The 112833-nt window shown below is 70.1% G+C and carries 108 protein-coding genes, 3 pseudogenes and 1 riboswitch (2 of these 112 running past the window's edge); of the genes and pseudogenes, 54 read left to right on the top strand and 57 right to left on the bottom strand.

The annotated features are described in order from the left end of the window. Both BLS95_RS23215 and BLS95_RS23210 read left to right on the top strand, forming a co-directional pair. Positions 1-71 carry the 3' end of a TIGR03086 family metal-binding protein gene (locus BLS95_RS23215; RefSeq protein ID WP_245765220.1) on the top strand. It extends 520 nt beyond the left edge of the window, so the window shows 71 of its 591 coding nt (coding positions 521-591); the start codon falls outside the window, past its left edge; its stop codon occupies positions 69-71. Positions 72-96: 25 nt separating this feature from the next. Further along, positions 97-513 (top strand): RidA family protein, encoded by a 417-nt coding sequence (locus tag BLS95_RS23210; RefSeq protein WP_090934709.1) that lies wholly within the window; start codon positions 97-99, stop codon positions 511-513. Between the two features lie 61 nt (positions 514-574). On the opposite strand, the gene BLS95_RS23205 is transcribed toward BLS95_RS23210, so the two are convergent. After that, entirely contained in the window at positions 575-1975 is a 1401-nt protein-coding gene (locus tag BLS95_RS23205) for an MmgE/PrpD family protein (RefSeq protein WP_090934707.1), read from the bottom strand. Between the two features lie 370 nt (positions 1976-2345). Between BLS95_RS23205 and BLS95_RS23200 the strand changes: the two genes are divergently transcribed. From BLS95_RS23200 to BLS95_RS23170, 7 genes are all read left to right on the top strand, one after another. Further along, positions 2346-2771, top strand: coding sequence for a hypothetical protein (locus BLS95_RS23200; protein ID WP_090934704.1), 426 nt, complete (start codon positions 2346-2348; stop codon positions 2769-2771). 199 nt (positions 2772-2970) lie between these two features. Further along, positions 2971-3348, top strand: coding sequence for a hypothetical protein (locus BLS95_RS23195; RefSeq protein ID WP_090934701.1), 378 nt, complete (start codon positions 2971-2973; stop codon positions 3346-3348). Between the two features lie 52 nt (positions 3349-3400). Continuing rightward, positions 3401-4588, top strand: coding sequence for a serine hydrolase domain-containing protein (locus tag BLS95_RS23190; RefSeq protein WP_090934699.1), 1188 nt, complete (start codon positions 3401-3403; stop codon positions 4586-4588). Positions 4589-4712: 124 nt separating this feature from the next. Continuing rightward, the gene (locus tag BLS95_RS23185) at positions 4713-5537 is read left to right on the top strand and encodes a CPBP family intramembrane glutamic endopeptidase (protein ID WP_090934696.1); all 825 of its coding nucleotides are present in this window, start codon (positions 4713-4715) and stop codon (positions 5535-5537) included. Beyond that, positions 5534-6691 carry a sensor histidine kinase gene (locus BLS95_RS23180; RefSeq protein WP_090934693.1) on the top strand — a complete coding sequence of 386 codons (1158 nt, stop codon included), beginning with the start codon at positions 5534-5536 and terminating at the stop codon, positions 6689-6691. The genes BLS95_RS23185 and BLS95_RS23180 overlap by 4 nt, the downstream gene beginning before the upstream one ends. After that, entirely contained in the window at positions 6688-7347 is a 660-nt protein-coding gene (locus BLS95_RS23175; RefSeq protein ID WP_090934690.1) for a response regulator, read from the top strand. Before BLS95_RS23180 ends, BLS95_RS23175 begins: the two co-directional genes overlap by 4 nt. A 104-nt stretch (positions 7348-7451) precedes the next feature. Continuing rightward, a complete protein-coding gene (locus BLS95_RS23170; protein WP_090934687.1) occupies positions 7452-8045 on the top strand; it encodes a nucleotidyltransferase family protein in 594 nt (197 codons plus the stop codon). 126 nt (positions 8046-8171) lie between these two features. Here BLS95_RS23170 and BLS95_RS23165 read toward each other — a convergent pair whose 3' ends face one another. Further along, entirely contained in the window at positions 8172-9284 is a 1113-nt protein-coding gene (locus BLS95_RS23165; protein WP_143043843.1) for a helix-turn-helix transcriptional regulator, read from the bottom strand. Between the two features lie 153 nt (positions 9285-9437). Here BLS95_RS23165 and BLS95_RS23160 point away from each other — a divergent pair, with 153 nt between their 5' ends. The 3 genes from BLS95_RS23160 (at position 9438) to BLS95_RS23150 (ending at position 12546) form a co-directional block, all read left to right on the top strand. Beyond that, positions 9438-10823 carry an FAD-binding oxidoreductase gene (locus BLS95_RS23160; protein WP_218135941.1) on the top strand — a complete coding sequence of 462 codons (1386 nt, stop codon included), beginning with the start codon at positions 9438-9440 and terminating at the stop codon, positions 10821-10823. A 67-nt stretch (positions 10824-10890) separates the two neighbouring features. Then, positions 10891-11802, top strand: coding sequence for a CHRD domain-containing protein (locus BLS95_RS23155; RefSeq protein ID WP_090934680.1), 912 nt, complete (start codon positions 10891-10893; stop codon positions 11800-11802). A gap of 39 nt (positions 11803-11841) precedes the next feature. Beyond that, positions 11842-12546, top strand: a complete 705-nt coding sequence (locus tag BLS95_RS23150) for a response regulator transcription factor (protein WP_090934677.1) — start codon at positions 11842-11844, stop codon at positions 12544-12546. Between the two features lie 186 nt (positions 12547-12732). Here BLS95_RS23150 and BLS95_RS23145 read toward each other — a convergent pair whose 3' ends face one another. Both BLS95_RS23145 and BLS95_RS23140 read right to left on the bottom strand, forming a co-directional pair. Continuing rightward, a complete protein-coding gene (locus BLS95_RS23145) occupies positions 12733-15645 on the bottom strand; it encodes an AfsR/SARP family transcriptional regulator (RefSeq protein WP_090934674.1) in 2913 nt (970 codons plus the stop codon). Positions 15646-15720: 75 nt separating this feature from the next. Next, entirely contained in the window at positions 15721-16677 is a 957-nt protein-coding gene (locus tag BLS95_RS23140; RefSeq protein WP_090934672.1) for a TetR/AcrR family transcriptional regulator C-terminal domain-containing protein, read from the bottom strand. A gap of 400 nt (positions 16678-17077) precedes the next feature. On the opposite strand from BLS95_RS23140, the gene BLS95_RS23135 reads away from it, so the two are divergent. Both BLS95_RS23135 and BLS95_RS23130 read left to right on the top strand, forming a co-directional pair. Further along, on the top strand, positions 17078-17968 hold the full coding sequence (locus BLS95_RS23135; protein ID WP_090934669.1) for an NAD(P)-dependent oxidoreductase: 891 nt from the start codon (positions 17078-17080) through the stop codon (positions 17966-17968). Positions 17969-18021: 53 nt separating this feature from the next. Further along, a riboswitch (guanidine-III (ykkC-III) riboswitch) is annotated at positions 18022-18087 on the top strand. Between the two features lie 19 nt (positions 18088-18106). After that, complete coding sequence (locus tag BLS95_RS23130) at positions 18107-18430, top strand: DMT family transporter (protein ID WP_090934667.1); 324 nt, start codon at positions 18107-18109, stop codon at positions 18428-18430. A 76-nt stretch (positions 18431-18506) separates the two neighbouring features. Here BLS95_RS23130 and BLS95_RS23125 read toward each other — a convergent pair whose 3' ends face one another. Together BLS95_RS23125 and BLS95_RS23120 are read right to left on the bottom strand one after the other, a co-directional pair. Then, positions 18507-18989, bottom strand: coding sequence for a pyridoxamine 5'-phosphate oxidase family protein (locus tag BLS95_RS23125; RefSeq protein ID WP_090934664.1), 483 nt, complete (start codon positions 18987-18989; stop codon positions 18507-18509). Continuing rightward, positions 18986-20392 (bottom strand): MFS transporter, encoded by a 1407-nt coding sequence (locus tag BLS95_RS23120; RefSeq protein WP_245765219.1) that lies wholly within the window; start codon positions 20390-20392, stop codon positions 18986-18988. Before BLS95_RS23120 ends, BLS95_RS23125 begins: the two co-directional genes overlap by 4 nt. Before the next feature lie 60 nt (positions 20393-20452). Between BLS95_RS23120 and BLS95_RS23115 the strand changes: the two genes are divergently transcribed. Beyond that, positions 20453-20905, top strand: a complete 453-nt coding sequence (locus tag BLS95_RS23115; RefSeq protein ID WP_090934658.1) for a winged helix-turn-helix transcriptional regulator — start codon at positions 20453-20455, stop codon at positions 20903-20905. Between the two features lie 211 nt (positions 20906-21116). Here the strand turns inward: BLS95_RS23115 and BLS95_RS23110 are convergent, their stop codons facing one another. The 4 genes from BLS95_RS23110 to BLS95_RS23095 all read right to left on the bottom strand — a co-directional run bounded on the left by BLS95_RS23110 (position 21117) and on the right by BLS95_RS23095 (position 24059). Further along, a complete protein-coding gene (locus BLS95_RS23110; protein WP_090934655.1) occupies positions 21117-21413 on the bottom strand; it encodes a muconolactone Delta-isomerase family protein in 297 nt (98 codons plus the stop codon). 161 nt (positions 21414-21574) lie between these two features. After that, complete coding sequence (locus BLS95_RS23105; protein ID WP_218135940.1) at positions 21575-22039, bottom strand: SRPBCC family protein; 465 nt, start codon at positions 22037-22039, stop codon at positions 21575-21577. 33 nt (positions 22040-22072) lie between these two features. Beyond that, positions 22073-22951, bottom strand: coding sequence for an AraC family transcriptional regulator (locus BLS95_RS23100; RefSeq protein WP_090934650.1), 879 nt, complete (start codon positions 22949-22951; stop codon positions 22073-22075). A gap of 40 nt (positions 22952-22991) precedes the next feature. Continuing rightward, entirely contained in the window at positions 22992-24059 is a 1068-nt protein-coding gene (locus BLS95_RS23095) for a PrsW family intramembrane metalloprotease (RefSeq protein ID WP_176993346.1), read from the bottom strand. Positions 24060-24228: 169 nt separating this feature from the next. Here BLS95_RS23095 and BLS95_RS23090 point away from each other — a divergent pair, with 169 nt between their 5' ends. From BLS95_RS23090 to BLS95_RS23075, 3 genes are all read left to right on the top strand, one after another. Further along, the gene (locus BLS95_RS23090; RefSeq protein ID WP_090934645.1) at positions 24229-24948 is read left to right on the top strand and encodes a helix-turn-helix domain-containing protein; all 720 of its coding nucleotides are present in this window, start codon (positions 24229-24231) and stop codon (positions 24946-24948) included. Positions 24949-25476: 528 nt separating this feature from the next. Continuing rightward, positions 25477-26172 carry a sensor histidine kinase gene (locus BLS95_RS23080; protein ID WP_176993345.1) on the top strand — a complete coding sequence of 232 codons (696 nt, stop codon included), beginning with the start codon at positions 25477-25479 and terminating at the stop codon, positions 26170-26172. A gap of 29 nt (positions 26173-26201) precedes the next feature. After that, complete coding sequence (locus tag BLS95_RS23075; protein ID WP_176993344.1) at positions 26202-27176, top strand: sensor histidine kinase; 975 nt, start codon at positions 26202-26204, stop codon at positions 27174-27176. A gap of 41 nt (positions 27177-27217) precedes the next feature. On the opposite strand, the gene BLS95_RS23070 is transcribed toward BLS95_RS23075, so the two are convergent. Beyond that, positions 27218-27688, bottom strand: coding sequence for a MarR family winged helix-turn-helix transcriptional regulator (locus BLS95_RS23070; RefSeq protein ID WP_090934638.1), 471 nt, complete (start codon positions 27686-27688; stop codon positions 27218-27220). Between the two features lie 45 nt (positions 27689-27733). On the opposite strand from BLS95_RS23070, the gene BLS95_RS23065 reads away from it, so the two are divergent. Beyond that, on the top strand, positions 27734-28810 hold the full coding sequence (locus tag BLS95_RS23065) for a bifunctional NAD(P)H-dependent oxidoreductase/GNAT family N-acetyltransferase (RefSeq protein ID WP_218135939.1): 1077 nt from the start codon (positions 27734-27736) through the stop codon (positions 28808-28810). Between the two features lie 83 nt (positions 28811-28893). Then, complete coding sequence (locus BLS95_RS23060) at positions 28894-29358, top strand: tetratricopeptide repeat protein (RefSeq protein ID WP_090934635.1); 465 nt, start codon at positions 28894-28896, stop codon at positions 29356-29358. Positions 29359-29523: 165 nt separating this feature from the next. Here the strand turns inward: BLS95_RS23060 and BLS95_RS23055 are convergent, their stop codons facing one another. Further along, positions 29524-29886, bottom strand: a complete 363-nt coding sequence (locus tag BLS95_RS23055; protein WP_090934633.1) for a hypothetical protein — start codon at positions 29884-29886, stop codon at positions 29524-29526. A gap of 334 nt (positions 29887-30220) precedes the next feature. On the opposite strand from BLS95_RS23055, the gene BLS95_RS23050 reads away from it, so the two are divergent. The 3 genes from BLS95_RS23050 to BLS95_RS23040 all read left to right on the top strand — a co-directional run bounded on the left by BLS95_RS23050 (position 30221) and on the right by BLS95_RS23040 (position 31704). Continuing rightward, on the top strand, positions 30221-30622 hold the full coding sequence (locus BLS95_RS23050; protein ID WP_090934630.1) for an ATP-binding protein: 402 nt from the start codon (positions 30221-30223) through the stop codon (positions 30620-30622). A gap of 143 nt (positions 30623-30765) precedes the next feature. Further along, on the top strand, positions 30766-31146 hold the full coding sequence (locus BLS95_RS23045) for an STAS domain-containing protein (protein ID WP_176993343.1): 381 nt from the start codon (positions 30766-30768) through the stop codon (positions 31144-31146). Between the two features lie 150 nt (positions 31147-31296). Then, the gene (locus tag BLS95_RS23040) at positions 31297-31704 is read left to right on the top strand and encodes an STAS domain-containing protein (protein ID WP_176993342.1); all 408 of its coding nucleotides are present in this window, start codon (positions 31297-31299) and stop codon (positions 31702-31704) included. 40 nt (positions 31705-31744) lie between these two features. Here BLS95_RS23040 and BLS95_RS23035 read toward each other — a convergent pair whose 3' ends face one another. Continuing rightward, complete coding sequence (locus tag BLS95_RS23035; RefSeq protein WP_090934622.1) at positions 31745-32098, bottom strand: STAS domain-containing protein; 354 nt, start codon at positions 32096-32098, stop codon at positions 31745-31747. Positions 32099-32469: 371 nt separating this feature from the next. Between BLS95_RS23035 and BLS95_RS23030 the strand changes: the two genes are divergently transcribed. From BLS95_RS23030 to BLS95_RS23020, 3 genes are read left to right on the top strand one after another with little or no spacing between them, the layout of a single operon-like run. Continuing rightward, positions 32470-33273: an alpha/beta fold hydrolase gene (locus tag BLS95_RS23030; RefSeq protein ID WP_090935042.1), complete on the top strand. Its 804-nt coding sequence runs from the start codon at positions 32470-32472 to the stop codon at positions 33271-33273. A 32-nt stretch (positions 33274-33305) separates the two neighbouring features. Then, positions 33306-34658, top strand: a complete 1353-nt coding sequence (locus BLS95_RS23025; RefSeq protein WP_245765218.1) for a SpoIIE family protein phosphatase — start codon at positions 33306-33308, stop codon at positions 34656-34658. Then, on the top strand, positions 34658-34987 hold the full coding sequence (locus BLS95_RS23020) for an STAS domain-containing protein (protein WP_090934616.1): 330 nt from the start codon (positions 34658-34660) through the stop codon (positions 34985-34987). The genes BLS95_RS23025 and BLS95_RS23020 overlap by 1 nt, the downstream gene beginning before the upstream one ends. Positions 34988-35144: 157 nt before the next feature. Here BLS95_RS23020 and BLS95_RS23015 read toward each other — a convergent pair whose 3' ends face one another. From BLS95_RS23015 to BLS95_RS23005, 3 genes are all read right to left on the bottom strand, one after another. Next, positions 35145-36146: an NAD-dependent epimerase/dehydratase family protein gene (locus tag BLS95_RS23015; RefSeq protein ID WP_090934614.1), complete on the bottom strand. Its 1002-nt coding sequence runs from the start codon at positions 36144-36146 to the stop codon at positions 35145-35147. Between the two features lie 218 nt (positions 36147-36364). Continuing rightward, a complete protein-coding gene (locus BLS95_RS23010) occupies positions 36365-36571 on the bottom strand; it encodes a cold-shock protein (RefSeq protein WP_090934611.1) in 207 nt (68 codons plus the stop codon). A gap of 647 nt (positions 36572-37218) precedes the next feature. Beyond that, entirely contained in the window at positions 37219-38151 is a 933-nt protein-coding gene (locus tag BLS95_RS23005) for an AraC family transcriptional regulator (protein WP_090934609.1), read from the bottom strand. Positions 38152-38231: 80 nt separating this feature from the next. Here BLS95_RS23005 and BLS95_RS23000 point away from each other — a divergent pair, with 80 nt between their 5' ends. Further along, the gene (locus BLS95_RS23000; protein ID WP_090934606.1) at positions 38232-39077 is read left to right on the top strand and encodes an NAD(P)H-binding protein; all 846 of its coding nucleotides are present in this window, start codon (positions 38232-38234) and stop codon (positions 39075-39077) included. A gap of 24 nt (positions 39078-39101) precedes the next feature. On the opposite strand, the gene BLS95_RS22995 is transcribed toward BLS95_RS23000, so the two are convergent. The 3 genes and pseudogenes from BLS95_RS22995 to BLS95_RS59095 form a co-directional block, all read right to left on the bottom strand. After that, positions 39102-39752, bottom strand: a complete 651-nt coding sequence (locus BLS95_RS22995; protein WP_090935039.1) for a response regulator transcription factor — start codon at positions 39750-39752, stop codon at positions 39102-39104. Further along, complete coding sequence (locus tag BLS95_RS22990) at positions 39740-40414, bottom strand: sensor histidine kinase (protein ID WP_281250030.1); 675 nt, start codon at positions 40412-40414, stop codon at positions 39740-39742. Before BLS95_RS22990 ends, BLS95_RS22995 begins: the two co-directional genes overlap by 13 nt. A gap of 12 nt (positions 40415-40426) precedes the next feature. After that, a pseudogene (locus tag BLS95_RS59095) lies at positions 40427-40792 on the bottom strand (sensor domain-containing protein); the annotation flags it as partial. A gap of 138 nt (positions 40793-40930) precedes the next feature. Between BLS95_RS59095 and BLS95_RS22985 the strand changes: the two are divergent. Next, a complete protein-coding gene (locus BLS95_RS22985; RefSeq protein WP_143043842.1) occupies positions 40931-41476 on the top strand; it encodes a hypothetical protein in 546 nt (181 codons plus the stop codon). 35 nt (positions 41477-41511) lie between these two features. Here the strand turns inward: BLS95_RS22985 and BLS95_RS22980 are convergent, their stop codons facing one another. Next, a complete protein-coding gene (locus BLS95_RS22980; RefSeq protein ID WP_143043841.1) occupies positions 41512-41886 on the bottom strand; it encodes a hypothetical protein in 375 nt (124 codons plus the stop codon). Between BLS95_RS22980 and BLS95_RS22975 the strand changes: the two genes are divergently transcribed. Next, on the top strand, positions 41867-42109 hold the full coding sequence (locus BLS95_RS22975) for a hypothetical protein (RefSeq protein WP_090934595.1): 243 nt from the start codon (positions 41867-41869) through the stop codon (positions 42107-42109). The two genes, BLS95_RS22980 and BLS95_RS22975, sit on opposite strands and share 20 nt — an antisense overlap. A 130-nt stretch (positions 42110-42239) precedes the next feature. Here the strand turns inward: BLS95_RS22975 and BLS95_RS22970 are convergent, their stop codons facing one another. Next, positions 42240-43079 (bottom strand): pentapeptide repeat-containing protein, encoded by an 840-nt coding sequence (locus BLS95_RS22970; RefSeq protein ID WP_090934592.1) that lies wholly within the window; start codon positions 43077-43079, stop codon positions 42240-42242. 505 nt (positions 43080-43584) lie between these two features. Continuing rightward, positions 43585-44457 (bottom strand): NAD(P)-dependent oxidoreductase, encoded by an 873-nt coding sequence (locus BLS95_RS22965; protein WP_090935036.1) that lies wholly within the window; start codon positions 44455-44457, stop codon positions 43585-43587. Positions 44458-44626: 169 nt separating this feature from the next. On the opposite strand from BLS95_RS22965, the gene BLS95_RS22960 reads away from it, so the two are divergent. Continuing rightward, on the top strand, positions 44627-45640 hold the full coding sequence (locus BLS95_RS22960) for a GlxA family transcriptional regulator (RefSeq protein WP_218135938.1): 1014 nt from the start codon (positions 44627-44629) through the stop codon (positions 45638-45640). Here BLS95_RS22960 and BLS95_RS22955 read toward each other — a convergent pair. Beyond that, positions 45621-46535, bottom strand: coding sequence for an alpha/beta fold hydrolase (locus tag BLS95_RS22955; RefSeq protein ID WP_218135937.1), 915 nt, complete (start codon positions 46533-46535; stop codon positions 45621-45623). The two genes, BLS95_RS22960 and BLS95_RS22955, sit on opposite strands and share 20 nt — an antisense overlap. Positions 46536-46593: 58 nt before the next feature. Between BLS95_RS22955 and BLS95_RS22950 the strand changes: the two genes are divergently transcribed. Then, positions 46594-46863: a hypothetical protein gene (locus BLS95_RS22950; protein ID WP_090934589.1), complete on the top strand. Its 270-nt coding sequence runs from the start codon at positions 46594-46596 to the stop codon at positions 46861-46863. Then, positions 46860-47129: an alcohol dehydrogenase catalytic domain-containing protein gene (locus tag BLS95_RS22945; RefSeq protein ID WP_090934586.1), complete on the top strand. Its 270-nt coding sequence runs from the start codon at positions 46860-46862 to the stop codon at positions 47127-47129. Before BLS95_RS22950 ends, BLS95_RS22945 begins: the two co-directional genes overlap by 4 nt. A 16-nt stretch (positions 47130-47145) precedes the next feature. Here the strand turns inward: BLS95_RS22945 and BLS95_RS22940 are convergent, their stop codons facing one another. From BLS95_RS22940 to BLS95_RS22910, 7 genes are all read right to left on the bottom strand, one after another. Further along, the gene (locus BLS95_RS22940) at positions 47146-47766 is read right to left on the bottom strand and encodes a TetR/AcrR family transcriptional regulator (protein ID WP_090934583.1); all 621 of its coding nucleotides are present in this window, start codon (positions 47764-47766) and stop codon (positions 47146-47148) included. Between the two features lie 87 nt (positions 47767-47853). Next, a complete protein-coding gene (locus tag BLS95_RS22935; RefSeq protein ID WP_090934581.1) occupies positions 47854-48090 on the bottom strand; it encodes a hypothetical protein in 237 nt (78 codons plus the stop codon). A 100-nt stretch (positions 48091-48190) separates the two neighbouring features. Beyond that, positions 48191-51646 (bottom strand): hypothetical protein, encoded by a 3456-nt coding sequence (locus BLS95_RS22930; RefSeq protein ID WP_090934578.1) that lies wholly within the window; start codon positions 51644-51646, stop codon positions 48191-48193. Then, positions 51643-52455, bottom strand: coding sequence for a carbohydrate ABC transporter permease (locus BLS95_RS22925; RefSeq protein ID WP_245765217.1), 813 nt, complete (start codon positions 52453-52455; stop codon positions 51643-51645). The genes BLS95_RS22930 and BLS95_RS22925 overlap by 4 nt, the downstream gene beginning before the upstream one ends. Next, the gene (locus tag BLS95_RS22920; protein WP_245765216.1) at positions 52452-53309 is read right to left on the bottom strand and encodes a carbohydrate ABC transporter permease; all 858 of its coding nucleotides are present in this window, start codon (positions 53307-53309) and stop codon (positions 52452-52454) included. Before BLS95_RS22920 ends, BLS95_RS22925 begins: the two co-directional genes overlap by 4 nt. 47 nt (positions 53310-53356) lie before the next feature. Then, the gene (locus tag BLS95_RS22915) at positions 53357-54661 is read right to left on the bottom strand and encodes an extracellular solute-binding protein (protein ID WP_090934572.1); all 1305 of its coding nucleotides are present in this window, start codon (positions 54659-54661) and stop codon (positions 53357-53359) included. Between the two features lies 1 nt (position 54662). Beyond that, positions 54663-57185, bottom strand: a complete 2523-nt coding sequence (locus BLS95_RS22910; RefSeq protein WP_090934568.1) for an alpha-L-rhamnosidase — start codon at positions 57183-57185, stop codon at positions 54663-54665. A 136-nt stretch (positions 57186-57321) separates the two neighbouring features. On the opposite strand from BLS95_RS22910, the gene BLS95_RS22905 reads away from it, so the two are divergent. The 5 genes from BLS95_RS22905 (at position 57322) to BLS95_RS22885 (ending at position 63168) form a co-directional block, all read left to right on the top strand. After that, positions 57322-58107, top strand: coding sequence for a DeoR/GlpR family DNA-binding transcription regulator (locus BLS95_RS22905; RefSeq protein ID WP_090934565.1), 786 nt, complete (start codon positions 57322-57324; stop codon positions 58105-58107). 93 nt (positions 58108-58200) lie between these two features. Continuing rightward, entirely contained in the window at positions 58201-59769 is a 1569-nt protein-coding gene (locus BLS95_RS22900) for an alkaline phosphatase D family protein (protein WP_090934562.1), read from the top strand. Between the two features lie 12 nt (positions 59770-59781). Next, on the top strand, positions 59782-60675 hold the full coding sequence (locus BLS95_RS22895; RefSeq protein ID WP_090934559.1) for a discoidin domain-containing protein: 894 nt from the start codon (positions 59782-59784) through the stop codon (positions 60673-60675). Positions 60676-60691: 16 nt separating this feature from the next. Next, entirely contained in the window at positions 60692-62155 is a 1464-nt protein-coding gene (locus BLS95_RS22890; RefSeq protein WP_090934557.1) for an L-fucose/L-arabinose isomerase family protein, read from the top strand. After that, positions 62152-63168 (top strand): phage baseplate protein, encoded by a 1017-nt coding sequence (locus tag BLS95_RS22885; protein WP_218135936.1) that lies wholly within the window; start codon positions 62152-62154, stop codon positions 63166-63168. Before BLS95_RS22890 ends, BLS95_RS22885 begins: the two co-directional genes overlap by 4 nt. Here the strand turns inward: BLS95_RS22885 and BLS95_RS22880 are convergent. Both BLS95_RS22880 and BLS95_RS22875 read right to left on the bottom strand, forming a co-directional pair. Beyond that, on the bottom strand, positions 63165-63833 hold the full coding sequence (locus tag BLS95_RS22880) for a response regulator transcription factor (RefSeq protein ID WP_090934554.1): 669 nt from the start codon (positions 63831-63833) through the stop codon (positions 63165-63167). The two genes, BLS95_RS22885 and BLS95_RS22880, sit on opposite strands and share 4 nt — an antisense overlap. Then, positions 63821-64873: a sensor histidine kinase gene (locus BLS95_RS22875; RefSeq protein WP_245765215.1), complete on the bottom strand. Its 1053-nt coding sequence runs from the start codon at positions 64871-64873 to the stop codon at positions 63821-63823. The genes BLS95_RS22880 and BLS95_RS22875 overlap by 13 nt, the downstream gene beginning before the upstream one ends. Positions 64874-65003: 130 nt before the next feature. Between BLS95_RS22875 and BLS95_RS22870 the strand changes: the two genes are divergently transcribed. Together BLS95_RS22870 and BLS95_RS22865 are read left to right on the top strand one after the other, a co-directional pair. Then, a complete protein-coding gene (locus BLS95_RS22870; protein WP_090935019.1) occupies positions 65004-65897 on the top strand; it encodes an ABC transporter ATP-binding protein in 894 nt (297 codons plus the stop codon). Continuing rightward, the gene (locus tag BLS95_RS22865) at positions 65894-68104 is read left to right on the top strand and encodes an alpha/beta fold hydrolase (RefSeq protein WP_090934552.1); all 2211 of its coding nucleotides are present in this window, start codon (positions 65894-65896) and stop codon (positions 68102-68104) included. Before BLS95_RS22870 ends, BLS95_RS22865 begins: the two co-directional genes overlap by 4 nt. Positions 68105-68111: 7 nt before the next feature. Here BLS95_RS22865 and BLS95_RS22860 read toward each other — a convergent pair whose 3' ends face one another. Next, the gene (locus BLS95_RS22860) at positions 68112-69365 is read right to left on the bottom strand and encodes a cation:proton antiporter (protein ID WP_090934549.1); all 1254 of its coding nucleotides are present in this window, start codon (positions 69363-69365) and stop codon (positions 68112-68114) included. 283 nt (positions 69366-69648) lie between these two features. Here BLS95_RS22860 and BLS95_RS22855 point away from each other — a divergent pair, with 283 nt between their 5' ends. The 5 genes from BLS95_RS22855 to BLS95_RS59090 all read left to right on the top strand — a co-directional run bounded on the left by BLS95_RS22855 (position 69649) and on the right by BLS95_RS59090 (position 72646). Further along, on the top strand, positions 69649-70599 hold the full coding sequence (locus BLS95_RS22855) for a HAMP domain-containing sensor histidine kinase (protein ID WP_245765214.1): 951 nt from the start codon (positions 69649-69651) through the stop codon (positions 70597-70599). 2 nt (positions 70600-70601) lie between these two features. Next, positions 70602-71261: a response regulator gene (locus tag BLS95_RS22850; protein ID WP_090934546.1), complete on the top strand. Its 660-nt coding sequence runs from the start codon at positions 70602-70604 to the stop codon at positions 71259-71261. A 97-nt stretch (positions 71262-71358) separates the two neighbouring features. After that, complete coding sequence (locus BLS95_RS22845; protein WP_090934543.1) at positions 71359-71718, top strand: ArsR/SmtB family transcription factor; 360 nt, start codon at positions 71359-71361, stop codon at positions 71716-71718. Further along, positions 71715-72188, top strand: coding sequence for an SRPBCC family protein (locus tag BLS95_RS22840; RefSeq protein WP_090934540.1), 474 nt, complete (start codon positions 71715-71717; stop codon positions 72186-72188). Before BLS95_RS22845 ends, BLS95_RS22840 begins: the two co-directional genes overlap by 4 nt. Next, on the top strand, positions 72185-72646 hold the full coding sequence (locus tag BLS95_RS59090) for a DUF6069 family protein (RefSeq protein ID WP_090934536.1): 462 nt from the start codon (positions 72185-72187) through the stop codon (positions 72644-72646). Before BLS95_RS22840 ends, BLS95_RS59090 begins: the two co-directional genes overlap by 4 nt. A gap of 132 nt (positions 72647-72778) precedes the next feature. Here the strand turns inward: BLS95_RS59090 and BLS95_RS22830 are convergent, their stop codons facing one another. From BLS95_RS22830 to BLS95_RS22820, 3 genes are all read right to left on the bottom strand, one after another. Beyond that, positions 72779-73546: an alpha/beta fold hydrolase gene (locus BLS95_RS22830; RefSeq protein ID WP_090934532.1), complete on the bottom strand. Its 768-nt coding sequence runs from the start codon at positions 73544-73546 to the stop codon at positions 72779-72781. Between the two features lie 209 nt (positions 73547-73755). Further along, the gene (locus tag BLS95_RS22825; RefSeq protein ID WP_090934529.1) at positions 73756-74961 is read right to left on the bottom strand and encodes an FAD-dependent monooxygenase; all 1206 of its coding nucleotides are present in this window, start codon (positions 74959-74961) and stop codon (positions 73756-73758) included. A gap of 37 nt (positions 74962-74998) precedes the next feature. After that, positions 74999-77896, bottom strand: coding sequence for an AfsR/SARP family transcriptional regulator (locus BLS95_RS22820; protein ID WP_090935014.1), 2898 nt, complete (start codon positions 77894-77896; stop codon positions 74999-75001). A gap of 135 nt (positions 77897-78031) precedes the next feature. On the opposite strand from BLS95_RS22820, the gene BLS95_RS22815 reads away from it, so the two are divergent. Continuing rightward, a complete protein-coding gene (locus tag BLS95_RS22815; RefSeq protein ID WP_090934526.1) occupies positions 78032-78946 on the top strand; it encodes an SPFH domain-containing protein in 915 nt (304 codons plus the stop codon). A gap of 52 nt (positions 78947-78998) precedes the next feature. Here BLS95_RS22815 and BLS95_RS22810 read toward each other — a convergent pair whose 3' ends face one another. From BLS95_RS22810 to BLS95_RS22770, 8 genes and pseudogenes are all read right to left on the bottom strand, one after another. After that, positions 78999-79835, bottom strand: coding sequence for an alpha/beta hydrolase (locus BLS95_RS22810; RefSeq protein WP_090934524.1), 837 nt, complete (start codon positions 79833-79835; stop codon positions 78999-79001). Positions 79836-80043: 208 nt separating this feature from the next. Continuing rightward, positions 80044-80745: pseudogene (locus BLS95_RS59850) on the bottom strand (ACP S-malonyltransferase); the annotation flags it as partial. A 44-nt stretch (positions 80746-80789) separates the two neighbouring features. Then, entirely contained in the window at positions 80790-81383 is a 594-nt protein-coding gene (locus BLS95_RS22795) for a malonate decarboxylase holo-ACP synthase (protein ID WP_176993340.1), read from the bottom strand. Next, positions 81380-83029: a biotin-independent malonate decarboxylase subunit beta gene (locus tag BLS95_RS22790; protein WP_090934516.1), complete on the bottom strand. Its 1650-nt coding sequence runs from the start codon at positions 83027-83029 to the stop codon at positions 81380-81382. The genes BLS95_RS22795 and BLS95_RS22790 overlap by 4 nt, the downstream gene beginning before the upstream one ends. Then, positions 83026-83316 (bottom strand): malonate decarboxylase subunit delta, encoded by a 291-nt coding sequence (locus BLS95_RS22785; RefSeq protein ID WP_090934511.1) that lies wholly within the window; start codon positions 83314-83316, stop codon positions 83026-83028. Before BLS95_RS22785 ends, BLS95_RS22790 begins: the two co-directional genes overlap by 4 nt. After that, positions 83304-84197 carry a triphosphoribosyl-dephospho-CoA synthase gene (locus BLS95_RS22780; RefSeq protein WP_090934508.1) on the bottom strand — a complete coding sequence of 298 codons (894 nt, stop codon included), beginning with the start codon at positions 84195-84197 and terminating at the stop codon, positions 83304-83306. Before BLS95_RS22780 ends, BLS95_RS22785 begins: the two co-directional genes overlap by 13 nt. Then, positions 84166-85818, bottom strand: a complete 1653-nt coding sequence (mdcA, locus tag BLS95_RS22775; protein WP_090934505.1) for a malonate decarboxylase subunit alpha — start codon at positions 85816-85818, stop codon at positions 84166-84168. The genes BLS95_RS22780 and mdcA overlap by 32 nt, the downstream gene beginning before the upstream one ends. Positions 85819-85958: 140 nt before the next feature. Then, positions 85959-86879, bottom strand: a complete 921-nt coding sequence (locus BLS95_RS22770; protein ID WP_090934503.1) for a TetR/AcrR family transcriptional regulator C-terminal domain-containing protein — start codon at positions 86877-86879, stop codon at positions 85959-85961. Positions 86880-86977: 98 nt separating this feature from the next. On the opposite strand from BLS95_RS22770, the gene BLS95_RS22765 reads away from it, so the two are divergent. Next, positions 86978-87982 carry a hypothetical protein gene (locus tag BLS95_RS22765; protein WP_218135934.1) on the top strand — a complete coding sequence of 335 codons (1005 nt, stop codon included), beginning with the start codon at positions 86978-86980 and terminating at the stop codon, positions 87980-87982. Between the two features lie 152 nt (positions 87983-88134). On the opposite strand, the gene solA is transcribed toward BLS95_RS22765, so the two are convergent. The 4 genes from solA to proC all read right to left on the bottom strand — a co-directional run bounded on the left by solA (position 88135) and on the right by proC (position 91994). Next, entirely contained in the window at positions 88135-89313 is a 1179-nt protein-coding gene (gene solA / locus BLS95_RS22760; RefSeq protein ID WP_176993339.1) for an N-methyl-L-tryptophan oxidase, read from the bottom strand. Next, entirely contained in the window at positions 89310-90212 is a 903-nt protein-coding gene (locus BLS95_RS22755; protein WP_176993338.1) for an EamA family transporter, read from the bottom strand. Before BLS95_RS22755 ends, solA begins: the two co-directional genes overlap by 4 nt. Before the next feature lie 41 nt (positions 90213-90253). Next, positions 90254-91120 (bottom strand): methyltransferase, encoded by an 867-nt coding sequence (locus BLS95_RS22750; protein ID WP_176993337.1) that lies wholly within the window; start codon positions 91118-91120, stop codon positions 90254-90256. Between the two features lie 61 nt (positions 91121-91181). Next, positions 91182-91994 (bottom strand): pyrroline-5-carboxylate reductase, encoded by an 813-nt coding sequence (proC, locus tag BLS95_RS22745; protein ID WP_143043840.1) that lies wholly within the window; start codon positions 91992-91994, stop codon positions 91182-91184. Between the two features lie 284 nt (positions 91995-92278). On the opposite strand from proC, the gene BLS95_RS22740 reads away from it, so the two are divergent. Continuing rightward, complete coding sequence (locus BLS95_RS22740; protein WP_176993336.1) at positions 92279-93112, top strand: helix-turn-helix transcriptional regulator; 834 nt, start codon at positions 92279-92281, stop codon at positions 93110-93112. Between the two features lie 42 nt (positions 93113-93154). On the opposite strand, the gene BLS95_RS22735 is transcribed toward BLS95_RS22740, so the two are convergent. Further along, the gene (locus tag BLS95_RS22735) at positions 93155-94405 is read right to left on the bottom strand and encodes an RNA polymerase sigma factor (protein ID WP_090934488.1); all 1251 of its coding nucleotides are present in this window, start codon (positions 94403-94405) and stop codon (positions 93155-93157) included. Further along, positions 94405-94820: pseudogene (locus BLS95_RS22730) on the bottom strand (YciI family protein). Before BLS95_RS22730 ends, BLS95_RS22735 begins: the two are co-directional and overlap by 1 nt. 261 nt (positions 94821-95081) lie before the next feature. Between BLS95_RS22730 and BLS95_RS22725 the strand changes: the two are divergent. From BLS95_RS22725 to BLS95_RS22705, 5 genes are all read left to right on the top strand, one after another. Beyond that, complete coding sequence (locus BLS95_RS22725) at positions 95082-96041, top strand: ABC transporter ATP-binding protein (RefSeq protein ID WP_245765213.1); 960 nt, start codon at positions 95082-95084, stop codon at positions 96039-96041. After that, positions 96038-96775, top strand: coding sequence for an ABC transporter permease (locus tag BLS95_RS22720; protein WP_090934479.1), 738 nt, complete (start codon positions 96038-96040; stop codon positions 96773-96775). The genes BLS95_RS22725 and BLS95_RS22720 overlap by 4 nt, the downstream gene beginning before the upstream one ends. A gap of 10 nt (positions 96776-96785) precedes the next feature. Further along, the gene (locus BLS95_RS22715; protein WP_245765212.1) at positions 96786-97976 is read left to right on the top strand and encodes a sensor histidine kinase; all 1191 of its coding nucleotides are present in this window, start codon (positions 96786-96788) and stop codon (positions 97974-97976) included. Beyond that, positions 97973-98584 (top strand): response regulator transcription factor, encoded by a 612-nt coding sequence (locus tag BLS95_RS22710; protein WP_090934476.1) that lies wholly within the window; start codon positions 97973-97975, stop codon positions 98582-98584. Before BLS95_RS22715 ends, BLS95_RS22710 begins: the two co-directional genes overlap by 4 nt. 85 nt (positions 98585-98669) lie before the next feature. Then, positions 98670-99065 carry a hypothetical protein gene (locus BLS95_RS22705; RefSeq protein ID WP_090934474.1) on the top strand — a complete coding sequence of 132 codons (396 nt, stop codon included), beginning with the start codon at positions 98670-98672 and terminating at the stop codon, positions 99063-99065. Here the strand turns inward: BLS95_RS22705 and BLS95_RS22700 are convergent. The 7 genes from BLS95_RS22700 to BLS95_RS22670 form a co-directional block, all read right to left on the bottom strand. Next, positions 99055-99858, bottom strand: coding sequence for a carbohydrate ABC transporter permease (locus tag BLS95_RS22700; protein ID WP_218135933.1), 804 nt, complete (start codon positions 99856-99858; stop codon positions 99055-99057). The genes BLS95_RS22705 and BLS95_RS22700 overlap by 11 nt on opposite strands. Next, positions 99855-100820 (bottom strand): carbohydrate ABC transporter permease, encoded by a 966-nt coding sequence (locus tag BLS95_RS22695; RefSeq protein ID WP_218135932.1) that lies wholly within the window; start codon positions 100818-100820, stop codon positions 99855-99857. The genes BLS95_RS22700 and BLS95_RS22695 overlap by 4 nt, the downstream gene beginning before the upstream one ends. Then, complete coding sequence (locus BLS95_RS22690; protein ID WP_090934471.1) at positions 100817-102190, bottom strand: ABC transporter substrate-binding protein; 1374 nt, start codon at positions 102188-102190, stop codon at positions 100817-100819. Before BLS95_RS22690 ends, BLS95_RS22695 begins: the two co-directional genes overlap by 4 nt. Continuing rightward, positions 102187-103254, bottom strand: coding sequence for a glycoside hydrolase family 99 protein (locus BLS95_RS22685; RefSeq protein ID WP_090934469.1), 1068 nt, complete (start codon positions 103252-103254; stop codon positions 102187-102189). The genes BLS95_RS22690 and BLS95_RS22685 overlap by 4 nt, the downstream gene beginning before the upstream one ends. 125 nt (positions 103255-103379) lie before the next feature. Beyond that, positions 103380-105041, bottom strand: a complete 1662-nt coding sequence (locus BLS95_RS22680) for a substrate-binding domain-containing protein (protein ID WP_090934466.1) — start codon at positions 105039-105041, stop codon at positions 103380-103382. Positions 105042-105089: 48 nt separating this feature from the next. Continuing rightward, the gene (locus BLS95_RS22675; protein WP_090934463.1) at positions 105090-106340 is read right to left on the bottom strand and encodes an enolase C-terminal domain-like protein; all 1251 of its coding nucleotides are present in this window, start codon (positions 106338-106340) and stop codon (positions 105090-105092) included. Between the two features lie 8 nt (positions 106341-106348). Next, positions 106349-107200, bottom strand: a complete 852-nt coding sequence (locus BLS95_RS22670; protein WP_090934460.1) for an NAD-dependent epimerase/dehydratase family protein — start codon at positions 107198-107200, stop codon at positions 106349-106351. Between the two features lie 278 nt (positions 107201-107478). On the opposite strand from BLS95_RS22670, the gene BLS95_RS56965 reads away from it, so the two are divergent. Together BLS95_RS56965 and BLS95_RS56960 are read left to right on the top strand one after the other, a co-directional pair. Continuing rightward, complete coding sequence (locus BLS95_RS56965) at positions 107479-110259, top strand: carbohydrate-binding protein (RefSeq protein WP_218135931.1); 2781 nt, start codon at positions 107479-107481, stop codon at positions 110257-110259. A 9-nt stretch (positions 110260-110268) separates the two neighbouring features. Next, positions 110269-112833, top strand: partial view of a ThuA domain-containing protein gene (locus tag BLS95_RS56960; protein ID WP_090934454.1) — the 5' portion only. The gene runs 42 nt beyond the window's last position; 2565 of the gene's 2607 nt are visible here — the first part of the coding sequence; it begins with the start codon at positions 110269-110271; its stop codon lies beyond the right edge, outside the window.

The raw sequence follows: 112833 nt of genomic DNA, 5'->3' as shown, positions 1-112833 counted from the left end.
CGTGGTCCGGTGGGTCGCGCCTGGATGAGATCGTCTCAATCCTGGGCCGGTCACCGAACTGGCCTTCCTAGAACATTCCTGGAAATGGAGCACGATATGAGCAGCGGCGTCAGCTTGGTACGCAACCACCAGCTCACGCAGCGGGTGGAATACGCCTACGCGGCGGTCGCGGACGCGCCCGTGCGCTCCATCTGGGTGGCCGGCGCGTGTCCCCTCGACCTCGAAGGGAACACCGTCGCGATCGGCGACTACGCCGGCCAGACGCACCAGGTGATGCGCAACCTCGTGACCGCGCTGGAAGGAGCGGGCGCGGCACTGACCGACGTCGTCAAGACCACCGTCTACGTGGCCTCCTCCCGGCAGGGCGACCTGGGCGCGGCGTGGGAGGTTTATCGGGAGTACATGGGCGAGCACGACGTCCCCAGCACCCTGCTGGGTGTGACCGTGCTCGGCTACCACGACCAGCTCGTCGAGGTCGAAGCCGTCGCCGTGCTCGCGGGCGCGTCCGGCTGAAGGCGTTCCAGGGTGGGGGCGTGATCCCGCCCCCACCCGGGTCGCCTGCCGCGGGAGAGCTCTATGAGCGGGTGAGGTCCACCACGTCACGGACCGAGGGGGCCGACGCCAGCGACAGCACGGCCTCCTGGAGCCTGCCGACCCGCTCCGCCGGCAGCACCCGCCCCGCGCCCAGCGCGAACTTGAGCCCCAGCTCCTCGTTGGTGAGCGGTCGCAGCGGACCGCCGCGGTTGGCGTCGACGCGCTTCTCCAGCACCGTGCCGGACACCGTGCGCACCCGCAGGACCGCGGGGAACTGGTGCGGGAAGATCTCGTCGCAGCGGGCGTCGGCGACGCAGCGTACCTTGGCGGCGAGTTCGAGCCTGCGCGGGTCGGCGACCGCCTCGTCGGTGAAGTCGTCCATCCACACGCCCAGCCCGCCCCCTCCCATGAGCGCGGCGGCGACCGTGTACGGCCCGGAGAACGCACCCGCGTACCCCGTCGGCGGTGCCGCCTTGACCTCGGGCGGCTGGGCGATCGTCCGGAGCACCGGAGTGGGCACCCCCAGCTCGATCTCGGCGATGTCGGCCGGGTCCACGCCGTCCTCGCGCAGTTGGAGGGCGGCGTCGATGCCGGCGTGGGTGAAGTGGTTGCACGGGTACGGCTTGAAGAAGATGCCGGGCAACTCCCACGACGTCCCCAGGTCGCGTACGACGACCTCGGGCCGCGCCTGGTCGCCGCACCAGGCCTGGAAGAAGCCGAAGCGCCCCTCCAGCACGGTCGGCGGGCCGGTCAGCCCGTGCCGCGCCAGGTCCGTGGCGGCCACCGCCGCATGCGCGGCCCAGCCGCAGTGCGCCCGCTTGATCGTGCCGCCGGTCCGGTTGGCCTCCAGGAGGCCGGCGCCCATGCTGGCCGCCACGCCCATCGCGGAGGCGATGCCGTCGGCGTCCAGGCCGGCGAGCATCCCGGCGGAGGCGGCGGCCGCCACGGCACCGCAGATCGCGGTGGCGTGCTGGCCTCGCTCGAAGAAGATGGAGTTGCCCAGCTCGGGGTCGTATCCGGCCATGCCGAGCCGTACGCAGATCTCGTCGCCGACGGCGACCGCGGCGAGCAGCGCGGCACCGTCGGCGCCCGTCTGCTCCGCGACGGCGAGCGCCGCGGGGACCACCGACGAGCTCGGGTGCAGGACCGACGGGAGATGCGTGTCGTCGAAGTCCAGTGCGTGCGCGAGCGTCCCGTTGACCAGTGCCGCGCTCGGCGCCGGATAGCGTGACGCGCCGCCGATGGCGCCGGCGATCTCGTGGCCGCCCCACTGGTCCACCGTGGCGGTCACGATCCGCGCGACCTCCTCCCCGCGGGCGGCCAGGCAGTTGCCGATCACATCGAGGACCCGCCGTGCCGCGTCCTGCTGCAGGGCAGGGTCGAGCCCCTTCTCCCGTACGGCCACGGCGAACGCCGCGACCTCCCCGACGAGCCCGCTCACCCTTGTCGCTCCTTCCCCGGCGCGTACGGCGGTCGGCCGCACGCGCACTCCCGTCCCTCCGACGATGTCCCACGCGGCGAGCAGGGCTCCTTGGTCGATGGCCTGCGGCAGTGCGCGGGCCTTTCTCCCAGCGGAACAAGCAGTCGGCGCGGCGCCTTGAGCTCGTCGGGTGGGGCCGATGCTAACCCATCCTTGATCAGTACGGAGGTCGGGGTTCGCCCCTGCGTTTCGCACGAGGGCCGGTGCTCGGCGCTCCCTGGCACGTATCGACGGTCGCCTGGCACGAGAAGCCCTGGGCGAACGGCTCCCGCCTCATTGAGGCTGTCACAGGCCACCCAATGACGGGTGGACGAACGACGATAGGACTTCCATGAAGCCATTCAGCCGAACTCTGTCTTTCGTCATCTCGGGGCTGATCGCCGCCTCCGCGGTCACCGCCGTCACCGCTCCGGCGCAGGCGGCCGCCGCCGCCTGCGGAACGGTCAGCGGAGACTTCACGCACAAGGACAGCGTGTCCCGCGTCACGTTCACCGCGGTCAAGAACTGCACGAACAACGACATCCGCGTGACCGGGCGCCTCTATGACACCCTGAACGATGACCGCAGCGTCCGCCTGGACATCAAGTACGGGGGCGGCGCCTTCGGCAACGACTTCGTCCGGTGGGCAGGCGGTTACGGCACCAGCACGGCGTTCGACCACAATGCCGGCGACACCGGTTCGTACGTCCAGCTCTGCATGTTCGCCTACAACAGTCTCTGGCAGAGCAGCACCGACTGTAAGTCGTACAGCTTCTGACCCTGCCACAGTCCCATGAAGGGCCCTTCCTGGTCATTCCCGGTCAGGAAGGGCCTTTGTCGTCGGCTCCCCGGATGAAGACCTTGCCAACATCGTCTCTATGAGAGACCATGTTTCTGTGCTCGCGGAGGCGGGCCGTCGGAAGTGGTAGGACTGGAGATCCGCGAAGGAGGCCCGAACTAGTCAGGCAGGTGCGCCCATGCCCGAGAGCTATCTCGGCGTGCTCGGCATTGCCGAGGCGCTGGGCGTGAGCAGGCATGCGGTGCACAAGTGGCGCACCCGCCACCCGGACGGCTCCGACCATCCGTTCCCCGAGCCGGACGTCGAGGTCGACGGCGCTCCCGGCTGGCGGCCCGACCGGATCGGCGACATCGTCCGCTGGCGTGACAGCCTGCCCGGCCGGGGAGCAGGCGGCGGCCGGCCCTCGCTGGCGCGACAGGAATACCTCAAGGAAGCGGCGGCCCGCGGCCTCGACCGCGAGGAGGCGATGCGCACGCTCGCCGCGTTCGCCGTCGAATTCCCTGAGATGACCGAGCAGGAGCTGTGCGCCTGGCTCGTGGGGAAATGGCGCCACTGAGCGCCACCACCTCCCCTTCACCCACCCATCACGAACCAGAAGGCGATGACGCATGCCCGAAATCGGCGGGACCACCGCACCGGGATTCGAAGCGGTACGCGAGGCGTTCGCCGCCAACCTGGCCGGCGGCCAGGAGACAGGCGCGGCGGTCAGCGTCTATGTGCACGGCCGCCAGGTCGTCGACCTGTGGGGCGGGCTCGCCGACCCCGGCACCGGCCGCCCATGGGAACGCGACACCCTGCAGGTCGTCTACTCCACCACCAAGGCCCTCACGGCGGCCTGCGCCCACCTGCTGGCCCAACGCGGCGAGCTGGACCTGGACGCGCCCGTGGCCCGCTACTGGCCCGAGTTCGCGGCGGGCGGCAAGGAGGGCATACCGGTCCGGTGGCTGCTCACCCACCAGGCCGGCCTGCCCGCGATCGACCACCCGATCACCCCGGCCGAGGCCATCGCCTGGGAGCCCATGGTGACCGCGCTGGCCGCGCAACGTCCGTACTGGGAGCCGGGCACCGAGCACGGCTACCACGCGCTCACCTACGGCTGGCTCGTCGGCGAGGTCGTGCGCCGGGTGAGCGGCCGCGGCATCGGCTCCTTCCTCGCCGAGGAGATCGCCGCCCCGCTCGGCCTGGACCTGTGGATCGGGCTGCCCAAGACCGAGCAGCACCGGGTGAGCCGGATCATCACCACCCCGCCCGACTTCGCCGCCCTGGCCGCCATCGACCTGGACAGCCTGCCCGAGCCCGCACGCGAGGTCATGGCCGCCTACGCCGACCCGACGTCGCTGACCGTACGCGCGCTGTCCGTCGTCACGCCCTTCCTGGACCACAACGACCCCGGCGAGCAGAGCGCCGAGATGCCCTCGACCAACGGCATCTGTACGGCCCGCGCGCTGGCCCGCTTCTACGCCGCGCTCATCGGCGAGGTCGACGGGCACCGCATCCTCACCCCCGCCACCCTGGCCGCCGCCGTCGCCGAGCAGGTCGCCGGCCCCGACCGCGTGCTGCGTGTGCCCGTCCGGTTGGGCACCGGTTTCGGCCGCCCGACTCCGGACGCGTTCTGGTACTCCCCCACCGCCTTCGGGTTCCCCGGCCACGGCGGCTCGATCGGGTTCGCCGACCCGGCGACCGGCCTCGCCTTCGGCTACGTCATGAACCGCGTCCAGTCAGGGGCGTCGGACCTCAGGGCCGCGAACCTGGTCACCGCCGTCAGGCGCGCACTGAGCGGCGAGGCCGCCCTGTGAGGTCTGTCCCCCGTGCGAGCTACACGCAGGTGTCCACCGTGTGGTGACGATTCCGGGCCGCCGGATCCGTAGCGTTCCAGGCAGCCGCGGCACAACCGGCCGCGGATCTGACCAAGGAGTCTTCATGAGAGTGGTGTGGCAGCTCGTGGCCGTCCTCGGGGTCGCCTTCGTCGGCAGCCAAGCCGTCGGCGCGGTGCAGGGGAACCCGTGGCTCACGCTCGCCCTCGGCATCCTGTTCTCCGTGATCGCGCTGCTCCTCTACGGCTGGGTGGTGCGGCGGACCGAGCACCGCCCGGCGACGGAGGTGGCCCGCAAGGGCTCCGCGTCCGCGATCACCCGGGGTGCGCTCCTCGGCGTCGCGTTGTTCGGCGCCGTCATCCTGAACCTCTTCTTCCTCGGCTTCTACCAGGTGAACGGCCCAGGCTCGCTGATGCCCGCGGTGGGCCTGTTCGGGTTCATGGCGGTGGTCGCCGTGACGGAGGAACTGATCTTCCGCGGCGTCCTGTTCCGGATCCTCGAGGAACGCCTCGGCACCTGGATCTCGATGGTGCTGACCGGGGTGCTGTTCGGCCTGTCGCACCTGCTCAACCCGGATGCCAGCCTGTGGGGCGCGATCGCCATCATGCTGGAGGCGGGCGGCATGTTCGCCGCCGCCTACGCCGCCACCCGCAGCCTGTGGGTGCCGATCGGCGTGCACTTCGGCTGGAACTTCGCCGCCTCCGCCATCTTCGGCACCGTGGTCTCGGGCAACGGCGCCAACCAGGGGCTGCTGGACGCCTCGATGTCGGGCCCGGCGCTGATCACCGGCGGTGACTTCGGCCCGGAGGGGAGCCTCTACTCGGTGCTGTTCTGCGTGCTGGCGACGCTCGGGTTCATCTGGCTGGCCCGGCGGCGCGGCAACGTGGTGCCCCGCCGCCGGACCGCCACCGCCCCTACACTTTCCCGGTGATCGCTTCTCGGCTGGTCCAGGAGTGGTGGGGTCGTATCGACGCCACGCTCGTGTATCCGCTGGCCGGACTGCTGCTGTTCGCCGGGTCGCTCATACCGGCCTTCCACAGCTACGGGACGATACTCGGCGGTCTGCCCGTCCGCCGCTTCGACGTGCTGGCCCTCGTGGCGGTCGCCCTCCAGTGCCTCCCGCTTGCCGGGCTGCGGCGGTGGCCGGTCCTCTGTCTCGCCCTGGTGTCGCTCGGCTTCGCCCTCGACCAGCTCCACGGCTACCACACGCTCGCGGGCACCGCGCTGCCGCTCGCGCTGCTGGGCGCCGGCTACGCGGTGGAACGGCACCGGCGCGCCGCCGCGCTGGCCTTCTCCGCGGCGTACGTGCCGCTGGCGGTCGCGCTCTACGTGCTCGGCTCGGGCGCCGAGTCGCCGGGCGAGTTCCTGATGTTCTACCTGGTGCTGGCCCTCATGTGGGGCGCCGGGGCCTGGCTGCGCTCCACCAGGGTCGCGGAGGCCGAACGCCGCCGCCGCGTCGCCGAGGACACCCGTACCGCCGAACGCGGCCGCATCGCCCGCGAGCTCCACGACGTCGTGACCCATCACGTGACGGCGATGGTCGTACAGGCGGAGGCCGCACGCTACCTGACCGCCGCGCCCGACCGCCTCGACCAGGCCCTGTCCGCCGTCACCGACACCGGCCGGCGGGCCATCACCGACCTGCGGCACCTGCTCGACCTGCTCAATCCCGACTATGGCGCCGAGGCCAGGACGCCGCCGGTCGGCAGGCTGCTCACGCTCGTGGAGCAGACGCGCCGGGCCGGGCAGCCGGTGGAGTTCACCGAGGCGGGCAGTCCCGCGGAGTCGACCGGCAGCGCCGATCTCGTGGCCTACCGGGTCGTCCAGGAGGCTCTGACCAACGCCCTCAAACACGCCCACGGCAGCCGCACCTCGGTGCGGGTGCACCACGGAGAAACGGAGATCACCGTGGAGGTCAGCACGGACGGTTCCGGCTCGGGGGCCGCCTCCCCCGGCGGGAGCGGCAAGGGCCTCGCGGGTCTTCGCGAACGGGTCGACCTCCTGGGGGGCGAGTTCAGCGCGGGCCGGCGTACGGGCGGCGGCTTCGTCGTTCGTGCTCGCATACCCGCGGGGAGCGCGTCGTGACGGCACCGATCCGGGTCCTGGTCTGCGACGACCAGGTGCTGATCCGTACCGGGCTGGTGACGATCATCGACGCCCAGCCCGACCTGGAGGTGGCCGGCGAGTGCGGGGACGGGCAGGCCGCCGTCGACCTCGCCGGCCGGCTGCGCCCGGACGTCGTGGTGATGGACGTACGCATGCCCGTACTCGACGGCATCGAGGCAACGCGCCTGCTCGCCGGTGCCGGGGTGCCGCATCCGGTCAAGGTGCTCGTGGTGACGACGTTCAACCTGGACGAGTACGTCTACGAGGCGCTGCGCGCGGGAGCGAGCGGCTTCCTGCTCAAGGACGCGCCCCCGGCCCAGCTGCTGCACGGCATCCGGACCGTCGCCACGGGCGCCGCACTCCTGGATCCCGAGGTGACACGCAAGCTCGTGGGCAGGTACGCCACCCGCATCCGCCCCGCCGAGGACCCCCGGCACGACATCCCGCTGACCCCGCGCGAGCTGGAGGTCCTCCGCCTCATCGCGGACGGCCTGTCCAACAGCGAGATCGCCGCGGCCCTCGTGATCAGCCAGGAGACCGTCAAGACCTTCGTCTCCCGCATCCTCGCCAAACTCGGCCTCCGCGACCGCGTCCAAGCCGTCGTCTACGCCTACCGCCAGGGCCTGGCGACCTGACCCCACCGTCCTGACCCCACCGTCCTGCCGTCAGCGGCCGGACCGGCGGTGCGCATCCGAAAGACGCCTGACCGGTGCACTCGCATCGTTGATACGTTGATCACATGGGCGAAGGGGCAAGATCACTGGGCCTGACGGACGTGACTACGGCGTTGGACATGACGCTGGACGCCCTCGGAGCCGCCGACATCGACACGCCCTACCGCGTGTGCGGCACAAGCGCCGCGCTCCTGCAAGGCGTCCCGCTCCCTGCCGGGGACATCGACATCTTGCTCGCCGACCGAGAGGACGTGGACGTTTTCGCCGCCGCACTCTCGTCGTTCCCCTGCCTGTATCCCGCCTCATGGATCCCGGAATCGTCGCAGTACTTCACCAGGTTCGCGGTCAATGGCGTCGAAGTGGAGTTCAGCACGGTCGAAACGCAGGTCGACTCGGACGGGGTGGAATGTGCGGGCAGCGGGCCCTGGCGGCATTACGTCCTGATCACCTGCGGCTCTCATCGTGTGCCGGTGGTTCGGCTGGAACTCCGGCTGGTCACGGAGCTCCTGCGGGACCGGGCCGACCGATACGGCCCTCTCCTCGATCACCTGGGCGCGCACGGGTTCGATCCCGACCTGTTGCAACGGGCGATGAATGCCCGCCGCATTCCCGAGCACCGCCGGCGACTAGTTCAAGATCGCCTCACTCCACCTGCCTGACCTCCCGGGGCCGGGCTGATACCCGGCAAGGGGAAGCACGCCGGGTCCTGACGTACGCCGGCGAATCGGCACATTGTCAGGAGCCCTGGCCCTTACCGCAGCGACCACGTCCCACAGCAGGTGAGTTCAGCTGTAGACGTGCACCACTTCGGCGTCCGGGGAGTGCATGAGGGGGTTGGAGTGCTCGCCGAACAGCTTGGCCACCAGCTCGCCACGGCTGCTCACGTCCACCTTGGCGAAGATCGCCTTGAGGTGGTCGCGCACGGTGTGGGGGGACAGATGCAGCCGGGCGGCGATCTCTGACGTGCTGTGCCCGCGGGCCACGCACTCCGTGACCTCGCGCTCCCGCGGCGTCAGCGAGTACGCCTCCACGATGATGGGGACGATCTGCCCGGAAGTGGCCGGCTCGACCACCATCGAGACCGGCCCCGGATTGCCCCGCCGGTCGCGCAGCACGGATGCGCTGATGCTGAACCAGCGCCCGCTGTGGCCGCGGAGCCGCACGACGGCGGGACCGGACTCCCGCTCGGCCGCGACCGCGCGGGCGCGGGCCACCACCGAGTAGACGGCCGCCGTCCACAGCGAGACCGCGGGGCTGCCCAACCGGGAGCCGCACAATTCGGCGAACCAGCGCTCCGCGTGCTCGTCGGCAAGGGTGACCCGGTCGTCGTCGGCGAACAGGGCGGTGCCCGGCGGCTCGGCGACCTCGCCCGGATGCCCCCGCCCGTTGGTGACGGCCAGGCTCGCCAGGCTCAGCGCGACCTCGGGGGCCAGGGCGGCGATCCGCCGGACGTCACGCTCGTCGAAGGGCGGCCGGTCGGTACGCCGGTACAGATCCACCACCCCCCAGGCGCCCTCGCCGATGCGGAAGGCGGCGCGCAGGTTGTCGGCGTAACCCAGCGGGCGCATGAACTCCTGGTAACGGACGCTGCGGCCGGGGCTTCCGCCCGTGGCCTGGCGGAGCGTGCCCGCGGCGGGAGCCGAGCGTGCGACGTCCCGGAACGTCAGCAGGTCCTCCACGTGGAACTCGCGGTGCCAGTAGGACTCGCAGTGCTCCGGCTCGATGTTCTCCGACAGGATGGGCGTGGTCGGCAGAACGGTGGCCGGATCGGTGCCGAACCACGCCGCCGCGTCGTAGTCCATCACCCGTCGCAGCCTGCGCCCGGCGGCCGCGAACACCTCGACCCCCGTGCCCGCGCCCTCGAACATCGGCGCAGGTGAGCCGCCCTTTTCGTCCATGACCTCAAGGTTCCCATACCTTCGCGCCGGGCCGTGCCATCCCTCATTCGTGGGGGGTGATGGAGTGGAAGACCCCTTACGCGCGGGATGGGACTGGAGCACGCCACCCGGCACCCTCGATCGGGACGAACCCGACGAGGAAGGACAATTACCGTGCCTGTCACCTCTCCCCACGAGTTGGTGTATCTGACCCGGCATCTCGATGGCGCCCTGATCCTGCCCGGCGATCCGGGGTGGGACGCCCGGCGGTCCGCCTGGCAGCTGGCCGTGGACCAGCGCCCGGCCGCGGTGGTGCTGGCCCGGTCCGCCGGCGACGTGGCCGCCACGCTGGACACGGCCAGGGCCTTGGGACTGCGGGTGGCGCCACAGGGCACCGGGCACAACGCCGCCCCTCTCGGCCCGCTTGACGACACGATCCTGCTGCGTACGTCCGAGATGGCGCAGGTGCACATCGACCCCGCCCGGCGACGGGCGCGCGTGGGCGCAGGCGCGGTGTGGGCGGACGTCACCGCGGCCGCCGCCGAGCACGGGCTGGCCGGGCTGAGCGGCACCGCGGCCGACGTCGGCGTGGTCGGCTACACCTTGGGCGGCGGCCTGTCGTGGTTCGCCCGCTCCCATGGACTGGCCGCCAACCACGTGACCGCCGCCACGGTGGTGACCGGCGACGGACGCGTCCTGCGCGTGGACGCCGAGCACGAGCCGGAGCTGTACTGGGCGATCCGCGGCGGCGGGGGCGCTTTCGGGGTCGTCACCGAGCTGGAGTTCTCCCTGTTCCCCATCACCGAGGTGCACGCCGGGGCGCTGTACTGGCCGCTGGAACGGGCGGAGGCCGTGCTGAGCGGGTGGCGCGACTGGACGGCCACCGTGCCGGACTCGGTCACCTCGGTCGGCCGGCTGCTCCGCTTCCCGCCGCTGGAGGAGATCCCCCAGCCGTTCCGCGGCCGGGCCCTGGTCGCGGTCGAGGTGGTCGCGCAGCTGGACCGGGACGACGCCGACGAACTGCTCTGGCCGCTGCGCCGGCTCGCCCCCGAGATCGACACCTTCGCGCGGACCCCGGTCACCCAGCTGCACCTGCTCCATCTCGACCCGCCGGGACCCACGCCGGCGACCGGGGACGGGTTCCAGGTCACCGGGCTGCCCGACGAGGCCCTGACCGCGTTGCTGTCGGTCGCCGGTCCCGGGAACGACGTCCCGCTGCTGACGGTGGAGGCACGGCACCTCGGCGGCGCCCTGACCCCCGGCGCGTGCGAGGGCGGCGCGGTTTCCTCGCTGGACGCCGCCTTCGGGCTGTTCTCCGGCGGCATCACGGTCGACGCCGGCTCCTCGGCCGCCGTGCACGCCGCCCTCGACGCCCTCGACGCCGCCTTGGCTCCCTGGCGGGCGCCCACCGCGTACCGCAACTTCACCGAACGGCGTGGCCATGGGCTCGCCTTCGAGCCCGCGGACGTGCACCGCAGGCTGCGGGAGGTCAAGCGGACCTATGACCCGCTGAACCTCATCCGGGCCAACCACCCGGTCCGGCCCGCCGGCACAGCGTGACGCCTCCCCCATCCTTCGTCATCACCGCCATGAGCCTCACGTCAGAGGCAATAGAAAAGGATCAATCATGACAAAGCGCATCCTCACCGTCACCGGCCTCGCGGCCACCACCGTTCTGGCCGCCGCGTCCTTCTCACCTGCGACGGCGCAGGCGAGCACGCAGAGGAGCGCCGACGTGTACCTGGCCGCCACGCTCTCGGGCAAGAACGAAGTGCCCGCCCCGGGGACGAAGGTCGGTGACAGGAACGGCACCGCGTTCGCGGTGTTCCGCATACATGGCGGGCAGGTCGACTACGCCATCCGATGGCAGAAGGTGGCCGCGCCCACGGCGTTCCACATCCACCAGGGCAAGGCGGGCAAGAACGGGGACGTCAAGATCCCGTTCTTCGCCGCGGCGCTGCCCGGCGGGCTCACCGCCGTCAAGGGCACCGTCCGGGTCCAGGACTCCGGGCTGCTCGAAAGGATCAGGAGCAACCCCTCGGGCTGGTACGCCAACCTGCACACGGGCGAGTTCCCCGGCGGCGCGGTCCGCGCCCAGCTGCGCCGGATCCGGCCCGTGTCGCTGGAGTCGGTGCTGGCCAACGGGTCGCGCTCCACGCTCACCGCGTCCGCCGACGGCCGCCAGGAAGTGCCGGCGCCCGGCACCAAGGTCGGCGACAAGAACGGGCGCGCGGCCTGGCTCGTCTGGGTGAGCGGCACGCAGGTGCACTTCGCCACGACCTGGAAGCAGATCGCCGCTCCGACCAACGGGCACATCCACCGCGGGGTGAAGGGCAAGAACGGCCCCGTGGTCGTGGAGTTCTTCGCCGCCAAGAACGGTCTGCCGGCCGGAGTCAACGGCATCGCCGGCATCGGCAGGGCCTCGGCCGAGGTCGCCGGCGGCATCAGGAACAACCCCAAGGGGTGGTACACCAACCTGCACACCGCCGAGTTCCCCGGTGGCGCCGTACGCGGTCAGCTCTACAGGGGCGGCTGGTAGGGAGCAGGTGCCGCGTTCGCTGACATCGGGCGGGCGCACATGGACAGGGCCGATCCCGCCTCCGTACCGGCCGAGATCCTGCTCGCGGAGGACGACGGGGACGTCCGCGAGGCGGTCGCGCGGGCGCTGGAGCGCCATGGCTTCCGCGTGACCGTGGCGGGCGACGGGCTGCGCGCGCTGGAGCTCTTCCGTGAGCACGACCACGACCTGCTGGTGCTGGACGTGATGCTGCCGGAGCTGGACGGTATCGGGCTGTGCCGCAGGATCCGTGAGTCCAGCATGGTCCCGATCGTGATGACGTCCGCGCGGGGGGACGGCCTGGACGTGGTGTCGGGGCTGGAGGCGGGGGCCGACGCCTACGTGGTCAAGCCGGTGGACATCCGGGTCCTGGTCGCCAGGATCCGGTCATTGCTGCGCCGGGCCGCGTTCGTGGCCGGAGAGCGGGAGCGGGCCGGCCATGGCCGCGTCGTCGTGGGCGATCTGGTGATCGACACCGAGGGGCTGGAGGTGTTCAGAGCCGGCCGGGTGGTCGCGCTGGCGCCGACCGAACTGCGGCTGCTGCTGGAGTTCGCCGCGCGTCCTGGCATCGTGCTGGACCGGCGGACGCTCCTGGGCAACGTCTGGGGCTACAGCTGGGACGGCGACACCCGCGTCGTGGACCTGTGCGTGCAGCGGCTGCGCAAGAAGATCGGGGCCGACCGGATCGAGACGGTCCGCGGGTTCGGCTACAAGCTGCGGCGCTGACATGGGGGGAGGCGCCTGGTGGGAGCGCCGTGTCCCGGGCTCGTGATTCAACACCGGTTCGGCGCCGGTCCAGCGGGTTGCCGAAGGATGGCGTCTCTCCGACCGGTGAAGGGGGTGACTTCGATGAGGACGACCCGCGGCGGCATCTGGGCGTGAGACAGGGCGGGCCCGTACGTGGTGAGCTGATCAGGTGTGGCGGCGGATCACCTCCGGGGTGGCCGGGAGCGCGCTGGTGTCGATGGCCCGCCGGTCCTCGGCGGTGATGAGACCCAGGGCATGGAGGATCGCGGCGGATGCGCGCCAGTGGCGGCGCGCCTCGGCGGCCTCGCCGGTCTCGTGGAGTGCCAGGCCGAGCCCCCAGGAGATCTCGGCGGTCCGGTAGTCGTCGGACTGGCCGTTGTCGCGCAGGGTTCGCAGGGCCCGCCGGTGGCAGGCCATCGCCTGCTCGTACTCTCCTCCCAGCCGGTACGCCTCGGCGAGGTTGCCGAGCGCCGTTACGCCGTCCGCGGCGGCGCCCGCCTCCTCCAGCAGGGCGATCGAGCGGGTGTGCGCGTCGATGGCCGCGCTGATCCGGCCCGCGTGCTGGTAGGTCAGGCCCAGATTGCTGAGGTTGGCGCCCTCCTGCCAGCGGTCGCCGTTCGCGCGTGCCAGCCGTAACGCGCGCAGCTGGTGCTCGATGGCCTCGTCGAGGCGGCCGATGCTCCGGTAGGCGATCCCGATGTGGTCGAGCACCGCCGCCTCCCGGTGGTGTCCCCCGATCCGCCGGTAACCCTCCAGCGCCCGGTGCAGGTGGGTGATCGCGCCATTCGTGTCGCCGAGGCAGAACCGCGCCCATCCGAGGTCGCCGCAGATGAGAGCCTGGTGCAGCGGGTCCTGGGTGTGTTCGGCCGCCCGCAGTCCCAGCTCGCCGAGCGGGAGCAGCTTCAGCCAGCGGCCCCGCTCGAACAGCAGCGGCGCGAAGGTCGCGGCCAGGGCGATCGCCAGTCCGGCGGCCGACGTCCGCGCGGTCCGCGCGATCAGGGCCAGGACGTTGTCCTCCTCGGTGGTGACCCATTCCTGCATCTGTTCGGCGGTCTCGGGTACGGCGGCCGGGCGGGACAGCGACTGCGGGCCCAGATCGACGCGCCAGGAACCGCGTACCTTCAGCAGGCCGGTCGCACGGCGTGCGGTCTCCAGGTAGCAGTGCATGACCCGCCGCACCGCCTCCTGCCTGACCGGCTCGGGCTCCTCCGCGATCGCGCGTTCCCGGGCGTACAGGCGCAGGAGATCGTGCAGCCGGTACCTGTCCCGTGTGTGGTTCTGCACCAACTGCGCGTCCACCAGGTGGTCCAGCAGGTCCCGGGCCTGCTCGACGGGCAGGTCGGCCAGTGCCGCGGCCACGGGCGGACCGAGGTCGGCGACGTCGATCAGGCCCAGCAGGCGGAACATCCGCGCCGCCGCGGGGCCGTGCCGGCCCTCTCGCAGGTCCCGATAGCTGCCCTCGAAACTGGCCCGCACCGCACGATCGTCGGCTTCCAGCACGTCGAGCCCTCCCTGGTCGGCGGCCAGTCGCTCGGCCAGTTCGGCCACCGGCCACGAGGGCCGGGTGCTCAGACGGGCCGCGGCCAGGCACAGCGCCAGGGGCAGCCCGCCGCAGAGCCGTACGATCTCGGCCGCGGCGATCCGATCGCCGGCGATCCGGTCGGCGCCGAGGAGATCGCTCAGCAGGGCAAGACCCTCCTCGACGGCCAGTACGTCCAGCGGGATCTGCAAGGCGTCCTCGAAGGAGGTCAGACGCCTGCGGCTGGTGATCAGCACCGCGCAGGTCGGACTGCCGGGGAGCAGCAGCCTCACCTGCGCCGTGTCACGGGCGTTGTCGAGCACGATGAGCATGCGCTTGCCGTGGACCAGCGACCGGAACCGGCCCGCGGCCTCCTCGGCGTCCGTGGGCACGGCGGAGTCGGCGACCCCGAGCGAGCGCAGGAACCGGCCGAGCGCCTCGATCGGCTCGATCGGCTCCATCTGGGGCGTGGAGCCGTGCAGATCCACGTACAGCTGCCCGTCGGGAAAGAGCTCGGCGACCGCGTGCGCGACGTGGATCGCGAGCGAGGACTTGCCGATCCCGCCGATGCCGCTGATCTGGCAGATCTTCATCACGCCGCTCCCGTCGCCCCGGAGCAGCTCATGGGCCGAGGCGAACTCCTCCACCCGCCCCGCGAACTTCCCCGGCCGGGCCGGCAGCTCCGCGGGCACCGGCACGGTCACCGGTGTCATCGCCGCGGCGGGGTCCACGACCGCGGCCTCCGCCTGGAGAATCCGCCGGTGCAGGTCCTGCAGCGCGTCGCCGGGCTCGATCCCCAGCTCCTCCACGAGGAGCTCGCGCACCTCGCGGAAGACCTCCAGCGCGGCGGCCCGCCTCCCGTCCTGGTGCAGCGCGGCCATCATGAGGTACGCCGGGCGCTCACGCAGCGGGTGCTCGCTCATCAGCATCGGAACCTCGGCGAGGACCTCGCGATGCCGGCCGGTACGGAGGCTGATCGCCAGACGTTCCTCCATCGCCGCCAGCCGCTCCTCCTCCAGCACCGCACCGATCGCGCCGTGCAGCCAGAGCCCGGCCACGTCGGCCAGCGCGGGGCCCGACCACAGGTCCAGCGCCCGGCCGAGCAGATCGCGGGCCTCCGTGAGGTCGGCCGTTGCCGCCTGCCGGACAAGATCGCGAAATCTGAACAGATCCACCTTCATCGGGTCGACGTCAAGGCGATAACCGGGCGGCACCGTGGCCAGGCTGATCCCGGTGGCCCCGGAGAGTATCCGCCGGATCTGGGAGACGCATCCCTGGATGGTGTTGCGGGCCGTGGCCGGCGGCGTCTCCTGACCCCACACCGCCAGCTCCAGCCGGTCCACGGAGACGACCCGGCCGGCCTCGATCAGCAGCATGGTCAGGACGGAGCGCTGCTGAGCGGTCGCGGGCCCCAACGGCTCACCGCCGCTCCAGACGCCGACGGGCCCAAGGAGCCGGAACTCCACCTCATCCACCGCCTTGCCGCGTACGACGCCCTCCGGGGCGAAACCGTTCAGAAGTTCCTCCGGCTGCTTGATCACCCTACCGACGTAGCGCATCCGGGCCCGTACGGTGGCGCTTCCGCTCGCGGCGGGAGGTTGTTTCCGGCCGGGGCGGCACCGTCCGCCTCGGCCTCATGTACGGGCGCGGTCGGCCACCATGACGGCGAAACCGTCGAGATGGCGGGCCAGGCCGTAGTCGAACAGCCCGTCAAGGTCGGACACCGCTTCCTCGGGAACCGCGGCCAGCAGGGGAAAGCGCCCGCCGTCGAGCAGCTCGTCGGCCTCTTTCCGCTGCGCCAGCCACCATCCGGCGAGCGTCACGCCGGTCTCCTGCTCCGCCTCGACCTCGTCCGCCAAGGACAGGGCCACGGTGACGACCAGCGCGTGCAGCGTGAGGGCCTCCCTGACCCGGATCGCCATGGGCAACCCGAGCCCGCCGAGCGCGCGCAGGGTCCACTCGGTGTGCGCCATCATGTTGGGCACGAGCACCGGGCGGGTGAACGACACGGCCCTGGGGAGCCAGAGATGCCGCCGGCACAGCTCCCACTGCTCGCGGGCGATCAGTTCGAGCTTGGCCCGCCACCCCTCCGGCCCCGGGTCGGGCAGCTCCGGCTCGCCGAAGACCGCGTCGGCCATCTGCGCCACCAGCTCGTCCTTGTTCGCCACGTGCCGATAGAGCGACATCGGACCCACGCCCAGCTCGGCCGCGAGCCGCCGCATGGAAACGGCGTCGAGCCCCTCGACGTCGGCGATCGCGATGGCGGCGCGGAGCACGTCCTTCCGGTTCAGAGTCTCCCTGGGGACGCCGGGCCGCCGCGCTCGCCGCGCTCGCGGTGTCGTGGCCCGCTGCCGGCCCGCGCGTGCGCTGACCAGCGTCCCGGCCCCGACCTTCGTTTCGACCAGCCCTTCGTCGCGGAGAGCCGCCATGACCTTGGTCGCGGTCGCGACCGCGACACCCCAGCGCTGCGCGATCTGCCGGATGGACGGCATACGATCGCCCGGCCGCAGCTCATCGGCCAGTATCCGGGCACGGATCTCCGCGACGATCCGCCGGTATGGCGGATCGTCGCGCTGTGTTGACGCCGTCATAGAGACCCCCTCGATTCAGTCACCTCAAGTGTACTAGTTCAATGGCCTCGGAGCTGGTTCACTTTCTCGCCAGTCCGAAGCCCATTCTGCCGCAGGTCAAATACGCTGTACGCATGAGAAGCGATACATCGTACGCACCCGTCTGGCAGGCGGATGACGCGGTGCCCCACAAGGAGCCTCCGAGCACGCCGGGCAGGGGCTCGATCTGGGGCAGGAGCGGAGCGCGGTTGCTCGCCCTACGGACGACCTCCTCCTGTGGCCGATGTGGCGCGAACCGCGCTCCAACGGCGTCAAGCAGTGCCTTGCCGGCGACTTCACCGACGTACGCAGCGTCGCGGCACCTCATCTCGCCGGCCGCTGACCCCGCACACACCCCGCTTTCCCTGATTGGAGTTGAGACATGACTGACGACAACCGCACACCGGTGACGGTCATCGGACTGGGGGCGATGGGGAGATCGCTGGCCGGGGCGTTCCTGGACAGTGGTCACCCCACGACCGTCTGGAACCGCTCAGCCGGCAGGTCCGAGGAACTCGCCGGCCGGGGCGCGACCGTGGCCGCCACCGCGGCCGAGGCGATCGCCGCGAGCCCGATCGTGGTGATCTGCGTACTCGACTACGACGTCGTACACGAGATCCTCGATCCGCTGTCCGGTTCGGTGGCCGGCCGCACCCTGGTCAACCTCACCAACGGCACGCCGAGGCAGGCCCGCGAGACTGCCGGATGGGCCGCGGACCACGGGGCCGACTACCTGGACGGCGGCATCATGGCTGTGCCCATGATGATCGGGCGGCCCGAGGCGCTCGTGCTCTACAGCGGGTCGGCCGGCGCGTTCGACGTTCACCGGAGCACTCTGGGCACGCTCGGCACCGCCAGATACCTGCACGCGGACGCCGGCCAGGCCTCGCTGTACGACCTGGCGCTGCTGGCCGCCATGTACGGGATGTTCGGCGGCTTCTACCACGCCGCCGCCATGCTCGGCTCGGAGAAGGTCCCGTCCGCGGAGTTCGCGCCACTGGTGGTCCCGTGGCTCAACGCCATGGTCGGGACCCTCCCCGTCATAGCCGAGGCCATGGATTCGGGTGCCGGCGCCGACGACGACTCCAACCTGCGGATGCAGCTGGTGAGCTTCGCCAACATCCTGACCGCCAGCAGGGAGCAGGGCGTCAGCACCGAACTGCTGGAGCCCATGCGGGCGTTGCTCGATCGGGCCGTCACCGCTCATCGGGATGGAGGTGACGTACCGAACCTGGTCGAGCTGCTGCGCGCCGACCCCACCTCGGCCGGATAGGCGCCGGGTAGCTGTCAGGGGGAATGCGGGCCGGGCCAGCATCGTTGCTGCGGTTACGGGCCCGGCTGTGGGTCCGCCGGACGAGACGCGCCGTACCCGGCCTGTAAAGACGACGCTCCTTCACCGAAGGGGGCCGTCATGGCCTGGGTAATGATCATCGTCGCGGGTCTGTTCGAGGTCGCCATGGCCTACTCGCTCAAGCTGAGCAACGGGTTCACCGCGCCGCTGCCGACGCTGGGCTTCGGCGTCTTCGCCGTCCTCAGCTTCGGTCTCCTCGCGTTCTCCCTCAAGAGCCTCGACGTCGGTACGGCCTACGCCGCCTGGACCGGCATCGGCGCCGTCGGCACCGCCGCCCTGGGCATGATCTTCCTGGGCGAGGACGCCTCCCTCATCAAGATCGCCTCGGTGCTGCTCATCCTCGGCGGTGTCGTCGGCCTGCACCTGGCGGGCGGCCACTCCTGACCGACCCCGGCCGTCACCCCGCGTTTCGAGCCGGCGAGCGACCCTGCCGGAAGTGGCAGGGTCGCCGCCCGCCGGGTCACGCCCCCGGCGCCGTCCAGATGCGACTGCGCAAATCCATGCCGCGGATCACCTGGATGCGCCAGGGGTCGAGGCGAAGGACATGAAGCTTGGGATCGGCGGGCGATCGCCAGAAGTTGCCCAGGTCGTACCCGGCCCCGCGCGGGCTGGTGGTGCGGTAGAGGTTCCAGACACGACGCTTGACGTCCAGGTCCTCCGCCCAGGTGGCCACCGCCTCGATGGCGACCGAGTTGTTGCCCGGCTTCCAGTAGGAGAAGGAGGTGTGCGGGTTGCCCGCCAGGTGGGCCGCCTTGACGGGAGTCCTGTAGGTGGCCAGCCAGCCGCGCGGCTGCCCGTCCACGTTCTCCCAGATGGGGATGAGGACGCGGGTACGAGGGCGGTTCTTGGAGTCGATGGTGACCATGGTGGCGTAGACGATGGCGCCCACGAAGGAGTTGAACTCGTGCTCGATGTCGGCGAAGGACATGGTCGTGACGGTCATCCCTGCGTCCCCTTCCGCAGGCCGGGGGCACAGACGATGGCGGCCAGGATCGCGGCGACGACGGGTACGGCCAGCGCGGCACGGTAGCCGTCGAGCAGGTCGGCCGCGCCGCCGTCGGCCGTGACGGCGACGATGACGGCCGTACTGGCGGCCAGCCCGAGGGCGGCGCCGAACTGGAAGGAGGTGTACAGCAGCCCACCTGCCAGCCCCTGCTCACTCTCCTCCACCCCGTCGGTGGCGACGATGGTCAGCGGCCCGTAGGCCAGCGCGAACGCCACCCCAAGGATGATCATGGTGGGGAACATGGCGAGGTAGACGGTGTCCATACCGATCGGCAGGAACAGCACGTACGACACCACGGCCAGTACCAACCCGGCCACGATGACCTTCGGATTGCCGTACCGGTTGACCAGCCGGGGCGTGAGCAGCGGGGCGAGGATGGCGTCAATGCCGATGGCCAGCAGGGCGAGGCTGGTCTGCAGCGAGCTCCAGCCGCGCAGCTCCTGAAGGTAGAGCACCGCGATGAACTGGAAGCCGAAGAAGGCGCCGGCGAACAGCAGGCCCGCCAGGTTGGCGCGGACCAGCGGCCCGGAGCGCAGGATGCCCAGCCGCAGCAGCGGAGCGGCCGACCTGCGCTCGATCGCGACGAACAGCGCGACGAGGACGAGCCCGCCGGCGATGAAGGCGGCGGTCCAGCCGACACCCACGTGGGCCGCCCGCTCGACGCCGAGCACCAGCAGCATGATGGCGGCGGTGATGGTGACCGCCCCGAGCACGTCCACGCGCCGCTCTTCGGAACGCTCCACCGGGCCGGCAGGGATCAGCGGTATCGCCAGTACGAGGATGACCAGTGCCAGGATCGCGGGCGCGAACAGCACCAGCCGCCAGTCCACGGCGGCCAGCAGGCCACCGAGCACCAGTCCGAGCGAGAAGCCGCCCGACGCCGTACCGGAGTAGACCAGGAGCGCCTGGTTGCGCTGCGGGCCTTCCGGGAAGCTGGTCGTGATGATCGACAGTCCGGCCGGGGTCATCACCGCGGCGGCGACACCTGCCACGAAGCGCGCGGCGATGAGCATCCACCCCTCGTCGGCTATCCCGCCCAGGGCGGAGACGACAAGGAAGACCGTGAGCCAGATCAGGAACATGCGGCGGCGGCCGAACAGGTCAGCGGCCCGGCCGCCGACCAGCATGAACCCGCCATAGCCCAGAACGTAGGAACTGAGCACCCACTGCAGCTCGCCGGTGGACAGGCCGAGATCGGTCCGGATGGCCGGCAGCGCCACGTTGAGCATCGCGACGTTGATGCCCTCCAGGAAGATCGCCCCACACAGGACGAACAACATCCCCCAGGAACGTGGTGTCAGGCGCAACGACGGCGCCGGGGGTCGAACGGTGGTGGACACGAGTAGCTCCCTCATGGTTCTGTTCGGTAACGAAGGAATCTTGCGTCACTGTGGGGAGCTATGGAAGACGGCACTTATAAGGCACTGGGTTACTGCAAGGGAACCGACGATGACGAGGCCAGACAGTGGGATGTCCGGGCCGACTGCGACGTGCGGCACATCCTCGACCGCATCGCCGACAAGTGGTCGCTGCTGGTGATCGCCCTCCTCGACCGGCGGACGATGCGGTTCTCCGAGCTGCGCCGTACCGTCGACGGCGTGAGCCAGCGGATGCTCACGGTGACGCTGCGCCAGCTGGAGCGGGACGGGCTGGTCAGCCGGACCGTCTACCCGGTGGTGCCGCCCCGGGTGGACTACGAGCTGACCGAGCTCGGCATGTCGCTGCACGAGGTGATCAAGTCGTTGGTGATCTGGACCGAGGAACACCAGCAGGCGATCTCCGCCGCACGCTCGACCTACGACCAGAGGATCGCGGAGGAAGAGCGCCAGCAGCTCCAGGTCATGGTCCGATAACGCCTCCACGCCGAACGCGGCGGATCAGCGCCTGGTGGTAGCCGTGGCAGAGCAGTGGGATGACGGCCGGCGGACCGAGGATCTGGCCGACGGAGTACCCGGCGGTCAGCAGCGCGACCGAGCGGGGGAAGCGCAGGTGGGCGCCCGTGGCCAGGGCGAGCGGGATGCCGGGGAGCGACCACCGAGCGGCCGGCGGTGCGGACGCGGGCTGTCAACCCGCGGCGCAGCCCGGGTCGTTGGGGTGGGATTCGAGCGCGGTGACGCAGAGGTTCATCCACGGGCGCAGCGGGAGCGTACCGAGCACCTTGTCCTGGAGCTCCTTCTCGTCGGCGGCCCGCCAGACGCCGACGCTGTACACCTGGCCGACCGGACGCCACAGCCGCGCCAGGTGGCCGGCGGCGGCCAGCTCCCGGGCACGTACGGCTTCGGCGGCGCGCCGCCGGTCCACCTCGTCCTGGCTGGTGCCCTCGGGGACGGCGATGATGATCGTGACCAGGAACTCTCGCATGGTCGTGCTGCTCCTTTCGGCGGGCACTCAAGCGACGACCGAAACGCCGGCCCGCCCCTCATCGTGTGGCCGTCACCGGGAAGAACGCCACGACCGCCGTCCTCCCTGCTGCTAGGCGCGGCCTCCTACAGGACCGTTGATCACGCCCGGCCGGCCGGCGGTCAGTTTCCGCTCTTCTCCGCATGCTTGGCGAGCCCATCGGCCATGCGTCGCATGAAACGGGTCAGGTACCAGCGCCAGAAGGGGCCGGTCAGCGGCACCTTGGGCGTGAACCGCGCGGACCAGACGATGTCGGTGCCGCCTTCGCGTGGCCGCGCCAGATCGACGGTGCCCTGGTAGTACCGGAATGGCCCGTTGACGTTCTCGTACACGAACCGCCGGCCGGCGATCAGCTCGACGATCCGCTCGCGTGAGACGGCTCGGCCCGTACGAAAGACCCTCGTGTCGCCGGCCCGCTGCGGATCGTCCGGATCGCCGGTTTCAACCTCCGCGGCGTCGATCGGCGACCACAGGGGCCACGTACCGGCACGGACCAGTACGGAAAAGACGACGTCGGGGTCGGCCTGCGAATGCGCCGTCACGGTATAGGTAGAGGTCATCCCGCCAACGTAGGGCCGCCTCGCCACGCGGGGACATGCGGCGGATTGCGCACCTGGCGGTCAGATATTGCGGTAGACCGACGGCCGGACACCGACGTGGCGCAGGAACGCCGACGACAGGGGGCCGGGTCCGGCGTAGCCGCAGCGCTCGGCGATCTGCTCGATGGTGAGGGTGGTGCCCGACAGCAGTCGTTGTGCCAGCTCGATCCTGAGCCGGGTGAGATATCGATGTGGTGTCTCGCCGGTGGCATGGCGGAAGACACGTACGAAGTGATAGACGCTCAAGTGCGCCTCAGCGGCGATGTCGGCGAGGGTGAGCGGCTCGGCCAGGCGGTCCCGCATGATGGCGATGCCTCTGCGGACGGCAGCGTGCTCGATCTCCGGCACGCGCGGCTCCCGGCCCCGGGTCAGCAGGTGGACGGCGAGGAACGCCGCAGCCGATTCGGCATACAAGTCACCCACCTCCCGGTTGGCCGGCAGTGACCGTAGGAGGTGTTCGACGACCGGGTCGCCCGGGCCCAGTCCGGCGGACAGCGCCTCGAAGTCCGGCTCGGGACCGCCCAGTTGAGCCGCGGTCCGCTTGATGACGGCCTGCGGGATGTGCACCTGGATGGTGGACAGGGCCGAGGTCGCCTGGTAACTGCGCACTGTTGAGCGGCCCGGCACCATGAGTTCCAGCCGGCCGGCCGTCCAACGGCGCCTGGCCGGCGCCCCGCCCGTGCTGACCGACATCACGGCCGCTCCGGCCGTGCACAGCACGAGATGCAGATCGGCCGTTCCGGGCAGCAGCAGCTGCTCGACCTGGCGTGCGTGCACGAAACGTTGCACGAGCAGCGAACGCCAGCCGGCGTCGTTCCAACTGCAGTGGCTGCGCCGGACGTACTGTGCCATGTCGACCTCGGCGTAGGGCGCCAGATCGAAATCAGGCGAATCGAACACGACTGGAGTCAATCACACCCGTCATGGACGACTGGTGTCCTCATTCCGATCCCGCCCTGGCAGCCGCCGTCGCCTGGGCCTGCTCGTCGAGCCCCTCGCTGTCGCCGGTGGTCTGGGCGCGGGCCGTCCGGATGCCGAGGGCGCTCGCTTCGGCCTGGTAACGGCCGGTGGCGCGGGCCGCGGCTCGGCCTGAGCGGCGACGTACGTCCCGCCTCCAGCGGCGGCGCTCGCCGAGGTTCGCGAGCCGTGCGACATCCTCGGGGGCGATGTGTCCGTCTCGTGCGAGCCTCGGCAGGGCCGCGGCGATCATCTTCCCCTCACGGTTGCGTAGCACCAGGGCCACGACCAGTATCGTGAGGAACAGCGGCACCATGACGGCTCCGTAGATCTTGTAGATCATGAACGGATCACTGCCGGCGAGCCCGGCCCAGTCCCACACACCGTGCAGGACGATCGCGGCGAACAGCCCCACGAGCGGGAGACCGACGCGGACGCCTCTGCCGCGCCTGCCGGCGGCCGCGGCGATGCCGAGCCCGAACACGGCGACCATGAACGGGTGGAAGAACGGCACCATCACCACGCGCAGAATGAAGCTGGCCCCGAGCGCGGCGATGGCCTTCACGTCGGACGTGTCCGACGCGGCGAAGGTGGTGATGGTCCGGCCGAGGTACAGGACGTTCTCGGTGAACGAGAAGCCCGCGCCGATGATCCCCCCGTAGACGATGCCGTCGAGCAGGCCGGTGATCTGCCTGCGGCGGTACATCAGCAGCCACACCAGGAACAGGCCCTTGAGGACCTCCTCGGTGACAGGGGTGATCACCAGCGGGCGGAACCACGCACCGAAGTCGCTGCCCACGGTGGTGTCGACGAGGGTTTGGAGTCCCTCCTGCGACCAGATCGAACAGAAGGCGGCGAACGAGGCGCCCCACGCGAACGCCGAGGCGAGGCGGCGCGGCCGCTCGGGCTCCCAGCGGTCGAGCCAGCGGAAGGCGCCCACGACCGGCAGGGTGACGAGGGCGGACAGCGGCAGGCCGACGGCCACCCCGTCCGGGCCGATCTGCGTGGCCACCCAGATCATGGACAGGAGCCATGCGGCTCCCGCAGCCACGGGCCAGAGAATCCACTCCCGACTGCGCCCGGGTTTTGTCGATGTTCGCATTGCTGTTCCTTATCGGCATCTCTACGCCGCGGTGTGCGGTCGCCGTTGCAGGAGACACTGTGCCGTTGCGGCATACTCAAGTCGGCCGGTGGAGGAGATGCGGGGAGGAGGGCCGGCATTGGGCTGGAGCACGCGGGAAGTCGCGCAACTCGCCGGGACGACCCTGCGCACCGTCCGGCACTATCACGACATCGGCCTGCTCGACGAACCCGAACGGCTGTCCAACGGCTACAAGGTCTACCGCACCGAGCACCTCGTACGACTGCTGCAGATCCGCCGTCTCACGGGGCTCGGCTTCTCGCTCGCCATGATCGCGGCGATGGAGGACGAGTCCGAGGATCTCGAAGAGACCCTTGACACCGTCGACGCGGAGCTCGCCGCCACGATCACACGGCTGGAGGAAGCGAGGGAGGAGATCGCGAAGCTGCGTCACCGGCCGGTCCCGACCGACCTGCCCTTCGGCATCTCGGCCGCGGCGACCGACGCGCGGCTGTCACACGCCGACCGGTCGCTGTTCGCCGTGCTCTCCCAGGTGATCGGCGAGGACAACACGCAGCACTGGCAGGCGCTCTTGCAGGACTACGAGCGGGACGAGGCGACCGACGAGTTCGACGCGCTCCCGCCGGACGCCGACGAGGAGACCCGCGAACGACTCGCGCAACGCATGCTCCCGCAGATGATGGCGGTGAACGAGAAGCACCCGGCGCCACCGCGCACCGTCGAGCACGCCGCGGTCGGCCGGCACGAGGCGACCTCCGCGGTGTTCAACGCGGTGCTCGATCTCTACAACCCGGCGCAGCTCGACGTGCTCGTGCGCATCTGGAAACACCACGGCTGATCCGGGACCATCCGCCGAAGCCCTCGATAGCCCCGACGAGCTGGGCTGGGCGGCTTTCTACCGGTTCCTGTCCTCGGTCGTCGTGCCGCGTCCGATCGCGTGGATCTCCACCGTCACCCCTGACGGAACCGTGGAGAACCTCGCTCCGAGCCGTATCCCCTACGAGGAGCCGCGCTCCGAATGACGCGGCCGACGCCCGGCGTCCGGGCTTCTCGTTCCACCCTGTGACGTATGTCATGACCTTTCTTGACGGCAGCCTGTCACAGGACGACGGCCTGATTTGTCAAACCTGATGCCCGCCGCGCAGAACCACCATGCCGGTGCCCCGCCGACCCCGGACGTCGCCGCCCCAAGCGCCATCGGGTGACGTCCCCACAAATTCGCATGAAACGAAAGGAAGTCTGTGTTGTGACAGTGCACTCAGGCCCTCGATACGAGCGCGGGGCCAACCACCCGGCTGGTGACCTCCGGTCCGCACCGGCGATCCGGCTGCCCTCTGACACTGTCCGCGAACTTCAGCACGAGCTGTTGAGAAAGCAGCGTTTCGCGTCCGACGCCTCGCACGAGCTGCGTACGGTGCTCGCGGGGCTGCGAGCGGAGCTGGAGGAGGCCCGCCTGCATCCCGAGGAGACCGACCTCGGCGACCTGCTCGCCGGCGCGTTGAGGAACGTGGAGCGGCTGGACTCGATCCTCACCGACCTGCGCGTCATCGCCGAAATGGAGGCCGGCCCGCCCCACGAGCTCCAGCGCGTCGACCTCGCCGAACTCGTCCGCGAAGAGATCGTCGGCAGGGCCGATCGCATCCCGGTCCAGCTCCGGATCGAGGCGGGGGCGACCATCACGGCCGTCCCCATTCGGATCAGCCGAGTGCTCACCAACCTGCTGAACAACGCCCAACGACACGCCCGGCACCTGATCGAGGTCCGGTTGGTCCACGACGGCGACTGCGCCGAACTCACCGTCATCGACGACGGGGAAGGAGTCGCCGAATCCCAGCGGGAACGCATTTTCGAGCGCTTCACCCGGCTGGACGCCGCGCGCAGGCTCGACCGCACCGGCGCCGGGCTGGGCCTGGCCATCGCCCGCGACATCGCCGAGGCCCACCTCGGCAGCCTCCACGTCCAGCGGGCCGTGACCGGCGGCGCGTGCTTCGTCCTGCGGCTTCCCCTGGCGGACGCGGCGGCCCCGGCGGGTCGGCGAGCCGGCACGGCAGTGGATCCATGAGCTCGCCGAGCATGGGAAAGGGACTTGTGATGGGACGCCATATCTGCTCCGCCGCGCTGTTCGCGGCCGTTTCCGGCCCCTGCCTGATCATGACGCTGGATCTGATCATCGTGGCCGCCAACCAGGCCTTTCTCGACCTCTGCGGACGCCGGCGAGAGGACGTCGTGGGGCGGAATGTGGTGGACCTGTTTCCGCACGGATCCGTTCCCGGACCGCACGAAGCGGTGGTGCTGCTCGTCCACCGCGCTCAGGACGTGACGCCGGAGGGACCGCCCTGCTCCCGCCTCACGAAGCTGCGGCAGCTGAACGAGCAGGTCAGGCAGGCCCGAGCGCAGACGCGGCGCCTGCTGGACCGGCAGCGTCAGTTCGCGGCCGATGCCTCACACGGGCTCCGTACGCCGCTCGCCGCGCTCCGGCTCGAAGTGGAGGCGGCGCAGCGCTATCCCGACGACATCGCCCTGCCCGACCTGCTGAACCACGTGACCGACGGCCTCGACCGGCTGGAGACCATCGTGGACGACCTGCACCTGCTGGCCACGATCGAGTCCGATCTCGGCAGAACGCGGGAGGAAGTGGATCTCACCGTCCTGGTCGAGACGGTGGCGGCGGATCGGTGGCCCCGAAGACATGGCGTACGGCTCGACCTCGAACCGGCGGTGACCGTGGAAGCCGCCCCCTGGCAGCTCACCCGCCTGCTCGCCCACCTCCTGGACAACGCCGGAAGCCACGCCGTGCACAAGGTGAACGTCGGCCTGCGCCGTGCGGGCGACCACGCCGAACTGACCGTGGCCGACGACGGAAAGGGCATCCCCCGCGCGGACCGGGAACGTGTCTTCCACCGATTCGTCCGCCTGGACACCACCCGCAGCCGCGACCGGGGCGGCATCGGACTCGGCCTGGCCATCGCCCGCGACATCGCCGAGGCCCATCGGGGCACCCTGAACGTCGAGGAAGCGGCCGGCGGCGGCGCGTGCTTCGTACTCCGCCTACCGCTCGTCCGCTGAGTCTCGGGAGGGGCCGGGTTTGCCGGCGCGTTCGAGGGCCGTCAGGTCTCCGCGGTTCCCTCCAATTTCCGGGCGATGCGTTCGAGAGCGGCGAGGTCCTCCAGGGTGAGCCGGTCGACGAAGTGGCGCCGCACCGACTCGACGTGGGCGGGGGCGGCGTTCTCGAGTGTGTCCAGGCCCTGCTCGGTGAGAACGAGGTAGCAGCCTCTGCCGTCGGCGGGGTCGGGTGCCCGCTGTATGAGACCGCGGGCTTCCATCCGGGTGGCGTGCCGGGAAAGCCGGCTGCGCGACCAGCCCATCTTGAGAGCCTGTTCGCGCAACGTACTGGTGCGGCCCGGCCGCTCCGACAGCGTGCTCAGCACCTCGTAGTCGGGATCGGAGAGTCCCACCATGGTCAGGTCTCGGGCTGTGCCGGACTGGACGGCGATCATCATGCGGCGGAAGGCGCGCCAGGCGCGCTCTTCGTCCACGTTCAGCCAGCGCACGGCCGCGTCCGACGGTTTCTTTGACATGTAAACAACCTACCGCCTATGTTCATTTACATGTCAATGAAATCCATGCGTGTCCTCGTCCTGGCGTGCAGCACCCGTCCCGGCGCCCTCGGTCCGGCTGTGCTGGACTGGTTGATCGAGACGATCAAGCCACGTTCGGCGGAGCTCGGGGCCGAGCTCGTACCCCTTGCCCTCGGCGACCTCGATCTGCCGTTTCTCGACGAGGAGGAGCATCCGTCATCGGGTCTCTACCAGCGCGAGCACACCCGGCGGTGGAGCGAGATCGTGGACGCGGCGGACGGCTTCATCGTCGTCACGCCGGAGTACAACTACGGCATGCCGGCGACGCTGAAGAACGCCTTGGACTACCTCAGCCGGGAGTGGGCGTGGAAGCCGATGGGCTTCGTCAGCTACGGCAACACCTCGGCCGGCACGCGCTCGGTCCAGCACGCCAAGCAGGTGGTGACCACGCTGCGGCTGGTGCCGTTGGGCTCCACCGTCGCCATCCGCATCGCCGACGCGACAGAGAACGGTCAAGTCCGCCCGACCCCTGCTCTCGACGCGGCGGCCGTCGGCGTCCTGGACGAGCTGGTCCGGCTCGCCCATGCCCTCCTGCCGATGCGCGAGGCCACCCGAGCCGGGGTACGACCCGGCCCGTTGCCGGGGTCCTACGTCAGACCGTTGACGCCCGACGACGCCCCGCAGGTCACCGTGCTGCAGCGGTGCTGCTGGGTGGACGAAGCCCTGGCCAACGACACCTTGGCCGTCCCGGCCCTGCGGGAGTCGCCGGAGCAGGTACGCCAGTGGCTGACCACCTGGCACACCATGGGCCTTTGGCAGGACGGTCGGCTCCTCGGCATGGTACGGACCCGCCGCGTCGACACCGACTGGCACGTCGGCCGGCTCGGCGTCGTACCCGACCATCGCGGGCAGGGTCTGGGCCGCAGCCTGCTCCGCCTCGCCGAAGCCGCCGTCGAGCCGGACTGCCGCCGCATCGTGTTGTTCACCGGCCCCAAGAGCCGGCAGAACCTCAACCTCTACCAGAGCGAGGGATACCAGCAGGCGTCACTCGCCGCCGACGACGGAAGCATCCGTCTCACCAAGGCGATTCCCGCGAAACAGCACCTCGCGGAAAGCAGCTAGGCCAGCGGTCGGCACGGAGCCGCTTGATGATCGTCAGGCAAGTAGGCTGGCCGAGACCGCCCACGACGGTGAAGGAGCCGCCGATGACCACCGACCCAACGATGACCCGGATCGGCCAGGGGGTGGAGTTACATCACCACCAAGGTCAGCGCGAGGCCGCTCGCGACCTGTTCGCGCAGATCTGGGACGACATCGGCGGCGAGCAGGGCGACCCGCTGCATGTTTGCGTCCTTGCGCACTCGATGGCCGACGTGCAGGACGACGTGGACCAGGAGCTGATGTGGGACCTGCGAGCGCTTGACGCCGTCGCCCTGATCACCGATGAGCGGGTGGCCGAAGCCGGGGTGACGCTTTCCGTGGCCGGACTGTACCCGTCGTTGCACCTCAACCTGTGCGAGTGCTATCGCAAGCTGGGCGATCTCGACCGCGCCCGCGAGCACCTCCAGCAGGCGCGAAGCAAGGTCGACGCGCTGGGCGACGACGAGTACGGGCAGCTCATCAAGGGTGGTCTGGAGCGGATGGCCCAACAACTGGGTGACGCCACCTGACCGCGCCCCGGAGCATCACCGGCGCCACCTCATCCCGCTGAGCACGTCAACACGGGAGTGAGACGACTCGGGGGTCCTCCTGAAGGGGTTCGGCGCCTGGTCGTGGGGGGTGCCGTGGCGGGGGTTGCGTGCGCCCGCCCCGGGCTGGGGCGGGCGGGTTGGCGGTTAGTCCGCGCAGATGGCGAAGACGCTGATGCCGACGTCGTTGTAACCGTCCTGGCGGCCTAGGCCGATCCAGCCGCGTCCGTCGTCGGTGGGGAAGGATCCGACGAGGATGGCCCGGTTGCCGCGGGCTTCGGCGCCGCCGCCGAGGACCTTCTTGTTGCCGGGGCAGTAGACGGTGCGGCGCTGGAAGTTGGGGACGTTGGCGTTGGGGAGGACGACGAGCTGGTAACCGGGAGGTAGGGCCGCCTGGCGGGCGGCTGTGGCGTGGGGGGTGGATGCTTGGCTGGCCGTGGCGGTGGTCGCGGTGAGGGCCGCTGCCGCGAGGAGGGTGAGGGGGAGGGCGAGGAGCCTCTTGGACTGCATGTTGTTCCTTCCATTCCGCCCCGGCGGGTCACGACTCCGGGCAGCACAGGGCATGCCGGCGAGTCCGGTGCTGATGGTGGCGAAGTGATCCGGGGGAGCAAAGAATTGACACGTTGAGTATCCGACACGTCACTCTACGTGTCCATAGATTTCTGTGTTCGAATGATCGCGCCAGCGGGTTCGGCCCGGCTCGCCGCCCGCGCCATCAGGCGGAACGGGCACTCTCCGGCAGCAGCGCGCCGGGGCCGGGTCGGCGTATGCTCTCGGCTTATAGTCGGCTCCGAAGGCATGGGCGAAGTTCTTCTCGTGGCGTTCGGCGGACGGGCGCGGTGAAGTGAACGACAATCTCCTGCAAGAGCGGTGCTGGCCGATCGACTGGGAGCTGAGTGCCTTACGCGCCCGGGTGCGGCTTGCCGCCTGCCGGGCCGGGCTGACATCGCGCCGGGCCGACGACTTGGTCATCGCGGTCCACGAGGCGGCCCTCAACGTGCTGGAGCACGGTGGCGGCCGAGGCTGTGTGTACTTCCGGCACGACCAGGACTCGATCACCGTGCACGTCATCGACATCTGCGGACGGTTGTCGGCCGACCACCTCCCCGACCAGCCGTCCTGGTCCGGCGCTTCGGGCAATGGCCTGTGGCTGATGCGACAGGCTTGTGACGAGTTGACCATCGACAGCCGGCCGGGGCGCGGCGTGGTCCGGCTGCGCATGTACCTGTCCGCCGACTCAAGGTAGCGAGCTGTATCTGTACAGTAACCGTCCGGACTGCTGACAACGGCGGCGGCGCGGCTCACCATTCAAGGCAGCCGAGCGCCCAGGCCCGTGAGTCCGGCATAGGCCGTCAGCTCGTCGGTCCGCTCATGTCGGTGGAGGTCTGCATGATGGGTCTGGTACTGGATGCCTGGCGCCTACTGGACGTGGTGCTCGTAGCCGTGGAGGGAGAGGTGGACGCGACCAACGCCGAGCAGTTGGAAAGCTTCCTCCAGGCCAGGTGTCGGCCAGGCGAGCACGTGGTGCTCTATCTCGGCGCGATGACCTTCCTGGACTGCCGCGGCTTGGCCGTGCTGCTGCGTACGGAGGCCTTCACCCGGCGTCACGGCGCCCAGTTGCACCTGGCCGCGGTTCAGGAGGTTCCGTTGCGCGTGCTGGAGCTGGCCAGCGTGCACTGTGCCCTGAACATCCACGCGGATGTCCAGCAGGCCATCGACGCCATCTCGGCGCCACAAGACCGCCGGCCGTCGGAGCGTGGGCAGGTGTGAGCCCTGGCCGCGCGGTGCCGATGCTCTAACCGTTCCGGCTGCTGACAACGGCGACGGCGAGGCTCACCATTCAAGGCAGCCGCGCTGATGACCGGAGTTCGGCCCAGCCCTCAGCGCGATCGGCCCGCCGAATGTTTGGTGGAGGTCCGCATGGCGGGGCTAATTCTGAACAACCGGCCTTTGCCGGGTGGGGTGCTGATCGTCGTGAGCGGCGAGGTGGACGCGACCAACGCCGGCCAGCTGGAAACCTACATCATCGACCATTGCCGGCCTGGCGAGCACGTGGTGCTCGATCTCAGCGCCATGACCTTCATGGACAGCCACGGCCTGCTCGCGCTGCTGCACACGCATGACTTCACCCACCGCCACGGCGCCGACCTGCACCTGGCCGCTGTCCACCCCATGCCCCTACGCGTACTGGAACTCGCCGGCATTCACTGGGCCCTGAACATCCACCCCGACGTGCGGCAGGCCAGTGCCGCCATTTCGGCATCGCGCCATCACGGGCCGTCAAGGCGTGGTCGATGTGAGCCGGACCGGCAGCCCGGGTCCGGCTGACCACCCATCGCGTGCGATGCCCACGCGCTGGGTGCCGAGCTCATCGCGTGCTCAGCCCGCGCGCCTGTCGTAAGTCGGCGTACGGGGGGAACTGGTCGATGAGCGCGGCGACGGTCAGCAGCCGGGCAAGTTGGCCGTGCACCCCGATCAGGCGAAGGAAACCGCCCTGGCGCTCAGCCTCGCGCTGGGCGTTGATCAGGATGTTCAGTCCGGCGCAGTCGCAGAAGTCCAGGCGGGTCGCGTCGATGACGATCTTGGTGTGATGGCGCTGGAGCAGGTCGGTGCAGGCCCATCTCAGGCCGGCGTGGCTGAACAGATCCAGCTCACCGCCCAGGTGAATCACATCGCAGTCAGGCAGCTCCCGAATCTGCAACTGGAGCGGCGACATCTCCATTGACGGCCTCCACCCGACAATCGCCGGCAGGCGAGCGAAGAAGCGGACGAATGTCTTGTGGTCAGCTCTCCGGGCAGGTAAGCAAGTGCCACATCTCTCCCACACGTTGCTGCCGTGTTGCGGCCGACTCTATGCCTTGGCGAAAAGCAAGTCAGCACCTGACGGGTGGCCATGTAAGGACAAAAGCGCTGCCGGGCCGGAGAACGACCCCGTCCGGTGTGCCGCTCGACCGTGGCCGGATCGCCGGAACCACAGTGCCCTATTCGAGATGTGGCTCGCGTTCCTCACCGGGTAGCGGCTTCCAGATCTGTACACAGGGGACAATCAGCCGGGTTACCGGACATGTCAGGAGAGACGGCAGTATGGCGGCCATGGACGTGCGGCGCAGGAACAACATCACGATCACCGGCCGGGCCGATGGGCCGGTGGTGGTGCTGGCGCACGGGTTCGGCTGCGACCAGAACATGTGGCGCCTGACCGTGCCGGCCCTGGCCCGCGAGCATCGGGTGGTGCTGTTCGACTACGTCGGTTGTGGCGGCTCCGATCTGTCCGCGTGGAGCCGGCAGCGTTATTCCTCGCTGGAGGGCTACGCCCGTGACGTGGCGGAGGTCTGCGAGGGGTTGGACCTTGAGCGGGTGACGTTCGTGGGGCACTCGGTCAGTGCCATGGTCGGTGTCCTGGCCGCGCAGCTGGTGCCGGACAGGATCGGAGCGCTGGTGATGGTGGCGCCCTCGCCGTGCTACATCGACGAGGACGGCTATCGCGGCGGCTTCACCGCAGCCGATATCGACGAGTTGCTGGTCTCCTTGGAGTCGAACTATCTGGGCTGGTCCTCGGCCATGGCACCGGTGATCATGGGCAATCCGGAGCGGCCGAAGCTGGGGCAGGAGCTGACCAACAGCTTCTGCGCCACCGACCCGGACATCGCCCGGGTTTTCGCCCGTACGACGTTCTTGTCCGACAGCAGGAACGACCTCAAGAGTGTGACCGTACCGACCTTGGTGCTGGAGTGCTCGCAGGACGTCATCGCGCCCCGCGAGGTGGGGGCGTACGTGCATGCCGCGATCCCGTCTTCCCGCCTGGTCACCCTGGCGGCCACCGGGCACTGCCCGCAGCTGAGCGCTCCCGAGGCCACATCCCAGGCGGTTCTCGACTTCCTGAGCGCGTTGCGATGATGTGCCTGACGGGCGAGGAACCGGAGTCGACCTTGGGCGAGAACGAAGCCAGGCATGGGACCGAGCAGGACGCCGAGCTGGACGCGGCCTTCACCGTACTGCTCGAAGACAGCGCCGAGGAGCTGTACGAGTCGGCGCCCTGCGGCTATCTGTCGACCATGCTGGACGGCACGATCGCCAAGATCAACGCCACGTTGCTGGACTGGCTCGGCCTGCGGCGTGAGGCCGTGGTGGCGCGGATGCGTTTTGCCGACCTGCTCACCGTCGGCGGCAAGCTGTATCACGAGACCCATTTCGCGCCACTGCTGCGGATGCGGGGCGAACTGCACGGCATCGCCCTGGAGATGACGACCGCCGGGGGCGGACGGCTGCCGGTGCTGGTCTCCTCCGTGATCAAGCACGGCAGCGAAGGGGAGCCGCTGCTCGTCCGTACCACCGTCTTCGACGCCTCCGACCGCCGCGCCTACGAACAGGAGCTGCTGCGCCGCCGTCACGAGGCCGAGCAGGCCCGCGCCGAAGCCGAGCAGGCGCGCGCCGAGGCCGAGAGGGCCCGCGCCGAGGCCGAGCGGGCGCGCCGGCAGGCAGAAGCCGACCGTGCCGAGCTGGCCGACGCGCTCGCCGCACTGCAGCAGGCGCTCGTGCCCACCTCACTGCCCGTCGTGCCGGGGCTGGAGACGGCTGTCCACTACCACACCGCCTCTCCCGTGCGGCTGGGCGGTGACTTCTACGACCTGTTCCGCCTCGACGAGCGCCGGTGGGCGTTCTTTCTCGGCGACGTGAGCGGCAAGGGGCCACAAGCGGCCGCCGTCACCTCCCTGACCCGCTACACCCTGCGGGCCGCCGCCCTGCTCGACCCGGAGCCGGCCACCGCCCTGACCACCCTGAACGCGGTCCTGCACGAGCGGTACGCCGCCGACGGCGACCCCCGCTACTGCACCGCCATCGTCGGCATCGCCGAACCCGCCGCCGATCCCGGCTGCATCACCATCCGCCTCGCCTCCGGCGGCCATCCCCCGGCCCTGCTGCTGCGTGCCGACGGCCAGACCGACTTCCTGCCCACCCCCGGCGGGATGCTCGTGGGAGCCCTGCCCACGGCGGTCTTCACCACGGCCGAGACCACCCTCGCCCCCGGCGACACCATGCTGCTCTACACCGATGGCCTCACCGAGGCCCGCACCGGGCCGCGCCGCGACAGCCTGTACGGCGAGGCCGCCCTGCGCGCCTTCGCCGCCGACCTCGCCCCGGCCGGCCCACAGCAGGCGATCAACGCCCTGACCGGGCTGCTGACGAGCTTCGGTGACGGCCTGGATGACGACACAGCGCTGCTCGCGCTCGGTGTCCCAGCACTCGGCTCCCAGACTCGCCCGACCCCGGACGGAACCTGATGTTCCCACTGCAGATCACTCGCCGTGACTCCGCCACCGGCCCCGTCCTGTACGTGACCGGCGACCTCGACCACCACTACGCCCCCGTCCTGCGCGACCAGGTCGAACGCCTCGACGTGAAAGCGGGCCAGTGCCTGGTCATCGACCTGGCCGGGCTGGAGTTCTGCGACTCCAGCGGCATCACCGCCCTGCTGGCCGCCCGCCAGTTCGCGCAAGCGGCCGGCGCCGACTTCGCGCTGGCCGCCGTCCCGGACAACACCCTGCGCATCTTGACCATCGTCGGCCTCCACCGGATCTTCACCATCCACCCAGGCAGCAACGCCGTCTGACCACCCACCTGCGCGCCACCGCAGCTCGGCAGGTGTGGACACCGACCTGCCCTGCATCCCGGGGAGAGCGAGACGGCAGCCTCCGCGCGCACTCCAGGCAGCGGCCGGGCCCCCGATCTTCCCCGGCACGCCCCAAGGACACTGGTGCCGGCGTTGGCTAACCGGCGATCACCTTGCGTTCCTTGTCAGGGTCGATGCCGAGCGGGGTCGTGCCCTGTAGGTACGGTCCGGCGGTCGGGCCGCGCTGTCGCATCCAGGCCCACGTGTCGCGGACGGTCTCGAACACGGGACGGCAGTCCAACCCCGCGGCCTGCGCGCGAGAGGTGTCGGCCAGCCAGATCGCCTCCCAGCCGGGCTGGTCGGGCATCCACAGGGGCAGCTCCGTCCACGGCTGGACCTCGGCCGCGAGCAGCCGCTCGTCCGGCACCCAGACGAGCTCGGCCGTGCCGCCCGTGACCTCGACGCAGGCGTCGAGCAGGCCCTTCATCGTGGCAGCGCCGGTCGGGCCGGTGGTGAGGAACCTGCCTGTCGTGCCTCGTTCGAGCAGGTCCAGGCCGAAGGCGGCGAAGTCGCGTGCGTCGATGTGCTGCAGGGCACGCTCGGGGTCGCCGGGGGCGAGCACCTGACCACCCCGCGCCATCCGCTCCAGCCACCACAACAGCCGGCCGACGTTCTCGTAAGGGCCGACGAGCAGGCCGCAGTTGAGGATGAGCGACCGGTCGGCGCCGAACCGCTCCAGCACCGCGCGTTCACACCCGGCCTTGAGCTGGTTGCCCGGAGCCTGACCGGCCGGGGTGTCGGCGGGGCAGGGGTGCGTGGCGGAATCCTCGTTCACGGGGAGCTTTCCCCAGTCCGTGAAGGCGTGAATGGAGGAGACGAACGTGTAGTGATCGGCGTGCTCGCTCAGGAGCCCGGCGGACAGCAGGACGTCGCTCGGCTGCTCCCCGGCGGTGTCCACCACCGCGTCCCAACGCCGGCCCTCGACCAGCCGCTCCAGGTCGGCCGCGCGGGTGCGATCGCCCCGTACGGCCTCCGCCCCGGGCTGGTCGGGGCCGCTGACACCCCGGTTGAAGGTGGTCACCTCATGGCCGCGGCGCAACGCCTCCGACACGTACGCACGTCCGAGAAAAGCCGAGCCGCCGAGTATGAGAATCTTCATACGGCCACTCTCCCGACCGCACGGGGAGTCCATCGCCAGGTTCGCTGTGAGCTGTTCTGGTTTCACCGACAGCGGACGGCCCGTCAACCGCGAAGCGCGACGGCGATCACCAGGCGGCCACGATCGAGTCGGTCACCCTCAAGGCGAACGACACCCCCGAAACGCGAACCGGGACCCGCCCCCAGATGTGGGTGCGGGTCCCGGATCATGACACCAGGTCAGGCGGCGACGATGTTCTCCGCCTGCGGGCCCTTCTGGCCCTGGACGATGTCAAAGGACACCTTCTGGCCCTCGGTCAGCTCACGGTAGCCGCCGTTGGCCACGATGTTGGAGTAGTGCGCGAAAACGTCGGCGCCGCCGCCGTCCTGCGCGATGAAGCCGAAGCCCTTTTCGGAGTTGAACCACTTCACGGTTCCGGTAGCCATGTCGATCTCCTTCAGCCGAGTGCAGAAACCAGCGGAATTCTCACCACGAGAATTCCGTGTCGCCGCGATGAGCCCATCCGGAAATGACCGGCAAACAAAAACGCGCCCGAGGACCATACTCTGTCAGGCGCGCACAAAGTCTTTATGGGAACCATAACTGCAACGCTAAGTAGACTAGCACAGGTTCCGGTGCGCCACGGTACGCCGTTCGCGTTTGTCGCGGCCCGACGCGTTCGCTCGGGGAGCCCGCACCGTCGGCCTTACCGGGCCGACGCGGGGATGCCTGGACCGTGGACGCTCAACGACCCCTCGTACGGCGGTTGGCCGCCTTCTTGTGGCCCGCTGCGGTCGTTCGGCGGGAGCCGGCGCAGCGAACCGTCCGGCGCCCACTGCGACACGGTTCGCCACCGTATAAGTTCCGGCTTCCGGAGAGTGGGGATGACCGAGGACTTTTCGAGCATTGACATTCAGATCAACGCCCGGCGACTGCCGATTAACCTACGCGGAACCGACATCGAACGCCCCCGGGGCACCACACAGGGCACCGGTCATACGACACCCCCTCAACGGGGGCCGGATCCCGCCCATGCCGCCGACAGGACCGCGGCTCCCGCCAGGACCGTCGCGGCGAAGCCGTTGTGGGAGCGTCACCCCGCCCGCCAGGCCGGTGCCGGGCTCCGGTGATCACTGGGCCGGGTGCCGCGTAGCCGTTTGAACGCCACGCTCAGCGCGAAGGCGTTGGCGTAGCCCACCTTCCGTGCGATCGTGGCCACCGTATGGTCGGTCTCCCTCAGCAGGTCCGCGGCCAGGGCGATCCGCCAGCCCGTGAGGTAGGACATCGGCGGTTCGCCGACCAGCGCGGTGAACCGCCGGGCGAGCGCCGCTCGCGACACCCCCACTTCGGCCGCCAGGTCCGCCACCGTCCACGGGCGGGCGGGCATGTCGTGCAGCAGCCGCAGCGCCGTACCCACGACCGGGTCGTCCAGGGCGCGGCACCAGGCCGGGGCATCGGCATCCGGGTTGTCGAACCAGCTGCGCAGCGCGCTGACCAGCATCAGGTCCAGCAGCCGGTCCAGCACCAGCTGCTGTCCCGGTCGATCTCGGGCGATCTCCTCGGCCACCATCTCCACCGATGGGTAGGCGCCGCCCTCGGCCCGCACCACCAGCACGGTGGGCAGGGCGTGCAGCAGTCGTTCGCTGAGCTCTCCCCGGCGTTCGAAGGCCCCGCTGACCAGCACGGCGGCGCCGTCGGCCGGCGTTCCGCAGGTCCGGGCGGGGCGCTCGACGCCCTCGGCCCCGGGGCAGTAGTCGGCGCTGGTCACGGTCAGCGAGGGTGTGGTCGCGGGGTCGTCGGCCACCGTGTAGGGCGCGTCGCCGCGGATGACGGCGAGGTCGCCGACGTCGATGGGCACCGGTGCGTGGTGGTCGGGAAGGATCCAGGCCCGGCCGCGCGCCATCGTGGCCAGCGTCAGCGAGGCGCCGCTGGCCATCCGCAGGCCCCACGGCGGCCGCGTGATCGTCTGCCGGAAGACGGCGCCGCGCGCGCGTACCTCTGCCAACAGCTCCGATACGGCGTCCACGCCCTCAGTGTAGACGCCCAGACATCGAGTAGAGCTTCACAGCCATGGATCGTCTCAGCACCAGCCGGTTGACTGGGGCCATGTCTGAACATCCGATTCTCGTCACCGGGGCGACCGGCAAGTCCGGCCGCCGCGTCGTCAATCAGCTGCGGGCCAGGGGGCTGCCGGTTCGCGCGGCGGCCCGGAGCGGCCGGCACGTCTTCGACTGGACCGACCGCGGCACCTGGGATGCCGCTCTGGAGGGAGTACGGTCCGTCTACATCGTGCAGTTGGACGGCACGAAGCTTGTACGCCCCTTCGTCGAGCGGGCCGTGCGGCATGGAGTACGGCGGATCGTGCTGGCCTCGGGGCGCGGGATCGACCTGCCCGACTATGCGAAGGACAGCAGCGGCATCTTGGAGGGTCTCCTCGACAGTGAGGCCGCCGTGCGGGAGAGCGGTCTGGAATGGACGATCAGCAGGCCGGGTTGGTTCGCGCAGAACTTCAGCGAGGGCTTCTTCGCCGATGCCGTTCGCGCCGGTGAGCTGCGGCTGCCCGCCGGCGATGGGGCCGCCAGCTTCGTCGATGCCGAGGACATCGCCGCGGTGGTGGTCGCCGCGCTGACCGAGGACCGGCACGCGGGCCAGATCTATGAGTTGTCCGGGCCCCGGGCGGTGACGCTGACCGAGGCGGTCGCCACGATCTCCAAGGCCACCGGGCGGGACATTCGCTACGTACCGCTCTCCGTCGCTGACTACGTCGCGGAACTCGTTCTGCAGGGGTTGCCGCCCGCGGACGCCGAAGCCTTCGCGGACGTCATCGCGCCACTCAGGGAGGGCAGGGACGAGTACGTCTCCGACGGCGTGCGGCGGGCCCTTGGTCGCCCGCCGCGGACCTTCGCCGAATTCGCCGAGTCCACTGCTGTCGCAGGCGGTTGGCCGGCCTGACCGTCTCCCCGGCTGGTGTGGCGGTCAGCCGGGTGAGCGCAGGTATGCCAGGACGGCCAGCACCCGGCGGTTGTCGTCGGAGCTGCCGGCCAGGCCGAGCTTGCCGAACAGGTTGCCGATGTGCTTGGAGACCGCCACCTCGCTGATCAGCAACTCGCGGGCGATGGCCGCGTTGGACCTGCCCTCCGCCATCCTGGTCAGCACGTCCATCTCGCGCACCGTCAGCCGGGCGATCGGGTCGTCACGCCTCTTGCGCGCCAGCAGGCGCCGTACGACCTCCGGATCGATCACGACGCCGCCCGCGGCCACCTGCTCCACCGCCGCGGTGAACTGCGAGACGTCGGTGACCCGGTCCTTGAGCAGGTACCCCAGCGCGATGCCACTGCTTTCGAGCAGCTCGTCGGCGTAGGCCTGGCCGACGTACTGGCTGAGCACGAAGATCGGCAGGTCGGGGTCCTCGGCACGGAGCCGGAGCGCGGCCCGCAGGCCCTCGTCGCTGTGGTCGGGAGGCATCCGTACGTCGGTGATGACCAGATCGGGACGGGATCGGCGGACGGCGGCCAGGAGCGAGGGCGCGTTGCCCACCTGAGCGACGACTTCGTGACCGGCACGGGCGAGAATCTGGGCCAGGCCCTCGCGTAGCAGCACCGAGTCCTCGGCGATCACGATGCGCAGGGCCTGCACGGGACCTCCAGTCGCAGTTCGGTCGGGCCGCCGGGCGGGCTGGAGACCAGCAACCGGCCGCCGAGGATGTCGGCGCGGTCGGCCAGGCCCTGCAAGCCCGTTCCGCCCACGGCCGACTCGGCGCCGCCGACGCCGTCGTCGCGGATCGTCACCGTCAGCCGCTCCCCGTCATGCCCGGCCTCCACCACGATCAGCTCGGCCTGGCTGTGCCGGTTGGCGTTGGCCAGCGCCTCGCTGAAGGTGAAGTACACCGCGCTCTCCACCGGATCGGCAAAACGCAGGCCGGAGGCGAGCGGCCCCAGCGCGGTCTTGACCGGGACGACCGACGTGCCGGCCAGCTCGGCGATGGCGGCGGCGATCCCCCGGTCGGTCAGGACCCGGGGATGGATCCCCTGGACGAGGTCGCGCAGCTCTTGCAGGACGAGCTTGGACTCCTCGTGCGCCCCCTCGATCAGCTCCCGCAGCTCGCCCTCGGCGGGCGAGAGCAGCTGGCGCGCCATGCCCAGCCGCAGGGACAGGGTCAGCAGCCGCTGCTGGGCGCCGTCGTGCAGGTCGCGCTCGATCCTGCGCTTGTCGGCCTCGAACCGCTCCACCAGCCGTACCCGGGAGCTGGTGACCTCGTGCAGGCGCTGCTCCCCCTCGTACGGGCCCATCAGCGTGCGGGCCAGCAACCCGCGCAGCCCGGCCACCACGCCGACGAGATACGCCGAAGCCACGACCACCCCGACCCCCACCAGCGGGGTCACCCATATCCATCCCGACCGCCACAGCGTTTCCCCCGCCGGCACCGACGCACCGGGCGCGACGAGCACGATCACCGGCCCGAAGAGCGTGGCCCCGGCCAGCATCAGGCTCCCGGCCACCACGGCCAGCTCGACCGGCCATAAGAGCGTCGCGCCCAGCAGCGCGTACGCCAGCTCCTGCCAGGTCCGGCGGGCCCGCAGGCGGGCCGTCACCCACGCCCGTAGCCCCACGGCGCTTGGCAGGGCGGGCCGGCGTGCGGACTTCGGCGCAGGGCCTGCAGTGGGGTGAGCGCGACCCCGGTTTCCGAACGGCGCACGATCGTCACGCTACCCACCGCGGACCAGGGCGAGGAATACGGCCACCTATACCCCCGACCTATCTCCAGCCGGATTCCGCGCGGGCCCGCCGCCCCCAAGGGTGGAGGCATGAAGCGAGTGACGAGACGCGGCAAGCAGGTGCTGGACATCCTGCATGTCCTGACGTCGGTGGGATGGATCGGCGTGGGCCTCTGCCAGCTGGCGCTGAACGTGATCGGGCTGCTCACCGATGACCCGCACCTCCGGCACGCCGTGCACGCGATCGCGCATCTGCTGGACCGCTGGCTGCTGATCGCCCTGGCCCTGGGGTCGCTGACCACCGGGACGCTGCTCGGGCTCAAGACCAGGTGGGGGCTGATCTCGTACTGGTGGGTCATCGCCAAGATCGCTCTCTCCGCCGGCCTGCTCGTGTTCACCCCGATCTGGATGGGCGGCTGGGCGATCGAGGCCACCGCCCTGTCGAGCGACTCCGACGACGCCCACCAGCCGGCGTACCTGTCGGTGCGCGACGACCTCATGTCCGGATCGGTGGCCGTGGTCACGACTCTGGTCCTCATCATGGTCATCTCGGTCGTCAAACCGTGGGGTCGTACGCCGCGGGGGCGACGGCGGCAGCGCAGCTCGCCGGAACCCGCGAATCGAGGACGCCCGTGACCTCTTCACTGTCGCCGCGGGTGCGAAGCCGTGGTTCACTCGGAGTCCTCGGCCGAGATGGCGGCCGACCAGGTCAGGTCGCCGCTTCGCAGGTCGTCGACCACCGACCAGAGCCACTGCAGCTCGGCCGCCACGACCACGCGCAGATACTCGTCTTCGAGCAGGGCGACGCCGGGAAATGTCGTACCCCGAATGTCGTACCCGGATTCGCCGCTCAGGTCCGCGGCGGCCAGCGCTTCTTCGAGCGTACGTACGCGCCGCTCAAGGGCGTCGCATATCTCCTGCGGGGCGAGCATCAGCAGGTGGGACAGCGCCGCCGGGAACCCGGGGAACTCCTCCTTGGGCGTGGCCGGCATGTCCAGCAGCCACTCGCGGGCCACTGCGCGTCCCGTGCCGGTGATCTCGTACACCGTTCTGTCGGCGCTGCTTCTGGAGGACATCCCCCAGTTGACCGGGTGGGTCGACCGCTTCGATCGGGAAATGGCCGCGGGCAAGGTGGCAGCCGCACTGGTGACCAGCATGCTCGGACTTCGGCTCGGCCCGCCGATCATGAACGTCATGCCGCGCGCCGGCCGGCCGGACGTCGTGGCGGCCGGGCTGAGGCGCTTCTTCACCGCGGCAGTCAGGGGCTGAGCCGTCACCGAAGGTCGCTTGCGGGGATCGCTGACGCCGTGACGACAAGTGCCGTGACGAAACAGTTCGTCACGGCACCGTCGGCCACTTTCAAGCGGACGAGAACGACTACGAATAGATCGCGGTCGTCTTAGAACCAGTCGGCCGTCTCAGGGCCCGTCAGGTCGTCGTGGTCGAACCTGTCGAACTTCTTGTGGTCGAACTTGTCGAACTTCTTGTGGTGGTGGAACTTGTCGTGGTCGAACTCGTCGTGGTCGAACCTGTCGCGGTCGAACCTGTCGTGGTCGAACTCGTCGCGGTCGAACCTGTCGGCGTCGAACTCGTGGCGGTCGAACTTGTCGTGGTCGAACTTGTCGTGGTCGAACTTGTCGTGCTCGAACTTGTCGAACTTGTTGTGGTGGAACTTGTTGTGCTGGAACTTGTTCCGGTCGAACTTGTTGTGCTCGAACTTGTTCTCGAGGAACTTGTTGTCGTCGAACTTGTTCCGGTCGAACTTGTTGTGCTCGAACTTGTTCTCGAGGAACTTGCTGTCGTCGAACTTGTTCCGGTCGAACTTGTTGTGATCGAACTTGTTCTCGAGGAACTTGCTGTCGTCGAACCTGTTCTGGTCGAACTTGTTCCGATCGAACTTGTTCCGGTCGAACTTGCTGTCGTCGAACTTGCTGTCGTCGAACTTGTTCTCGTGGAGCTTGTTCTCGTCGAACCTGCTCCGGTTGAACTTGTTCCGGTCGAACTTGTTCTCGAGGAACTTGCTGTCGTCGAACTTGCTGTCGTCGAACTTGCTGTTGTCGAACTTGCTGTGATCGAACTTGTTGTGGACGACGAGCCACGAAAGGGGACCGCATGCGCCCCAGACGAGGTTCGGGCAGCCCTTGACGGGGTCGCCCGTTGGGATGTGCCCGGTGCCGGCCCGGAGGGCGATGGAGTCCACGCTCGCGCTCGCCACGCCCTGGCTCAGCGGAACGAACATGAGACCGGTGGCCGCAGTGGCCAGAGCTACCGTAGCGATACGCCTAGGGCGCGACGTCCGCGACTGTCGAATTTCAGTGTTCACGTGCCTTTGTTCCATTCGTGCGTAATTCGACGCGAAATCCGCTGCCCCCCATTCCGTGGGCAAACGGACAGAAGCAGACATACCCACAAGGATCATCGCATTTACCTCAATAAATCTAAACAAGTAGTCAAATCAGGCGCGTCCAAAAGTGACTTCACTAAACAACGATTTTGGGAAACATTCACGTCCTGGGCTTTTCGGGTCTCCTGATCGCAAAAAGTGATCGGCCCGAGCCGTGCGAAAGTACATCCCTGCCGGGCGTCCACGCCCCCTGGGAACTTGTCGCGAAACGCAGCAGGCCGGCGATCCGAGGCGGATCGCCGGCCTGTGCCGGTTCCTCATGGAGCGGGATACCAGCCCGGCCCACCGAGGGGCCGGACGTTCCCGTACGCGGAGCGCTCTGCCCGGTATGGGCAACCGGTCAGACGGCCGGCCTGAAGTGCTCGACGATACGGGCGTAGCTGTCGAGGGCGTGTCCCCTGGCGATCGCCTCCTCGATGAGTGCCTTGGTGTACTCGGGGATCGCGGCGTCGATGCCCCGGATGCGGCTCTCGTGGACGAGGTGGCCGACCGGCGGCACCTGGGTTTCCAGGGTGGCGTCACCGGCCACGTATTCTCCCTTGTCGATCTGCTGCGCGTAGGTCGCCATGAACGAGGCCACCCCGCCCAGCCAGTCGGTCGCGAACGGCAGGAAGTCCGTGGCCGCGATGTTCTCGGTGCCGACCAGGGCCACGGAGTGCATGAAGCTGTTGAAGGTGCCCCACATGATGCCGAGCAGTGCGACGTCGTACAGCGAGGGAATGCCGGCGTCGGAGCTCAGGTGGGTGGTCGCGCCGCCCAGCACCCGCAGGGTCTGCTCGTGTTCGGCGAACAGTTCCGGCGACCCGCCGTACAGGATGGCCGTGTCGGGCGCACCGATGCCTGGAGGGGTCATCATGATGGCCCCGTCGAGGTAGCCGGCGCCGTGCTCGGCCGCCCACCCGGCCAGCGCACGCGCCTCGTCGGAGGCTCCCGAGGTGAGGTTCACCAGCACTTTGCCCGACAGCGCCCCGCTCACCGGAGCCAGGATCTCCTGGACCGCGTCATAGTCGCGCACGCACACGATCAGCAGCGAGCCGGCGCCGACGGCATCCTCGACCGTGCCGGCCTCACGCACTCCCGACGCGATCAAGGGGGCGGCCTTCCCGGGCGTGCGGTTCCACACCGTCGTCGGGTGACCGGCGGCCGCGAAGGCGCCTGCCAGGGCCCGGCCCATCAGCCCCAACCCCATGACCGTCACAGGGGTACGTTCCATGCCCGTCTCGTCGGTACCCATAATCGCTCTTTCCTCTGGTCAGAACGGCGCCGGATGACCGATGCCGGAGGCGGTCGTCCGCCCGCGCTCCACGATCACAGTCGCGGCCGGGGGGCCACCAGCGGCAGGACCGACAACATGTACCAAATTCCTGCCATAGGCTCGACGCGTGAGCGCTGGTTCTGTCGCCCTGGTGGTGATCGACGATCCCATCCCGCTGTGGGACATCTACGAGCTGGGCATCGCATGTGCCGTGTTCGGCGTGCCCCATACCGACCTGGCCGACCCCTGGTACGACCTACGGCTGTGCGGGACGCGCCCGGCGACGGCCGAGCGCCGGCCGGGGTTCACGCTCACTGCCGAGTACGGGCTGGAGGAGCTGGCCAGGGTCGACACCGTGATCGTGCCGGCCGTGCCCGAAGCCTGCCTCCACGGCGACCGGGAAATCCCCCAGGAGCTGGTCACCGCGCTTCGCCGGGCCCATGCCGCCGGGGCGCGCATGGTCTCCCTGTGCAACGGCGCCTTCGCGCTGGCCGCGGCGGGGCTGCTCGACGGCCGCCCCGCCACCGCTCACTGGGAACACACCGCCGCCCTCGCCGAACGCTTTCCCGAGGTGAAGGTCGACGACTCGGTGCTCTACGTCGATGACGAGGACGTGCTCACCAGCGCCGGACTCAGCGGCGGCCTCGACCTCTGCCTTCACCTGGTGCGCCGCGATCTCGGCGCCCACGTGGCCAACCAACTGGCGCGCCGGATGGTGGTGCCCGCCCATCGGCCGGGCGGCCAGGCCCAGTTCGTGGAGCATGCCGTCCCGGTGACCGACGACGACGCGATCGCTCCCGTACTGCACTGGGCCACGGAAAACCTCCACCAACCGCTCACCGTCGATGACCTGGCCAGACGGGCCGGAATGAGCACCCGTACCTTCCACCGCCGGCTACAGGCCGCTACCGGCACCACCCCGATGAGGTGGCTCCTCGGCCAGCGGCTCGCGCGGGCGCAGGCGCTGCTCGAAGCCACCGACCTGTCGATCGAGCAGATCAGCGAGCGCAGCGGACTCGGCAGCGCCAACAACCTGCGCCACCACTTCACCCAGCATGTCGGAGTTTCCCCCGCCCACTACCGGCGCGCCTTCCCCGCGGACGGGTGGTCACAAGTCCCGGTCAGTCGTCCACGCTGGTGACGGCCGAGCCCTTGACGAAGGCGAGGATACGCGCGTTGACCAGGTCAGGCCGCTCCAGCGGTACGGCATGCCCGACGTCCGGCAGGATCTCGGCGCGGACGACGGGCAACAGTGCGCTCGCGCGCGCGAGCGCACGGCGGGGCTGCAGCAGGGTGCTGCGCTCACCGACGATCAGCTGCACCGGCACGGTGACGCGCTGCAGTTCGTCATCGGTGAAGGGCCGGGCGGGGCTGCGGTCGGGACGGAAGAACCGGGCGCCGATCATGACGGGTTTCATGATCTCCGCACGTTCGACGAGGGCGTGAACGTTCAGCGACCGTCCCAGTGCCGGTCGCCACCGCCGCGGGGCCAGCGCCATGGCGAGGGCGCCGACCAGCATGTCGGCCATGAACCTCAGCCGCACCTTCTCCAGCCCGCCCGGATCGAGCAGGGTGAGCGTGGCCAGCCGGTCCGGGTCGTAGATGCCCTGGTTGAGGGCGAGCCACGCGCCGTAGGAGAGCCCGACCAGGTGAACCCGCCGCAATCCGAGGCCGGCGAGAACCTCGGTGAGCCAGGCGGCGGCATCGCGGGATCCGGTTACCGGGGTCCGCTGCCTACTGCCGCCGGGGTCGTCGATCGTGTCGATCGCATAGACCGGATGCTCGCGTCCCAGGGGCGTGATCTGCGGATACCAGTTGGACGCGTTGGCTCCATGTCCGTGCAGGAGGACGATCGGCTCGGCCGGTGCGGTGCCGTACCGGTAGACGCGGGTGGTGCCGTAGGAGGTTTCGACATCTAAGCGTTCGTAGGGTTGCGGCCACAGCGACATCGCTCGCTCGTACGCCGCCAGGAACTTCCGCTCCGCGTCTGGACTGGTGAAGCGCCCGACCTGCCCCCGCACCCCGCCGACCTTCATGGGTCCACCTCCACGATCGCCCGATGGTACACTTGTACCGTATACAGTTGTACCATACTTGAGCCGGACCCTCACGGCGGCGCGAGCGCGGATTGCGTTCGCCGGTGACGGGCAGGGCCGCGAGGCGGCAGGAGGTGCGCATCACCCGGGCGGCGAGATCGCGGTGCGGGCGGTCGACGGCCTCCGGGAGGAGGTACCGGCGATCAAGCAGCTGCTGGAGACCGGGGAGGTCCTCGTGGTGGAGGGGCAGCCGGAAGGGCATCGCACGCTCCTCGGGCGCGCGACGGGTCCGGCGTTCCGGCAGCTGACCAGGAGGGGGTCGCGATGAGGGCGCTGTGCTGGACGGGCGTGAACGAGGTGGCCGTGCGGGACGTCCCCGATCCGGGGATCCTGAACCGGCAGGACGCCGTGGTCGAGGTCACCGCCAGCTCCGTGTGCGGATCCGACCTGCACCTGCTCGACGGCTACGTCCCCACGGTGATGGCCGGGGACGTGCTCGGGCACGAGTTCGTCGGCAAGATCGTCGAGGTGGGCCCGGACGTGCGCGAGCGGCGGGTCGGCGAGCGGGTGACGGTGTGCTCGATCATCGGGTGAGGAACACGCCTCCAGATCAGGGCGCGGGGCCGGGACTCGATCCGGGAACGTCTATCTGGGACGGGGTCGCCCAGCCGCGCAGTGTGGCGAGAATCGTCGAGGGGAATATGGCCTCGGCCGTGGTGGCGTCGAGTGCGCCGGCCAGTTCGAGGGCCACGAGTCCGTGCAGGGTCACCCAGAGCGAGAGGGCGATGGGCGTCACCTCGCCGACGAGCACGGACGCCGACAGGGCGCGGCCGATCGTGTCGACAAGCGGCCGGACGGGGTCGCCCGCGCTCATCTCACCCGACGGATCGAAGCGCTGCACGCCGCCGAACAACACCGTGTAGAGGTGGCTGTGCTCGCGCCCCCATCGCCGGTACGCGACGGCGAGCGCGTAAAGGTCGGCGAGGGGGTCGTCGGTGACCGGCACCGCAGACAGGTCCCGGGACAGCCCGGCGACCGCCCGGTTGCGCACCTCGTTGATCAGCACGTCCTTGCTGTCGAACAGCGTGTAGACCGCCGCGGTCGAGGCTCCGGCGGCGGCGGCCACGGCGCGGATGGTGACCGACTCCCGGGGACGGGTGGCGAACATCTCCGTCGCGGCTTCGAGGAGACGCTCCTTCACGGCGCCGTCGTTCGTTCTCGGCCTTCCCACGGGAGCAGTCTAGTCGCGCTGACGTCGTTCTGAAACGACGTTCAGAAAATCATCCGGGAACGCGGTTGGGCGCTGAACAGCACCTCACTATGCGGCAATGCGTCGGCGCAGGAAGTCCTTGCCCTGCTTGGCTCCCTTGCGGCTTTCGGCCTGAGCGCGGCGGAAGAAGTCGGCCAGTTCCCCATCCCCGGCACGATCGGCGTCGGCGATGTAGTTCTCCAACCGCAGTGCATTGCTCAAGCACTGCTCGACGAACCAGATCAGGTTGTAGTCCTTGTCCTGAGTGCCGGTGACGCCGCCGGTCTCCTGTCTGGCCTGATCCATGCGCTTCTCCTCTGCCTTCGATGGGTCGCTCTGCTGTTTCCCCCTTTCCTGGCAGATGCGTTTCATGCCCTTGCTGGACGCGGCGGGCGGGCACCGCGGTTCACGCGCTGTTCGCCGGAAGCCGGCGGGTGCGCAGGTGTACGGGGCCGAAGAGGCCGTGGGCGCGCTGGCCGGAGAAGACGAAGTGGGTGGGGCTGACCTCGTCGAGGTACGGCCCGAGCGTGCCGAGGATGAGAATCTCGACCGAGTTGTCGCCCTCGTCCAGTTGGACGTCGAAAACGTACGGCGAGCACACCCTGACGCCGCATGGCCGGCCGTTCACCGTCACCTCCGCCGTGCCCCTGACCCGGCCGAGGTCGAGCAGCCCCGGTCCGGTCGCCGCCCTGATGGTGGTGCGGTAACGGACGCCTCCGCTGTAGCCGGCCAGGCCGTGCTCCTCCCAGTCACCCAGCCGCATCCGGCCCGGACCGCAGACGAACCGTACCGGGCCGGTGAACGCCGCCCCGGCCTGGGCGCCAGGCGCCGTGTCCGCATGCAGCTCGGCAGTGCCGTGGCCCGGCCAGCGCACCTGGACGGGGCCCGGGGCGTCAACCTCGATGCCGGTCGTGCCGGGAGGCGGCTCCACGAGGAAGACCTCGGTACGCCGTCCGGCGCCCGGCACCGCGAAGGTGGCGGGCAACGCGGTCGGTTGGCCGTCGAGCCAGCCCGCCTCCGGTAGCGGGTGAGGGCGGGGGCGCAGATACAGGGCGGCGGGGTCGCCGTGCTGGCGGCGCCGCACCCTGGGCCGGGACGACCAGCCGGGGCCGGAGACGGCCAGCCCGTCCACCAGCACCCAGCCGTCGGCTTCGATCCGGATCGTGTTGTCGCCCGCGCGCAGCAGGTGTGAGACGTCGTAACGCCGCACCCGCGGGATGTCCGCCTCGGCGTAGGGGTCGAAGCCTCCCTGCCTGCCCGCTTCCACCCCGTTGACCAGCACTCGGCATGACCCGGTGGAGGCCACCTGTAGCACCTCGTGCGACTCCGCCGTGACGCGCACGGTGGTCTCCAGCGGCGTGCCACCGATCCACTCGGGGCGGGCGGCGTCGGCCGGGTCGGCCACCAAACAGACGTACGCCCGCAGGTCGAGCTCCTCGTCCGGCACCAGCAGCAGCTCCACCAGGTGTTCGCCGGGCGTGACGGGCGTCGGCGCGACGGCGGCGTAGCCGGTGTCGTCGACGGGCAGCTCCACGCCGTCGAGCCACAGGGTCTTCGCCGCCCCCGCCCCCACGGCGAGCCAGGCGGGCGGGCCGGGCAGCACGGTGAGCAGGGTTCGGAAGCGGGCTCCGGTGCCCGCCGGGACGCGGCCGAACGCCAGGAACTCCGTCGGCACGTGCCCCTTGGGACCGAGCGTGTCCCGGTGGACGGTGTCCTTGCGCAACCCCCGGGAGGCCGACCACACCGAGGGCGTCCAGGGGCCGTCGCCGACCCGCTGCTCCCCCCGGGGCCCGAAGGTCACGTGCACCGCCTCCCCGTCCGGCGTACGCATCGTCCAGCGTTCGACGCCCGCGCCGCCACCGAAGTCATGCCAGGTGTCGTCCAGGGTGGGGACGAGCTCGACGTCCCATTCGTCCCCCAGATCGAGCTCGGCGGGAAACCCGGGCCGTGGCGGCGGAGGCTCGGCCCGCGTGCCGTCGAACACCAGCAACGCGGCCGGCCCGTCGTCGAAGGGCACCACGACCTCCACGGTGTCCCCGTCGCGCGTGTGCGGCAGCGGTCGTGGCTCGCCATCGTCGAAGAGGCGGGCCAGCATCGGCGTGCCCCGGACGTTCCTGACGGTGATCCGCATGTCGCGGGCGTACCTGGCGGGATCGAAGTCGATGGCGGCGTCCAGCCAGCCGAGGTCCACGCCGCGCTCGTCGGGGCGTCCCACGCTGATCCTGCTGGCCATGGGGAAGGCGGCGGTCAGGAACACGAGGGTGCTCTCCCCGACCTCGCGCACCAGCGCGGGCACCGGCGCCTCGACCCGCCGGGGCAGCCCGGCCAGCGCCTCGCCCAGCTCGGCGGCGGTCGCCACGTGGCGGGCGTCGCCCGAGGCGAAGCGGGCGCGCAGGGACGGCGAGTCCGGGAACGCGCCGACGGCGACGAGCAGCCCGCCCGCGGCGGCGAACTCACCGAGCCGGGCGGCGACGTCCTCGTCGAGGGACGTGACAGCGGGCAGGATGACCGCGCGGTATGCCTCGGTGGACACCGTCAGCCGCCCGCCCGTGACGGTGGCGCGCCGGATCGAGTCGTCGTCGATCACGTCGGCGTCGAGGCCGAGCCGGTCGAGTTCGCCGGGCTTGGTGGCGAACCAGGCCATGTCGCCCACGATCTCGCGGTAGACCTCCTGGGCCCGGGTGGCCTGCGCGTTCACGGCCGTCAGGCCGGTCCCCGCCTGGGCGGTGGCGGTGGGCAGCAGGACGGCGACGTCGCAGGCGTGGCGGCCCTGGGACAGGGCGGCGCACAGCCGGGTGACCGCGTCGGCGAAGACCCGGTGGTGCCGCCAGTACGGCTGGCGCCAGTCGGTGGACGGCGGCGCCCACTCCCACCAGCCGCGCTTGGTCGTGTAGTAGACCGCGTGCGGGTTGTAGAGGGTGGCGCCGGCCCGCAGCCAGGGCAGCAACCAGTCGAACGTCTCCTCCAGGGTGCCGCCCCACCCGCTGGAGTGGAACGCCTCGATCCACGTCCTGGGCCGACCGTACAGGTGGGCGAGGGAGGCGTGCAGGCGGGCGTCACCGTGGTGGTCGGAGCCGGGCGCGCTGAACCAGCGGTGCGTGCCCGCGTAGTCGGCGTACAGTTGCACGCCCTCCACCGGGTGTCCCGCGCGGGCGGGGTCCTGCTGGTCGCAGCCGTTGAGCAGGCCGTGGCGCTCGTGCCAGCGCGCCAGAGGGCGGAAGAACGCCTGCTCGGCCAGCTCGGCGCGGGTGCGCTGGTACGCCTGCCAGTCGGGGTCCGCGATCGTGAACGCCTTGCCGCGGCGGGCCAGGTGCTCCTCGGCGAAGCGAGCCGACCAGGTGGGCAGGGTCGGCAGCTCGTCCTGGAACGACCCGGCGATGACCCGGCCGAACCAGTGCCCCACCCGCCGCTCGAACTCGCCGTGGACCCGGTCGAGCAGCTCCGCGCACGCCTCGGCCGACAGGTAGTCGAACCCGCGCAGCGACACGGAGCCGTCGGGGGCCAGCCACTGGCCGGCGAACTCCGGGCGCTCCACCACGAGCCGCGCCTGAAGGTCGGCGCCGGAGAAGCCGAGCTGGTCGTAGAACCACAGGTACGCGCCCAGGTCGTGGGCGTCGGCGCAGACCCCGTCGAGCAACTCCCACCACGCCTCCGACAGGAACGGCGGGTCGTCGGCGTCGGCGCCGAAGGTCGGTCCCGAGGGCGCGAGGTTGAGAATGACGAGGTTGCGCACTCCCCCGCTCACCAGGCGCTCCATCTGCCAGCGCAGCCGGTCCCTGCGCAGCGGCTCACCGCTCCACCACCAGATGGCCGCCGGGGAGAACTCCCGGGGCGGCTCTCGGAGCAGGTCGAAGACGTTCATCCCTTGAGTCCGCTCGAGAAGCCCTTGATGACGTAGCGCTGCAGCACCAGGAAGACCAGCACGATCGGCAGCGCGCCGAGCACCAGGCCCGCGAAGACCAGGCCGTGCTGGGAGACGTACTGGCCGACGTAGGCGAAGACGCTGACCGGGATCGTCTCGAAGCCGGAGCCGCCGAGGTAGATCAGCGGGGTGAAGAAGTCGTTCCAGATGAAGACGGCGTTGAGGATCAGCACGGTGCCGGTGATGGGCCGCAGCAGCGGGAAGACGACGCGGGTGAACGCCACCAGGTGGGAGGCGCCGTCGATCTGGGCGGCGCTGGCGTACTCGCGGGGCAGCGCCCGGATGAACCCGGTGTAGAGGAAGACGGTGAACGGGAGCTGGATGCCGGTGTAGAAAAGGATCAGTCCGGCGTGCGTGCCGATCAGCCCGAGTTCGGTCACCAGCTGGTAGAGCGGGATCATGCCGAGCTGGAACGGCAGGACGATGCCCAGCAGGAAGAGGATGTAGAGGCCGTAGCCGAGGCCGCTCTTCACGCGGGCCAGGAAGTAGGAGGCGAACGAGCCGAGAGTGATGAGCGCGACCAGGCTGACCACGGTGATCACCGTGCTGTTCATCAGGGACGGGCCGAGCGCGGCCGCCGACCAGGCACTGGCGAAGTTGTCGAGGGTGGGCGGATTCGGCAGGGCCAGTGGTGACTGGGAGATCTGCGGGGGGTCTTTCAACGACAACGAGATCAGGATGTAGACGGGGAACATGAACGCCACCGCCACCGCGATCATGACGATTTCCAGCAGGTAGGTCCTTCTCACGCGGTCACCTCACGACCGCGCAGGTAGTAGACCTGGACGAGGGAGACCGCGGCCACGAACAGGGCGAGCACCAGGGCGATCGCGGTGCTGTAGCCGAACTTGCCGAACACGAACGCCTGCTTGTAGAGCACCGTGGACAACGTCTCCGTGGCGTAGCCGGGGCCGCCGTTGGTGGCGGCGAAGACCTGGTCGAAGAGCTTGAGCCCGCCGATCGTGGACAACATCAGGTTGATCGTCACGGCGGGGGCGAGCAGCGGCCAGGTGACATAGCGGAAACGCTGCCAGGTGCCCGCGCCGTCGATCATGGCGGCCTCGTACAGCTCCTTGGGCACGCCCTCCAGCCCGGCCAGGAAGATGACCATGGAGTATCCGGCGTACTGCCACACGACCATGCCGGCGATCGACCACAGCGCCACCGACGGGTCTCCCAGCCAGTCCACCTCCAGGCCGAGCAGGCCGTTCAGCCCGGCGGACGGGTCGGGGTTGAAGAGGTACTTCCACAGGAACGCCACCATGACCGGGCTGACCACGACAGGCGCGAAGAAGATGACGCGCAGCAGCCCCCTGCTCTTCAGCTTCGCGTTCACCCCGAGCGCCAGCAGCAGCCCGACGCCGTTCTGGACGGCCACGACGGCCACGGTGAGCAGGATCGTGTTGCCGATCGAGCCCATGGCCTGCTCGTCACCCAGCAGGGTGCCGAAGTTGGCCAGGCCGACGAAGGACCTGTCCTCGCCGATCCCGCTCCAGTCGGTGAACGCGTAGACCATGCCGCTGACGGCGGGATAGAGCACCACCAGCGCGTACACCACGAGAGCGGGCGCGGCGAACAGCCAGGACGGGGTGTCCGCGCTCACGCGCCGCCCCGTGGCTCGCGCCCGGCTCCGGAAAGCAGTCAGGACGGTCACTTCTTGTAGGCCTCGTCCATCTTCTTCAGCGCGTCGTCGATCGTGGCATCGCCCGCGAGCAGCTCCTGGATCACCGCGAAGTGCACCGGCTGGACCTCGGCGTTGGGCCAGCGCTGGTCCATGAACGGCACCGCCCGGTCCTTGGTGAACGGCAGGAACGACTGGACGGCGGCGTCGATGGTGGAGGATGCGTCCTGGGTGAGCGGGATGGCGGCGATGGCCTTGGCCCAGGCGTTGATGTTCTCCTGCTTGCCGAGGAAGTCGACGAACGCCTTGGCCTCCTCGACGTTCTTGCCCTTGGCGCCGGCGCCGAGGCCGACCACGACGCCAGCGGGGATCCACACGGAGGCGGCGTCGTCGGCGCCGGGCACGGGGAACATCGACAGGTCGTCCGGCGAGGAGGCGGCCTTGCGGAAGTCCGGCAGAACGGCCGACACCTGGATGGCCATGCCGGCCTTTCCGGTGGCCACCATCGACGTCTGCTGCTCGAAGGTGGTGCCGTTGGGCTTGTCGTTGAAGAAGCCGCGCTTCTGCAGCTCCAGGTACATCTCCATGGCCTGGCGCCAGCCGGAGTCGGCGAAGCTCGCCTGCCCGGCGAGCTGCTTGTCGTCGAAGGTGGGGTCCTTGGCGTAGACGGTCGAGGGCACCAGCGCGTACGTGATGAGCTGGGTGACCCACGGCGTCTGGGCGCCCAGCGCGATCGGCACCAGCCCCGCCTTCTTGAGCTTGTCGCAGACCGCGAGAAACTCGCTCCACGTGGTCGGCGGCGCCTCGATGCCCGCCTTCTCGAAGGCCTTCTTGTTGTAGACCGCGCCGATGACCGACGAGCCCGCCGAGTACATGTACGTCTTGCCTCCGGCCTGGAAGGCGGGCTTGAAGCCCTCGGGGATCGTCCGCGTCCACGCCTGGCCGGATAGGTCCGCCAGCAGCCCGGCCCCGGCGATCTCGGACATCGACATCGCGCTGCCGCTTCCCGGGAAGACCACGTGCAGGTCGGGGGCGTTTCCGGCGCCGAGCTGGGTGCGGATGGAGGTCTGCACCTGGTCGGTGGGGGCGTAGGAGGTCGTGAGCCGTACCGTCGGCCTGACCTTCTGGTAGGCGGCCACCAGCTCGTCCATCGGCGCCTTCTGGTCGGCCACGCCGATGAACTTCAGCTCGGTCGTGGACTGGCCGCCGCCGGTCGAGGCGGTGGTCTCGGGCCGGGTCGAACAGGCGGTGACGAACCCGGCCGCGGCCAGGCCGCCCATCATGCGCAGGAACTGGCCGCGGCTCACCCTGGCGTTGTGCAGCAGGTCGGGCATGCTATGTCTCCTCGGTCGTGCGGAAGGTGTGATCGCCCGAGAGCACCTGATGGGTCTGTCCGTCGGGCAGGTGGACGGTGGCGGTCGCGCCGGGTGGAATGGTGACGGAGAGCCGGAAGTCGCCTTCGGCTCGCTCCCACGACACGGCGACGTGGCCGCGTGCCGACTCGTAGGTGGCCCGCGCCCAGGCCAGGTCGCCCGGCTGCGGACGGATCACCAGCTCGCGGAAGGCCACCGAGTCCGGTGCCTGCGCGATGCCGGCCACGCCGCCGTACAGCCATTCGCCTATGGAGCCGAAGGCGTAGTGGTTGAAGGAGTTCATGGAGGGCGCGCCCGCTCCGTCCCAGCGCTCCCAGATGGTGGTGGCGCCCTGCCGCACCTGGTAGAGCCAGGACGGCGGGTCGGTACGGCGGAGCAGCGCGTGCGCCAGGTCGGCCCGGCCGTGGGCGGACAGGACGGGGCAGAGCAGGTTCACCCCGAGAAACCCGGTCTGCGGGCCGTGCTCCTCGACCAGTTCGGCCAGGCGGCGGACGGCGGGCTCCTCCCATTCGCCGGGCAGCAGGCCGAAGGCGAGAGCGAGCAGGTAGCCGGTCTGGGTGTCTCCCGCCAGTCTGCCCGGCGCCGATACGAACGTTTTAATGAACGCTGTGCGGATATCGTCGGCGAGCGCGCGCAGGCGCTCCGCGTCGGCGGTGCGGCCGGTCACCACGGCGGCCCTGGCGGTCAGGTCGGCGCTGCGGTGGAAGAAGGCCGTGGCCAGCAGATCGCGCGGGGTCGCCGCGCCGGGTGCCAGCCAGTCGGCGAAGTGCGGGCCGGTCTTGGCACGCCAGATGAGGTCCGGATTGTGCCTTCGCACGAACTCCACCCATCCGGCCATGGAGTCGACGTCGAGGAAGCGTTCGTCGCCGTAGACGCGGTAGAGGTGCCAGGGGATCAGTACGCCGGCATCCGCCCAGCCGGGAGCGCCCTCGTCGGCCACGCCGCTGATCCGGGGCGCGACGTTGGGAAATCCGCCCTCCGGGCGCTGCGCGTCGCGCACGTCGCGCAGCCACTTGACGAAGAACGCGGCCACGTCGGCGTTGAAGCACGCCGTCGGCAGGAACACCTGGGCGTCGGCCAGCCAGCCGAGGCGCTCGTCACGCTGCGGGCAGTCGGTCGGGACGCTGACGAAGTTGCCCCGCTGCCCCCATTCGATGTTGCGCTGGAGCTGGTCGATCTCCGGGTCCGAGCACACGAACGTGCCCGCCGCGGGCGTGTCGCTGTGCAGGACCACGGCGTGGACGTCGCCGAGGTCCTCGACACCGGTGATCTCGGCGTACCGGAACCCGTGATAGGTGAAGGCGGGCTCGAACACGACGGTCTGCCCGGCGCTGATGAGCACGTCGGTGGCGTCGGCCGTGCGCAGGTTGGCGACGTCGAGCCCGCCCTCCGCGTCGAGCGTCTCGGCGTGCCGGATGGTCACGCGCGTCCCCGGCGCCGGCTCCTCGACGGCCAGGCGTACCCGCCCCGCCAGGTTCTGGCCGAAGTCCACCAGATGGGTCCGGGGGCCGGTGCGCGTCACCGCGACGGGGGCCAGCTCGCGGAGCGCCCTGACCGGCTCGTCCGGCGAGGGGACCAGCGGCGCGTGGTCATGGCCGGTCACGACGACCGGCCGCCATGAGGAGTCGTCGAAGCCCGGCAGCTGCCAACCCGGGGTGGCCGCGCGCTCGTCGTGGCACTCCCCTTTGAGCAGGTCGGCGTAGGCCAGATGGCCACGCGCGGTGCGCCAGGCGCCGTCGGTGACCACGACCTGCGTCGATCCGTCCGCGTAGTCCAGGTGCAGCTCGGCGATAAGCTCGGGGAAACGGCCGTAGTGGGAGCCGGGCCTGCGCGGGTCGAATCCGACGAACCCGCTCCACCAGCCGTCCGCGAGCGTGACGGCCAGGACGTTCTCCTCCTCGGCGATGAGGTCCGTCACGTCGTACGTCTGGTACGGGATGCGCTGCCGGTAGTCGGTCCAGCCGGGCGCGAGCTGGGCGTCGCCCACCCGCCGCCCGTTGAGGCCGGCCTCGTAGAGTCCCTTCGCGCTGATGTACAGCCGGGCCGCGGCCACCGCCGGGCGGACCTGGAAGGCCCGGCGAAGCTGGGGGCAGGGCAGCAGGCCATGGTCGCTCAGCGCCAGGTCGCCCTCGGTGGGCGGGTCGACGTATTCGACCGCGTCGGGGTCGGCGGCGATCCAGGCGGCCGTCCACCGATCGGTGCCGGTCTCGAACCAGGAGCGGGCCGTGCTCGACGTGCCGTCCGCGGCCCAGAGCGTGACCCGCCACGCGTACCTGGTGCGGGCGCGCAGCGGTGGTCCCGCGTATCTGACGTGGATCGCGGCGGCGTCCTCGATGCGGCCGCTCGACCACACGCCGTCCACCTCGACGACGCATCCCACCGGATCCTCGCCGGCGAGGCGCCATGCCAGCAGCGGCGCCCCGTCCACACCGAAAGGTGTCGTGCGGTGATCGCAGCGCAGGCCGTACGCTCGGGGGGAACCCACGGCCCCACCTCCATGCAATGGTTGTTAACTTATCATTTCCACTTGTTAAAACTGATGGATGGGGGGAGGGTACGAGTCGCCCAAGATGAGTGTCAAGAGTAATATCCGCAGCCGTCCGAGCAGGGTGGAGACTCAGGTGAATTCGCGGCCGCACATCTCCGGCAGGTCAGCGCGACGGCAGGGCATGGCGGAGCAGATCGTGCGTCAGGGCTCCGCCTCCGTGACCGAACTCGCCGAGAGCTTCGGCGTGAGCGTGATGACCGTCCATCGCGACCTCGACGAGCTGGAACGCCAGGGCATGGTGCGCAAGGTCCGCGGCGGCGCCACGGCCCAGGCCAGCAACGTGTGGGAGAGCAACATCGCCTACCGGCTCAAGGCCCACTCGGCGGAGAAGGACGCGATCGCGCGCGCGGTGACGAAGCTCATCGAGCCGGGCAGCTCGGTCATGCTCGACGACTCGACGACGGCGCTGGCCGTGGCCCGCCAGCTCGGCGACCTGGCGCCGCTGACCGTGGTGACGAACTTCCTGGAGGCGATCAGGCTGCTGGCCGGCCACCCCGAGATCAGGCTCATCGCGCTCGGCGGTGAATATCACGCCACTCATGATTCTTTTCTCGGCCTCGGCTGTGTGGACGCGGTCGAGGCGGTGAGCACGGACGTGGTCGTGGTCTCCACCTCGGCCATCTCCGAGATGTACGCCTTCCACCAGGAGCAGGAGATCGTGCTGGTGAAGCGGGCCATGCTGGAGGCGGGCGCCCGGCGCATCCTGGCCGTGGACGGGTCCAAGCTGGCCCGGGTGGCGCTGCACCGGGTGGCGCCGCTCGACGACTTCGACGTCATCGTGGTCGACGCCAACGCCCCCGCCGAGCTGCTCCAGCGGCTCCGCGACCACCACGCTCACGTTCAGGTGGCGCAGATGTAACGCAAATCGGTGTTAGTTGTAACTTGTATCTTGTTAAGACTCTTCCTGCTTGCTACAAAGTGAGGGCTTTCGCCCCCCACTTTAGGACGCAGCATGCACCCCCCCACGCGACGTTCCCTCTTCGCGCTCGGCGGCTCCGCACTCGCCCTCGCGTTCACCACCAACCTGGCCGACCCGTGGACCGCGCACGCCGGCGTGAAGGGCGACTACCCGTTCCGGCTCGGCGTCGCCTCCGGCGATCCGCTGCCCGACCGGGTGATCCTCTGGACCCGGCTGGCGGTCGATCCGCTCCAGCCGCTCGGCGGGCTGCCGTACAACAAGATCAGGGTCGACTGGGAGATCGCGAAGGACGAGGCGTTCACGCGGCGCGCCGGGCACGGCTCCGTGTGGGCCAACCCCGAGTACGGCCATTCCGTCCACATCGACGCCAAGGGCCTGGAGGCGGGCCGCGAGTACTTCTACCGCTTCCGCGCCGGCGGCGAGATCAGCCCGGTCGGCCGTACCAAGACCGCCCCCTCCCCCCGCAGCAGGCCCGACACGTTGCGACTCGCCTTCGCCTCGTGCGCGTCGTGGCAGGACGGCTACTACACCGCCTACCGCCACCTCGCCGAGGAGGAGCCCGACGTGGTCTTACACCTCGGGGACTACATCTACGAGTACGGCATCGTGCCGACGGGCGGAAACCGGAAGACACCCGTGCCCGAGCAGTTCCGGGTGCAGTGCGACACCCTCGACCGCTACCGCGTCCAGTACGGCCTCTACAAGAGCGACCCCGACCTGCAGGCCGCGCACCAGCGGGCACCGTGGATCGTCACCTGGGACGACCACGAGGTGCTGGACAACTGGGCGGGCCCGTACGGCCCCGGCGGCGAGGTGACCGAGCAGGACTACCTGGTGATCCGGGCCAACGCCTTCCGTGCCTACTGGGAGAACATGCCCATCAGGGTGCCCGCGGTGCAGGGCCCGGACGCCCGGATCTACCGCAGGTTCACCTTCGGCGACCTGGCCGAGTTCAACGTGCTCGACACCCGCCAGTACCGCGACGACCAGGTCTGCGGCGACGGGCAGCAGGTGGACTGCGCCGAGCGCCTCGACCCCGCCCGTCAGATGCTCGGCGCCCCGCAGGAGAAGTGGCTGCTCGACGGCCTGGGCGCCTCCCGCGCCAGGTGGAACGTGCTCGCCCAGCAGATCGCCATGATCCAGCTCGACTACGACCCGGGCCCCGCCCAGCAGCTCAGCATGGACCTCTGGGACGGTTACAAGGCCGCCAAGGACCGCCTGATCAACGGCATGGTCGAGCGCCGGGTGAGCAACCCCGTGGTGCTGACCGGCGACATCCACTACAACCTCGCGGGCGAGCTCAAGACGAACTTCGACGACCCCGCCTCGCCCACGGTCGGCGTGGAGTTCGTCGGCACGTCCATCAGCAGCGGCGGCAACGGCAACCCGAACACCGGCCTACCGCCCGGCGGCAGCGATCCGGCCAACCCGCACCTGAGGTTCTCCAGCTATCAGCGCGGCTATGTCTCCTGCGAGGTCACCCGCAGCCAGTGGCGAGCCGACTTCAAGGTCGTCCCCTACGTGGACCGCCCGGGCGCCCCGGTGTCCACCAGGGCCAGCCTCCTCACCCTCGACGGCGACCCCGGACTCCACGCGGTCTAGGAAGGAACGATCATGCGTCACCTCACCACCGCGCTGGCCGTCGGCGTCACCGTCACGCTCACCGCCGCCGCCTGGGACCCCACCCCCGTATCGCCGCCGGCAGCGTCGGTCAAGGTCCAGCCGGGCGCCTCGAAGGGGACCGGCGCCCTCACCCCGATCGCGAGCGCCGACCGTCTCATCGCCCCCCTCGGCGTGGACCCCGCGTGCCCCGCCAAGCTCCTGATCGGCATGCGCAGCGACGCGAAGAAGGCCCGGTTCGCCACCATGTCGGTGGAGATCGACCAGCCGCTCAGCGCCTCCCGCTCGATGTTGTCCAGCTACCTGCCGCCCGGCGCCGAGGTCCGCGCGAAACTGCTGGTCGCGGTGCCGCCGGACACCAAGGAAGGCGAGTACGGCCTGCGCCTGCGCGCCCCGGCGCAGACGTTGTCCGTGCCGGTCGAGGTCGTGCCCGTGGACCGGCTCGACAACGGCGGCAACCTCGCGCTCCAGCGTCCCGTCACCGCCTCCTCCCAGCATCTCAACGCCAACTACCCGCCCTGCAGCGTCGCCGACGGCGACCGCTCGTCCAACGGCTGGGCCGGCGGCAACGGCTGGAACGACGCCACCAGCAGGGCCTGGCCGGACACCGTGGCCATCGCGCTGGGCGGTGCCAGGCAGATCTCGCGGGTGGACCTCTACACGCTCGACACCGAGCGCTATCCCGCCTCGACGTACGGGCTGCGTGACTGGGACGTTCAGGCCCAGGTGGACGGCCAGTGGCGGACCGTCGCGCAAGTGCGCGGCAACACCGCGGGCAGCGCCCGCTCGGACTTCGAGCCCGTGAGCGCCGACGCGGTCCGCATCGTCGCCCTGGCCTCGAACGGCGCCAACGACTACACCCGCATCATCGAAGTCGAAGTCCGCTGACCGAAGGGAGACCCGCATGAGCTCATTGACCCGCATCACACCGCGCCGCACCAGGGTAGGACTGGTCGCCGGAGGGCTCGGGGCGTACTGGCCGCAGTTCCCCGACCTCCTCCCCCAGCTCCAGCGCTCGGCCGCACGCGTCTCGGAGCGGATGCGGGATCTGGACGCGGAGATCGTCGACGTCGGTTTCATCTCCGATGCCCAGGAGGGCGCGGCCGCGGCCGAGAAACTGCGGGTCGCCGGCTGCGACCTCATCGTCGGCTTCCTCACCACGTACATGACCGCCAGCATGCTGGCGCCGATCGCGCAGCGCGCCGGCGCGCCCGTCCTGCTGATCAACCTGCAGCCGACCGAGTCGATGGATCACGCCACCTTCGACACCGGCCAGTGGCTGGCCTACTGCGGGGCCTGCCCGCTGCCCGAGATGGCCAACACGTTCACCCGCCTCGGCATCCCGTTCCGCTCGGTCTCCGGCTACCTGGAGGACGAGCGGGCGTGGGACAGGATCGGCCGGTGGGTGCGGTCGGCGGGCGTGCGCGCCGCGCTCCGCCATGGGCGGCACGGCCTGATGGGCCATCTCTACCCTGGCATGCTGGACGTGGCCACGGACCTCACCCTGGTGTCGGCCAACTTCGGCGGGCATGTCGAGGTGCTGGAGTTCGACGACCTGCGGGTGCGCGTGGAGAAGGTCACCGACGACGAGACCGCGGCGCGGATCGAGCTCGCCAGGGGCGTGTTCGAGCTCGACGGCTCCGTCAACGACGACGACCTGGTGTGGGCGGCCCGCGTGTCGGTCGGCCTGGACCGCCTGGTCGAGGACTTCGAGCTCGACAGCCTCGCCTACTATCACCGTGGGCTGGACGGCGAGATCCACGAGCGGCTGGGCGCGGGCATGATCCTCGGCGCGTCACTGCTCACCGCCCGCGGCGTCCCGGCCGCCGGCGAGTACGAACTGCGCACCAGCCTGGCCATGCTCATCATGGACCGCCTCGGCGCGGGCGGCTCGTTCACCGAGTTGCAGGCGCTGGACTTCCGGCGCGGCCACGTCGAGATGGGCCATGACGGCCCGGCCCACCTGGCCATCAGCGCCCGCCGGCCGCTGCTGCGCGGCCTGGGCGTCTACCACGGCAAGCGCGGCTGGGGCGTGTCCGTCGAGTTCGACGTGAAGCCGGGCCCGGTGACCGCGTTCGGACTGCGGCAGGACCGGGACGGCGGGTTCGGGTTCGTCGTCTCGGAGGGCGCGGTCGCCGACGGCCCGCTGCTGCAGATCGGCAACACCACCTCACGGGTGGACTTCGGCTGCGACCCCGGCGAGTGGACCGACGCCTGGAGCGCCAGCGGCATCTCACATCACTGGGCCCTCGGCACCGGGCACCGCCTGGCCGACCTCCGCGCCACGGCCGACCTCCTGGGCGCGCGGCTGACGCACGTACAGCCGGAACCCTCACGTTCCTTCGACACCACGGGAGACACTCCATGAGCGACATCCCTCAAGGCACGCGTCGTCACGCCCTCGGCAGGCGCGGGCTGTTCAGGAGCGGCGCGGGCATCGTGGCCGCGGCCGCTCTTGGATCCGCCGGCCCGCTCCTCGGCGCCGGGCCGGCGGAGGCGGACGTGCCGACCTCCGACCGTTTCGACCTCAGCGGCGCGGGAGGCAACCCGGTCTGGAAGGCGTCGCTGCACGCCAACTGGGTGATGCAGTCCTTCGCGTACGACAACGCGCATCAGCACATCTACTTCGCTCAGGTGAACTCCCAGAACTCCGACCCCGACCACGTCGGCGACCTGTGGATCACCAAGACCGACACGTCGGGCAGGCAGCTGGGCTCCATGGCGCTGCACAACTTCGGGCACGGGGTGTCGATCGCGGCCGAGCCGTACAACGGGTCGGTCTATCTGTGGACGGAGTGGATGTCGAGCTCCAGCGGGTTCGGCACCAGAATCGGGCGGTTCGCGTTCCAGGACGGAGCCGTGCTGGAGAAGACCAGTGCGGCCGTCCAGGACCGCACGCCCTCCATCGGCGACGCCATGATCAACCCGCAGCCCGCGATCGACCCCACGACCGGCCGGTTGCTGGTGCGCTACAAGACAGGCACGGACCAGCCGCGCATCGTCGCGTTCAACCTGAGCGACGCCCGCGCGGGGCGGCTCAACGCCGAGCACCGCCTGGCCGAGCGGGCCCTGCCGTCCCGCGGGTCCTGGGGCACCAGCAATCCGTTCCAGGGTTTCACCGCCTACGGGCGCTACGCGTACCTGCTGGAGGGCAGGGCCAACGGCCCGTCGTACATCACGGTCATCGACCTCAACGACACCGGGCAGACGACCGTGGTCGACAGGTGGGAGACCACGGCCGGCAACTCGCTGCCCGGCCGCGAGCCGCAGGGCATGGCCATCTGGACGCACTCCAGCGGTCCCCGGCTGGCCTTCGGGTTCCACTCCAACACCGGCGGTGTGCGCCAGGCCAGCGTCTTCTACAAGAGCCAGTTCGTCTAGGACGGATCCGGAGAGGCGGGGCCCGCCTGGAGGTAGGCGAGGACGGCCATGACGCGGCGGTTGTGGTCGTCGGAGGGCGGGAGGCCGAGCTTGGCGAAGATGTTGTTGGTGTGCTTGCCGATCGCCTTGTCCGTGACCCCGAAGCGGGCCGCTATCGCCAGGTTGGACAGGCCCTCCGCCATCAGGGCGAGGACCTCGCGCTCCCTGGTGGTCAGCTCCGCCAGGGGTTCGTCCCTCGACCGGCGGGTCAGGAGCTGGGAGATCACCTCCGCGTCCATGGCGGTGCCGCCGCCGGCGACCCGGCGCACCGACTCGACGAACTCCGCCACATCGCCGATGCGGTCCTTCAGGAGGTATCCGATGCCGCCCGACCGGTCCGACAGGAGCTCGCGGGCATAGAGCTGCTCGACGTACTGCGACAGGATCAGCACCGGGAGCCCCGGCCGGCGGCGCCGGGCCTCCAGGGCGGTGCGCAGGCCCTCATCGGTGAAGGTGGGCGGGAGCCGTACGTCGATGACGGCCACGTCGGGGGCCTGCTCCACCAGAGCCGCCAGGAGCATGGGCCCGTTGTCCACCGCCTCGACAACCTCGAAGCCGTGCGCCGACAGCAGCCGGATCAGGCCATCGCGAAGCAGGGTGAGATCCTCGGCGATCACAACGCGCACGGCAGCTCCATGGTGAGGATGGTCGGACCGCCCGGCGGGCTCCGCACGGTCAGCGTGCCGTCGAAGGCGGACAGGCGTTCCGCGATCCCGCGCAGGCCGGTGCCCGCCGCCGGATCCGCCCCGCCGTGCCCGTCGTCGCCGACGACCAGGCGGAGGCCGTCGCCGGTGTGGCGCAGCCGTACCCATGCACGGGTGGCCTGGCTGTGCTTGGTGACGTTGGTCATGGCCTCGACGGCGGCGAAGTAGAGCGCGGACTCGACCGGCGGCTCGGGGCGGCCGGCCAGGACGAGGTCCGTGGCGACCGGGATGGGGCAGAGCAGGGCGGCCGCTTCGATCGCGCCCGCCAGGCCGCGGTCGGCGAGCACGGGCGGGTGGATGCCGCGCACCAGATCGCGCAGGTCGGTGAGGGCCTGTCCGGCCGACTCCCATGCCTCCTCGATCAGCTCGCGGGCCTGCTCAGGGTCGTCGGCGCTCCTGGCCAGGCCGAGGTTCAGCCGTACCGCGATCAGCCTGGCCTGGGCGCCGTCGTGCAGGTCGCGCTCGATCCGGCGCAGTTCGGCCGCCCGCGCGTCGACGGCGGCGGCCCTGGAGGCGGTCAGCTCCCGCACCCGCTGGGCCAGCGAGTCACCACTGCCGAGGAGCAGTTCGGCGAGCCGGGCCTCGGCCAGTCCCATGAGCGCGGCGACGACCAGGCCGAGTGCCGAAAGGAGGAGCAGCGCCAGGCTGAGCGTGAAGGTCACGCTCGGGCCGTTCACGGCGGGCCGCAGGTGGACGATGATGCCCACGGTGTTCACCACGGCGGTCATCGCCATCAGGAAGGCCGGGCCGACGACGGCGTTGATCGCCAGCCAGGCCAGCACCCGCGGGCCGTTCTCACGCGCGGGGATGGCCCGGCCCAGCGCCGCTCCCGCCCACGCTCGCTGCAACGAGACGATGCCCGCGCGGATGCGCGGCGCCCAGGCGAGGACCAGGGCCACAGCCATGACAGCGTTCAGCGGCACCCCGGCCGCCGCGATCAACCCCCTCTTGACTCTGCCCACCCCACCAGTCTGGCCTCTGATCACCCGCGGCACGGTAGGCCCAGCCCTACCTTCGACGGTGGAAAATCCCCCCTCACGTGCTGGGCCTGGGCGGATGGAGGACGCGAGCGCACGCGGCGAGGCTGGACCCGTGATCGAAGTCAACGACCTCACCGTCAGGTACGGCGACGCCACCGCGGTGGACGAGCTCACCTTCGTCGCGAAAGCGGGCCAGGTGACCGGTTTCCTCGGACCCAACGGCGCCGGGAAGTCCACCACGATGCGGGCCGTCCTCGGCCTGGAAGCCCCGCACGCCGGCACCGCCCTGGTCGCCGGGCGGCCCTACGCCTCGCTCAGACGCCCACTGCTGACGCTCGGGGCGCTGCTGGACGCCGGAGCCGTACACGGGGGCCGCACCGCACGGGCGCACGTGGCGTGCGTGGCGCGCAGCAACGGCATCGGCCTGGCCCGAGTGGAGGAGGTGATCGACCGGGTGGGGCTGACGTCCGTGGCACACAGGCGGATCGCGAGGTTCTCGCTGGGCATGAAGCAGCGGCTCGGGATCGCGGTAGCGCTGCTGGGCGACCCGGAGGCGCTGATGTTCGACGAACCGGTCAACGGACTGGACCCGGAGGGCGTGCGGTGGATCCGCGAGCTGATGCGCGCGCTGGCCGCGGAGGGTCGGGCGGTGCTCGTCTCCAGCCACCTGATGGCCGAGATGGCCGTGACCGCCGACCACGTCGTGGTGGTGGGGCGCGGTCGGTTGATCGCCGACACGGCCATGGCGGACCTCGCCGAGCGGTATCGGCGCGACGTGCTCGTCCACGCCGCCGACCCGGCGGCGCTGGCGATGGTCCTGCAGGCCAACGGGGGCGTGGTCCGGGCGGAGGACGGGCTGGCGGTGACCGGGCTCGAAGCCAGGCGCATCGGCGAACTGGCCTTGGCCCACGGCATCGCGCTGTACGAGCTCACCCCGCGCGAGGCCTCCCTGGAGGAGGCGTTCATGGAGCTGACCGACGACAGCAGGGAGTACGTGGCACGATGAAGGACGCGATCGCGGCGGAGTGGCTGAAGTTCAGAACGCTCCGCTCCAACCTCTACCTGCTGATCTCCGCGCTGATCGCGGTGGGCCTCAGCGCGGGCGTGGCCTTCCTGGTCACGCGCGGTTTCGACGCCCAGCAGGGCGCGGACCTGCGGCGTTTCGACAGCCTGGGCGACGGGCTGGGCACCGGCCTGCCCTTCGCCCACCTCGTGATGGGCGCGCTCGGAGCGCTCTCCATCACCACCGAATACGGCACGGGCCACATCAACACGAGCCTGACGGCCGTCCCGGCCCGCCGTACCTTCCTCCTCGCGAAGATCCCGGTCCTGGTGGCCGTGAGCCTGGTCGCGGGGCAGGTGCTGGTCTTCGGCATGTACGCCGCCACCATGGCGGTCCTCGGCACCAGAGCGGACACGGTGCTGCTGGACGGGGAGACGCTCGGCGCCTCCCTGTCCGAGCCGGGCGTCCTGGCGGGGCTGCTGATCACCGGCGCCTCGATGCCGCTGGTCGCGCTCATGGGGCTGGGACTCGGCACGGCGATCCGTTCCACGGCGGGCACGCTGGTCGCGCTGATGGTCGTGCTGCTGATCCTGCCCGTCGCCGCGCAGACCCTGCCGCGCCCGCTCGGCTACCAGATCGGCGCGCACCTCATCGGGGCGCTACCCGGCCAGATGGCCGCCGACGGCCTGCTCGGCCCGATCGCCGCGGGCGCACTGCTGGCCGCCTACACCGTGGCCGCCCTGGCCGCCGCGGCGGCCGCCATCGCGCTGCGCGGACACCGCCTCCGGCCGCTGCTCGCCGGTTCGGCCGCGACCATCCTCCTGGTGGCCGCCGCGCCCGTGTCCGCCGCCGCCACTCCCGACTCCACATTGACGTGGAAGCCCTGCGACAACATGTTGTGCAGCCAGATCCGCGTCCCCGTCGACTGGGCCGAACCGCGGGGCCGCACGATCACGCTCCCCCTCGCGATGCTGCCCCACACCGGCAGGCGCCACCGCATCGGCGTGCTGTTCTCCATCCCCGGCGGCCCAGGCGGGTCCGGGGTGCAGGACCTGGAGCGGCACGCGGGCAGCTTCGCCCAGATCCGGGACCGCTTCGACGTCGTCAGCCTCCTGCCGCGCAACGGCATCGAGCTGGGCATCCTCGACCAGGACTGTCTCGGCACCGGCCCGTGGATCACCCCGCCGGACGACGAACGCGAGTGGGCCGCCCTGGCCCGCTCGAACCGGGCGGCCGCCGAGCGCTGTCGCGCCGCCGACCCCGAGCTGTTCGGTCACCTCGACTCCGCCTCGTTCGCGCGCGACATCGACGCGATCCGTTCGGCGATGGGCGAGCGGCAGTTCACCTTCATGGCCACCTCCTACGGCGGCGTTCCCGGGCTCGCCTATGCCAGGCTCTTCCCCAGCCGGATACGAGCGATGTACCTGGACGGGGCCGTCAACACGCTCCGGGACAGGAGCGAGGACGATCGAGCGCGATACGCCCTCATGGAAGCGCAGTTCACCCGTTTCTCCGAGTGGTGCGCGAACGACTCCGCCTGCGCGTTGCATGGACGCGACGTCGGGACGGTGTGGAACGAACTCCGCTCCGCAGCCGACCGCTCCCCCGTACCGGCCGAGAAGGGGGTCGCCTACAGCGGCTTCGACCTCACCGTGGCCGCCATGCCCCACCTCGTCGCGCCCGGTGACGACAACGCCCGGTGGAAGGAACTGGCCCAGGCGATCAGACGGGCCGAAAAGGGGGACGCCACCGGCTTCTCCGACTACGTCAAGGCGGGAACGCTGGGCAGCCCGAAGCCACCCTCGATCGTCGGGATGAACATGACCCATTGCCTCGACGGAATCGGCTATCGCGACTACGCGGAGTACCGCCGCCTGCGAGCCCTGGGCGACCGGATCGCACCGCACCTGTCCGGTAACGAGCTGTGGCACCCGCTGGGCTGCGTGGGCTGGCCGGAACCGGTACGCACTCCCACCGCTCCCCTCCCCGTGGACCAACTGCCGCCGTTCGTCGGCGCGGGAACGTGGACCGACTACGCGGACACCGCCGACCTCGCCCTCCGGGTGCCGGGATCGGGCACGATCCGCTTCGAGGGCCATGGGCACGGGCTCTACCACACGGGTGACCCGTGCACGATCGCGTACGCCAACCGGTACTTCACCGACCTCCGCGTCCCGCCCGGGAACACCGTCTGCCGCGAGGGCGCCTGAAGGTGGTTCACGAGCGGCTCGGCTTCGTGGGTTCGGGGGTCGCGGTGTCGGCTTCGCCGGGGTCCCGGACCGCCCTCCGTTCGCGGCGAACCAGGTTCCGTACGGCCACCAGGGCGGCGGCGAGCCGATCTGAGCGCCCGGCCATGACGGGGCCCAGGACCGCCAGCACGAGGACGTAGCCCGCGATGAACGGGGCCAGCCGGCCGTCGAGCCCCGCGCCGGCGGCCATGGCGGCCAGGATGAGGGCGAACTCGCCGCGGGCCAGCAGCGTGGTGGCGATGTCGGCGGCGGGTCGCGGCCCGTACCCGTACAGGCGGGCGGCGATCAGTCCGGCGGCCACGTTCATCACAAGGGTGAGCGCGACGGCAACGGCCAGCGGCGCGGCCACGGAGGCGAGGTCGGCGGGGTCGATGGCCAGGCCGAAGGCGAAGAAGAAGACAGCGGCGAAGGCGTCCCGCAGCGGGTGCACCAGCCGGCGGATGCGGGGGGCGGACGGGGTGCCCGCGAAGATCAGGCCGACCATGAAGGCGCCGATGGCGTCCGCGACGCCCAGCGCCTCCGAGACACCGGCGACCAGGACCGCGGCGCCCAGGAAGCTGATCACCAGCAGCTCGTTGTCGCGTACCGCGATCAGGCGGCCGACCAGGCGGGTGCCGTAGCGGGCGACGGCGGCCAGCAGCAGCAGGAAGGCGAACGCCTTGGCTGCCTGCAGGGCGGCGTCGGTCAGGTTCTCGGCGCCGCCGATGACAGGCTGGAGCACCGCCAGGTACATCGCGAGGAACAGGTCCTCGACCACGATGACCCCGAGGATCAGTCGCGTCTCGGGGCGGCCGATCCGGCCCAGGTCAATAAGGATCTTGGTGACGATCGCGGACGAGGAGATGCCCAGCACCCCGGCCAGGACCAGCGCCTCCCGTACGCCCCACCCGAGGGCGAACCCGAACCCCAGGCCCGCGCCGATGTTGAGCACGAGATAGATGCCGCCGGCGGCGACCAGCCGGCGGCCGCCGTTTCTGACATCGTCCAGATGGAATTCCAGGCCCAGGTAGAACAGCAGGAGCACCAGCCCGAGAGCGGACAGCATCTCCAGCTGGTGCGGGTCGTCGACCAGGACCAGGCCGGGGGTGTGCGGGCCGAGCAGGATGCCGGCGAGCATGAACAGCGGGATGGTCGGCAGCCCGATCCGGCGGCCGAGCCGGGCCAGGAAGGCGGCCGCGAGAAACGCGCCGCCCATAGCGAGCAGGGTGTCGGCATGACCCACGGGTCACCACCTTCCAGAACGTCAGCGGTGGGGCCCGGCTACGGCCGGACGCCCGGCCCGCCGGCGCGCCGGTTGCGGCCGTCGGCAGCCGGGCCGTCTCCCAGCCTTCCGGCCCCGCGACGCTCCCGCCATCCGCACCGACCCCCATTTGCCCTGGTGAACGACTTGTAGATTCTGGGCAGGAATGGGTGCTGACACGGATGGACGCGGACCCGTTCGCACCCGGAAGGTGGCATTGGCTCCCGGGCCATCGGGGATCGAGGCAGCGAGAAGGAGGCGGTGTGTGGTGTCGTTGTTCTGGCGGGTCTTCCTGCTGAACGCCGTCGTCCTGGTCGTGGCCACCGCGCTGCTGCTGGGCCCGGTCACCGTTTCCACCCCCGTGCTGCTGACCGAGGCGGCAGTCCTGGTGGGCGGGCTGGCGGCCATGCTGATCGCCAACGCCGCGCTGCTCCGCATGGCACTGGCTCCCCTGCAGCGGCTCACCCGGGCGATGGCCACCATCGACCTGCTGCGCCCCGGGCAACGCCCCGCCGCCGAGGGGCGTGGCGAGATCGTCGACCTGATCGCCACCTTCAACACCATGCTCGACCGCCTGGAGAGCGAGCGCGCCACCAGCGCCGCGCGGGCCCTGTCCGCACAGGAGGCCGAACGCCACCGCATCGCCCAGGAGCTGCACGACGAGATCGGCCAGACCCTGACCGCCGTCCTGCTCGACCTGAAGCACGTCGCGGACCAGGCGCCGCCCGCCCTTCGGGACGAGTTGCACCAGACCCAGGAGACCACTCGGACCAGCCTGGAGGAGATCCGCCGGATCGCCCGCCGCCTGCGCCCCGGCGTCCTCGATGAGCTCGGCCTCGTCAGCGCGCTCAAAGCCCTCACCTCGGAGTTCCGCACCCCGAAGCTGTCCGTACGCCACCGGCTGGCCGCCGACCTGCCGTCCCTGGGCCACGATCGGGAGCTCGTCGTCTACCGGGTCGCGCAGGAAGCCGTCACCAACGCGGCCCGGCACGCCGGGGCCAGGCACGTCGATCTCAGTCTCCGGCGCACTCCGGGCGGGGTGGAGCTGCGCGTCCGCGACGACGGGCGCGGCCTCGGCCAGGCCGCCGAAGGGGCCGGCATCCGCGGCATGCGCGAACGCGCCCTGCTCATCGGCGCCGGCCTGGCCCTCGAACGCGGACCCGACGGCGGCACCGAGGTACGCCTGACCGTGCCCACCGACACCGGAAGGCGCTGACCGTGTCCGAGGTGACGACCATCCGCATCCTGCTGGCCGACGACCACGCCCTGGTCCGCCGCGGCGTACGGCTCATCCTCGACAGCGAGCCCGACCTGACGGTGGTCGCCGAGGCCGGCGACGGCGCGCAGGCCATCGAGCTGGCCCGCGCCCACCGGCCGGACCTGGCGATCCTCGACATCGCCATGCCCCGCCTGACCGGCCTGCAGGCCGCCCGTGAGCTCTCCCGCATCCAGCCGGACCTGCGCATTCTCATGCTGACCATGTACGACAACGAGCAGTACTTCTTCGAGGCTCTCAGCGCCGGCGCCTGCGGCTACGTTCTCAAGTCGGTCGCCGACCGCGACCTGATCGAGGCCTGCCGGGCCGCCATGCGCGACGAGCCCTTCCTGTACCCCGGCGCGGTCACCGCCCTCATCCGCAACTACCTCGACCGCGCCAAGGAAGGCGGCGCCCTCCCGGCCAAGGCCATCACCGGCCGGGAGGAGGAGATCCTCAAGCTCGTCGCCGAGGGCCACACCTCGCAGCAGATCGCCGAGCTGCTGTTCATCAGCGTCAAGACCGTCGAGCGGCACCGGGCCAACCTGCTACAGAAACTCGGCCTCAAGGATCGGTTGGAGCTCACCCGCTACGCCATCCGCGTCGGACTGATCGAGCCATAGCCCGGCCGGTACGTCATCGGCCACGCACCAGACCCGCCCCGGTACTCGTCGGCGACGAACATTGCACCGATCGGTTCAGTGTCCTAAAGTGAACCACATGGTTCAGCAAGAGGTCCTCGATCGCACGTTCGCCGCCCTCGCGGACGGGACCCGGCGGCAGATACTCATCCGGCTCGGCCAGGGACCCGCCACGATCGGCGAGCTGGCCGAGCCTTTCGGCATGTCGCTCACCGGCATGAAGAAGCACGTGCACATCCTCGAGAACGCCGGCCTGGTCACGACGGAAAAGGTCGGCCGATCGCGGCAGTGCCGGCTGGGAGCCGAGCGCCTGGAGGACGTCATGTCGTGGATCACCTTCTACCAGCGCCTGTGGGCGCGCCGGCTCGACGGCCTCGACGCCTACTTCACCCTCAAGAACGCCCCGGATACGGACACCGACAAGGACGCCGAGAGATGACGCCGAACGACACCGAGAGCATCCAGCTACGCACGACCCGCATACTGCCCGCCACCCCCGAGGAGGTCTTCGACGCCTACACCGACGCCGAGAAGCAGAAGATCTGGTTCAGCATCCTCGACGAGGAGCCCGGCATCGTCGAGATCGAGGTCGACCTGCGCGTCGGAGGCCGGCAGACCACGGTCTGGGGACCGGACCCCGACCACCTGTTCCGCGAGACGCAGACCTTCCTGGAGATCGACCGCCCGCACCGCCTGCTCACCGAGTCCACCGGCAGCTCTCCCGACGGCACGACCATGACCACCACCATCGAGGTCACCTTCGACAAGCACGAGGGCGGCACCCTGCTCACGGTCGTGCAGAGCGGCTTCCCGGCGCCCGAGGTGCGCGACTTCTTCGTCAAGGAGGTCTGGTCGGGAGCGCTCGACCGGATCGAGGCGTACCTGCGCCGCGCGGGGCAGCCCTCATGACCCAAGGTGCCGCCCCGGGCGCGCCCGCGTCACGCGCTCGCGGCCGGGCCGCGGTCATCGTCGCCGCCACCGTGATGGTCGCGCTGGTCCTCAACCTCGCCATCTACGCGGTGGGGCGCGCCCTCGGCGGTGACTTCCGTTTCACCGCCCAGGGCCGGCCCGCGGAGGTCGACGCGACCACCCTCGGCGGCTTCACCGTCGTGCCACTGCTCGTCGGGATGACCCTGGCGGCGCTGCTGTCGCGCATCTGGCGCCCGGTCATTCTGGTGGCGATGGTCGTGGCCCCGGCACTCGCCCTCGTGACCATACCGATCATGACCATCCCCGCCGACCTCGACGAGGCCAGCACCATCACGCTCGCGCTGTGCCACGTCGCCCTGGTCCCCGTGACCCTCGCCGGCCTCCTGGCACTACGCGCCCTCCACCGGGAGTCCGCGCTCACCCCGGCACCGGAGTAGGGACAGGGGTCCGGCGGCCCCCGTCCGGAGGTCATTCCGGACGGGGGGCCGCCGCGCAGTGCGGTCATCGTCGTGGGCCTCGCCGGATCCGGTCAGCGGACTGAGGCGGCTGCGTCCCATCCTTCCCTTGCGTCAGTGTCCGAAGAACCGAGCGAGGACGGGCGCGACCGCCTTCGGGTCGGCCACATGGCCCTGACCGGGGAAAACGTGACGTTCGGCCTGGGGGATGCCGGCCAGGAGCGCCTCCGCGGCCGAGTCGTACAACGGGTTCCCCTCGCCGGTGGCCACCAGTGTCGGCTGGGTGATCGTGGCGAGGCGGGCGGTCGGGGGCGGCCCGTAGCAGGCCGCGTCGTAGGCGAGCGTGTGCGCCAGCGCCTCCAGCCCCGGCCAGTACGGTGAGCCCTTGGCCCCCGCGACGTCCTCCTCCGACGATCCCGCCAGCCGCATGAACAGTTCGACCGCCTCACCGCGCCGCCCCGCCGCGAGGGCCGCCGCCACCTGCTCGCGGTAACCCCGATACCGCTGCGGCGCGTCCTCGGACGTGTCATACGGCACGTCGTACACCGCGAGCCTGTCGATCGCCAGGCCCGCCGCCGCGGCTTCCAGCGCGAACATGCCGCCCGACGAGACCCCGTACACATGCGCCGCTCCACCGGCCTGTCCGATCAGCGCATGCAGGTCCTCGATCTCACGCTCCACGGCGTACGGCGGGGTGTCGCCGCTCTCGCCCCTGCCGCGCCGCGCGTAGTTGTACACCGTGAAATCCTCCGCGAGCACCGCGGCCAGGGGCGCGTTCTCCGAGCCGTCGTCGAGACCCCCGCCCACCAGGATGACGGCCCGCCCGCTTCCCTGCCGCTCGTACGCGATCGACGTACCGTCCTTCGACGTGACCCGGCCCATGCGGCTCCTCCTCGTGTGCGGTGCAGGGGATCGTCCCCCTCGATAGGGCGCCAGAGCGCCCCGCTAGATCCGATCTAGCGGCTGACACCATGACCGGGTAAGTCGGTTGCCGGCACGTGGCCGCCTCGCGTTGCTGACCGCGCTCGGCTCGTCGCCGGCCGGCGCGGTGACCGACCTGCCGCACAGGCGACGTTCGCGCGGGTCACCGTTCAGCCGCGCTCGGGGGCGACGACGGGAGCCGGCTTCGTAGTGGACGCCGGCCGGCTCAAGGAGGTGTAGTCGGGCAGCTCGAAGTGGCCGCCGGCCATCTTCTCCCCCATCTTGGCCATCGAGCTGAGCAGGAAGCGTCGCTTGAACAGCTGGTTGCGCAGCCAGATGCCCTTGCGGGTGCGCGGTGCCAGGAAAGGGCCGGCCTTGTTGCCCTCGGCGGCCTCGATGAACGGGCGGATGGTCTTCTCGTAGCGCTCGAAGGCCGTGCCGTAGTCGGCCTGGCTCAGCTCGCCCGCCAGCACATAAGCGGCGACCAGGGCCAGACCGGTGCCGACGCCGCCGAGGGTGTTGGCCGCGGCGGCGTCGCCGACCAGCACGATCCGGCCCTTCGAGAAGCGCTCGATCGCGACCTGGGCGATGGCGTCGACGTAGACGTCCTTCGCCCCGGCCAGCTTGGTCAGGATCTCGGGTGTCCGCCAGCCCATACCGCGGTAGGCGTCGGTCAGGATCTGCTTCTGCTCCGCCACCGAGTAGCGGTCGTAGGTCAGCTCAGGCGAGGCGAAGCAGAAGAAGGCGGGTGACTTGGGGCCGCCGATGGAGACGAGCCTGCCCGGCTCGTTGTACATCACCGGCTCGTCCACGACCCGCTCCATGTCCACCAGCGCGTAGTAGTGGCCTGTGTACTTGAAGTAGTTCGACTCCGGGCCGAAGGCCAGGCGGCGCACGTTGGAGTGGATGCCGTCCGCACCGACGACCACGTCGAAGGTCCGGGGCGCGCCCTTTTCGAACGTCACGTGGACGCCCGAGGCGGTCTCGGTCAGCGAGGTGATCGAGTCGCCGAAGACGTACCGGCACGTCTCACGAGTGCGCTCGTAGAGGATCTCCGCCAGGTCGCCGCGGAGGATCTCCAGGTCACCACCGGTGAACCAGCCCGGCATGACCGTGATCCGCCTGCCGTACGAGTCGATGACCGTCTGGTCGGTGCTCCCGGTCTGGCGGCGCTCGACCTCCTCCAGGATGCCCATGCGGCGCAGGAGCTCCAGGTGGGTCTCGCCCTTGAAGTCGATGGCCTGGCCGCCGGTGCGGAGGACAGGGGCCTTCTCCACAACGGTGACCGTGGCACCGGAGCGGGCCAGCCAGTAGGCGAGGGCGGGGCCTGCGATGCTGGCGCCGGAGATGAGGACTGAAATGTTCTTGTTCGTCATGGCTCTACTGTCGAAAACCCCGCTGACAGCTCACCGCCTATCCGCTGACAACGTCCTCGATCGTTGTCAGCGCGTCCTCGCGGCTCATCGCGGCACCCGTGCCGAACTGCTCGGCGAACGCCTCGGCGCCGATCGCCGCGCTCGCTTCGGCGGCGACCCTGGCCACGTCGGGGTCGCCTGCTAGGGCGGTCCCGCGAAGCGCGACGGCGATGCCCAGCAGCAGGGCCGCCTGCTTCGGTGGTACGGCTTCCGCCAGCCCCTCCACGGCGGCGGCCAGGTCGGCGACCATGAAGGACCGCTTGGCGACCGACACCGCCTCCCGATGGAGCTCGCCCGCCCGTTCCAGCCGGGCCAGCTCGGTCAGCCTGCGGGCCCGCTGCCCCTCCAGGCCGAACCCTCCGGTCGGCTCCGGCATCCTCTCCAGGAGGCGGCGTGCCTCGTCAAGATCCCCTTGGAGCCTGGCCGCCATAGCCAGCCCCAGGAGCGAGACGGCCGGCAGGCCGGCCTGTCTGGCGTACTCATCCGCCCCGCGGAAGTCCCGCACGGCGACCTCGGGCCTGCCCTGGCGCAGGTGGGCCTCGGCCCGGCGCCCGAGCACCTGCGCGCACTCCTCCACGGAGCCGAGCTCCTTCAGCATCGCCATCGCTTCCCGCCACAGCTCGCCGGCCCGCTCCCACCGCCCGCGCCAGCTCGCCAGTACGGCCAGGCCGTCCATCGCCTGAGCCATCCCCCAGCGCTCACCGACCTTCCCGAACTGGTCGAGGATCTCGGACAGCTCCCGCTCGGCCTTGGCCGGATCCCCTGAGTGCAGGGTCAGCAGTGCGTTGCCCAGCCGCACCAGGGCCTCACTCCACGGGTCGCCACCGAGAAAGGGCGCGTCGGCCGCGATGCCCACCGGCCCGACGAGCATCCCCCACAGCGGCGCCAGGAACGGATGGCGCAGCGGCCAGCGGGTCGCCCGCAGGATCTCGGTCGCGCGCTCCCAGTGCTCGGGCGCGGGGTGCGGTACGGCGTGCAGCACGCAGGCGACGTACTCCTCCTCCAGCCCTGGCCGAAGCTCCAGCAGCCCGGCGGCCGGCTCACCCGCCTCGCTGCGCCGCCCGCTCAGCCACCAGTACGCCGCCAGCGCCGCGACCATGCGTTGCCCGGTCTCGGGGTCGTGGCGCAGCGCGGCCATGAGGTTGTTGTGCTCGCTGGACAGCCGGGCCAGCCAGACGAGCTGCTCGGCCCGCCTCAGATGCGGATCGGCCTCCTGTGCCAGCTCCAGGTAGTAACGCGCGTGCTCGGCCCGGATGTCGTCGGTCAGACCGGAAGCACAGAACAAGCGGATCGTCTCGAACATCCGGTAACGACCGCCCTCGGCCACCACCAGTGACTTATCCACCAAGTCTGTAATATCCCCGCAAATCGCCTCCACGGCATCGAGCGAGGCTCCGCCCGCGAAGACCGAGAAGCGCGTGGCCAGCTCCCGCTCCTCAGCGCTCAGCAGGTCCCAGCTCCACTCCACCACGGCACGCAGGGTCTGGTGCCTGGCGGCAGCCGTACGGTCCCCCCGGGAGAGCAGCCGGAACCGGCCGTCGGCGATCAGCCGGGCGGCGATCTCCTCCACCGGGAAGAACCGCAACCGGGCGGCGGCCAGCTCGATCGCCAGAGGCAGTCCGTCGAGCGTGGCGCAGATGGAGCTCACCGCGTCGAGGTTGTCCTCGGTGAGCTCGAAGCCCTGCCCTACGGCGGCAGCGCGGTCGGCGAAGAGCCGGATCGCCGAGGCGGTGCCCAGGGGCGCCAACGGCATGATCGTCTCACCGGTCAGGCCGAGCGGCTCGCGGCTGGTGGCCAGCAGGCTCAGGCCGGGGCATTCACCGAGCAGGCGGCGTGCCAGTGCGGCGGCGGCGTCGATGACATGTTCGCAGTTGTCCAGGATGAGCAGGAGTTCACGTCCTGAGAGCGCGGTCACCAGCCGGTCGACCGGGCTCATCCCCGGCACGCCGCCGTCGCGGACGCCCAGTGCGGCCAGCACCGCCAGGTCCACATGCTCGGAAATAGGCGACAAATCAGCAAACCATGTCTCACGGGCGGACCGCCTGGCGGCCTCGATGGCGAGCCGGGTCTTGCCCACCCCACCCGGCCCGACCAGGGTGATCAGCCGGGCGTCCCCCAGTGCCTCGAGCTCCCGCTCCCGCCCCACGAAGCTGGTGAGCTGCGCAGCAACCCCGTGCCGCCGAGGTTTCTCGGCCCGGAGGATCTCCAGATGGATCTCCGCCAGCTCTGGCGAAGGGTCGGCGCCGAGCTCCTTCACCAGCAACCGCCGGGTCTCGTCGAAGACCGTCAACGCCTCCGCCGGCCGCCCGGCGGCGTGCAGGGCTCGCATCAGCAACCCGACCAGCCGCTCACGCAGCGGATGTGCGGCCACCAGGCGCCGCAACTCGGCCACCGACGTGCCCTCGGGCAGAGCCAGCTCGGCCTCCGCCAGATCTTCCCAAGCCGACAGCCGCAGCTCCTCCAGCCAGGCCAGCTGTGCCTGGCCGAAAGGCAGATCGACCAGCGCGGGCCCACGCCAGAGGTCCACCGCCTCGCGCAGCAGCCCGCGCGCCTCCCGGAATCCGCCCGAGGCCAGCGACCGCCGCCCATCACCGGCCAGCTGCTGGAACCGGTGCACATCCACATCCAGCGGGTCGATCGCCAGCCGGTAACCCACCCCGTCGAACTCCACCGGCAGGCTCTTGCGCAACCGCGAGACCTGCGCCTGGATGGCGTTGGCGGCCCCGGCGGGCGGATCCTCACCGTACTGCCCGTCGATCAGCCGCTCCACGCCGACCACCCGGCCCGCGTTCAGCAGCAAGATCGTCAGCAGCGCGCGCGGCCGTGGCCCGCCCACCGCGAGTCGCTCTCCGGTGTCGGTGCGCACCTCCAGCGGGCCGAGGATGCCAAACCGCATGGCCGACATTCTCGCATTCCTGGTATCGCCCACCCTTTGAGCGGGCCGCCCCGATGCCACTGACCAGATCTTGACGACTTCCTTACCGACGCGGGCGGGTGCTCGGATCTAGCCTTGAACTGGAAGGGGCATGCCATGATCACCAACATCGTGCTCGGGCTGATCGTCATGCTCACGGTCTGGCTGGTGGTCAGCAGCATCCGAGTCGTCAGTCAAATCGAGCGAGGTGTGGTCTTCCGCTTCGGCAGGGCCCAGCGAAAGATCCGCCGGCCAGGGCTCACCTTCCTCATCCCGGTCGCGGACCGGATGAAGAAAGTGAACGTCCAGATCGTCACGATGCCGGTGCCCACGCAGGAGGGCATCACCCGTGACAACGTCTCCGTCCAGGTCGACGCCGTCGCGTACTTCCGGGTGGAGGAGCCGCTGCGGGCAGCCGTCGTCGTGCAGAACTACCTGTTCGCGATCGAGCAGGTGGCGCAGACGTCGCTGCGCTCGGTCATCGGCAAGAGCGACCTGGACGACCTGCTCTCCAACCGCGAGGAGCTGAACAAGGGCTTGGCGCTGATGATCGACAGCCCCGCGCTCGGCTGGGGCATCCACATCGACCGCGTCGAGATCAAGGATGTCCATCTGCCGGAGACCATGAAGCGGTCCATCGCCCGCCAGGCCGAGGCCGAACGGGAGCGCAGGGCCCGTGTGATCACCGCGGACGGAGAGTTCCAGGCCGCGCGGAGGCTCGCCGACGCCTCGGCCATCATGAACGAGACTCCGGGCGCGCTTCAGCTACGCCTGCTGCAGACCGTGGTGGAGGTCGCGGCCGAGAAGACCTCCACGCTGGTCATGCCGGTGCCCGTGGAGCTGCTGCGCTTCTTCGAGCGCTCCGCGAGCAGCAGCCCGGCCGCGCAGGCCACTGAGCAGGTCGCCGGTCCCTCGGACGGGAAACCCGAAGGGCGACCGGCCGTGACGGACACCACCGTGCCCGAGGTGGCCCCGCCAGGGCCTTCCTTCGAGCGCTCCGCCGCGGAATCGGCCGTGAAGAGCGTCGGCTGAGCCTGCTTTCGGGGGCCACCTGTCCTGCCGGCGCCGTGTGCTCCGGGATCGCTCAATCTCCCTTCACGGAGCAGACCGCCGATGCGATCACCGACGTGACCGCGTCCGGGTGCGAGATCAGGGTCAGGTGGGACCCGCCCTCGAACCTGGTGACCTTCGAGTGGGCTCGCCGTGCCATGGACAGCTGTGACGTCGGTGTGATGATCCGGTCGCCGGTGCTGATGAAGTACCAGGACGGGATCTTCTTCCACGCCGCGGCCCGTGACGGGGTCTCGAACGCGCTGGTGGAGGCGGCTCGCTGCGAGGCCCACAAGCGTGCGGCGGTGTCCCGCGGCAGGTCCGAGGCGAACGAGCCGATGAAGACGTCCCGTTTGAGATACAGGTCGCTCGCGCCCTGGGGCGCTTTCGCGTAGGACGCCTTGTCGTACAGGGATCTCGGGTCGCCGTTGAGCGTGGAGCCGGATCCGCTGAGCTGGGCGGTGGTCTCCCCCGTGTCCGGTGCCGCCGCGTCGACGTACACCAGCGCTTTGACGTTCGGGGCATTCGCGGCGGCGTTCGTGATGACCGAGCCGCCGTAGGAGTGCCCCACCAGAACGACCGGGCCGGACACGGTTTTCAGGAAGTCCGCGACGGTCGCGGCGTCGTCGTCGAGGTTGCGCAGCGGATTGCCGATGGCGCGCGCCGTATAACCCGCCCGGCGCAGCACGTCCACCTCTCCGTTCCAGCTTGAGGTGTCGGCCCATGCTCCATGCACCAGGACGACGGTCGGTTTGGTCGTGCCCGGCGATGGGCAGGGCAGCGGTCCGTTCGCCCGGGCCGGCTGCGTCACGAACGCCGTGGCGAACATCGTGAGGAACGCGATCGTCGTTCCGGTACCTGTACGGCTCATCGTCTTTCCCCCTGACCGGATCGTGCTGCTGAGGTGGTCGCCGGGCGCGGCGGGCAAGGAACACCACGTCCGTCAAGCGGGTGCCGTCCAGGGCCACGACGCGCGCGTCCGGGTGGGCCGCGCGGGCGAGCCGGGCCAGGACGTGTCCTGGCGGTGTCTGGACGAAGAAGGTGATGCCGAGCTCGCCGAGCAGGGCGGTGACGTCGCGCCATCGCACCGTGGTGGCGACGCCGCGGGCGAGGTCGTCCAGGACGGCGCCGGCGTCGTGGAGCAGCCTGCCCGTGGAGTCGCTGACGTACGGAACGGTGAGGCGGCGCCGCGGTACCGACGCGAGGTGGTCCGTCATGGTCTCGGCGACGCCGGCGAGCAGCGGACAGTGTGAGGGGACGGCGATGTCCAGGCACTGCACGTGCCGCGCGCCGGCCTCGGCAGCCGTCGCCGCGAGGCGTTCCAGCGCGTGCGCACCGCCCGCGACCACGACCTGCTGGTCGGAGTCGATGACGGCGACATACGCCGGGTCGGCCTCGGTCGCCACCTTCTCCACCACACGGCGCACCTGGGGCACGCTCAGGCCGAGTACGGCGGCCATGCCGTACCCGCGGGGATAGGCGTCACGCATCAGCTCGCCACGCCTGCGCACGGCCGTGAGGGCTTCGGCGAAGGTCAGGGCCCCAGAGGTGACGGCGGCGGGGAACGCCCCGGCGGAGTGCCCGGCCACGGCGTCGGGCGTGACGCCTTCGCGATCGAGGGCGCGGGTCGCGGCCACTCCGGCGACGCAGAGCGCGACCTGCACGGTGACGGACGATCTCAGCGCCTCCGCGCCGTCCTGGCGGGACGAGCCGGGCAGGAGGTGCTCGGCTTCGGCGAGGGTCTCGGCGACGGCCGGGTGGCTCGGCAGGTCGTGCAGCATCCCGGGGCGCTGGGTGCCCTGGCCGGGGTAGAGGAAGGCGACCTTCATGCGGGGTCCCACGGGTCGGTCACGAGTTGCGGACCGTCGGGGGTGCGGGCCATGACGGGACCCTTGGTACGGGACCATTCGACGAGGTTGACGCCACCTCGCGAGGTTTCCAGCTGGCAGTCGACCCGGCCGGGCAATGTGGCGAAGACCTCCACGAGGCGGGTGGCCTCGGCCTGATCCCACCGGTACGGCGTCCTGATGAGCACATCGAGATCGCTCTCGGCGTGCGTGGCCGGGCGTCCGGTGGCGAGTTCGAAGCCGACGCCGCCGGTCGGTCCCCAGCCGGCGACGCCGTCCAGCAGCCGGGCGACGGCGAGCAGGGTGGCGGCCAGATGAGGCAGGCGCGGGTGGGAACGCAGGGCTTCCGGCGGTACGCGGTGGATCACCGCGACAGCGGGGACGATGGCGGCGTGGCGCTGCGATCGGCTCGGACCGCGTATGCCGATCGGGACCAGGCCGGGCGGGCACGGCGCCCGGCGTACGACGGCCCAGGGGCAGGCGGCGAGCGAGGCGCGGGCCCAGTCGGGGAGCGCGGCCTCCCACGACCCGCCGCCGGCGAGAAGCAGCAGGTCGTGAGGACGGGCGATCACCCCCACTGGGCCGTCAACGCCTCGCGGACGCGGCGGGAGGCCGTGCGGGTTCGGCGCGCTCCGGGGGAGTCGAGACGGTTGCTCAGGTCACGCGGGCCCCGTCGCGCCCGTGCGACCGCCGCGGTGAGCGCGTCCTTCGCCCTCCCCACGTCCCTCTCAGTCGGGACGTCGGCGTTCTCCACCGTGAGGAGCTCGTCGCACAGGCCGAGCCTCGCCCAGTCGGTGACGTCGTAGGACAGGGGAAGGATGCGGCCGGCCAGCTCGTCGAGCTCGGCGACGGTACGCAGGGTCACCTTCGCCGCTGCCTCCTTGTGCATGGCGTGGATCAGCACGCCGGGGTCGTCGAGCGCGAGGACCTGGTTCGCCTGGAAGCCGTGCGCGAGAAGTCCACCCGACAGCGCCGTGCCGACGATGAGGACGATCACCGGGTGCCCGGCCGCGCGGGCGGTGGCGTAGGCGTCCACGGCGGCGGCCAGCGCCTGATGGATGCCGAACGTCTCCTCGACGCGCCCGTACGCCTGGCTGGGCAGGTCGACGAGCGCGATGATCGGGCGGCGGCGCTCGTCAGGCAGGTGTGCGTCCTCCGCGACCGTCCCGGTCACCTCGGAGGCGAGGGCCAGCCCCTCGCGGAGGCCGACCTCGCCCCGGCGGGCACGATGGTACGGGCTGTGCGGGTCGGGCACCACGGTGAGGATGCGGGCGAGGTCCTCGCCCAGCGTGACGTCAGCGGAGATCACGGACGGGACGCCGCCGTTCACGCCTCCGTCGGCAAGCGCTTGAGTCCAGGCCCGCCCGCGGGTCATCGGGGGACCTCCCGCGGCCGCGAGGTCGGGTGGCTCGGAGGGGCGGGCGGCCTCGATGTGCGCCCGCAGCTCGCCGATGCGCTGGGAGCGGTGCTCGGCGGGCACGCCCTGCGCCACCGCGCCGATCACCGCGGATCGCAGCGTGGCAACGTCGTCAGCGACCAGTTCGTCGGCCAGGCCGGTCCGGGTACGCTTCCTGCCGCCGGTGATCGACCAGATGAGCGGGTGGTCGGAGGCATCGAACTCGGCCACCCCCGCCTCCGACTCGATCACCGCCGGGCCGTCGAGCCCGAGCCGGCCCTCCTCGGTCATGATCAGCTTGGTGCACAGCCCGGCGGCGATGCTCATGCCGCCGAAACAGCCCAGCGCTCCGGCGATGACGCCGACGACCGGCGCGAGGGCGCGTAGCTCCAACAGCGCGGAGCACACCTCGGCAACCGTGGCCAGGCCCAGGTTCGCCTCCTGTAGGCGCACGCCCCCGGTCTCCAGCAGCAGTACGGCGGCGGTCGTGGTGCCGGCGCGGCTGTCGCGGGCCGCCAGGGACAGCGCGGTCGCGATCTTCACGCCAGACACCTCACCGATGCCCCCGCCCTGGAACGCCTGCTCGATGGCGATCACGACCGCGGGGCGTCCGCCGAGTCGTCCTTTGACCACCACGACTCCGTCGTCGGACTGCGGAACCACGCCCTGCGGCTCCAGCCAGGGCGACTCGATGCGGTCGAACGGACCGCACAGCTCGTAAGCGGCGCCGTCGTCGAGCAACGCCGCGGCCCGCGCGCGGGCGTCCAGTTCGATGAAGCTGGTACGTTCCAGCCGCGCGGCCCAGTCCGTGGTGGATGTCACGCCCTGCCCTCCTCGATGGCCTGTCGCAGGCGCAGGGTGACCACGCCCGGGGTGGCCCCGAAGTCGTTGAGCTCGAAGCTCGCGGCGACGGGGTGCCGGGCGAAGAACCGCTCCAGCACGGTCCGCCACACCGTGTCGAACCCGTCCACGCTCGTACGCACCCGCACGTGCGCGGCACCGTTCGCCGGGGTCATCAGGACCTCCAGATCGCCCGAGCCGACCACTCCCACATGCGCACGCCGGGCGGGCGGCCGGTCCGCCGGGAACTCGTAGGTCAGCGTCTGCATGCCATCACCTCCCGTTCGGCACGGGGACGTCGCCTCGGCCATGGCAGCAGGTCGAGGAAGAGCGCGGCGGCCAGCAGGTCGCCGCTCCCGCCCGGTGACAGCCGCAGTCCGCGGAGCCGGTCGTCCAGCTCCAAGAGCGCGGCTCGGCCGCGGTCCGTGCCCGCGCCTCCCTCGGCCAGGACAGCCGAGGCCCCCAGCTGTACGACGCGCAGGCCCGCGCGTCCGCCACGGTGCAGGACGCAGGTGTCGTGCAGCAGGCTCATCACCGCCAGCAACGCGTCCAGCCTCGCCACCTCCTCGGTACGGCCGTCCGCCCTCGCCAGGCGCAGCCGCGGCAGCGCGACCTCGATGACGTGCGGGAAGCCGGCCTCGGCCTCGCCGCGCGCACCGCCCGTCCCGTACCGCCGCCGGACCAGCTCGCCATGGGAGGCCGGTCCCACCGGGATCCACCGGTCGGGAAGGGCGGCCAGCCCGGCCGCATCGCCGGCCGCGGCCCGTTCGTCGTCGGCGCCCCCTGCGACGGCAGCCACCAGCAGGCCGAGCGCCCACAACGCCCCGCGATGGGTGTTGACCTCGCCGGTGGCCCGCGACATCGCCCGGTCTCCCGCACGGCCGAGCCGGCCCAGCTCCTCCCGCAACCCGACGCCGAAGAGGCGTTTCGCCGTGAACGCGACGGCACGGAACGTGGGGCGCAGCGCCTCGGCGGAGGCCAGCAGGAGCGGCAAGTCCATGTCGTCGTGCGCGCCGCCGCCCCGCGCGTCGACCAGGCCGGGCTTGGGGCTCAGCAGGGCCTCCGCGCACAGAGCCCGCACCGCCGTGCCGGCCAGCACGTCCGCCCGCATCGCCGGGTCACCAGGTCCGGAACCGGGCGGGCGGGTCATAGAGTCCTCCGGACCAGGCCACGAGATCTTCGATGCTGCGGGCGGCCAGTAGAGAACGCCGCGCCTTGCGTACATCGACCTTGAGGTCCTCGGGCAGCGCCACCAGGCCGTCACGGCGCAGTGCCGCCACGCGCCGCTCCTCGGCGCGGCGGCCGATCGGGGTGGCGCCCGCGATCGCGGCCACCGCCTCACGCCGTTCGGCCGGGCCCTCGGCCTTGTAGAGGTAGGCCACCCCCTCCTCGGTCACCACGTGGCTGACGTCGTCGCCGTAGATCATGATCGGTGGGATGGGCAGGCCGGCGTCCTTGCCCACCTGGACCGCGTCCAGCGACTCCACGAACGCCGGAGTGCCGCCCGAGCGGAAGGTCTGCGTGATCTGTGCGACGATCTTGCGTCCGCGCACCGCCGGGGCCTGGCCGGTCAGTAGTTTCAGCCACGTGGCGGAGGGGTGCCTGCGTCCGCGCGCGTCGTGCCCCATGTTGGGCGCTCCGCCGTACCCGGTCAGCCGGCCTTCGGTGACCGTCGAAGAGTTCGCGTACGCGTCGATCTGCAGCGACGACCCGATGAACATGTCCACCGCGTACTGCCCCGCGAGCTGGCACAGGACCCGGTTCGACCGCAGTGAGCCGTCGTGGCCGGTGAAGAACACGTCCGGCCGGGCGGCGACGTACCGCTCCATGCCGGGCTCCCCGCCGAAGCAGTGCACCGATTCCACCCAGCCGCTCTCGATGGCGGGAATGAGCGTGGGATGCGGGTTGAGCGTCCAGTGCCGGCAGATCTTCCCGCGCAGTCCCAGCTCCTCGCCGTAGGTGGGCAGGAGAAGCTCGATCGCCGCGGTGTCGTAGCCGATCCCGTGGTTCAGCGTGACCACGCCGTGCCGCTCGTAGATCCCGCGCAGGGCCATCATGGCCATGAGGATCTCCACCTGACCGATGTGGCGGGGATCGCGGGTGAACAGCGGCTCAAGCGCGAACGGCCGCGGGCTCTCGACGATCAGATCCACCCAGTCGCCTGGGATGTCCACCCTGGGTACCTTGTCCACCAGCTTGTTCACCTGGACCAGGTTCACCCCGCCGGAGAACGCCACCGCCTCGGCGATGGTCGGTGTGTCCTCGGTGCTGGGCCCGGTGAACAGGTTCCCCTCGTGGTCGGCCTGCTCGGCGCAGAGCAGCGCGACGTTCGGCGTAAGGTCCACGAACATGCGCGCGTACAGCTCGACGTAGGTGTGAATCGCACGGACCTCGACCTTGCCGTCGGCCAGCAACTGCGCCATGCGCACGCTCTGCGGGCCGGCGTAGGCGAAGTCGAGACGGCGGGCCACGCCGCGCTCGAACACGTCCAGATGCTCTCGCAGGCTGATCGAGGAGATCAGCAGGTGCAGGTCGTGCACCACGTCCGGATCGCAGCCGGCCAGCGCCTCGGCCAGGAAGTCGGCCTGTTTCTGGTTGTCGCCCTCGATCGCCACCCGGTCGCCGGGACGCAGCAGCGCCTGGAGCGCGTCGCCGATGCGCCCGGCATCCAGCACCCGGCCAGAAACGTACGGCCGTAGCGCCTCCAGTCGCTCCTGCTTCGCGGTCCTGCGCCGAGCCCAGTCGCGGGAGCCCCTCACCGTGGATGCCATCGCTCGCCCCCCGTCGCGCGCTGACCAGGGTCTTCTACCTCAGAAGCAGTTCCCCTAACTCGGTGAGGGCCTGTGCCGCGTCAGTGACGGTCGCGACGGCTATGAGGGGTGGCGTGAATTGCCCGCCCATCGCACAGCGATCAGCCCGCGGCCTGGTCCTGCAGCAGTACGGCGAAACCGTCGAGATGGCGGGCCAGGCTGTACTCGAACAGGCCGTCCAAATCTGACACCGTCTCCCCGGGAATTGCGGCCAGCAGGGGAAAACGTCCGCTGTCGAGGAGTTCGTCGGACCGGTACTGCTGTTCGAGCCGCCACCGCGTGAGTGTCACACCGGTCTCCTGCTCCGCCTCGACCTCGTCGGCCATGGACAGGGCGAGGGTGACGACCAGGGCGTGCAGCGTGAGTGCCTCTCGTATCCGTATCGTCATGGACAGCCCCAGCCCGTCGAGCGCGCGCAGGGTCCACTCGGTGTGGGCCATCATGTTGGGCCCGAGCAGCGGGCGGGTGAACGAGATGGCCCTGGGCAGCCAGATGTGCCGCTGCACCAGCTCCCATTGCCGACGGGAGACGAGTTCGAGCTTGGCCCGCCACCCCTCCGGCCCGGGAGTGGGCAGCTCTGATTCGCCGAAGACCTCGTCGACCATCTGCGTCAGCAGTTCGTCTTTGTTCGCCACGTGCCGGTAGAGCGACATCGGGCCGGCGCCGAGTTCGGCCGCGAGCCGTCGCATGGACACGGCGCCGAGCCCCTCGGTGTCGGCGATCGCGATGGCGGTGCGGAGCACGTGCTCGCGGTTGAGTGCCTGCCTGGGAGGTGGTTCCGGCTGCTGGAGGTCCGCGCGGGCGGCGACCACCGTGCCGGCGCCGACCCTCGCCACGACCAGCCCCTCGTCACGCAGGGCCGCTATCACCTTGGTCGCGGTCGCGATGGCGACGCCCCAGCGCTGAGCGATCTGCCGGATGGACGGCATCCGCGCGCCTGACCGCAGGTCGCCGGAGAGGATCCGGGCACGGAACTCTTCGACTATGCGCCGGTAAGGCGGATCCTGGCTCGACGATGGCATGAGACCCCTTAGTGTACTAGTCCACTTCTTCGAGTTGCTAGTTCACTTTATAGATCATACCTGTTGGAATCCGGTAGTCACATAAATACGCTGTACGCATGACACTTAATACATCGTACGCAGTCAGGTTGTGGCACCGGCCGTTGATGGTCATGGTGGCGGCGATGGCGGCGCTCATCGTCGTCGCGAGCGTCGGTCTCCTCGTGGACGGCCGCCAGCTCATGGAGCAGTCGATCTGGGCGAAGCCGTTGAAATTCGGGATGTCGTTCGTCATATACGGCGCCACGCTCGCCTGGATGCTTCCGCGGCTTCGCAAGGCAAGGCGCACGATGTGGACCCTCGGAACGGCCTTCGCCGTCGCGGGGCTGATCGACGTCGGCTTCATCGCGGTGCAGGCGGCCCGCGGCACCTACAGCCACTTCAACACCGAAACCGACCCGTTCAACGCGATCGGGCAGCTGATCTTCTCCGCGGGCGTGGTAGGGCTGTTCGCCACGAACCTGCTCATCGCCGTCATGCTGCTGTTCCAGCGGGCCGGTAACGCGGCACTCACCTGGGCCCTGCGCGCCGGGATCGGGGTCGCCGTCCTGGGCATGGCGCTGGCGTCCTTCATCACCGCGTCGACCTCGGCGAACGGACCCCGGACGGTCAAGGACGCCTACGGCGACCCGGTGTCGCTCGTGGGGGGCCACGGCGTGGGCGTGCCGGACGGCGGCGGCATGCCGCTCACGAACTGGAGCACCGTGGGCGGTGACCTGCGCGTTCCGCACTTCATCGGCCTGCACTCCGTCCAGGTGTTCGTGCTGACGGTGCTCATCCTCACCGCCCTCGCGACCCGGATCAGCCTGCTCCGCCACGAACGCGTACGCGCCCAGCTGACCGGCGTCGTCATCCTGGGATACACCGGGCTGTTCGCCATCACGGCGTGGCAGGCGCTGCGTGGTCAGGCCCTGATCCACCCCGACGCGGCCACGTGGACCGCACTCGCGGTGACGATCTTCGTGACCACGCTGCTGGCGGCCCTGACCATCACGGCGGGCCGCCGCCGCGGCGATGCGGCACCCGCCGAATCCACCGCCCGGGACCGTATCGCGGTCCGATGATCAGTCGAGGAGGCCGGCGTGCAGGGCCGAGTAGTGCGCGGTTCTTGAAGGAGCCGCGGGCATCGCCCTCGCCCTCCACACCTACGCCATGGGGAAGGCGTGGGACAACGCCCTGCTGGTGAACTGAGAGCGCACCCGATAGGGAGCGGTGATCAGCAGTTGGGCATCGGGACGGCTCCGGGCGCGAAGCGGTCGGCCCTGAACGGAGTAACGTCGACGCCGCCCGGCAGCCCGAGGACCATCTCGGCCGCACACTCCCCGATCGCCGGGGCGAACTTGAATCCGTGACCGGAGCAGGCGGAGATGTGCACGATGCCGGCGTGGGCCGGTGAGCGGTCGACGATGAAACTGGTGTCAGGTGTGAGCGTGTAGTAGCAGTAGCGTCCGCCCACCGGCTCGGGCACGACCCCCTTGAAGATCCGTGAGACCACCGCGTGGATCTCGTCCAGATATTCTCGCGGCACCTCGGTTTCCGACCGGTCCTGCGGATCCCAGGGCCGTTGTTGTCGATTGTGAAACCCGATCTTGACGATATCGCGGTCCGGTCCGCCTTCGGTGACGCCGTAGATCACCTCGCCCGCGGCGGTCTCGTAGAGGAAGGACGGGAATCGCTCCGCACCGAGGGAGCGGGAGGTGCGGAACCAGTAAACCGGCACGCGTACCGGTTGGAGGATTCGGGAGAGCCCGGTGGTGAGATGGTTCTTCATCCACGGGCCGAGGGCGAGGACGACAGCGCCGCACGCGATGGTCTCACCCGAGCGCAACTCCAGTGTCACGGTGTTCCTGGATGGCCCGATATCGACGACCGCGTCGCCGAAGCGTAAGGAAGCGCCGGCCGTGACAGCCTGGTCCAGCATGGCCAACCGGGCCCGCTCCGCCAGGACGGCATAGGCGTCCGGTTCGTAGATGGCGGCCATGTCGTCCCCGATGTCGAACCAGGGAAAGCGGCTATTGAGTTCCCCGGCGGTCAGGACCTCGTGTTCGATGCCTCCGGCCTCCGCCGTCTTCTTGCTGAGTTCGACCACGCCGCTGGACGTCGTCCCGGCGAAGACGCCGCCGGTCCGCAGCAGCAGGGGACTTTCATGGGCCTCCTCCAGCTGGACCCAGAGTTCGTGGGCCCGGTTCAGTAAAGGAAGGTAGTTCGTGCCTTCCCAGTACGCCCGGCGGAAGATGCGGCTCTCCCCGTAGGAGGAGCCGAACCGGTGGATCGGGCCGTGAGCCTCGATCCCGACGACCCTGGCGCCACGTCGGACCAGCGCGTGAGTGGTCGCGGAGCCGAAAATCCCCAGCCCGACGACCGCCACGTCGCACGTCGTCACATTCGCGTTCACGGACCTGCCCTCCTGTCCTCTGCCAGGGCGGGTGGCTTGGTGGCGGTGTTTCCCGCCCGGCGTGTGTGCAATAGCGGGTACACGAGAATGAGAATCAGTGAAAGCCAGACTGTGGCGTAGGACACCAACGTGTTGCCGGACGGCTGTTGGCCGTAAAAGACCAATGCGACGACGAGCTGGGTCGTGGGAAGCACGTATTGGAGAAAACCGGCCGTCGATAGCGTGATCTTCTTCGCTCCGAACGAGATCAGCCACAGCGGGGTGACCGACACCACGCCGCACAGGGCGAGCAGTACGAAGTCGGAGGTGTCGGCGTCCGGGCCAGGAGCGAGCGAGTAGGTCGAGGCCAGGATGGCCACGCCGACTCCGACCGCGAGTATGGCGGTCTCCAGGGTGAGCCCGGTGAACGGGTCGGCCGTGGTGAGCTTCTTCAGGAAGCTGTAGATTCCCCAGGTCGTGCCGATGGTGACGTAGACCCACCATTCGAGTTCGTGGCTGCGGGCGATGAGCAGGATGATCCCTATCAGGCACAGGACCAGGGCAACGACACGCACGGGGTCGAGCCGCTCTCGCATGACCCCAGCGCCCAGGACGATCGTCACCGCCGGCGCGATGAGATAGCCGAGGCCGGTCTCAAGGACATGGCCGTGCACCGAGCCCCAGATGAAGGTGAGCCAGTTGGCGGAGACCAGCACCGCGGCCATCAGGTGCAGGAGCAGCAGGCGGCCATTGAACGCTGCGTCGAACACCGGCTTTATGCGCTTCAACACCGCCAGCGCGACGCCCAGAGTGACCAGTGAGATCAGGATGCGGTAGCCAAGGAGCGCCGTTGGGGACACATGGGACAGCGCCCGCCAGTAGAGGGAGGAGGCGCCGAGAATCACGTTGGCGAGTGCCATCGCGGCGCCGCCTAGTACGGTCGCCCTGGGGCGAACCGTACTCATGCACGGACCTCCCGGAATTTCGCGGCGAGACGGCACTCGATGACCTCGTACGACCAGTAGAGGGTCCCGTCGTCGCTCACGCTGAAGGCGATTCCATGGCGGTCGCGCCAGCGGTGGAACTCGGTCAGCAGGATGTCACGTGACTCCCGCCAGTCACCTGAGTAGAAGAACAACGGGAAGGTGTGCCGTTCGATCAGCTTGAACTCCAGCGCGTCGCCGACGCCGTCGAGTTCCCTGATCCGCGACAGCACGCTCCGGATCCCGATCATTGAATTGAGCCCGACTATCGCCCGCCCGTTCGATGTGAGATGGTGCGGGAGCTGCCGCAGGAAGTCGAAGGCGACCTTCTCTCCCGAGAACATCGCCGACAGATTGAGGCCTCTCAGGTTCTGTCGCTTGAGCTCTTCGCGGCACTCCTCTGACGGGCTGTGCCAGCCAGGAGGGTTGAAGACGATCAGATCGAAGCGGCGCTTGGTCCTGGGGCCATCGAAGAGGCTCCCTTCTCCGAACGAAATGCGCTGGTCACCGAAGTTGAGCAGCTCGTTTTCCATGGCCGTCTTGACAGCGGACGCCGAAATGTCCGTGGCGGTGATGTCGTGAGCGCCCAATCCGCGCAGGAGAATGGCCAGCGCGCCGCTCCCCGTACCCATGTCGAGCAAGGACCCGCGCAGATCATCCTGTGTGAGGTCGCGGACCAGGAAGTCGCCCAGGCTCATTCCCGCGGGGCTGACCTTGAACACGTCGGGCCGATTGAGGAGCCGGAGCACGTGTCCCATGCCGAAATACACTTCGTACGAACCTTCGGCGGCGATCGCTTCCGCCGCCTCCGTACCGATGCGGTCACGCTGGCTGATGCCGAGCACGCTGATCCTCCCTAATGCCAAGCTCGTTCGTGGATCGTTCCCCATCGGGTTCGGCAGCCGATCACCGGCCGATCCGGCCCAGTTCACGCGAGCGGTTCGCGGACCGGTTCAAGCCTTCGACCAACAGGTCGTGGAGCCCGTTGTCGCGATAGTGGAAGATTCCCTGCTCGGTGGTCCCGCCAGGGGTCATGACCTGGCGGCACATCTCCTCGGGATCGCGCCCGGTGCCGTACATCAGGTCGGCGGTCCCGCGCAGGACCTGAGCGGTCATGAGCCGGGCCTGGTCGGGGTCGAATCCAGCCTTCATCGCGAAATCGATGAAGGCACCAGCGATGTACGCGACGAAGGCGGGACCACCGCCGCAAAGCGCGGTCGCATCGTCGATCAGTGCCTCGTTCCGGACCGTGACGGTCCTGCCGATCACCGACATGATCTGCTCGGCGAGGGAGGTCTCGCCACCGGTGACGGCCTTCCCGGGGCAGAGCACGGTCATGCCCTGCGAAATCTCGGAAGGCGTGTTCGGGATGGTGCGGACGACGCGGACCGTGTTGAGCGCGTTCTCCATGGCCGCGATGCTCACGCCGGCCATGACGGAGATGACCAGGCTTCTCGCGAAGGCTCCGGACGGCTGTGCCGCACTGAACTCCTCGAACGCCTGAGGCTGAATGGCAAGGATGACGACGTCGTCCTGCCCGGGTTCATATGTCGGACGAGGTTCGATGCCGAATTCGTCGCCTATAAGGCGTATTCTGTCCTGCGATTTCTCCACGATATCGATGGAAACGTCCAGAGCTTTTTCGCGAAGACCGGCGATAATCGCTCGCCCCATGTGGCCGGCGCCGATCACGACGATTCGACGTGCGGAAATTTCCAATGTTCCCCCTGTCCACCCAAGGGATGCCGTTTGTGCTGGCGTCACGTTCCCCACTCAGATGGGACGTTGCCATGACAACTACCGAGTTGACTACCTTTACTACGTGCGTGATCATGCGGTGCAGGAAGATGCAGGGTGGGTAGGTGTGGATGAACCGCGCGTGTCCGGTCTATTGCGATGAGGCAGATATCTGCCATGACGGGATGGCCGCTTACGAAAGAGCGGTGATGGAGCGAACCGTTCCGCGAGAGGCCGCCCCTCCATGTCTGCTCCGATCGGGCCTGGTGGCATCGACGGAGGACAAGCCGGATCTGGTGCGGCCGGTGGGGCCGAGCATTGTCGCTGCGCGTCTCCTCAATCCGCTGGAACAATCCATCTCCGCCACCCGCGCCGAACTAGCCCGAGCGAGCCAGGTGATCGACATGGTCGAGCGGGCGTACGAGCGGGGACGAGCGGGCCGGCGGCCTGACATCGCGCTCATCGAGGGTCCTCAGGAGGTCGAGGACACCCTGCAGTTGGCTCTGGCCCAATGTCGCAGGGAGATCATCACCGCTCATCCCGGCAGCGGTCGCTCGTCGGAGATCCTCGCTCAGGTCCTCGAACGTGACCTGCCGGTCCTGCGGCGGGGCGTCAGCAAGCGCGTGATCTACCAGCACACCACGCGCAACCATCCTCCGACGCTTGAGTACATCGAGCGCATCGTCGAGGAGGGGGCGGAGGTACGCACCTCCAGTGAGCTGTTCGACCGCCTGATCATCTTCGACGGCGAGATCGCGTACGTCTCCGCGCCCTCGGGTGACGAGCACGAGCTGGTGGAGATCTGCCAGCCCGCGCTGGTCCGCTACCTGACCCGCGTCTTCGAACTGGCCTGGATCCGTGCCAGCCCCATCCTCACGACCACGCGACGGGAGGGACTGGTGGTGGACGACCAGCAGCGCGCCATCATGCGGATGCTCGTCGCCGGCCTTACCGAAGACAAGATCGCCCGAGAGCTCGGCATGGGCCGCCGCACCGTAGCCGAGCACATCAGACGGATCTCCACCCGCCTCGGCAGCACCAGCCGGGCCCAACTCGGCTACTCCATCGCGATCTCCGGCGTCCTGGACGAGGAGCCGTGACTGGCATGTAGTTGCCGGAGGCGGGGGCCCACGCCCGGCCGGTCACGTCAGCATGGCCGCCTTGCGCAGCAGCACCGAGCGTTCGCGCTGGTTGGCGCACAGCCGGGCCGCCAGCTCCAGCTCGGCGCGCGCTTCCGGGCGCCGTCCGAGCCGGGCCAGCAGCTCACCGCGTACGGTCGGGATCAGATGCGAACCGGGGAGCCGGTTTGAGGCGATCAGCTCGTCCACGATGGCCAGGGCTTGCACCGGGCCCGCGGCCATGGCAACGGCGACGGCCCGGTTGAGCTCGACCACCGGTGAGGGTGCGACCCGGCCGAGCGCCTCGTACAGCACCACGATCCGGTCCCAGTCGGTCGCCTCGACCGAGGACGCCGACGCGTGGGTGGCGGCGATCGCGGCCTGCAGGCCGTAGGGGCCGAGGCCGCGGGCCGATGCCTTGACCAGCGCGGCCAGCCCACGGCGGATCGCCGAGATGTCCCACCGCCGCCGGTCCTGGTCCTCCAGCAGGACCGGCGAACCGTCCGGGCCGGTCCGGGCCGGGAAACGGGCGGCGGTCAGCTCGCACAACGCCAGCAGGCCGTGCACCTCCGGCTCGTCCGGCTGCAGCGCGGCCAGCGTGCGCGCCAGCCGGATCGCCTCGTACGCGAGGTCGGGGCGCAGCAGCCGGTCGCCCGACGTGGCCGTCGACCCCTCGGTGAAGATCACGTAGAGGACGCTGAGCACGCCGCCCAGCCGCTCCCGGCGCTCGGCGGCCGGCGGCAGCTCGAACGGCACCCCGGCCGCCGCGATCGTCTTCTTGCCCCGAGTGATGCGGGCCTGCACGGTCGGCACGGGTACGAGGAACGCGCGGGCGATCTCCTCGCTGGACAGGCCGCCGACCACGCGCAGGGTCAGCGCCACCCGGGCCTCGGGGGAGAGCACCGGGTGGCAGCTGACGAACATGAGCGCCAGCACGTCGTCATCGATCCTGTCGGGATCGATTTCCTCGTCAACCGCCGAGTCGGCCGCCAGGTCGGCCGCCCGGTCGGCCGCCAGATCGGCCGCCAGCAGGGCGTATCGGTCCTGGAGGGCGGTCCGGCGGCGGATCGCGTCGATCGCCCGCCGCCGGGCCGTGGCCATCAGCCAGCCGGCCGGATTCGCCGGCGAGGCGAGCGGCCACGACACCAGCGCCTCGGCCACCGCCTCCTGGGCCGCGTCCTCGGCCAGCCCGAAATCGCCGGTGAACCGGGTCAGCGCGGCGACGATCCGCGCCGACTCGATCCGCCAGACGGCCTCGACATCGGCCGTACCCATCAGATCCGGCCGTTGCCGTCGCGCCCGGCCCGGTCCTTGATGATCACTCGCCGACCTGCGGGACCTCGTCGCTGCCGGGCACCCGCCGGACCTCGACCTTGGCCCCGGGGGCCGCCGGGACCCGCTTGGCCCACTCGACCGCCTCCTGTTTCGAGGCGACGTCGAGCAGGAAGAAGCCCCCGAACAGCTCCTTGGTCTCGCCGTACGGCCCGTCCGTGACCACCGGGGCCTCGCCGCTGAAGTCGACCACGACGCCCTGGCCCGGATCGTCCAGCCCCTCCGCCGCGAGGAGAACGCCGGCCTTGACCATCTCCTCGATGAACTGGCGGGTCGTGGCCATCATCTCGTCGATGTCGGCCATCATGGCCGCGTTCGACTCGTCGGTGCCCCGCATGATCAGCAGGTATTTCGCCATCGCGTTCTCCTCGTCCGGCGGGGCCGCCTCTCGGCCCTCGCACCCACACGTCGAACGAGCGGCCCACGGATCAACACGGCCCCGGAAAAATCTCTCGCCGCGACGCGGCCGATCCCTCCGACCCCGCGTTTCGCCCGTGAGACGCGGACACCCTGCTGATCAGAAAGCTTATCGTCGCCGGCAACCTCCAAGCGTCTGGGCGATATCCGTGACAGCTGTCACGCCAAGGTCATGACAGGTGGCCGAGAAAACCTCGGCCAGGTGAAGAACCCTGAAGGCATGGACGAGACGTTGCTTTCCAAGGCGGAACGGCGGGACACCGCAGTTCACGTCCAGGGTTTACGCAAACACTACGGCGAGGTCCACGCCGTCAAGGAAGTGGACCTGACCATCAAGGCGGGCGAGGTCGTCGCGCTCCTCGGGCCGAACGGCGCCGGCAAGTCGACCATGGTGGACATGATCGTCGGGCTGACGACGCCCGACTCCGGCATCGTGCGGGTCTTCGGGCTCCCGCCTCGTCAGGCCGTCCTGGAGGGCGTCATCGGCGCCATGCTCCAGGAGGGTGCGCTGCTCGACGATGCCACCGTGATCGAGATGGTGGGCATGGTGGCATCTCTGCACAAGAACCCCCTCCCGGTCCGGGAGGCACTGCGCAAGGCGGGCATCGAAGAGCTTGCGCGGCGCAGATCCACCAAGCTGTCGACGGGTCAGAAGCAGCGGGTGCGGTTCGCCGTCGCCCTGGTGGCCGACCCCGACCTGCTGCTGCTCGACGAACCCACGGCGGGGATGGACGTACGGCGACGACACGAGTTCTGGCACTCCATGCAGGAGTTCACCGCGTCCGGCCGGACCGTCATGTTCGCGACGCACTATCTGGAGGAGGCCGAGGAGTTCGCCGACCGAGTCGTGTTCCTGCGCGACGGGCGTATCGTCGCGGACGGCTCGGTGGCGCAGGTGCGGTCACTGGCGGCCGGCCGCACACTGCGTGCCACGATCTCCGGGGTGAGCGAGCCCGCGATGCGCGCGCTCCCCTCCGTGGTGAACGTGGAGATCCGCCAGGACAAGGTCGCCGTGCTCAGCTCCGATTCCGACACCACGCTCCGGGCGCTCCTGTCCCGGTTCCCGCACGCGCGTGACGTCGAGGTGGTCGGCGTGGGCCTGGACGAGGCGTTCCTCGCCCTCACCAGCAGAACGCGCACAAGCGAAGGCGAGCTGTCATGAACCTCGGTTATCTGGCGCTGGAGCTGCGCAGAGTGCTGCGTGAGCCCGGGACCCTCCTGTTCATCATCGGGTTTCCCGGCGCTTTTTACCTGCTGGAGGCGGTCATCTTCGAATCCCAGTGGCCTGCGCGGTCGGCGATCGACCCTGGAGCCGTCCTGTTACCCGCCATGGCCGGCTGGGGCGTGCTCATCTCCGGGATGTTGGTCGGCGCCCGCGTGATGAACGAGAGGGAGGCAGGCTGGCAGCGCCAACTCCGGCTGACGCCACTGACCGGTGGCGGCTACCTGCTGGGCAAGGCCGCAGTGGGCCTGCTCGTCTCGATCCCGCCTCCCATCGTCGTCGCCCTGGCCGCGGCCCTGTTCCGGGACGTGCGCCTGGATCTGGGTGGCTGGCTCTTCGTGACGCTCGTCATCACGCTGGGCGGCACGCCGTTCGCCGTCCTCGGCCTGCTGATCGGTCAATTCGGGAACAAGAAGAACACCCAGCAGATCATCATCATCGGGATGCTCGTGCTGGCCATCTTCGGCGGCATCTTCATACCGCTGGACTCGCTGCCTCCGTGGTTCACCTACGTCGGCTATGCCACGCCCAGTTACTGGCTCATCGACCTGGGCCGGGCCGGGATCGAGATGGGCGGCGACCCTATGCGGGCGGGGTTGATCCTTTTAGCATGGACAGTGGTGCTGGCAGGCGCCGTCATCTGGCGCTACCGTCACGACTCCGCCCGCAATTGATCGACATGGAGTGGTCAATCTGGCCGACGGCGTCTTCGGGCACGGGCTGATGAGAACGGTCAGGCGCCTCTTCCTGCCTGCCTCGCTGTTCACCGACCGGCGTGCCCTGGTGTTGTCGGTCGGTCTCAGCCTGCTGTTCACCGCCCTCATGGTGCCGAACTGGCTGGACGCGCTGGCGAAGCTCGATCCCGGGACCGCGTCCTGGTCGAAGATCATCGGGGTGGCGTACGCCGCCGCGTACATGGTGTTCGTGCTGATCGGCCGGTTGGAAGCGTGGCTGCCCCGCGCGCTGCTCTGCGTCGCCACGATCGCTCTGGGCACGGCTCTGGTCGTGCTCATGGGCCTGGAGAACGCCTGGCTGCTGATGTTCGCCCTGTGCGTCATCCTCACCTTCACCCACAGGGCGGTCTCGCTCGTCGTCGTCGCCCTCTCTCTCCTCGGGATCACCCTGGCGGGATGGGTGACCGGCGGCCTCGCCGAGGCGCTGCCGAATTTGGTCGTGCTCGGTTCTGTGAGCGTGGCCATCGGCCTGCTGGCCTGGCTCTTCGACGTCAACAACGAGTTGCGGCACGCGCGTGACCAGATCGCCACGCTGGCCGTGGACCGCGAGCGTGAGCGTTTCGCCAGGGACCTCCACGACCTGCTCGGCCACAGCGTCACCACGATCACGGTCAAGGCGGGGCTCGTCCGCCGCCTGCTGGAGAGCGGGCGCGACCCTGCCATCGCGATCGCAGAGGTCCGCGACGTGGAACGCCTGGCCCGCCAGGCCCTGGTGGACGTGCGGGCGGCCGTCTCGGACTACCGAACCGTCACACTCTCCGCCGAGCTGGCCGCCGTAGGCGAGGCACTGCGTACCGCCGGCATCGAGGCCCGGCTGCCGCTCGCGGTGGACGACGTCGCCCCGGAACTGCAGCAGGTCTTCGGCTACGTGCTGCGGGAGGCCGTCACCAACGTCGTCAGGCACTCCCGGGCAGGCCGGGTCAGCGTCCGGCTGGGCCACGACTGGCTGCTGGTCGAGGACGACGGGCAGGGGACGGACCAGCCCACAGAAGGGAACGGGCTGCGCGGGCTGAAGGAGAGGATGCAGGCGGTGGGAGGAGTGTTGGAAGCGGGGCCGCGGCCGGGAGGCGGCTACGCCGTACGGGCCGCGGCGCCGGTGGAACAGCACGAGGCCGCCGGCACCTCGGGAGGCAACGGATGATCAAGGTCCTGCTCGCTGACGACCAGGCGCTGGTACGGGGCGCGCTGGCGACCATGCTGGATCTGGAACCGGACCTGGCGGTCGTGGCCCAGGTCGGATCCGGGGACGAGGTGCTCGTCGCGGCCCGCGAGACCATGCCCGACGTCGTCCTGCTCGACATCCAGATGCCCGGCAAGGACGGCCTCACCGTCGCGGCCGAACTACGCACCGCCCTCCCCCGATGCCGCGTGCTCATGTGCACCACCTTCGGCCGCCCCGGCTACCTGACCCGGGCCATGGCCGTCGGGGCGAGCGGGTTCATCGTGAAGGACTCACCGCCGGAGACGCTGGTCGAGGCCGTCCGCAAAGTACATGCGGGCCTGCGGGTGATCGAGGTCGATCCCGCTCTGGCCGCCGAATCCCTCATCCATGGCCTCAACCCGCTGACCCTGCGCGAGCGTGAGGTGCTGAGCGCCGTCGGCCGGGGCAGGAGCATCGCCGAGGTCGCGAAGATCCTCCACCTGGCGGAGGGAACGGTCCGCAACCACCTTTCCGCGGCGATGGGAAAGACGGGCACCGGCAGCCGCGGCGAGGCCGCACTGGTGGCCGAGGAACGCGGCTGGCTCTAGCCCGCCTACCCGATGACCACCCTGGCGAGCACGTCCAGGCCCGCCTCCAACCACTCCATATTCGCCGACGCGCAGAGGACGCCGCATGACCGACCGCTACGACTACTGCGGGCTCTACCTACGCGGCGCCGGCCAAGAGGCCGCGATCGAGCTGACCGCCCGCGCCACCGGCGCGACACGTGATGGCTGTCTGCTGCGCGTCGGCACCATGGAGATCGAGGTCCGGCGCAATGACCACTGGCCCCAGGACGGGGCCGACTTCCCCACCTGGCCGATCAAGATGGAGATCGAAAGAGGGAACGCCACCAGCCGTCAGGTCATCGAGACGGTGTCCAAGATCCTCACCCGCGCCTGGCAGGCGGGCCTTGACGCAGTCGCTGCCTGTGACTATGAAGACGAACTTCCCGACCACGGGGGATATCCCCGCTACCGAGACTCCGCACCCCACAGGCTCGACGAGTCATGGAGGATCAGCCCTTGATCGCTCCCGTCAGCCCGTTGATGAAGTACCGCTGCAGGAGCAGGAAGAGCGCGATCACCGGGAGCACGATGATCAGCGAGGCGGCCATGACCTCGTTGTAGCTCGGCACGTCGCCGGAGATGAGCGACTCGAGCCCCAGCGGCAGCGTGAACAGCGACCGGTCCGAGAGCGACACCCGCGTCAGCACGTACTCGTTCCACGTCGGCACCGCCGTCAGCACGGCGACGGTGATGTGCGCCGGTCTGGCCAGCGGTAGATACACCGACCAGAAGATCCGCGCCTCGCCCGCGCCGTCCGACCTGGCGGCCTCGCGCAGCTCGCGGGGGATGGAACTGTAGCTGTTGGTCAGCAGCAGCACCGTCAGCGGCGCGGTGCCGTTGACGAAGGGCAGCACCAGCCCCAGGTGGCCGCCCAGCAGCCCGAGGTTCTTCTCCAGGATCACCACCGGCAGCAGCACCGTGATGCCCGGCACGAACAGCAGCGCCACGAAGAACCAGTACAGGAACCGGCGGCCCGGGAAGTCCAGGACGGCGAACGCGTAGGAGGCCAGGCTGTACACCACCAGCACGCCGATCACCGTCATCGCCGTGACCTTGAGGCTGTTGAGGAAGTAGTCCAGGAAGTGCAGGCGGCTCCACGTGGCGATGAGGGTGTCGAGCGTGGGCTCGCGTGGCAGCAGGTTGCCCTCGAGGATCTCCGTGCGGGTCTTGAAGGCGCCCGTCACCATCCACAGGAACGGATACACGCTGATCAGGGCGTACGCGATCAGGCCGGCGTAGGCGAAACGCCTCACTGGACCCTCCGGAGCAGGCGCGCGTTGGCCAGGGTCAGCAGGACGGCTCCGGCGAACAGCAGCCAGCCCAGCGCGCTCGCGTGGCCGAGCGAGGGCGCCAGGCCCTTCATGAACGCCAGCCGGTACGCCATCAGCCCCAGCACGTCGGTGTGCCCCCCGGGCCCGCCGTTGGTCATGATCAGGAAGATCTGGAAGCCGTGCAGCGCGTCGCGGACGCCGAGCAGCGCGATGGCCACGGTCATGGGCCGCAGCAGCGGCCAGATGATACGCCGCATCACGTGCCAGGAGCCGGCGCCGTCGATGTGGGCGGCCTCGACGATGCCCCGGTCGATGGCCTGCAGCCCGCTGAGGTAGAGCAGCGTGGCCACCGGCACGCTCGACCACACCAGGATGACGATCAGCGTCGGCAGCGCGGTGTCCGGGTTGCCGAGGAAACCCTGCGGCTGCCGCAGGCTGCCCAGGCCCAGCGAGCCGAGCAGCAGGTTGATCGCGCCGTCGGGCGCCAGCACGTAACGCCAGGCGTAGTAGACGGCGATGCCGCTGGTCACGTACGGCAGGAAGTAGACGGAGCGGAGAACGGCGCGCAGGCGGGTGATGGAGTTCAGCATCACCGCGAGCGGCAGCGAGACCGCCACCGTCAGCAGCGGCACGGCGACCATGATCTGCGCTGTGTTCCCCACGGCCCGGCGCAGGTCGGCGGCGAGCGACGGATCCGCGTACAGCAGGTCGGCGTAGTTGCCGAGTCCGACCCAGCGCCATGAGGGGGTGAAGCCGTTCCACTTGGCGAAGCTCAGCAGGAACCCGCTGGCGATCGTGTAGGCGCCCATCAGCAGGAACAGCGCGACCGCGGGCGCGACGAAGGCCCATCCGACCAGCCGGCGTCGCCAACGCGCCGCCACTGCCCGCCGCGGCGGCTGCTCGCGCAGCCGCCGGGCGGGCAGTTCGACGGACGTCGTGCTCACTTGGTGGACTTCCACATCGACGCCATGACCTTGTCCAGCTCCGTGCCCGCCTGCTGCGGGCCGTACTCCTTCAGCGGCGTCAGCCGCACGGTGAGGTCACCGGGCTTGACCTGGTCCCAGTCGGAGGGGAAGAAGCTGTCGTCGCCGGCCTCGTAGGCGCTCTCCGGCGGCCCGGTGAAATACTTCTGCAGCGCGGCCAGGTCCTTGCCGAGCAGGGCCTCGGCCTGCGTGCCCAGGTCGGTCGCGGGCAGGTCGAGCGACTCCTTGGCCACCATGCCCGCGCCCTCGGGCGAGGTCACCCAGTCGATCCACTTGATCGCCGCCTCGCGGTTCTGTGTGGTGGCCGTCACGCTGAGCCCGGTCAGCGCCAGCGGCGCCATCGAGATCTGCTTGTGCGTGCCCTCGGCCGACGGCGGGATGGGGAAGGCAAGCAGCTTGTCGGGGGTCATCCCGTTCTGTACGAGGAAGGCCAGCGTGAACGTGCCGCCCACGTTGAAGGCCGACTTGCCCTGCGCGAAGGCGATGTCGGCCTCGTCGATGCCGAGCGTCGTGGCGCCGGGCATCCAGTACGGCGTCAGCTTGGCATACGTCTCCAGCGTCTTGACGCCGTCCGGCGAGCCGAAGCCCTGCGTGGTGCCCTTGCCGAACAGCGCGTGGAACCGCTCCTTGCCCAAGTAGGCGAAGGCCAGTGGCTGATAGATCCAGTTGAAGCCGGTCTGGGAGATCTTCAGCCCCAGCGACAGCCCGCCCTGGTTCTTACCGGTCGTGGCCTCCAGCGCCTTCAGGAACTCCTCCCATGACTTCGGCGGGGTGTCCGGATCCAGCCCTGCCGCCCGGAGCTTGTCCTTGTTGGCGTAGACGATGCCGAAGGCGCCCGCCGTGAACGGTACGGAGAACCGCTGCCCGGCCTTGCCGTTCTTGATGGGCGAGTCGGCGGCCACCGAGTCGATCTTCCTCTGTGTCAGCACGCCGCTCTCCTGCGTGGAGGGCAGCAGACGCTGCTTCCAGTCGCCGGTGACATCGGCCGCGAGGTCCTGCAGCAGGCCCGACGAGCCCATCTCGAAGTCCTCGCCGGACGCGTGCACCTCCAGCACGTCCGGCAGGCCGTTGGTCTGCGCGGCGCTCTGGACCTTGCTGACGAACACGTCGTCGGGGGTGACAGCCTCGACCGTGACGCTGATGCCCGTCTTGGCCTTGAACTGCGCAGCCGCCTTGTTCAACGCGTCGGCGTGCGACTTCTTGAACGTCCACATCCGCAACGACTGCCCGGCCTGCTCCTGCCCGCCTCCGCCGCCACCGCTCGAGCAGGCCGCCAATCCCATCACGAGCGCCGCGGCCAGGCCGAGCACGCGCTTGCCCACCGTTGTCATCGGCCTTCCTTCCCGTACGACCGGCGCACGCTCTCGAACTTCTCGACCCAGTACCGCGTGCGGTCCAGGTAGGCCGACTCGGCGGCCTTGCCCTGCTTGCCGTAGGCGCCCTGGAAGGTCTGGTAACCGTGGCCGGCCGGCGGGGTGCCGTCGGCCGGCTCGAGGACCGAGCCCTCATGCCACTCGTTGAAGGAGGTGACGGATACCCAGGTCGGCGAGCCACCGATGGTCGGGTCCAGGGCGTTGGTCCACTGCCTGTCGTAGGCGGCGCCGTTGTCGCGGGCGATCGTCGGCGTGGTGTTGCCGGGGACGGCGCGGTCGTCGATGTAGCCGGGCGCGACCGAGGGCGCCCAGATCAGCCCGTTGGCCTTCGCGTATTCGCCGGCCTGCTTCCAGCCCGGCGCGGTGGCCCCGGCGATGCCGTCATAGGTGTACATGCCGTTGAAGTGCGCGATCTTGGTGGTATCGGTGGTCTGGGCGAGGATGACGTTGTCCTTGTTCACCGCCTCCAGCGCGGACCAGTCGGCGATCTGCAGGCTCCAGAACACGTAGAAGACGGTGTCGAAGGCCGGGTGCGAGCCGTACCGCTCGTGCAGGTAGCGGATGTCCTCGACGGTCGAGGCAGCCGTACGGCCCTCGTACGGCTCCAGGTGCCAGGCGACCTTGATGCCCCGCTTGGCCGCGGCGTCCATGACGCGCTCGACGAGGCCGTCCTCGTAGCTGCCCTGGCCCCACCAGCTGTAGACGATCACTCCGGCGCCGGTCTGCCTGATCCACTTCATGTGCTGGGCCAGGACCCGGGAGTCGCCGGAGTCGTAGGCGCCCAGGGCTGGGTAGAGGTCCGCGCCGACGTCCTCGGGCGGGGTGTGGCCGCCCTGCTGCCAATGACGCCACTCACCGCTGCCGGAGGGCGTGCCGTACCAGGGGTAGTAGAACAGATGTACGTTTCTCGACAGCTTCGCGGCCGCGGTCGTCGCCGTGGCCGGCGTGACCTGAGGCAGCCACGCCAGGGCCGCCAGTATGGAAACGAGGGCGAGAGCGAGAACCCGACGTTTTGCGATCATGGCGTCCTCTCGGGGGTGAAGGATGCTCCGTAGGATCGGCTGCGCGCGCAAATCGTTAAGATGATCCCGAAATCTACACGTAACGGATGCGGTGTCAAGGGTTCACCTTGCGGCCCCCTCAGGCCTCAGGCGGATTGACGGCGTACGAGGCGCGCCGGGACGACCAGCTCGGTGGACGGCTCGTCGACGGCGCCGCGCAGCCGTTCGAGCAGCCGTACCGCCGTGGCCTGGCCGATCTCGAGTGCCGGGTTGGCCATGGTGGTCAGGCCGGGCGAGACCATGCCGGCGGCGTCGATGTCGTCGAAGCCCATCACGGCCAGGTCGTCGGGAACCCGCAGGCCCCGCTGCGCTGCCACGTCCAGCGCCCCGATCGCCATGACGTCGTTCGCGCACAGGACGGCGTCGGGCGGCTCGGCGAGCTCCAGCAGCCGTGCGACGCCCTCCGCGCCGCCCGCACGGCTGAAGTGGGTGTGCGCCACGAGGGCCCGGTCAGGTGCCACGCCGGCGTCGGCGAGCGCGCCGCGATAGCCCGCCACGCGCTCGGCGGCCGGGCCCTCGGCGGCCGGGCCGCACACGAAGGCGATCCTGCGGTAGCCGCAGGAGAGCAGGTAGCGGGTGGCCTCGGCCGCGCCGCCCTCGTCGTCGCTGTGCACCAGGTCCACGCCGCGCTGGACCAGTCTGCCGCCCAGCCGGACCACCGGGATGCCGGCCTCGATGGCCGGCAGCAGGTCCTCGGCGTGGGTGTGGAACACGGCGAAGGCCAGGCCGTCGACCTGACGGGCGATCATGTGCTCGATCGCGGCCTGCTCGACGCGCCGGACGCCGTCGGTGTTGCTGATGATCTGGTCGTAGCCCGCCGGGCCGAGCACGTCCTGCAGGCCGCGGGCCAGCGCGGGGTAGAACGGGTTGGTGATGTCGGGAATGATCAGCCCGATCGTCTGGCTGCGGCTGGTGCGCAGGCCGCGGGCCAGGACGTTGGGCCGGTAACCGAGCTCCTCGATGGCCCGCAGCACGCGCCGCCGCGTCTCCTCCGCCACGGGGCGGCGGCCGTTGAGCGTGTGGGACACGGTCGTCGCGCTCACCCCCGCGAGATCGGCGACCCGTCTGATGCTCGGCCGCTCGCCGCGGTGCGCTCGCGGCTGCTCCTCGGGGATCGGCGGAGCGTGGTGCGGCGCCGGAGCCTGGCGGCGCAGGAAGCTCTCGAACGCGCCGCCCAGCACCGCGTACGCCTCCTCCAGGGTGCGCACACCCCGCGCGACGGCCTCGCCGGGGGGCACCCGCTCGGCGGCCTCCAGCAGGATCGACTCCCACACCTGACGCAGAGGCCCGAGCACGGAGGCCGCCAGGATCCGCGGCCTGAGGCCGTCCGTCTCCTCCGCCAGCGCCTCGGCCAGCGCGTGCTCGCGCGCCGCGAACAGCTCGCGACCGTAGGCGCGCAGGGTCTCGCTCCCGCGGTAGATCCGGCCGAAGAGCGCCAGGTCGCCGACCGGATCGGCACGCAGGAGCCGGTCCAGCGCGACCGGCCCCCGCCCGCCCGGCGTGCGCTGCCGCACGGTCTCGGCCGGGTCGCCCGGCAGCAGCGGCTCATGCTCGAAGAAGAGCTGCTCCTTGACGGGAAAGTAGTTGAACACGGTCTTGGCCGACACGTCCGCCGCCTCGGCGATCTCGTTGACCGTCACCGCGTCGAACCCGCGCAGGGCGAACAGGCGCAGGGCCGCGTCGGCGATGGAGCGCCGGGTCTCGGCCTTCTTGCGTTCGCGCCTGGCAGGGGGCTGCTGGGTCGACATGTCGAGATATTACATCGACCTAATCCTTTCACTTGCTGAACCTTTACGTCAGGGCGCCTCCAGCCCTCCGTCGGGCCTGCGCACCCGGGCGGCCCACCGCTCGTGCTGGTGGGTGACCGGCGGGTGCTTGGCCGCCTGTTTCTCGTCCAGGTCGACGCCCCAGCCGGGTGCGTCATGAGGGTAGAGGTAGCCCTGGCTCGGGTTGATCGTGCCGGGGAACGTCTCCAGGACCGCGTCGGGGTAGACGTGGCCCTCCTGGATCTGGAAGGCCGCCGTGGTCACGTCGAGCGCGAGATTGGCCGCGGCGCCGACCGGCGAGACGTCCGCGGGCGCGTGCCACGCCGTGCCGACGCCCGTCAGCTCGCACATCGCCACCAGTTTGCGCGCCGGGGTGAGGCCGCCGATCGAGGAGATGTGCAGGCGGAGCAGGTCCACCCCGCCCAGCTTGACGACCCTGGCCGCGTCGGTGACGGAGCTGAGCTGCTCGCCCGCCGCGATCGGCATCGGCGCCGCCCGCCGCACCTCAGGAAGCCGGTCGTAGAACTCCGGCGCGATGGGGTCCTCCAGGAAGAACAGCCGGTACGGCTCCAGCGCCCGCGCCAGCCCGATCGCCTGCTTGGGAGTGAGCCTGGAGTGCACGTCGTGCATGAGGCCCGGCTCCTCCCCGAGCTCCTCCCGGGCACGCTCGAACAGCTTGGGGGTGTCACGCAGGTACCGCTGGACGTCCCAGCCGTCCGGGTACGGCTGCCCGGGGTAGCCGCCCGGCGTGCCGGGAGCGCCGTAGTGCCCCAGGCCAGGCGCCCCGGTCTGGAGCCGGACGTTGCGGTAGCCCGCGGCCAGGATCGTCCGGGCATGCTCAAGGGTCTCCTCGACGGTGGCCCCGCCCGCGTGCAGGTAGGTGTCGGCCGCGGCGCGGACCCTGCCGCCGAGCAGCTCGTACACCGGCATGCCCGCGCGCTTGCCGGCGATGTCCCACAGCGCCATGTCCACGCCGGACAGCGCGTTGTTCAGCACCGGCCCGTCGCGCCAGTACGACGACAGGTGGATCATCCGGGTGATGTCCTCGATGTCGGCCGGGTGGCGGCCCACGAGCATGGGCGCCACATGCTGCTCGACGGCGGCGGCCACGGCATGACAGCGCTGGGTGAAGGTGGCGCATCCCAGGCCGTACAGGCCGGGCTCGTTGGTCTCGACCTTCACCACGACCAGCGGCGGCCCCTCGGGCGCGGTGACGATGGGGCGGACCCGCGTGATGCGGAGCCTGTCGCGGGCGGGCCAGGGCGCCTGGGTCTCTTCCATCGGGCTCGTCATGGCAGCACGTGCCTCGCGGTGAAGCCGAGCACCCGCTCAGCGGCGCGCAGGTCGAGCGGCACGGTGCGGTCGGGCAGCGGCGCCCGCCGCTCGCTGTCGGGGTGGAACACGTCCAGCAGCTCCTCGGTCGGATCGGACATCAGCGTGTTGGGCGCGGCCACGGCCAGCACGTGGTGACCCTCGATCGGCTGGGTGACCGCCAGCCAGGCGGCCCAGGCGGCGTCCCGTACGTCCAGGTAGCTCCACAGCTCCTTGGCGCCCGCCGACCGGTCGACGGCCCACTCCTCGGCGGTGTGCTGGAGCTTGTCCTCCGGACCGCCCAGCCGGGGGAAGCGCAGCGCGACGGTGGTCATGCCGTGCCTGCGGCTCATCATCGCCGCCGTGAGCTCGTCGGCCTGTTTGGACAGCCCGTACGGGTCCTCGACCTGCAGCGGGATCTGCTCGTCGACGGGCACGTAGGCCGGGTGAAGCGCTCTGTCCGCCCAGGCCAGTCCCAGAGCCGACATGCTGCTGGCGATGGCGGCGCGCCGCACTCCCGCCCGGCCGGCCTCCTCCAGCACCACGAACGTGGCCCTGGTGTTGCCGCAGAACACCTCCTCCGGCGTGCCGAGCACGGGCGCCGGGAGCGCGGCGAGGTGGATCACGGCCTCCACGCCGTCCAGCGCCCGCCGGACCACCTCCGGATCGCCCGCGTCGCCCACCACCATGCGATCGGCGGGCAGGCCGCCGGGGTCGCGCAGGTCCAGCCCGGTCGCCGCAACCTGATGGCGCGCGAGGAGATCGAGGGTGGCCAGGCCAACGCTCCCCGCCGCCCCCGTCACCAGCACTCGCCGCGGTAAGTCGGTCATGTACTCCCCACTTGCAAATCGATTTGTGATCCGCAGCATGCCGGGCAGCCGCGCCCGTGTCAAGATCGGTATAGCGGCTGTAAGTTTCGCATGAAGCGGAATTACGCAAGTCAGTTGAGAAGTTGCGGATTTTCGTCGCACCTCACCGTTCACCCACTGAACATTGAGGTTCTTGACAGCCGCATTACAGCGAGATAAGTCTTCACAAAACGTCAAGCGCAATGGGAGCAGGCGCCTCCAACCTCCCTGACGTCCCCCCGGTCAGGAAAGGAACCCCCATGTCCGCGTGGTCCAAGCTCCTCGTCGCGGCGTCGCTGGTGCTCACCAGCGCGGCGGCGACGGACATCCCACCCGGCGACTACCAGCAGGTGCAGTTGGCCTTCGGGCCGGCCGAGCTGGGCGAACCGATGTCGCTCACGGTCCTGCCTGACAGGTCGGTGCTGCACACCGCCCGAGACGGCACGGTCCGCCACACCGACGCCTCCGGCGCGACCAAGGTGGCGGGCAAACTCGATGTCTACACCCACGACGAGGAGGGGCTGCAGGGCATCGCCCTCGATCCCGGCTTCGCCACGAACCGCTTCGTCTACCTGTACTACTCGCCCAAGCTGAGCACCCCGGCCGGGGACGCCCCCGTGACCGGCACCGAGGCCGACTTCGCGGCCTGGAAGGGCCACCTGAACCTGTCGCGCTTCACCCTCAAGGCCGACAACACCCTCGACCTGGCCAGCGAGAAGGTCGTACTCGAGGTGCCCAACGACCGTGGCCAATGCTGCCACGTGGGCGGCGACATCGACTTCGACGCCGCGGGCAACCTCTACCTGACCACCGGTGACGACACCAACCCCTTCGACTCCAGCGGATTCTCGCCGATCGACGAGCGCACCAACCGCAACCCGCAGTTCGACGCGCAGCGCTCCTCGGGCAACACCAACGACCTGCGCGGCAAGCTGCTGCGCATCAAGCCGCAGCCGGACGGGACCTACACCATCCCGGCGGGCAACCTCTTCCCGCCCGGCACGGCCAGGACCCGGCCCGAGATCTACGCCATGGGCTTCCGCAACCCCTTCCGCATGTCGGTCGACAAGCAGACGGGCACGATCTATCTGGGCGACTACGGGCCGGACGCGGGCACCACCGACCCCAACCGGGGCCCGGGCGGGCAGGTGGAGTTCGACCGCATCACCGCCCCGGGCAACTACGGCTGGCCGTACTGCACCGGCACCAACACCACCGCCGAGACCTACAACGAGTACACCTTCCCCAGCGGCCCCTCCGGAGCCAAGTACAACTGCGCGGGCGGACCGGCGAACAACTCCTTCCGCAACACCGGGCTCGCCACGCTGCCGCCCGCCAAGCCGAGCTGGATCAAGTACGGCGACGCGGGCTCGCCTCCCGAGTTCGGCGGCGGCTCCGAGTCGCCCATGGGCGGCGACGTCTACCGCTACGACGCGAGCTCGACCTCGTCGGTCAAGTTCCCGCAGTCGCTCAGCGGCCGCTACTTCGCCACGGAGTTCGGGCGCCAGTGGATCAAGGCGATCGAGGTCAAGGGCGACGGCACCCCCGGCGTGATCGAGGACTTCCCATGGGACGGCACGCAGATCATCGACTCGAAGTTCGGCCCCGACGGCGCCCTGTACGTGCTGGACTACGGCACGAACAGCGGCAACCAGGCGCTCTACCGGATCGAGTACCTCGGCGGCGCCAACCGCAACCCCGTCGCCAGGGCCGCGGCCGACAAGACCTCGGGGAAGGCGCCGCTGACCGTGGCCTTCTCCTCGGCCGGCAGCTCGGACCCCGAGGGCGGCGCGCTCAGCTACTCGTGGAACTTCGGCGACGGCGCCACCTCCACGCAGGCGAACCCGACGCACACCTACAGCTCCAACGGCACCTTCCGGCCGACCCTGACCGTGCGTGACCCGCAGGGCCTGACCGGGACGGCCAGCCTGGTGATCACGGTCGGCAACGCCGCGCCCACCGTGACGCTGACGACCCCGATCGACGGACAGCTCTTCTCCTACGGTCAGGCCGTGGCCTTCAAGGTAACTGTCACCGACCCCGAGGACGGCACGGTGGACTGCGCCGCCGTCAAGGTGACGTACCTGGTGGGACACGACAGCCACACCCACGAGATCACCTCCAAGAACGGCTGCGAGGGATCGATCACCATCCCGGTCGACGGTGAGCACGACGCGGCGGCCAACCTCTACGGCGTCTTCGACGCCGAGTACACCGACAAGGGCGGGCTCACCAGCCACAGCCCGCGCAAGCTGCAGCCGGCGCACCGCCAGGCCGAGCACTTCGGCGCCCAGCAGGGCATCCAGGTCGCCAATCACGGCGGGGCCGAGGGCGGAGCGACGGTCGGCTTCACCGACAACGGCGACTGGATCTCCTTCGAGCCCTACGTGCTGGCCGGAGCCTCCAGGGTGACCGCCCGGGTCTCCTCCGGCGGCCCCGGCGGCACGATCGAGGTGCGATCCGGCTCATCGACCGGCACGCTGCTCGGCACGCTGACCGTGCCGAACACCGGAGGCTGGGACACCTTCACCGACGTCTCCGCCGCGCTGAGCAACGCCCCCGCCGGCACGACGAAGCTGTTCCTGGTCTTCAAGGGCGTGTCGGGACAGGGCAACCTACTCGACCTGGACGCCTTCACCTTCACCACCGGATCGGCGCCGAGCACCACCGTCGAGGGCGAGTCCTACACCTCCGGCTCGGGGGTGCAGCCTGCGGCCCACACACCGGCCAGCGGCGGCCGGACGCTCGGCTACATCGACAACGGCGACTGGGCGGGCTACTCGAACGTCACCACGGCAGGCGCCAAGACCTTCTCCGCCCGCATCTCCTCAGGCGGGCCGGGCGGCACGATCCAGGTGCGTTCAGGCTCGGCCACCGGCACCCTGCTCGGCTCGGTATCCGTACCGTCCACCGGCGGATGGGAGACCTTCCAGAACGTCTCCACCACACTGACCGGCTCCGCCGGCGGACCACTCTTCCTGGTCTTCACCGGCGGCAGCGGCAGCCTCTTCGACATCGACACCCTCACGATCACCAGGTAGGGGAAGGCGATGCTCCACAAACTCCTGAGCCTCGTGCTCGTGGCGGCGAGCCTGACCGCCGCTCCCGCGGACCCGGCCTACCAGGTGCTGGTCTTCTCCAAGACCGCCGGGTTCCGCCATGACTCGATCCCGGCCGGCATCCAGGCCATCCGCGACCTCGGCGCGGCGAACAACTTCACCGTGACCGCCACCGAGGACGGCGGCGCCTTCACCGGCGCCAACCTGGCCGGCTACAAGGCCGTCGTCTTCCTCAACACCACCGGCGACGTGCTCAACGACGCCCAGCAGGCGGCCTTCCAGTCCTACGTCGACTCGGGCGGCGGGTACGTGGGCGTCCACGCAGCCGCCGACACCGAATACAACTGGCCGTACTACGAGAAGCTGGCCGGCGCCTACTTCAAGGGCCACCCCGCCATCCAGCAGGCCACCGTACGCAACGAGGACCGCACGCACCCCGCGACCAGCCACCTCGGCCCGACATGGAGGCGGACCGACGAGTGGTACAACTACCGCACCAACCCCCGCCTCTCGGTACGCGTGCTGCAGAGCCTCGACGAAAGCAGCTACAGCGGCGGCGACATGGGCGACCACCCCATCACCTGGTGCCACCCGCAGGGCCGGGGGCGTGCGTTCTACACCGGCCTCGGCCACACCATCGAGTCGTACGCCGATCCCGCCTTCCGTAACGAGCTCCTCGGCGGCATCAGGTACGCGGCCGGGGTCGCCAGGGCGGACTGCCGGCCGGAGACCGGCTACACCACGCTGTACAACGGCTCCACCAGCGGCTGGTCACAGGCGGGCCCGGGCAGCTTCGCCAACACCGACGCCACCCTGAGCTCGCAGGGCGGGATGGGCCTGCTGTGGCACAGCGCCAAGGAATTCGGCTCCTACTCGCTGAAGCTGGACTGGAAACTGACCGGCGACAGCAACTCCGGGGTCTTCGTCGGCTTCCCGGCCTCCTCCGATCCGCAGTCGGCCGTGGACAACGGCTACGAGGTGCAGATCGATGCCACCGACGCCTCGGACCGCACGACCGGAGCGATCTACGGCTACAAGGCCGCCGACCAGGCCGCCCGCGACGCGGCGCTGAACCCGCCCGGCGAGTGGAACACCTACGAGCTGCTGGTGGAGGGCGAGCGCCTGCAAGTGTTCCTGAACGGCGCGAAGATCAACGACTTCACCAACACCGACCCGCGGCGCTCGCTGCGCCAAGGCTACGTCGGCATCCAGAACCACGGCGCCTCCGACCAGGCCGCCTTCCGCAACATCCGGATCAAGGAGTTGAGCGGCGCCGCCGCCGGCACCGTCACCGTCGAAGGCGAGTCCTACACCTCCGGCTCGGGCGTCCAGGTCGCGACCCACACACCGGCCAGCGGCGGCCGGACACTCGGCTACATCGACAACGGCGACTGGGCGGGCTACTCGAACGTCACCACGGCAGGCGCCACGACCTTCTCCGCCCGCATCTCCTCAGGCGGGCCGGGCGGCACGATCCAGGTGCGTTCAGGCTCGGCCACCGGCACCCTGCTCGGCTCGGTGCCCGTACCGTCCACCGGCGGATGGGAGACCTTCCAGAACGTCTCCACCACACTGACCGGCTCCGCCAGCGGACCACTCTTCCTGGTCTTCACCGGCGGCAGCGGCAGCCTCTTCGACATCGACACCCTCACCCTGGAGAGCTCGACCGGCGGCGGCACGCCGCTGTCGGACAAGGTGCACATCTTCTACTACCCCTGGTACGGCTCGCCGCAGGTCAACGGCGGCTGGCGGCACTGGCAGCAGGGCGGGCGCACCCCGCCCAACGACATCGGCGCGGACTTCTACCCCGCGCTGGGCGCGTACGACTCCGGGGACTTCGCCGGCACGGTGCCCCAGCACATGAAGTGGATCAGACAGTCGGGCGCCGGGGTGCTGGTGTTCAGCTGGTGGGGCCGCGGCAGCTATGAGGACAACCTCGCCAGAGGGGTCATGGACGCGGCGGCGCGGGAAGGGCTCAAGGTGGCCTGGCACCTGGAGCCGTACTCCGGCCGGACCGCCGCCTCCACCGTGGACGACATCCGCTACATCAACCAGACCTACGGATCGCATCCGGCCTTCCGCAACGCCTTCTACGTCTTCGAGAGCCTGCGCATCACCGACTGGTCCCCCCTGAGCCAGGTCAACCAGAGCAACGTCATCCTGGCCCAGACCACCGACACCACGAAGATCGCGAACTTCAACGGCATGTACACCTACGACGCGATCGCCGGCGCCACCGCACCCGGCTGGCAGCAGGCCGCCGACTACGCACGCCAGCGCGGGCTCGTGTGGGCCCCGTCCGTGGGCCCCGGCTACATCGACGACCGCGCGGTGCCGGGCAACACCACCCCCACCCTCGCCCGGGACAACGGAGCCACCTACGACAGGGAGTGGTCCAACGCCCTACGGACCAATCCCACCTGGGTGTCCATCACGTCCTTCAACGAGTGGCACGAGGGCAGCGTGATCGAGCCCGCGGTCCCGCGGACGGGCTACCAGAACTACGAGGGAGCCTACGGCCGCACCGGCACCTCCGCCCAAACCGCCTACCTGGAC

This window comes from Nonomuraea jiangxiensis, assembly GCF_900099965.1.
Lineage (GTDB): Bacteria > Actinomycetota > Actinomycetes > Streptosporangiales > Streptosporangiaceae > Nonomuraea > Nonomuraea jiangxiensis.
Note: the sequence above shows the minus strand (reverse complement) of the source record. Positions and strands in the feature narration are given on the sequence as shown.

Coding starts and splice junctions, on each gene's coding strand:
- BLS95_RS23210 (WP_090934709.1), top strand. CDS start 97: ATGAGCAGCGGCGTCAGCTTGGTACGCAACCACCAGCTCACGCAGCGG.
- BLS95_RS23200 (WP_090934704.1), top strand. CDS start 2,346: ATGAAGCCATTCAGCCGAACTCTGTCTTTCGTCATCTCGGGGCTGATC.
- BLS95_RS23195 (WP_090934701.1), top strand. CDS start 2,971: ATGCCCGAGAGCTATCTCGGCGTGCTCGGCATTGCCGAGGCGCTGGGC.
- BLS95_RS23190 (WP_090934699.1), top strand. CDS start 3,401: ATGCCCGAAATCGGCGGGACCACCGCACCGGGATTCGAAGCGGTACGC.
- BLS95_RS23185 (WP_090934696.1), top strand. CDS start 4,713: ATGAGAGTGGTGTGGCAGCTCGTGGCCGTCCTCGGGGTCGCCTTCGTC.
- BLS95_RS23170 (WP_090934687.1), top strand. CDS start 7,452: ATGGGCGAAGGGGCAAGATCACTGGGCCTGACGGACGTGACTACGGCG.
- BLS95_RS23165 (WP_143043843.1), bottom strand. CDS start 9,284: ATGGACGAAAAGGGCGGCTCACCTGCGCCGATGTTCGAGGGCGCGGGC.
- BLS95_RS23155 (WP_090934680.1), top strand. CDS start 10,891: ATGACAAAGCGCATCCTCACCGTCACCGGCCTCGCGGCCACCACCGTT.
- BLS95_RS23150 (WP_090934677.1), top strand. CDS start 11,842: ATGGACAGGGCCGATCCCGCCTCCGTACCGGCCGAGATCCTGCTCGCG.
- BLS95_RS23145 (WP_090934674.1), bottom strand. CDS start 15,645: ATGCGCTACGTCGGTAGGGTGATCAAGCAGCCGGAGGAACTTCTGAAC.
- BLS95_RS23140 (WP_090934672.1), bottom strand. CDS start 16,677: ATGACGGCGTCAACACAGCGCGACGATCCGCCATACCGGCGGATCGTC.
- BLS95_RS23135 (WP_090934669.1), top strand. CDS start 17,078: ATGACTGACGACAACCGCACACCGGTGACGGTCATCGGACTGGGGGCG.
- BLS95_RS23130 (WP_090934667.1), top strand. CDS start 18,107: ATGGCCTGGGTAATGATCATCGTCGCGGGTCTGTTCGAGGTCGCCATG.
- BLS95_RS23125 (WP_090934664.1), bottom strand. CDS start 18,989: ATGACCGTCACGACCATGTCCTTCGCCGACATCGAGCACGAGTTCAAC.
- BLS95_RS23115 (WP_090934658.1), top strand. CDS start 20,453: ATGGAAGACGGCACTTATAAGGCACTGGGTTACTGCAAGGGAACCGAC.
- BLS95_RS23110 (WP_090934655.1), bottom strand. CDS start 21,413: ATGCGAGAGTTCCTGGTCACGATCATCATCGCCGTCCCCGAGGGCACC.
- BLS95_RS23075 (WP_176993344.1), top strand. CDS start 26,202: ATGGGACGCCATATCTGCTCCGCCGCGCTGTTCGCGGCCGTTTCCGGC.
- BLS95_RS23070 (WP_090934638.1), bottom strand. CDS start 27,688: ATGTCAAAGAAACCGTCGGACGCGGCCGTGCGCTGGCTGAACGTGGAC.
- BLS95_RS23065 (WP_218135939.1), top strand. CDS start 27,734: ATGCGTGTCCTCGTCCTGGCGTGCAGCACCCGTCCCGGCGCCCTCGGT.
- BLS95_RS23060 (WP_090934635.1), top strand. CDS start 28,894: ATGACCACCGACCCAACGATGACCCGGATCGGCCAGGGGGTGGAGTTA.
- BLS95_RS23055 (WP_090934633.1), bottom strand. CDS start 29,886: ATGCAGTCCAAGAGGCTCCTCGCCCTCCCCCTCACCCTCCTCGCGGCA.
- BLS95_RS23045 (WP_176993343.1), top strand. CDS start 30,766: ATGATGGGTCTGGTACTGGATGCCTGGCGCCTACTGGACGTGGTGCTC.
- BLS95_RS23040 (WP_176993342.1), top strand. CDS start 31,297: ATGGCGGGGCTAATTCTGAACAACCGGCCTTTGCCGGGTGGGGTGCTG.
- BLS95_RS23035 (WP_090934622.1), bottom strand. CDS start 32,098: ATGGAGATGTCGCCGCTCCAGTTGCAGATTCGGGAGCTGCCTGACTGC.
- BLS95_RS23030 (WP_090935042.1), top strand. CDS start 32,470: ATGGACGTGCGGCGCAGGAACAACATCACGATCACCGGCCGGGCCGAT.
- BLS95_RS23020 (WP_090934616.1), top strand. CDS start 34,658: ATGTTCCCACTGCAGATCACTCGCCGTGACTCCGCCACCGGCCCCGTC.
- BLS95_RS23015 (WP_090934614.1), bottom strand. CDS start 36,146: ATGAAGATTCTCATACTCGGCGGCTCGGCTTTTCTCGGACGTGCGTAC.
- BLS95_RS23010 (WP_090934611.1), bottom strand. CDS start 36,571: ATGGCTACCGGAACCGTGAAGTGGTTCAACTCCGAAAAGGGCTTCGGC.
- BLS95_RS23000 (WP_090934606.1), top strand. CDS start 38,232: ATGTCTGAACATCCGATTCTCGTCACCGGGGCGACCGGCAAGTCCGGC.
- BLS95_RS22990 (WP_281250030.1), bottom strand. CDS start 40,414: ATGGGCCCGTACGAGGGGGAGCAGCGCCTGCACGAGGTCACCAGCTCC.
- BLS95_RS22985 (WP_143043842.1), top strand. CDS start 40,931: ATGAAGCGAGTGACGAGACGCGGCAAGCAGGTGCTGGACATCCTGCAT.
- BLS95_RS22970 (WP_090934592.1), bottom strand. CDS start 43,079: ATGTTCGTTCCGCTGAGCCAGGGCGTGGCGAGCGCGAGCGTGGACTCC.
- BLS95_RS22965 (WP_090935036.1), bottom strand. CDS start 44,457: ATGGAACGTACCCCTGTGACGGTCATGGGGTTGGGGCTGATGGGCCGG.
- BLS95_RS22955 (WP_218135937.1), bottom strand. CDS start 46,535: ATGAAGGTCGGCGGGGTGCGGGGGCAGGTCGGGCGCTTCACCAGTCCA.
- BLS95_RS22945 (WP_090934586.1), top strand. CDS start 46,860: ATGAGGGCGCTGTGCTGGACGGGCGTGAACGAGGTGGCCGTGCGGGAC.
- BLS95_RS22935 (WP_090934581.1), bottom strand. CDS start 48,090: ATGGATCAGGCCAGACAGGAGACCGGCGGCGTCACCGGCACTCAGGAC.
- BLS95_RS22930 (WP_090934578.1), bottom strand. CDS start 51,646: ATGAACGTCTTCGACCTGCTCCGAGAGCCGCCCCGGGAGTTCTCCCCG.
- BLS95_RS22915 (WP_090934572.1), bottom strand. CDS start 54,661: ATGCCCGACCTGCTGCACAACGCCAGGGTGAGCCGCGGCCAGTTCCTG.
- BLS95_RS22900 (WP_090934562.1), top strand. CDS start 58,201: ATGCACCCCCCCACGCGACGTTCCCTCTTCGCGCTCGGCGGCTCCGCA.
- BLS95_RS22895 (WP_090934559.1), top strand. CDS start 59,782: ATGCGTCACCTCACCACCGCGCTGGCCGTCGGCGTCACCGTCACGCTC.
- BLS95_RS22890 (WP_090934557.1), top strand. CDS start 60,692: ATGAGCTCATTGACCCGCATCACACCGCGCCGCACCAGGGTAGGACTG.
- BLS95_RS22885 (WP_218135936.1), top strand. CDS start 62,152: ATGAGCGACATCCCTCAAGGCACGCGTCGTCACGCCCTCGGCAGGCGC.
- BLS95_RS22865 (WP_090934552.1), top strand. CDS start 65,894: ATGAAGGACGCGATCGCGGCGGAGTGGCTGAAGTTCAGAACGCTCCGC.
- BLS95_RS22845 (WP_090934543.1), top strand. CDS start 71,359: ATGGTTCAGCAAGAGGTCCTCGATCGCACGTTCGCCGCCCTCGCGGAC.
- BLS95_RS22840 (WP_090934540.1), top strand. CDS start 71,715: ATGACGCCGAACGACACCGAGAGCATCCAGCTACGCACGACCCGCATA.
- BLS95_RS59090 (WP_090934536.1), top strand. CDS start 72,185: ATGACCCAAGGTGCCGCCCCGGGCGCGCCCGCGTCACGCGCTCGCGGC.
- BLS95_RS22830 (WP_090934532.1), bottom strand. CDS start 73,546: ATGGGCCGGGTCACGTCGAAGGACGGTACGTCGATCGCGTACGAGCGG.
- BLS95_RS22825 (WP_090934529.1), bottom strand. CDS start 74,961: ATGACGAACAAGAACATTTCAGTCCTCATCTCCGGCGCCAGCATCGCA.
- BLS95_RS22820 (WP_090935014.1), bottom strand. CDS start 77,896: ATGCGGTTTGGCATCCTCGGCCCGCTGGAGGTGCGCACCGACACCGGA.
- BLS95_RS22815 (WP_090934526.1), top strand. CDS start 78,032: ATGATCACCAACATCGTGCTCGGGCTGATCGTCATGCTCACGGTCTGG.
- BLS95_RS22810 (WP_090934524.1), bottom strand. CDS start 79,835: ATGAGCCGTACAGGTACCGGAACGACGATCGCGTTCCTCACGATGTTC.
- BLS95_RS22785 (WP_090934511.1), bottom strand. CDS start 83,316: ATGCAGACGCTGACCTACGAGTTCCCGGCGGACCGGCCGCCCGCCCGG.
- BLS95_RS22780 (WP_090934508.1), bottom strand. CDS start 84,197: ATGACCCGCCCGCCCGGTTCCGGACCTGGTGACCCGGCGATGCGGGCG.
- mdcA (WP_090934505.1), bottom strand. CDS start 85,818: ATGGCATCCACGGTGAGGGGCTCCCGCGACTGGGCTCGGCGCAGGACC.
- BLS95_RS22770 (WP_090934503.1), bottom strand. CDS start 86,879: ATGCCATCGTCGAGCCAGGATCCGCCTTACCGGCGCATAGTCGAAGAG.
- BLS95_RS22765 (WP_218135934.1), top strand. CDS start 86,978: ATGACACTTAATACATCGTACGCAGTCAGGTTGTGGCACCGGCCGTTG.
- BLS95_RS22755 (WP_176993338.1), bottom strand. CDS start 90,212: ATGGCACTCGCCAACGTGATTCTCGGCGCCTCCTCCCTCTACTGGCGG.
- BLS95_RS22735 (WP_090934488.1), bottom strand. CDS start 94,405: ATGGGTACGGCCGATGTCGAGGCCGTCTGGCGGATCGAGTCGGCGCGG.
- BLS95_RS22720 (WP_090934479.1), top strand. CDS start 96,038: ATGAACCTCGGTTATCTGGCGCTGGAGCTGCGCAGAGTGCTGCGTGAG.
- BLS95_RS22710 (WP_090934476.1), top strand. CDS start 97,973: ATGATCAAGGTCCTGCTCGCTGACGACCAGGCGCTGGTACGGGGCGCG.
- BLS95_RS22705 (WP_090934474.1), top strand. CDS start 98,670: ATGACCGACCGCTACGACTACTGCGGGCTCTACCTACGCGGCGCCGGC.
- BLS95_RS22690 (WP_090934471.1), bottom strand. CDS start 102,190: ATGACAACGGTGGGCAAGCGCGTGCTCGGCCTGGCCGCGGCGCTCGTG.
- BLS95_RS22685 (WP_090934469.1), bottom strand. CDS start 103,254: ATGATCGCAAAACGTCGGGTTCTCGCTCTCGCCCTCGTTTCCATACTG.
- BLS95_RS22680 (WP_090934466.1), bottom strand. CDS start 105,041: ATGTCGACCCAGCAGCCCCCTGCCAGGCGCGAACGCAAGAAGGCCGAG.
- BLS95_RS22675 (WP_090934463.1), bottom strand. CDS start 106,340: ATGGAAGAGACCCAGGCGCCCTGGCCCGCCCGCGACAGGCTCCGCATC.
- BLS95_RS22670 (WP_090934460.1), bottom strand. CDS start 107,200: ATGACCGACTTACCGCGGCGAGTGCTGGTGACGGGGGCGGCGGGGAGC.
- BLS95_RS56965 (WP_218135931.1), top strand. CDS start 107,479: ATGTCCGCGTGGTCCAAGCTCCTCGTCGCGGCGTCGCTGGTGCTCACC.